This is a genomic window from Exiguobacterium sp. s127 (genome assembly GCF_018618695.1).
GTDB classification, from domain to species: domain Bacteria; phylum Bacillota; class Bacilli; order Exiguobacteriales; family Exiguobacteriaceae; genus Exiguobacterium_A; species Exiguobacterium_A oxidotolerans.
Genome location: NZ_JACSMO010000002.1, coordinates 115,344 through 230,686 on the forward strand (window position 1 = coordinate 115,344; position 115,343 = coordinate 230,686).

A 115,343-nucleotide genomic window follows, 5' to 3' on the forward strand; every position below is an offset into this window, starting at 1 on the left:
CCAATCCATAAGACAAGTGCGGTTGCGATGGCAGCTGTTACACCTGCGTTGATGACATCACCCGTACCGACGAATAAAAAACCGGCTGTTTCCGTCCGTGTTGCGACACCTGAACCGACGACGGTCGCTAGACCAATCGAGGCGGTTTCGATTGGAGTCGTCTTGAATTGCATGGCGACGGCAACACCGATGACCATCGGTAGCAAGCGCATCGCAATCGTAGTCGAGTCGATGATGTGTTGAGCGGGCGCGAAGTAAGGTAATAATGCTTTGGCGAGTTCGCCGAGCAGAGCACTTGGGATTAGTGCAACTAAAATTCCGATACTGAGTCCGTTCAGTACATGGATACCGAACTGACGATTGATTCGTGTTGTAGAAGATTCGATGGGAATACACTCCTTATGTAATGCTTTTGTGCATAACAGCATAAAAGCTATGAATTGTTTTTTATCTTACGCGACAGGAAAGAACACGTCAAGAAGAAATAGGAATTTTCTGTGAATTGATGAGTGCATTCTGTTCGCACTCCGTGAAAAGGACTGGTAGAGTAAAAGGGTAAAAGATATTAGAGAGGATGAATGAAATGGCAGAACAACAAATCGTTTTAGCAGAAAGACCTGAAGGACGTCCGACGCGTGAAACGTTTCGGTATGAATCAATCGAACTAAACGCACCAGACGCGGGACAAGTCTTGCTCGAGACACTCTACATTTCAGTTGATCCATACATGCGCGGGCGGATGAATGATGCACGTTCATACTCGCAACCATTTGAGCTGGACGCACCGGTTCAAGGGGGTGTCGTCGCGAAAGTCATCGAGTCACGTAGTGATGCTCTTAAAGAAGGGGATATCGTCGTCGGAATGCTCGACTGGGCAACGAAACTTGTTGTCGATGCAAAAACTGTTCGGAAAATTGATGCGTCGCTCGCACCTGTATCGACAGCGCTCGGCGTACTCGGTATGACAGGGATGACGGCTTACTTTGGTTTACTGGATATCGGTAACCCGCAGCCAGGTGAAACGGTTGTCGTGTCGGCTGCGGCCGGGGCTGTCGGATCAATCGTCGGTCAAATCGCCAAAATCAAAGGTGCTCGTGTCGTTGGAATCGCGGGAAGCGATGAAAAGACGACCTACCTAAAAGAGCAACTTGGTTTTGATGAAGTCATCAACTACAAAACGGAAGACGTCGGCGAAGCGCTCGACCGCGCATGTCCGAGTGGGGTCGATGTTTATTTTGAGAATGTCGGAGGCGAGATTGGGGACGCGGTCATTGACCGTTTGAATCCGTTTGCCCGTATTCCGGTCTGTGGCGCGATTTCTGGATATAATGAAAAAGAGAACATCGGACCTCGCGTACAATCAAAATTGATTGCTTCACGGGCACGGATGCAAGGCTTCTTAGTCGGGGATTATGGAAAACGTTTCAAGGAAGCGGCAGAACAGTTAGGGAAATGGGTCAGTGCCGGTGAATTGAAATATGAAGAAACGATTTTTGAAGGTTTCAATAACGTTCCGGATGCATTCCTAGGTCTGTTCGATGGTTCGAACACAGGAAAGTTACTCGTGAAACTGTAAAGTGTAGACTTTGTATGTAAAAACGTACTATCTAAAAGAAGCGTCGGACGATTCGTAATTGAATCGTCCGACGCTTCTTTTTTTAGGTACGACGTGTAACGTCGATCATGATTTTTTTTGATCGTCTTTCAATTCTTCTAAATCTGGATCGGGGTGTTGTGTCTCAGCAGGCTTGATGCCGGGGTCTGATGTTTCAGCCGGTTCAGGATCTGGGTGAAGACCGACGTCTGCCTGTTCATTTGGTAAATTCTCTTTTTTTTCATTCATGGTAAAATTCATTCCTTTCTCTTTTTCGAATCTTCTTAAGATTTACCCGTCTATCTGATTCTGAAACTAATGAAGTGCTCATCATATTTTATTGCCTAATTATTCAAAAGTAAGTCACGAACAAACTACAGTCCATGCCAATCAGTCATCTTCTCAACTGGAATGTAAGGAAATACTGGAGAACATTCATCAACTCTTTACAAAAACCTTGCAAGGGATTTAAGTGCCCTTTGAACTGCTCTCGTAGACTGAAAAGAGATCAAGCAGGAAGGGTGTTTTGAACGTGAATGGACAACAGTGGAAAAGAAAAGTAACGCAACAGCTAAGTTGGGTCCGTGCTGAACAACAGCGATTGAAGACGGAACCAGCAGCGAGTTCGACTGCGTTCGAGACATTACAACGGTTAGGATCGTTGGGAACGGCTAAGACGATTCGTCCGTCAAACAAGCCGGTTGAAACAAAAACGAAGCGCTATCAAGAAGAGAGTAATCAACAATTACTCGATACGATTGACTACCAATCGATTCCGCTTCGGAGTCAGTCACGTTACTATGAGCCGCGACCGCTTGAAGTAGCTGTCGTCTGTTCCGAGTTCATGCATGCCTATTATCAAGATGCGTTCCATCTCCATTATGTGAATGCAGACACGTTTGAGGATGTCTTTAGTCGTAAAATCGATCTCTTTTTAGTCATCACGTCATGGAAAGGCTTGCAGGGGGGTGACTGGAAAGGGGTCGCGACACCGAAATCGAAAAAAAGAACATTACTCCTCCAGATGATGCGAGAGGTGAAACAGCAAGGGATTCCGGTCGTCTTCCAGTCAACGGAAGACCCGAGTAACTTCGACCGTTTCAGTGAGCTGGCAAAACAAGCCGATTATGTGCTGACATCGGACGAAGCGATGCTTCCGGAATATCAAGTGCTTTGTGGCCATGACCGGATTGAAGCGGTCTCGTTCGGTGTGAATCCGCTGATCCATAATCCGCTTGGCGCGACCCGAAGCCGGAAAAATCATGTGTTGTTCGCCGGGAGCTGGATGGCGAAGTATCCAGAACGTGTCAAGGATACGGAAGTGCTGTTCGATGGGGTGATGAGCTCATCGCATCAGCTTGATATCGTCGACCGCAACTATCACCTCGGCTTACCGGACTATCATTTCCCGGACCGGTACGTCAAACGGGTTGCCCCTGCGATTCCGTATGATGCGCTTCAGCAGGTGAGCAAATGTTACGACTGGGTGTTGAATCTCAATAGCATCAAATACAGTAAAACGATGTGTGCGCGCCGGATTTTTGAATCGCAGGCACTTGGGAATCTAATCATTTCGAATTATAGTATCGCCGTCAACAATCTGTTTCCAAACGTATTTACAGTTCACGATCAACAGGAAATCAAAGCAATCGTCGAACGGACATCTGAAGAAGACATTGAGCGATTGCGTGCTGAAGGAATTCGTTCCGTCATGTCGAGTCACACGGTGTTTGACCGGGTCGATCAATTGGCGCGGATGTTGAAACTCAATCAACAACAACCGGCGCGTCGCCTGCTCGTCGTCTTACGCAATCCGACACCGGCTCTTGAACAGCAGATTGCCAAGCAATCGATTGAAGCGGATGCTATTTGTCACCTGTCCGAGTTGACGGAAAGGGAATATGGAAAAGCCGATCTTGTTGCCCTGCTCGACGGCGGCGAGTCGTACGGGGAATATTACCTCGAAGATTTACGCAACGGCTTTAAGTTTGCCGATGCCGATATCGTCCGGAAATCGCTCAGCGGACAAGCCGCTTATGAAGTCTTTGAGACGTCAGGCGCAGATACCGGAGCGATGGTCTGGCGGGAGCATGTCCCGTTTGAACAGTTTGTCAGCGGAACGTTATCCGGACGGACGCTCATGCTGGATCGCTTCGAGTGGAATGAACAGTATCAAACGAAGCCGCTCCTTGCGCCGGTCTTGTCAGTCGTCGTGCCGATTTATAACAACGGCCCTCATTTGATGTATAAGTGTTTTGCGAGCTTGAAGCGGATGAATCGTTTTGACGAAACGGAAATCGTGCTTGTCGACGACGGGTCGACGGATTTCGGGACGATTCAAGCCGTCGAACGAATTGGACGGCGACACGGGAACGTGACGACTTACTTCTTTGAAACAGGCGGGAGCGGAAGTGCATCACGTCCTCGTAACAAAGGTGTCGAACTGGCGCGTGCCGACCGGGTGGCCTTTTTAGATCCGGACAATGAAGTGCTCAGTGACCGTTATGCGGAGTTGTTAGATGAGCTTGATCAAAATCCGACGCTCGATTTTGCAGTCGGTCATATGAAAAAGTTAGCGGAGAAGACGAGCATCATCGCCTTGCCGACGATTCGGAAAAAGGGACGAACCGTTTGTGAAGACCCCCGTGCCTATCTGCTTGAACATCGTTTTGCCGTGCAAAGCATTCAAGCATTGGTCGTCAAGCGCGATTTCCTCGTCAAACATCAGCTGGAACAGGTCGTCGGAGCCGTCGGTCAAGACTCGTTATTTTTCCAAGAGATGATGTTACGGGCGGAGCGTGTTCTGCTTGTGAACCGCGTCGTGCATTATTATTACGCGGCAGTCGCCGGCTCGACGGTTAACTCGTTGACGGTCCGCTTCTTTGAGCGCAGTGTCCTCCGTGAACGGGCACGAGCAGAGAAGTTTGCAAAATATGGTGTGCTCGACCAATACAAGACGAAACGTTTTGAGCATTTCTTCGAACACTGGTATTTGGTCAAGCTGCGCCAATGCAGCGATAAGGACTTTGGACCAAGTGTTGCCTTATTACGGACGATTGTCGGGTTTTACGAACCGATTCAACTAACGGCACCGTTAGTCCGACAGTTTGTTGAATTAGCGGATGCGGGTAAGACGGATGCGATTCAAGAATTGTTATTAGAGGAGGTCACGGCATGACGAGCACAGCAGGAATGAAACGACCAAAGGATCAAGTCCGCGCCGCCTATTATGACCAGTTAGGGGTCGCGTTCGGAAAAAAGGTCCGGGCGCGCATCCACTGGATAGTACGTGAGGCGAAGGGAGAAGACATCCTTGATGTCGGGTGCTCAGGGGGACTCGTCCCGATTTTACTCGGACGCGAAGGGAAACGTGTCACAGGAATCGACGTCTCTCCGGAAGCAATCGCTGAAGCAACGTCTGCGTTAAAAGAAGAAGCGGCATCTGTCCAATCCGTCGTCATGTTCAGTGAAGCGAACATCATGTCTTTTTCAGCAAACCGGCAATTCGATACGGTTTTGATGACGGAAGTACTCGAGCACATCGGTGAACCGGAACGGGTGATTCAGCAGGCATATACACTCGTCAAACCAGGTGGACGTCTTGTCGTGACCGTTCCGTTCGGCGTTAATGATTATGCCGATCATAAGCGGACCTATTATTTGAAACGACTTGTCGAACAAGTAACACCTTATGGCACGATTGAAAAAATCGAACGGTTCGATAAGTGGCTTGGCGTGACGCTTGTCGTTCAAGAAGATGTACAACCGGCCCGGATGTTGTCTGCAGAAGAAGTCGACTGGCTCGAAAATTCGTTTGAGACTGTCGAGCGGATGCACCTAGCGGAAGTCATCCGTCTAAAACAAGTCAACAAGCGGCTGGAACAAAAAGTGCAACACGTAGCGGAAATTGAATTGCGGATGGTGGAACAATCGAATGAACAGGTGAAACTGGAACACCAAGTAAGCGAGATGAATCAACAGCTGGAACAACTTGCGCACCAATATACGTTAGTGCTCAAACGTTACGAGGAGGCACTCGTTTCGAACATGGAAGTGCTGGAGGCGAATGAAGCATGGAAATCAAAATACCGGTCACTCGCAAATTCAAAATTAGGAAAAGTCATCGTCCGTTACTGGAAGCTCAGACGAAAACTATCACGAAGACAGGCAAGGCGTCGATGAACGTGTTGATGATTTGTCAAAACTTCTATCCGGAAATCGGAAGTGCTGCGAATCGGATGAAAAATATTTTTAAACGGATGGAACAACGGGGCAGTGACGTCCATGTCTTGACGTCGGAGCCGCTTTATCCGACGGCGGAACTCTATACGGATGCGATGTTTTGGGACGAACCGACGCTTGACGCCGCGCACATCACACGGATTCAACCACGCGATGTCCGGGCGACGACTAATTTGTGGAAACGACTCCACCTCTTCATCGAACAGTTTTTCTTAGCGATCAAAGAAGTGCGGCAAGATCCAAAACAGTACGAATATATCTATGCGACAACACCTTCGATTTTTATGGGACTGGTCGGTGTCGTCGCGAAACATGTCAAACAGGCACCGCTGATTTTAGATGTCCGTGATTTATGGCCGGAATCACTCGTCGGTGTCGGCATCACGAAATCACGCCTGTTATTGAGACCATTGTACTGGCTTGAAAAATGGATGTATCATCAAGCGGATCAAATCGTCATCAACAGCGAAGGGTTTCGGTCCTATATCGAACAGAAGGGGATTGACGCATCGCGTATTCACTACATTCCGAATTCGATTGAAGAAAATGAGTGGTTGATTAAACGGCGTCATGTCTCGGAACAGGTCCGCGTTGTCTACACGGGAAACATCGGACTGGCGCAAGATGTCTTTTTATTACTTGATGTGGCGGAACGGTTGATGGTCGACAGAAACATTGAATTCCATGTCGTTGGTTACGGATACCATAAGGAAAAATTCGAGAAGTTGATTGCGGAGCGGAAACTGACGAACATCCACTTCATGAACGCGATGCCGCGTTGGGACGCATTGAAACAGCTCGCTAAAAGTGACATCGCCTTTGCGACGCTTGTCGAGAGCACGGCATTTGACACGGTCACACCAGGGAAAATCATCGATTATATGGCGATGGGATGTGCCATCGTCGGCGCTGTTTCCGGACATGCCGCAAAAGTGATTGAAGCATCGGGTGCTGGTGTCGTATCGCGTGACCGCAGCCGGGACGAGATCGTCCGGCAGATTCGTCATCTCGCAAACAATCCGGAAGAACGGGCATTGATGGGACGCTCTGGCGTCTCCTACGTCCAAACACATTTTGACTGGGAACAAAATGAAGAGCGACTGTTTGAAGCGATTCGTCAAACTTGTCAACAGACAGTGGAGGTGAAGGGATGAAACGTGTCGGAATGTTTGTTTGGAACACTTTTACGAACGATGCCCGTGTGTTAAGGGAATGTACCGCCCTTGCTGATGCTGCGTATCAGGTCGACTTGTACTGTTTAAATGACGGAACGTTACCGAAAATCGAGCAGCATCCAGCAGGTTTCCGCATTCTTCGGATTGATCGCACACCACCACTTGCCGGTGTGCTGTCGCGTTTTCGGAAACGGTCACCGGTTACGCTAGTCGCGGCTATCGGAGTGTTGGTACTGATTCCGTGGTTGATTCCCGTCTTGCTCATGCTCTATCTTTTACAAAAAAGCCGCTTTTTACGCTATGCGCTTTATAACAGCTTTGGCATCATCCGGATGACGCGCGCCGCAAGACAGCGTCAATACGATGTCATGCACGCCAATGATTTAAATACGTTACCGCAAGCGATTTTAGCAAAACGTCAGGCAAAAGTCGTCTATGATTCACACGAAGTGCAAACCGACCGGACAGGATACGGAAAGGGACAAGGAATCCTTGAGCGTATCCTGTTGCGTTTCGTTGATTGGACGATGGTCGAAAATGATACAAGAGCGGATTATCACCAGCAACTGTACGGAAGCCGGCCGACGGTTCTTCATAATTATCCGTTTTATCAGGAAACGATCCCGGCGGCACGTTCGCTGCACACAGAACTCGGTCTCGACCGTGCGGAACCGATTTTGCTTTATCAAGGCGGGATTCAAGAAGGGCGCGGACTGGAACGATTGATTGAGGCGATGCCATCCGTGACGAACGGAACTTTATTATTTGTTGGCGATGGTAAAATCAAAACACATTTGCAACGCTTAGCCGCGGAATCTTCAGCGCGTGAGCGGATTTATTTCATCGATAAAGTACCACTAAATCAGTTGCCGAGTTATACAGCGGCAGCGACGATTGGGTTCCAAGTCTTACAAAACGTCTGCTTTAACCATTATTCAGCCTCATCGAATAAATTATTCGAATATATGGCAGCACTTGTCCCGGTCGTCGCGGCAGACTTACCAGAAATTCGCCGGGTCGTCGAAACGGAACAGGTCGGTTTGATTGTCGATGTCGAGTCGCCGGAGTCGATTGCGCAAGCCGTCAATCGCTTGATAGCGGATGATTCGTTACGCAATCAGATGAAAAGCCGAGCGGAAGAGGCGAGAAGACGGTACAACTGGGACGAGGAAAAACAACATCTCTTAGCGGTATATGCGGCTGTTTCAGCGGGAACAGCACCTGAAGTCAATTAAAGTTACAGCTAATACCAAGTGAAACCACACAAATGAAGAACGTTTGATGTGGATATGGTCGGTATCATACAAGGTTCGTCAACGTGTTCGTCGATTCTTTACAACCTTTACGTAAAGTACAGAAAATACGGCGAATGTAAGGTCTGTGAAGAATGGTTTAAGAGATGGTTAGAACCGTTGGAAACACTAGGAATTGTCGGTATGGTCTAGGTACAGCCACGTCATGTTCGATGCAAGGTTTGGCGTGAACTACACACTAGATGGAGGAATGACAAAATGAAACTTTGTACAATCGGACTTGGATATATTGGATTACCTTCTTCTGCGATGTTCGCAGATCACGGCACAGAAGTAGTCGGTGTCGATATCGACCCGCGAATCGTTCAAATGTTGAATGCAGGAGATATCCATATTGAAGAACCAGGCTTAGAAGACGTCATCAAACGAGTCGTCGCGAACGGTACGTTCCGTGCGACATTAACGCCGGAACAAGCTGATGTCTTTCTGGTTGCCGTTCCGACGCCGAACCTTGACGATACGTACAAATCATGTGACTTGAAATATGTCATTTCAGCAGTACGCAATCTGCTGCCACACTTAGAAAAAGGGAACGTCGTCATCGTCGAATCAACAATCGCACCACGGACGATGGATGACCATGTACGACCATTGATTGAAGAAGCGGGCTTTAAGATTGGCGAAGACGTGTTCGTCGTCCATTGTCCGGAACGGGTTTTACCGGGACAAATTCTTCATGAATTGATTCATAACAACCGGATTGTTGGGGGACTGACGGAAGCGTGTGCCAAGGCCGGGGCCGCTGTCTACCGGACTTTCGTCCAGGGAGAAATCGTCCAGACGGATGCGAAGACGGCAGAGATGTCAAAGTTGATGGAAAATACATTCCGTGACGTCAACATCGCCCTTGCGAACGAATTAACACAAGTGTGTCACCAACTTAAAATTAACGTCCTCGATGTCATTGAGATGGCAAACATGCACCCACGCGTTAACTTGCATCATCCGGGACCGGGTGTCGGAGGACATTGTCTTGCCGTCGATCCGTACTTCATCGTCGCGAAGGCGCCGTCGCTTGCACGAATCATCCATACGGCGCGTGATACGAATGTCAACATGCCCCGTTTCGTTGCGGATCAAGCAGAACGCCTCGTCGCCAACCGTGTCCGTCCGAAAATTGCTGTCTTCGGTGTCACGTATAAAGGAAACGTTGATGATATGCGGGAAAGTCCGGCAGTCGAAGTCATCGAACAATTACTAGATCGTGGACTCGATGTCGCAGTCTGTGATCCGCACGTCGAACGCTCGATTTCGTCACGGTTTACATTAGTCGACGAGATTGAAGCAATCCAAGGAGCCGATCTTGCCCTGGTCCTTGTCGATCACGATGAATTCAAGGCATTTGATTCACGTCGTCTGAAAAACCAAATGCGGACACCGGTCTTATTCGATACGAAAGGCGTCGTCGGAGAGCTTGAAGATATCATGGTCCTCAACTTTGGTAACTTGCATACACATAACACGATGAAAGTAGACGCTGAAGCGATATGAACAGCGTCCGTACCGTCCTCAATGAGTTGAAAGATCATCTTTACCTGATCGTACGCCTTTCACTCTATGAGACAAAAAGCCAATACAGCATGCAATACCTCGGGTGGTTTTGGGAAATCATGACGCCGCTGTTGCAAATCGGTGTCTACTGGGTCGTCTTCGGTTTTGGCATTCGAGGTGGACACCCGGTTGACGGGATTCCGTTTGTATTATGGTTAGTCAGTGGATTGATTGCCTGGTTCTTTATCGGAAGTACGATTCCGAGTGGGTCCCGTTCCATCTATGGACGGGTCGCGCTCGTCTCAAAGATGCATTTCCCGTTGAGTACGATTCCGGCCTATGTCATTTTGGCACAATTTTATCGGCACATTGCGATGGTCCTCCTGACAATCATTCTTGGAGCTGCCTTTAGTTATTTTCCGGGATGGCATACGTTCGAACTGTTGTACATCATACCGGCAGGAATCATTTTCTTATATGCGGTCTCGCTCCTGTTGTCGGCGCTCGCGACGATGGTCCGGGATGTCCAAAACATGGTCACATCAGGCATGCGGATGTTGATGTATTTGACGCCAATCATGTGGGTCCCACCCGATCATTCCATCTTTAAGACGTTGTTGATGATCAATCCACTCGTCTATTTGATCGAAGGGTATCGTTCAGCCTTAATCGGAACGGGGTATTTGATGGAGCATCTTTGGTACGGCTGTTATTTTTGGAGCATTACCGCAGTGATTTTAATGACAGGTGCAACCGTCCATATCCGATTCCGTCGTTATTTCATTGATTATGTGTAGGAGGAACGAAGATGAGTCATGTCGTGTTTGAAAATGTCTCGAAGCGATACGTCTTGTATTCGCGTCCGATTGATAAGTTAAAAGAGGTTTTATTTGGCAAGATGAGCGGAAAGCCGTTCTATGCCTTAAAGAATGTATCGTTTTCAGTCGAACAAGGTGAAATCGTTGGTGTCGTCGGCATCAACGGAAGCGGGAAATCGACGTTGTCACATCTCCTTGCGAACGTCACGCCTCCGACGTACGGGCAGGTGACGTTGCGTGGTAAGTCAGCCTTAATTGCCATCTCGAGCGGATTGAACAATCAGTTGACGGGGCGCGACAATATCGAGCTCAAGGGGCTGATGATGGGACTGAACAAAAAACAAATCCGAATGATCACTCCAGACATTTTAGAATTCGCCGACATCGGGGAATTCATCGACCAGCCGGTCAAAACGTATTCGAGCGGGATGCGGGCCCGCTTAGGGTTTGCGATTTCCATCAACATCAATCCAGATATCTTGATTATCGACGAAGCCTTATCGGTCGGCGATCAGACGTTTACGGAAAAATGCTTGGATAAGATGCGCGAGTTTCGTGATCAAGGGAAAACGATTTTCTTCATCAGTCATTCGCTCAGTCAGGTCAAAAGTTTTTGTTCAAAAGTCTTATGGCTCGAATACGGCGAAGTCCGGATGTTCGGACCAACCGCAGAGACGATGGCGGAGTACAACAAGTATCTCTACTGGCATAAACAGTTATCGAAAAAGCAAGTTGCCCATTACGTGGCAAAAAAACGGACAGGACGAAGTGATGAAATCGAACGGTCCGTCCGTGGCGAGACGATTGAATTGTCATCATGAATAAGGAATAGGGGATGGAATGGATGAAAAAAGTCATGCTTGTATTTGGAACGAGACCGGAAGCGATTAAAATGGCGCCCGTCGTCAAAGCACTTGAGGCGCGCGAAGGTGTCGAGCCGATCGTCGTCGTCACGGCGCAACATCGTGAGATGCTTGATCAAGTCTTGGAGTTGTTCCAGATTGTTCCCGATCACGATTTAGATTTGATGCGTCCACGGCAAACACTCGAAGAAATGACGGCACGGATTTTGAATGCGATGCGTCGTGTCCTCGAAAAGGAGCAACCCGATCTCGTGTTAGTCCATGGGGATACGACAACGACGTTCGCTGCTTCGCTCGCTGCTTTTTACCAACAAATTCCGGTCGGACATGTCGAGGCGGGATTACGGACCTACCAAAAATATGCACCATTCCCGGAAGAGATGAATCGTCAATTGACAGGTGTGCTGGCTGATTTTCATTTTGCACCGACAGATCAAGCAGCGGAAAATCTCCGACGCGAGCATAAACAGACACCGATCATCGTGACCGGGAACACCGTCATCGATGCGCTCAAGACAACCGTCTCGTCCGACTATACGCACCCAGTCTTAACGGACTTAGAGGCGAGCGGACGCAAGTTAATTTTACTGACCGTCCACCGGCGCGAAAATCACCTCCAGCTGTCGCACATCTTTGATGCCATCGAACGGTTGGCAGAGACGCATGCAGATATTGAAATCGTCTACCCCGTCCATCCGAACCCAATCGTGCTCGAAGCGGCGGAGCAATTGAAACACCATCCGCGCATTCACTTGATTGACCCACTCGATGTGTTTGATTTTCATAACTTAGCGGCCCGGGCAACGTTTATTTTGACAGACTCCGGCGGTATCCAAGAAGAAGCGCCATCGCTCGGTGTACCAGTACTTGTTCTGCGGGAGACGACAGAACGGCCGGAAGGTGTTGCAGCCGGGACATTAAAACTTGTCGGGACAAATCCGGAACGTATTTTTGAGATGAGTCATCGCTTATTGACGGATGAAGAAATGTATCAGGGGATGGCACAGGCCGCGAATCCTTACGGTGACGGTCATGCGGCGGAACGTATCGTTGACGCGATCATGAGCGAGGTCCCGGTATGAGAACAGCACGTACGTTTCATTTAGCAAGTTATCATTTTTTTCCGCAGGGAAGTCAAGAAAAGATTCTGTTAGAAGACGAAGCGGTTGGTGTGTTGTTCGATTTCCAGGCGGCGACGGATGCGGATAAATTGTATATCCAATTGTTTGATCAAGGTTTCCAGTATCCGCCGTCAAAGCTGTACCGCCAAGATGCCGCTTTCGGACAGGCGGACGTCATTCATGTGACGTGTCGTTTTGAAACCGATGTTCCTTGTCAAGTCCAACTCTTTAAGATGCAATACGGAAATAAAAAACGCATGGGGTCGGAGTCGGAGTTCGTCATGCTCGACGGGGCAACTGATCTTCAGATTCAACTGGAGCGGATGAAAGGGGCACAGTATTTTAAAATTGCCTTTAAATTTCTCGTAGCAGGTGACGTCCGGATCCAACTGACCGAGTTGAAGATCGCTGAACGTATTCAACTGAAACAGGAGGATCCTCACTATGCTGTTTAGTTCGACGATTTTCTTATTTGTGTTTTTACCGGTCGTCCTGCTTGTCTATCATCTAGTGCCACGATTTTTTCGTAACGGCTGGCTCCTTGTAGCGAGCCTTTTCTTTTACGCTTGGGGAGAACCGAAGTTCGTTTTACTGATGCTCGCGAGTATCCTGATCAACTACTTGTTTGCCCTGATGGTCGATACGTACCGGCACCGTGTCGGCATCAAACCTGTCATGGCGAGTATGGTCATCACGAACCTCGCTTTACTCGGGTGGTTCAAGTACAGTGGCTTTTTCATGGCGTCTTTGAATCAAACGTTTCAGGTGGAACTGTTTGTTCCGGAAGTCGTGTTACCAATCGGGATTTCCTTCTTTACGTTTCAGGCGATGAGTTACGTCATCGATGTCTACCGGGAAGCGGGGAAAGTCCAAAAAAACCCGCTTGATTTAGCTTTGTATATCGCGTTATTTCCGCAATTGATTGCCGGGCCAATCGTCCGCTACGAGACGGTCGCAAATGAAATCAACGATCGACAAGAGACCTTACCTGATTTCGCACTTGGTGTCCGCCGCTTTATTATCGGGTTGTCGAAAAAATTGATTTTAGCGAATGGCTGCGGGCAAGTGGCAAATGCCGTCTTCAAGATGAATGATTTGTCGATGGGTCTGGCATGGATCGGCATCATCGCCTATGCGCTACAAATTTACTTTGATTTTTCGGGATATAGCGACATGGCGATTGGACTCGGACTGATGTTCGGATTTCATTTTTTGGAAAACTTCAACTATCCCTACATCGCGAAGTCCGTCTCGGAGTTTTGGCGACGTTGGCATATCTCACTCGGCTCATGGTTCCGTGATTACGTCTATATCCCGCTTGGCGGCAATCGTGTCTCACCGCTCAAACAGTATCGAAATCTTGCAGTCGTCTGGATGCTGACGGGCCTCTGGCATGGTGCAAGTTGGACGTTCGTCGCCTGGGGTGCGTACTACGGGATATGGATTATGCTCGAGAAAGCATTTCTCGGGAAATTATTACGCCGTGTCCCCGTCATTTCGACGATTTGGACACTCATTCTTGTGTTAGTCGGCTGGGTCTTTTTCCGTGCAACGACATTTCCGGACGCACTCGAGTACTTGCGTGCGATGTTTATCCCGACAGAAGTGTGGGATGAACGTGCCAGTTACCAGCTCGTCCAAAATGGCGTCATCTTACTGCTTGCCGCGTTTGCTGCGACACCGCTACCAAAAATACTGGGTCAGTGGATCGTCGAACGGCTCGGGAAAGTCGGCCAGACGATTCAGTATGGCTATGCGATGTTGTTACTGTTTCTTGCGACATCTGCCCTCGTCGCGAGTACCTTCAATCCGTTCATTTATTTCCGTTTTTAAGTAAGGAGGAATCAGCATGGCACATGCGCCACTCAGACCAGACAAAGACCAGAGGCCACGAAAGAAGTACTCGTTCGAACGACTGATGATGGCGGCGACGGCAGTCAGTTTCATGGTCATCCTGACGATGGTTGGTCTTGGGACGGTCTTGAAACAGGACCGTGTCATGTCACAACTTGAAAATCGTTCGCTCGCAAAATTGACGCCACCAACGACAGCAACAGTCGTCAGTGGGGCATACATGGGAGAACTCGAAAAGTATTTTACCGATCAATTGTTGCTTCGTGGGACACTCGTCGAAACACAAGCCCGCTTGTCAAAAAACGTCTTACGCCAACCGTTTCGAAATGGCATTTATACGGCCCCGAATGACTACATGATTGAGTCGAGTCAGGCACAGGTGACACCGATTCCGGACGGTTTTAAGAAATTTGTTCAAGCCGTTGATCGACCTGTCTACATGGCACTAGCTCCTTCAAAGACGGTCGTCGCTGAGAAGAACGGGATTTTACCCGACTATGTCGCGTCGAACGCGACAGTCCGGTACAAAAAGATGGTAGAAGGGTTTGATCAGGCAGGGATGACGAACATTTCGCTCGACCAGTTGAAGCTGTCCGATTATTTTAAAACGGATCATCACTGGAACATTGACGGAGCTTATTTTGCCTATCAGCAAATCGTTCGTCAGTTGCAAGCGGACAAGGTATCGATTAAAGAAGTACCGGTCGCGTCAAACGCCCGGAAAGTATCCGGGCACGAATATTATGGATCACTTGCCCGGAAAACGACCCTCGCCTATGCAACGACCGGCGATACACTTGCTTATTACGATGGAAGCCAGTTCGACGGGATTGATGTGTGCTACGACAACACGTGCCAGCAACCGGTCATCGATGAAAGCTATATCAAGGAAGCAGGTGATTATGCCGACCGGTATGAAGTCTTTTTACGGGGCAACCATGGCATCATGTCGATGCGGTCGGACGTAAAGGGACCAAAACTGCTTGTCCTGAAGGATTCCTTTGCGAATCCTGTCCTGCCGTTTCTCGCCCGAAGTGCGAATCTCGAAGTCGTTGATATCCGGTATGTCAATGCAACATTTGATGTGTCAGAATTCGCAAAACAACAACAAGTCGACGGTGTACTCTTCTTGCATAACTCGAATATCACCGGTCTGATGAAGACGTATCAACAGAAACTGTGAGGAGGTTAATGATGGAATCACGGATGAAGAAAAAGCGACCGAATCCGTTCTTGCGAGTCGCGAGTGTGCTTTTGTTACTAGTCGTCTTGATTGCGAGTGCGACGACCGGATACGCATTTTTAAAGCTCCAACAAACTGCTGATGCATTGATTACTCCACTAAAAAGTGAGCAAAAATTACCACTTGAAGTCATGCAACCTGTCCATGTTTTGTTGATTGGTGTCGATGAACGGAAAAATGATCCGGGTCGGGCCGATGCAATCATGTTGTTATCGTTTAATCCGAAAACAAAACAAGCGAGTTCACTTTCGATTCCGCGCGATATGCAAGTCACGTTAGCAGATGGACAGACGACAAAAATTAATCATACGTATGCCTATGGTGGAGTCGAAGAGACGCTTCAGACGGTCGAAAAGACGTTTGACGTCGAGATTCCGTATTACGCTAAAATCAACATGGATGGACTGATTGAACTCGTTGACGCCGTTGATGGTGTGACGGTTGATAATCCGTCTGCCTTTAGTTGGAACGACCGTCGGCTTCAAAAAGAGTACAAGAAAGGACAGATTGAACTGGACGGTCTCGAAGCGAGTGGTTACGCCCGGATGCGGAAACAGGATCCGCTCGGGGATATGGGACGGCAAATCCGGCAACGGCAAGTTCTTGAGTCTGTCGGAATGAAACTTGCAGGTCCGAACATTTTAACGAAGCTCGAACAACTCAGTCAGGTCTTAGAGGATAATTTCAGTACGAACATTACGTTTTCTGAAGCGACCCAACTGGCACAAGAGAATCAAACCGGTTTCAAACACTTACAATCCTTGAAAATCGACGGCGAAGGGTATATCGCAAGTGACGGCATTTGGTATTTCTTCGCCTCGGATGCGTCGATGCGGGAAACGAAACAAGCACTCGAAGCATTGATGAAGGGATAACACAGACTGTGGAGTTGTCGTTTTCTTCACTTTGTAGACAAAGTGGCGAGAATTAAAAGCGTCTTCCGTCTTGAATCGCTTCCAAGGCGAAAAGCAACTTTACGCGACCCTGCAGCGAAGCGAAGCGGCGCGTAAGGTTGCCGCTTTGAAGACGAGTCGAGACATGGAAATGTGACAGAACAGCCTACCCATGCAGGTTTTTTAAGTTTCATAAGCATTTGATCGATATAGGATTGATTTTGGACTGACTTATGAGTCAGCCCTTTTTTGTTCTGGTCCGAAAGGCTTATTTTCTTTAGTTAACTAAAATATACTTTGACAGTATGGGAATTCGTGTGGAAAATGGAAATGAAAACGATTACATACATTCAAGGAGGATGGAACATGAATCGATGGAAATCAGTCTGTGCAGTTGTGCTAACGTTTGCACTAATTTTCAGTTTACTCCCAGTGAACGGATTAGCGCTCGCAAAAGGAAAGTCGACGCTCGTCATCATTCACTACAAAGAAGATAAAACGTCGGAAAAAGATTGGAATCTCTGGCTCTGGGCGAACGGACCGGATTACTTCCCGAACAAGGCGCACGCCTTTAACGGAGAAGATGCGTACGGAAAGATTGCCGCTTATGAATTCCCAGTCGACCAACCTGAAAAAATCGGCCTCATCGTCCGTGATGATAACTGGAACAAAGATTCCGGTTCTGAAAATGACCGATTCATCACGAAAGACATGATTAAAGATGGTGTCGCGGAAGTGTGGATTGCATCCGGAAGTAAAGACGTCTCACCGGTCAATCCGACAGACGGGGCGGACGTCGAATCAATCAAAACGAACGTCCATTATTATCGTTATGACAACGATTATGAAAAATATGGAGTCTGGGCATGGCCGAATGCGGCAGATGGACAACGGGTTGAATTTAATCAACAAGATGAGTTTGGTGCTGTCACAACCGTGTCGCTTGCGAACCCAACGAAACAACGACTCGTCGGGATCATTCCGCATATCGAAGGCTGGTCTGAAAAAGACGGGGCGGATCGTTTCTTCTATGCCGGAGCAAAAGACATCTGGTTAATCGAAGGGGATCAAACAATCTACTACGGAAAACCGGAAATTGACCGGACACCTAAGATTACGAGTTTCCTCGCAGATGACTTTAAGAAGCTGACGCTCAAAACGAACGCGCCTGTCTCAGCAGACGATATCGGACAATTTTCGTTCACGGGACTCGTCAATCCGGTCGTCACACAACTTGACGCGAAAACATTTGAAGTCGCTGTCTCGACCGACATTGATTTAGCGAAAGTCGTGACTGTGACACACCCGGTATTCGGTGAAGGTGTGCTTGAAGCAGGACAGGTCTTACGTTCTGATGCCTTTGATCAAAAATATGCCTATGATGGCAAGTTAGGTGTGACGTATAAAAAATCAAAAACGACGTTCCGTTTGTGGGCACCAACCGCTCAAACGGTCGAACTCGAGTTATACAAGTTACCAAAACAAGCAGCAGCAACAACAAAAGACATCACACAAGAAATCGAGATGAAACGTGGTGATCGTGGCGTCTTTACCGTCACTGTAAAAGGTGACCTCGACGGGACAGGCTACACATATGAAGTGAAACATGCAAAAGATACGACGCGTGCCGTCGATCCATATGCGACAGCTGTTGCTGTCAATGGGGATCAAGGTGTTGTCGTTGATTTAAAGGAGACGGATCCGAAACGCTGGACGAAATCAAAGATGCCGCTTAAACAAGCGACAGATGCCATCATCTATGAAACCCACGTCCGTGATTTGTCGATGTTTGATGTGACCGGCTCAGGATATGATTCAGGAATTAAGCAAAAAGGGAAGTACCTCGGAGTAGTTGAACGTGGAACACGTTTAATGAAAGATGGCCAGAAAACGAAGACGAGAACAGGACTTGATCATCTCAAAGAACTTGGCATCACACATGTTCAGTTCATCCCAGTCTACGACTTCAATACGGCTTCCGTCGATGAGACGAATCCGCTAAAATCATACAACTGGGGATATGACCCGAAAAACTACAATACACCAGAAGGTTCATATGCGACGAATCCATATGACCCGAAAGTCAGAATCACAGAGATGAAACAGATGATTCAAGGTCTTCATGACAATGGGCTACGTGCCGTCATGGATGTCGTCTACAACCATATGTTCGACGCCAAAGCATCGAACCTCGATAAAATCGTCCCGGGTTACTATTACCGTTACACAGCGGGTGGCGATTTAGCGAACGGGACGGGTGTCGGGAATGATACAGCGTCAGAACGCCAGATGATGCATAAGTTGATCGTCGACTCCGTCGGATACTGGGCAAAAGAGTACCACTGGGACGGTTTCCGGTTTGATTTGATGGGGATCCATGACGTCAAGACGATGAATGCCGTCAAAAAGACGACAACTAAAATCGATCCATCAATCCTTGTTTTTGGCGAAGGGTGGAGCTTGAACACACCACTTCCTGAAACAGAAAAAGCGAATCAGACAAATGCAAAACAAATGCCGGGCGTCGCCCACTTCAACGATAACTTGCGTGATGCGCTTAAAGGAAGTGTCTTTGAAGATACGGATGCAGGATTCATTAACGGGAAAACAGGTCTTGAAACACGCATTAAACGCGGAATCGTCGGTGAGATTGCGTATAACCAAGACATCACAGGATTTGCAGCAGAGCCGAATCAAACCATCACGTATGTCGAAGCACACGACAACCATACGTTATGGGATAAGTTGAACTTAACGAACCCGAACGATACGGATGCGACGAAAACGAAAATGCACCGCTTGGCGTCAAGCATCCTGTTGACGTCACAAGGGACGACGTTCATTCATGCCGGTCAAGATTTCATGCGGACGAAGGGCGGCGACCATAATTCGTATAAATCACCGGACTCCGTCAACCAGCTCGACTGGAAACGGAAGATGGATCGTCAACAAGACGTCGATTACATGAAGGGCTTGATTGAAGTCCGGAAAGCAAATCCGGCACTTCACCTCGGATCAGCGAAAGACATCAGACGGTATTTGACGTTTGTCGATACGATGGAGCAAGTCGTCGCGTATCAACTTTCAGAAGATGCACCACATCAAAAAGCAGAGTTGTTCGTTGTCCATAACGCAAAACGTGCTGCGGTCAAGCTGACGCTTCCGAAAGGAAAGTGGAAGTTGATCGTCGATGGTAAAACAGCAGGGACGAAAACACTTCGAAATGTTTCAGGCAGCATCACGGTGGATCCACTCAGTTCATTTGTTCTAAAAAAATAACAAGATACAAAAAGGTCGTCCCTACCATGAGTGATTCACGGTAGGGACGACCTTTTTTCATCAAGCGGAAAACTTACGCGTAGCGCTCGTCTTCGACTTCCTTATCTTTTAAGTTACCTTCTTCCGATTTCGCTACGATGACGGCACAAGCAGCGTCACCAGTGACGTTGACGGCAGTCCGCATCATGTCGAGTAGACGATCGACCCCGATGATTAAGGCGATTCCTTCGACGGGAAGGTTGACCGACTGGAGGACCATCGTCAGCATGACGAGGCCGACTCCAGGCACACCAGCTGTTCCGACAGACGCGAGAACGGCAGTCAAGACGACCGTCGCGAGTTGTCCTGGTGTTAAATCGACATTATAGACTTGCGCGATGAAAACGGTCGCGACCCCTTGCATGATTGCTGTTCCGTCCATGTTGATCGTCGCACCAAGCGGTTGAACGAAACTTGAGACAGACCGTGGTACTTTAAGTTCACGTTGCGCCGTTTGCATCGCGACCGGAAGTGTTGCGTTCGACGAAGATGTCGAGAAGGCGAACATCATGACGGGTGCAAACTTCTTGAAGAAGAAGATCGGATTCATTTTTCCGATCAAAGAGACGGCAGAACCATATGTGAATAATGAATGAACGATTAATGATAAGACGACGATCGACATATACGCGAACATTGCTTGTAATGATTTAAGACCTAATGAACCAACGGCTGAAGCGATCAAGGCGAAAGCTCCGAGCGGCGCCATTTTCATGACGAGTGTGATTAAGTACGTCATCAAGTCATTGCCTTGTTCGATGAACGAACGAAGCGTTGCTGCTTTCTTACCTAAGAACGTAATTCCGAACCCGACGAACACACTGAAGACGATGATTTGGAGCATGTTACCTTCCGCCATCGCCGTGATCGGGTTTGTCGGGAACATCCCGACGATCGTATTGATGATACTTGTATCAGGAATCTCACCGGTTGCCTTTGAGAGTCCTTCCGTCGAGAAAGTACCACGTTCGCCCGGTTTGATTAATAAGGCAAGACCAAGTGCGATGATGATCGCAACTGCTGTCGTCGATAAGAAAAACCCGATGGCTTTTCCGCCGACACGACCCAATTCTTTTGGGTTCCCGAGACCCATGACACCGAGGGAAATGGAGAAGAAGACGATCGGTACAACAAGCATTTTAATCAGGTTCAAGAAAATCGTCCCGATTGGTTGTAAGGCATACATATTTAATTTTTCGTAAATCGTCTTGTCAGGTAGAGCGGCTAGGACAAGTCCTAAGGCGATACCGATGAGAAGACCCCAGATGACTCGTTTTGCTTCTTTCATAAATAATACCAACTCCTTTTTCAGATAACTGTTTATATTTTGACACATCATTCACTGTTTTGACAAAACATTTTAATGATTTTAAGAAAGCGCTTACAAAAAGTGCCGCGTTTTTTTAGGTAAAACAGATGAATCTGTTGTAAATAATGGGACGACATGAGACTATAGAAAGGAACAAAAAGGAACATATCAAGGATGTAATGAGAACATGTCAATCAACTATTGACCATTCTGTACATTCCTACTATAATGTTATATGACGTGTCTGACACGTTTCCTTTAGTCGGTAATATCGGAGGGAGGGAAAACTAGTGGAAACTCGTGTACGTAAAAATGAATCACTTGAAGACGCACTTCGTCGCTTCAAACGTGGTGTTTCAAAAGATGGTACGCTTGCTGAAGTTCGTAAACGTAAACACTACGAAAAGCCAAGTGTAAAACGTAAGCTTAAATCGGAGGCTGCGCGTAAGCGTAAGAAGTTCTAACGTTAGAGAGGGTGTATCCTCATGAGTCTTCAAGAGCGTTTGACAGCGGATATGAAGGAAGCCATGCGTTCGCGTGAGAAAGATCGTCTGACGACGATTCGGATGGTGAAGTCGTCCCTGCAAAATGAAGCGATTAAACTCGGTAAGCAAGAATTAACTGATGAGGAAGAGCTAACTATACTCTCACGTGAGATGAAACAGCGCAACGACTCCCTCCGAGAATTCGAAAGCGCTGATCGTCACGACCTCGTCGAGAAGATTCAAGCAGAGATTATCGTGCTCGAAGCTTATATGCCAAAACAACTTTCTCAAGAAGAAGTTCAGGAAATCGTTGATGCAGCTATTGCACAGACGGGTGCCTCTGCTCCTTCTGATATGGGGAAAGTAATGGGTGTCGTCATGCCGCAGCTTAAGGGCAAGGCGGACGGTGCTTTGATTAATCGACTTGTTAAACAACAATTAAATTGATCAATTTTGAAGGTATCCCACGGGATACCTTTTTTTTTTATTTGTTTTTTTGACACATATTATCGGAATAATTAGAAATTAAAAGAGTTGTGAAACCTTTTAATGGGTGAAAGCGTATATAATAAGAGTAACAAAGAAATGTGTTTCAAAAGGGGAGAAGCGTCTGATTCTGATAAAAAGGGGTGAACGGAGTAATGTCTTTTAGCTTAGGGATGATTTTAGCGGTCTTCTTGGTCGGTGTCGTTATGTTGCTGATCGAAATATTCGTCACAGGATTCGGTATCTTTGGAGTTGTGGGTATCGGTGCTGTCCTCGCGAGCCTGATCATGGCGGGTGCGACGGTCGGTCAAGTCGGCCTTGCGATAGGTCTATCCGTATTTTTGTCGCTGGCGGCAGGATACTGGGCATACCGAAGAATCAAATCCAACCAGTCATTGTTATGGAGAGGTTTGATTTTGACGGATTCGACATCGTCGGAAAAAGGGTATTTGTCACATGAAGAGAAAGTTCAACTCAATGGCAAGGAAGGTATCAGTTTGACGCCTTTACGACCTGCTGGAACGATTGAAATCGATGGGAATCGGATCGATGCAGTGACTGAAGGGAATTTTATCGGCTCTGGTGAGCGAATTATCGTCAAAGAAGTGACACACGGACGCGTCGTCGTTCGAGTCCAAACTACGAAGGAGGAGTCAATCACATGACACCTGAACTGTTAACGGTCCTACTCATATCCGGAGGAGTCTTAATCTTCCTCGCAATTTTCTTTACGCTCGTTCCAATCCCACTGTGGATTAGTTCTTTGGCGGCCGGCGTCCGCGTCTCGATTTTCACACTCGTTGGAATGCGTTTACGTCGCGTCACACCATCTAAAATCGTCAATCCGTTAATTAAAGCCGTCAAAGCTGGCTTAAACTTGAATACGAACCAACTTGAAAGTCATTTTCTTGCCGGTGGTAACGTCGACCGTGTTGTCAATGCGTTGATTGCCGCGCATCGTGCAAACATCGAACTTAGTTTCGAACGTGCGGCCGCGATTGATTTGGCAGGACGAAACGTGCTTGAAGCAGTACAGATGTCAGTTAATCCAAAAGTCATCGAAACACCATTCATCGCAGGTGTTGCGATGAACGGGATTGAAGTAAAAGCAAAAGCAAGAATCACAGTCCGGGCTAACATTGACCGTCTTGTCGGTGGTGCGGGTGAAGAAACAGTCATCGCCCGTGTCGGCGAAGGTGTCATTTCGACAATCGGTTCGTGTCACGATCAAAAAGAAGTGCTTGAAAATCCGGAAATGATTTCACGAACGGTTCTTGCGAAAGGCCTTGATTCCGGTACGGCGTTCGAAATTCTATCAATCGATATCGCGGACATCGATATCGGGAAAAATATCGGTGCTGTTCTTCAAACGGATCAAGCGGAAGCGGATAAAAACATCGCCCAAGCGAAAGCGGAAGAGCGTCGTGCGATGGCGATTGCGAGCGAACAAGAAATGAAATCACGTGTCGAAGAAATGCGAGCGAAAGTTGTTGCAGCCGAAGCGGAAGTCCCGCTTGCGATTTCGGAAGCGCTTCGTGACGGAAACTTCAGCGTGATGGATTATGCGAATTACCTCAACGTGACAGCAGATACGAAGATGCGCCAGGCAATTGGTGGTCAGTCTTCGCCGAATGACTCACAATAAAGGATGATGTAGGATGGGAAGTTTAATCTGGGTCGGTTTAATGGTGGCATTTGGCGTCATTTCTGTCATTTCTAAAGCGGCAGATAAAAGTAAAGCTAACCAACCGACAAGGACGCCATCAAAAGAGTTTGGGGATTATGTGAAGAACATGGTGGGGCAGGCGGAAGCGATGACGAAGGATGATGCACCGCCGGCTGTAAAAAAGAAACAGCAACGTCCGCTGTTAGAAGATCGTCGAACGGACATGCAACGGCATACGGATCGTCAACTGGTTTCTAAAACGAGTACGAATATCGGACAGATTAAAGGTTCAATCGCCGAAGGAGCAATCGGGACGAAAGCGGTCAAGAAAACAGGGATGCAAACGACGCAAGAAGAAGCACGTCGTGCCATCATCTGGAGTGAAGTCCTCGGTCCACCCGTTTCAAAACGTAAAACGAAAACACCCCATTCATAAGAACAGGTCAGCTTCCTAATTTTAAGGGGAGCTGACCTTTTTAGGTGTTTCAACAAGATGGGTTTTTCTTTCCATCTATTATTAGGAAATGCTAAAGTAGAAGAGAATAGATTTGTGGCGATGACATACTGTTGTCCATCATTAGGAGGCCAATCATAACGTGATATTTAATGAAAGAATTCCATTCGCATTCTCGAATTCAGATCAGACGCAAGCATTCGTTGGACCGAATGATGCGGTGCTTAAAACAATGGAGGCAGAACTTGATGTTCAGCTCGTTCATCGAGGTGATGAATTGGTTGTTCAAGCAGAAATGGAGGACTCGATTAGACTGGCGACACAAGTCATCGGCGTTCTCACGCAGCTCGTGAATCGTGGGGCAGTTTTAACGGAGCGTGACGCAACAAGTGCAATTCAATTGGCACGACAAAATCGAGTCGATGAATTACTTGAATTATATGACACCGTCGTTCATACGAATCATAAAGGAAAACCATTACGTGCAAAAACACTAGGTCAAGCACGTTATGTACGCGGTATTGAGAAATACGATTTAACGTTCGGAATCGGACCTGCTGGGACAGGGAAAACGTATTTAGCTGTCGTCATGGCGGCGAAAGCCCTGAAAGAGGGGCATGTGAAACGGCTTGTCCTTACACGTCCTGCTGTTGAAGCTGGTGAAAGTCTAGGTTTCTTACCGGGGGACTTAAAAGAAAAAGTCGATCCTTACCTTCGTCCGTTATACGATGCGCTCCATGATGTGTTAGGTGTCGAACATACGGCGCGCTTATTAGAGCGCGGTGTGATTGAAATTGCTCCACTTGCCTACATGCGTGGACGAACGCTCGAACATGCCTTCGTCATCTTGGATGAAGCTCAAAATACGACAAAAGAACAAATGAAAATGTTTTTGACGCGACTCGGATTTCATTCGAAAATGATTGTTACAGGAGATTTGACGCAAGTCGACTTGCCTCGGGGAAAAGCCTCTGGATTGCAAGAAGCCTTGAATTTGTTAGGTGATGTTCGAGGCATTCATTTTGAACACTTCAGTTCTGCTGATGTCGTTCGTCATCCACTTGTCCGGAAAATCATTGATGCGTACAGCCAAGAAATCGGCTGAAACTCAACCATGAAAGTAAGGGGAAGGGGACTAAGACATGCGGAAAATAGGACTGTGGATCAGCTTGCTGACGATTGGATTTTACATCATCGTGTCAACGATGATGTATGTGTCCGTTCGTCCGGAAGCTTTGGCGGCAGAAGCCTTCTCTATCGCGGAAGAAGATATCCGATCTCCTTTGACCATCGAAGACCGTGAAGCGACCAGACAGATTAAAGAAAATACCGTAGCTGCGATTGACAGTCAGTATACGGTCAAAAAAGAATATGCATCGCAACAAATTGATAAGGTGGAACAACTCTTTGCGAGCTTAAAAGGTATAACGAAGGCAGAAGACATCGGACGGATTAAGCAGCGGCTTCGAAATACAGAGGCGGCTGATTTATTGAAAGATGATGAATTGCGTTTGCTTGCGACGTCTTCTTCGTCCGTTCGAAGCACGACACGTGACGCGGTGATTACGGCAATTGAAGAAGCAATGAAACAGCGGATTTCTTCTGAGGACGGAGAGTTAGCAGAAGCGCGTGAGAATGCACGGCTCGACATCGACCGAACACCATTATCTTTTTCATTAAAAGCGGTCAGTAAGGCATTGACCGATCAATTGATTGTCACGAACTACGTGTATGACCCTGAGAAGACGGAGCAATTACGAAATCAAACGAGCGATAAAGTCGAACCTGTCATCATTTCTGAAGGGGAGGTTATCGTTAAGCGTGGTGAAGTGATTTCGCAAGATGAATACCGTCAGCTTAAGCTTGTCGGATTGATCTCTGACCGGAAGTCGTTCAAACCATTGTTAGGAACGTTACTTTTGAGTGGTTTAATGACGTTGCTGTTATATGGATTCATCGCTCGTTCAAATCTTCGATACGCGAAGATGGGTAAAGTACGTTTGTTCGGTCTTGTCTATCTTGTCGTGATTTTGCAACTTGTCGTGACATACGGAATGGCGTTTTTGGCAGAGGATATCAATCCTGTACTGTACTTGTTGACACCGACGGCATTCGCGGCACTCGTTTTACGAAATTTGCTGAATGAACGAATCGCCTTGTCCAGCACACTCTTTATGGCGCTTGCCGGCACATTTTTCTATAGCACGAACCAAAACTTTAGTTTTAACATTGCGATTTACTTAGTGGTAGGCGGACTCGTCGCGACATTCTTTTTACAATCGAGTTTGTCACGACGACGGATTTTCTTGAGTAGTTTAATGATTTCTGCTGCGAACATCGTTGTCTTCTTTACCTTCTTATTGATGCGCAGTGGGCAACTTGAACTTCAGGAAACGCTAACGTTAACGGCGTTTGCGATCGCGAGCGGCGTATTGAGTGCTATCTTCGCGATTGGTTTGTTACCATTTTTAGAAATGACTTTCGGAATCTTGGCTCCGACACGGTTATTAGAACTGTTAAATCCTACACATCCGTTATTAAAGAAATTACTGGTCGAAGCACCAGGAACGTATCATCATAGTATGATGGTCGCGAATTTAGCTGAAACGGCATGTGAAGCAATCGGGGCAGATGGGTTACTTGCGCGAGTTGGTGCTTATTATCATGACCTTGGGAAAACCCGCCGTCCGCTTTATTTCATCGAAAATCAACATGGCCGTAATCCGCACGATCGATTGACACCAATCGAGTCGGCGCGTGTTATTTTAGCGCATACGGATGATGGAGTAGAACTCTTACAAGAAGCAAAAATCCCGGGGGCAATCGTCGCGATTTGCCAAGAGCACCACGGTACGTCGTTACTCCGCTACTTCTATGTAAAAGCAACGGAGCAAGGTGAAGTCAACGAAGCGGAATTCCGTTACAGTGGACCAAAACCACAGACACGAGAAGCGGCAGTCATCATGATTGTGGATTCGATTGAAGCAGCTGTCCGCTCGATGAAGTCTCCGACTGAAGAGGGGATTCGTGATCTTGTCTCGAAAATCATTCGAGAGAAGATGCTCGACGATCAATTCGCGGAATGTGACATTACGACACGTGACATTTATCGTGTCGGGGAAAGTGCGTGTCATACGCTTTCGGGATTGTTCCACGAACGGATTGAATATCCTGAATTAAAGAAAGAGGAAACGAAATGAATACTTATATGACAGACGAGGGAAACTTATTGAGCGAGGAACAGCAGCGCTTAGTCGAATCGATTCTTATTTATACTGCGAAACAAGAAGAAGTCGAAGTCAATAGTGAGCTGTCCGTCACATTCGTGACAAATGAAGAAATCAGAGAAATCAATCGCGACTGGCGTGGGAAAGATCAAGCGACGGACGTCATTTCGTTTGCGATGGATGAGCTCGGAGAAGATGAAATTGACTTTCAATTACTAGAAGACGAACCCGTTGTACTGGGTGATTTAATCATTTCCGTCGAACGGTGTCGGGAACAAGCGGCTGAATATGGAAATCGGTTTGAGCGGGAACTTGGTTTTCTAGCCGTCCATGGTTTTTTACATCTGTTAGGGTATGACCACATCGAAAAGGCAGATGAAGAAGTCATGACAAAACGTCAGGAGGAAATTCTACATCACTTCGAGTTGTATCGAGGCGAGTTGTGAAGTCCTGGTGGGTTCCGTTTGTCCATGCGCTAGCGGGCATCCGACAAGCCGTTCGAGAAGAACGACATATGAAAGTTCATTTTGTTCTCGGACTAGTCGTCACGATTGCAGCATTTTATTTCCCACTTTCGTCCGTTGAACGTGCCATCTTATTTTTAACGATCGGTACCGTTCTAGGTGCGGAAATGCTGAATACAGCTTTTGAAAGAACGGTCGATTTAGTGACGAAAGAGTGGCATCCGTTAGCCAAGGCGGCAAAAGACATCGCAAGCGGTGCAGTTTTAGTGTTGGCGCTTACATCAATTGTGATTGCACTATGCATCTTCGTCCCATATTTGGTACAATAAGAATCCGGCCTTTTTTGGCCAACAAAGTTGCTAAAAGGGGAAAAATGACATGAAAACAGAACAATTACTCGAACAAGCTAAAATTGCACGCGAAAAAGCGTACGTTCCATATTCGAAGTTCCAAGTCGGAGCTGCTCTCTTAACAAAAGACGGACAAGTGTTCCACGGGTGTAACATCGAAAACGCCGCTTACGGTCTCTGCAACTGTGCAGAGCGGACAGCCGTCTTCTCAGCATGGGCACAAGATGCACGTGAATATGCAGCGATGGCTGTCGTAGCAGACACGGAAGGTCCAGTAGCACCATGCGGACAATGCCGCCAAGTCCTGTTCGAAATGTGTGATGCAGATATGCCAATCTATTTGACGAACTTAACAGGTGATGTCACAGAAACAACCGTTGGCGCATTGTTACCAGGTGCGTTCACGAAGGGAGATCTCAATGTTTAAAGAAGGATTTAAATCGGGATTCGTCTCGATCATCGGTCGTCCGAATGTCGGGAAATCGACGTTTTTGAACCGTGTCATCGGTCAAAAAATTGCAATCATGTCAGATAAGCCACAGACGACACGAAACAAGATTCAAGGTGTTTACACAACGGATGATGTGCAGACGGTCTTCATCGATACGCCAGGAATTCATAAACCAAAGCATAAGCTCGGTGACTTCATGATGAAAGTTGCGACAAACGCTTTGCGTGAAGTCGATGCGATTCTCTTCATGATCAACGTGACGGAGCCAAAAGGAAAAGGCGACGACTTCATCATCGAGAAGTTGAAAGGCCTTGATACGCCAATCATTCTCGTCATGAACAAGGTCGACTTGATTCATCCGAATGACATTCCGCCAATCATTGAGTCGTATAAAGACGAATTAGAGTTTGCAGCGGTCGTGCCGATTTCTGCTCTTCAAGGTAATAATGTTGAACCGCTCCTCGGTGAGGTTGCGAAACTTTTACCAGAAGGACCGATGTATTATCCGGCCGATCAAGTAACGGATCATCCGGAACGCTTTATTATCTCGGAAATGATTCGCGAAAAAGTCTTACAAAAAACACGAGACGAAGTACCGCATTCGATCGCAGTTGCGATTGATCAAATCAAAACACGTGAGGACGGCAATATGGTCGACGTCCACGCGACGATTTTAATCGAACGTGATTCGCAAAAAGGCATCATCATCGGGAAACGTGGGGCACTCCTCAAGGAAATCGGGTCTGAAGCACGGACGGACATCGAAATGCTTCTCGGAACGAAAGTCTATTTGAACCTATGGGTCAAAGTGCAAAAAGACTGGCGTAACAAAGCCGGACAATTGCGTGAACTCGGCTTCCGCGACGATGAGTATTAAGCGATGATTGATAAGGCGGAAGGGCTCGTATTACGAACGGTCGTGTATGGTGAATCGAATAAAATCATCACGTTGCTGACGCGTGAATACGGAAAGCTCGCCGTCATGGCTCGTGGTGCGAAGAAACCGGGTAGCCGGTTTAATGCAGCAAGTCAGCCGTTTATTCGGGCGGTCTATGTCTACCCGAGGTCACGTGGACTCGGTCAATTAAAATCAGCGGATGTCATCACCGGGTATTCACATATCCGGCAAGATGTCCTCTTGATGTCATATGCGATGTACCTGCTCGAACTTGCGGATAAGGCACTTGACGAACGCGTCGCCTATCCGACGTTGTATGATTTATTCGTCGACGGACTGGAGGCGATGGACGAAGGACTTGATCCGGATGTCGTATCGTTCATTGTTGAACTACGCTTGTTGCGTCATCTTGGTATCGCTCCGCACTTAAACGGCTGTACGATTTGCGGGAGTACGGAAGCACCTTTCGCCTTTTCGCTGAACCATGGCGGACTGCTCTGTAAGCGCCATCGTCATGAAGATGAGTATGCCGTATTCTTGCAGGAGTCAGTTGCAAAGATGCTCTATGTCTTTTCCGTCTATGATTTTTCACGGATCGGTACGGTCACGGTCAAGCCGGAAACGAAACGATTACTGCGTCAAATCATGGATGCCTACATGGAACGTTATAGTGGACTTCGGTTACGATCGAAGCGCGTTCTCGATCAATTGCTCAACCTTGAGAATGATTGACAGACTACGCGTACGTTCGGTAGAATAAGTGCGGAAGAACTAACTAAACGAACACGATGAGAAAAAGGAGTAGCACCTCCTCTTCATTCAAGCGATTCCAGGATAGTGTGAGCTGGATATGAAACGGGTGTGAACGGCATTTTTGAGTGTTCCCGTAAAAGAGTGGCATGCTACGCATGCAAGTAGGGTGGAACCGCGGGCTTGTCTCGTCCCTATGTACAACCATGTTGTACATAGGGACGTTTTTGTGTTTCCTTATAAATTTTGGAGGTGGATCTCTTGAAAATGACAGTACAAGACATGATTTTGACGTTACAGAAATTTTGGGCGGAACAAGGTTGTTTGACGATGCAAGCATATGATGTAGAAAAAGGTGCCGGGACGATGAACCCGATGACATTCTTACGGAGCTTAGGACCAGAACCGTGGAACGTTTGTTATACAGAGCCGTCACGTCGCCCGGCTGACGGACGATACGGGGAAAACCCGAACCGGTTGTATCAACATCATCAATTCCAAGTCATCATGAAACCGTCTCCTGACAACATTCAGGAACTCTACTTACAAAGTCTAGAACTCCTCGGCATCAATCCGCTTGAACACGACATTCGTTTTGTCGAAGACAACTGGGAAAACCCGACGTTTGGTGCAGCAGGTCTTGGCTGGGAAGTCTGGTTGAACGGGATGGAAATCACGCAATTCACATATTTCCAGCAAGTTGGTGGAATTGAATGTAATCCGATTGCAGTGGAAATCACGTATGGTATCGAGCGTCTCGCGTCGTATATTCAAGATGTCGAAAGTGTCTTTGACTTAGTCTGGACGGACGGGTTCCGCTATGGCGATATCTTCTATCAACCAGAATTCGAACATTCCAAATATACGTTCGAGACATCAGATGTTGATTTGTTGTTCACATTGTTTGATCAGTATGAAAAAGAAGCGAACCGGGCGCTCGACGAAAACCTTGTGTTCCCGGCGTATGACTACATCTTAAAATGCTCACATACCTTTAATTTGCTCGATGCAAAAGGAGCGATTTCCGTGACGGAACGAACAGGATTCATCCACCGTGTCCGGAACATGTCGCGCCGTTGTGCTCAAAGTTTCATCGAAGAGCGGGAACGTTTAGGTTTCCCATTGATTAAATCGAAAGCTGGTGAATCACATGCATGAATTATTACTTGAAATCGGTCTCGAAGAAATGCCGGCACGCTTCGTCTTGCAGTCTGAAACACAACTGAAGGAACGTGTAACGACATTTTTGACAGAAGCACGGATTACATTTGATACAGTCGAAGCCTTTTCAACACCGCGCCGTCTCGCTGTTCTCGTTAAAGGAATCGCGGAACGCCAAACGGATTTGGAAGAAACGTTAAAAGGACCAGCTAAACGAATCGCGCAAGATGCGGACGGGAACTGGACGAAAGCGGCGGAAGGATTTGCTCGTGGAAAAGGATTGACGACAGATGATCTATTCCTTGGTGAAGAAAAAGGAGTCGAATACATCTATGCGACGCGTAAGGAAGCAGGACAAGAAACAGCGACGTTATTGACAGGGCTAAAACAAGTGATCGAGGCGATGAACTTCCCGAAAAACATGCGCTGGAGTACACAACCGCTCCGTTACATGCGTCCGATCCGTTGGTTGATTGCCTTACTTGACGATCAAGTCATTCCGTTCGAAGTCGCATCAGTCGAAACAGGACGAACGTCACGTGGCCATCGTTTCCTTGGTCAAGACATCACGATTTTACGTCCGAATGCGTATGTCGAAGCATTGGCTGGTGAGCATGTCATCGTCAGTTATGCAGCACGCCGCCAAATGATTGAAGAACAAATCGAAGCACTAGCACAATCAGAACAATTCGAAGTACCGATCGATGCGTCACTGCTTGAAGAAGTCACGAACCTCGTCGAATATCCAACTGCCTTATTCGGTGCGTTTGACGAAGCGTACCTTGAATTGCCGGAAGAAGTCTTAATCACGACGATGAAAGAGCACCAACGCTACTTCCCTGTAAAACGTAATGGTACGTTACTGCATTATTTCGTGACGGTGCGTAACGGGAACGCGCAACACATCGAGAACGTCGCCCGCGGAAATGAAAAAGTCATTCGCGCCCGTCTTGCCGATGCGCAATTCTTCTACGAAGAAGATAAGAAAGCGGATATCGACGCACAAGCAGCCCGTCTCGACAAAATCGTCTTCCATGAAAAACTTGGAACGACGGGTGAAAAAGTTCGCCGCGTACGTGAGATGGCGCTTGCGCTTGCAGACCGCTTCTCAGCCGACAGAACGAAAGTCGATCGTGCCGGTCATATCTATAAATTCGATCTCGTCAGTCAGATGGTCTATGAGTTCACGGAGCTCCAAGGTTTGATGGGCGAGCGTTATGCAAACATGAAACAAGAAGACAAGGAAGTCGCAGCGGCGATCCGCGAGCACTACATGCCACGCTTCGCTGGGGATGAAAGTCCGGCGACACCAACCGGGACGCTACTTGCCGTCGTCGATAAGTTGGACAGCGTCGCTGGCTTCTTCGGTGTTGGTATGATTCCAAGCGGTTCTGCCGATCCTTATGCGTTACGCCGCCAGGCTCAGGGAATCGTCCAAGTCTTAGCGGATCGCAATATCCAAATGACACTCGTTGAACTGATTGATTTCGTAGTGACAGCTCAAATTAAAGCAGGTCTTTATCAGACAGATGCAGAATCAGTAAAAGTGGCGATGCAAGAATTCTTCAGTCAACGCCTCAAGTTCCGTTTATCGGAAAAAGGGTATCGTCATGACGTCGTTGAAGCAGCACTTCAACTTGATATGACGGTCGGAGCGAATGAAAAACGAGCAGCAATGCTTGAAGCGGCGACGCAACGGGACACATTCAAGAAAACAGTCGAACAGTTGAGCCGTGTACTCAACATCTCGAAAAAAGCGGAAACGGTCGTTACTATCAATCCGGAGCTTTTTGAAAATGAAGCGGAACGTACTTTACATGAACGAATCGAACAGGTCATTCCACAAGTCGCAGCGGCAGTAGAGCAATCTGATTTCGAAACAGCGATGGGCGCACTTGAATCAACGGTTCCAGCCATTACAGCCTATTTTGATGGGACGATGATCATGGCAGAAGACGATGCGATTCGATCGAACCGTTTAAGCGAAATGAAACGTTTCGCGGACGCGATTCAAGCGGTCGCACGATTCAATGCACTCACTTTAGTGTAAACAAAGGACGGATGAGCCGATGAAGTTAAATGAACGGCAGAAAAAGATACTCCAAATCGTCAAAGAAAATGGTCCGATCACAGGAGAGCAAATTGCGTCCGAGCTCTCCTTGACGCGGGCGACATTACGACCAGATCTCTCGATTTTGACGATGACAGGAATGCTCGAAGCGCGTCCGCGCGTCGGGTATATGTATGTTGGTAAAAAGAACGCCTCGATGCTTCATGAGAAACTCGACACGTTGACAGTCGGCGAGTTCATGTCTTCTGCCAAGGTGATTCATGAGAGTATGACCGTTTACGACGCAATCGTTCACTTATTCTTAGAAGATGTCGGTTCGCTCTTCGTCGTTGGCAATGATCATGCACTCGTTGGTGTCTTATCACGAAAAGACTTTTTACGAGCTGCAATCGGGAACCAAGAACTCGATTCATTGCCCGTTAATATCATCATGACGCGGATGCCGAACTTGACAGTGTGTGAGAAAACGGAAACATTGATCGGGGCCGGGATGAAGTTGATCGAAAAACAAATCGACTCGATGCCTGTCGTTGAAAACAGTGATGGCATCCTGAAAGTCGTCGGACGGATGACGAAGACGAACATGACGAAAGTACTGGTCGCGTTAGCAAGAGATGAAGAAATTTAAGAGGAGGCTCACAGATGAGACAACGTATTTATGTAGTCAGTGATTCAGTGGGTGAAACGTGTGAACTTGTTGTTCGTGCAGCAGCGATTCAATTTCCGGAGCGGGCGATTGAAACAGTCCGGATCCCATTCGTCGATGACGATCAAGTGATTTATGATCTCGTTTTGCATGCGAAAGAAGAGCGGGCGACGATTGTTTATACGATCGTCCATGCGAAGCACCGTCATTTGCTTGCGGAGACGGCGAAGGCTCACGAAGTCGAAGCAATCGACTTACTTGGACCGTTGCTTGATACGATGGAAGATCGACTCGGGATGCAACCGAAAGAAGAGCCAGGGCTAATTTATCGTTTGGATGAGGAATACTTCCGGAAAATCGAAGCAGTCGAATTCGCTGTGAAGTATGATGACGGTCGGGATCCGCGTGGAATTAAACGAGCTGATATCGTCTTGATTGGTGTTTCACGAACGTCGAAGACTCCTCTCTCACAATACCTTGCTTTGAAACGGTACAAAGTTGCGAATGTTCCTCTCGTTCCGGAATCTGTACCACCAGAAGAACTTTTCGATATTCCGAAAGAAAAGTGTTTCGGATTATTGATTTCTCCTGAGAAGTTGATTGATATCCGGATGGAACGGTTACGTTCGCTTGGTTTGAAACCGGAAGCTGCCTACGCACAAATCGATCGCATCAATCGTGAACTTGATTATGCGAAAAAATTGTATGAGCGGATTGGCTGTCAAATCATCGATGTGACGAATAAGGCAGTTGAAGAAACAGCGAACTTGATTTTGACGGGAATTTCAGGAAAGGCGCATGACTAGTCAAGAAAGTACTTGCGTAGTATACTAGTCTAGCTGATAAATGAGATGATGCAATTTTTCCAATGAAACGGAACGAGTATTCGTTCCGTTTCATTGCGGGTATATATATAAGAGTTGAGAAGAGGAGGTGGGACGATTGAAAAGAATTCCGGATGAACTGGTCGATCAGGTTCGCCAAGCGACGGATATCGTTGAATTAATCTCTGAACGTGTAGAATTAAAAAAACAAGGGAATCGGTATTCAGGGTTATGTCCATTCCATTCAGAAAAATCCCCCTCTTTTTCGGTCTCGCCTGATAAAGGAATGTATTATTGTTTTGGTTGTGGAGCGGGCGGAAACGCCATCACCTTCGTCATGGAAACGGAAGGGATGAGTTTTCCGGAAGCCGTCTCGAAACTCGCTGATCGAACGGACGTGACATTACCGGAGTTCGAGCGATCTGATCAGACTGAATCGACACCGGATCAAGAAAAGAAATACCGGATGCGTGAAGCGCATCGAATCGTTGCTGATTTGTACCATGAAGTCATGTTACAGACAGCCGCTGGTGACGCCGGTCGTGAATATCTTGAAAAACGGGGAATTGGCGAATCGGCGATGCGTGAATTTAAACTCGGCTATGCTCCAGACCAAGAACGTTTTACAGTCGACTCCTTGACCCGGCGTAATTTTGACTTGGATGAAATGGTGGAAGCTGGATTGATTTCTGTAGGTAGAGATGGCGATTATCGCGATCGATTTAACGGCAGGGTCGTCTTTCCGATTTCAGATCGTGATGGCACGGTTGTTGGATTCAGTGGACGTTCCATTGATGGAAGAGACCCGAAGTACGTCAATACGGCAGAGACACCGCTCTTCAATAAAAGTGAATTACTGTTCGGTTTTGCACAAGCACGGGGCGCGATGCGTAAAAATAAACAAGTTGTGCTCGTAGAAGGCAATTTAGATGTTGTACGAGTCGCTCAAGCGGGTATATCCTATACCGTAGCCTCTTTAGGAACGGCCTTAACTCCTGTCCATGCACAAAATCTTGGACGGATCGTCGATGAAGTCATTATTTGCTATGACGGAGACAAAGCCGGTCGGGCAGCGACGATTAAAGCATTACGTCTTCTTGAAGATGTTGCGGTAGATTGTTCCGTCATTCGGCTACCGGATGAAGAAGATCCGGATTCGTACATCGGAACTCATTCCGAAGAAACATTTATTCGTCTAGTGGAACAAGAACGGGTTTCAAGTCTTGAATTCAAATCTTTTTATTTTCGTCAAGGAAAAAACTTGCGATTAGAAGGAGAACGCGTTCGATATATTGAAACTATGCTTGAGGAGATTAATCGGACAACGAATCCTCTGCTTCGAGATATTTATCTTGGTAAGCTAGCGGAAGAATTCCAGTTATCGAAAGAATCGTTATTGTCACAAGTGAAACCGTTACAAGCACCTAAAGTAAAGCAGGAACGTCGCGTCGAACGACAAACGAACGTCGCAGCACCTCAAGACCGAACATTTACGAACTGGAAGCGAGCAGAACGTTTTTTACTTGCTTACATGATTCGGTCAGAGGAGGTTGGAATGGAAGTCCGAGATCAACTCGGAGTCGATTTTAATGATCCGGCGCATCAGCTGATCGCCGGTAAATTATATGAGTTTTATGGAGCAGGTGCTCCGGCAAATCCGGACCGCTTCTTGACGATGTTACAAGATGCATCGCTTCAACGAATCGTCGCCGATTTAGAGTTTATGCTCATGCCGGAGTACGATCCGGATTTGTTGAGTCATTATATACGCGCCGTTCAAAATGAACGACAACGACGGACACTCGATGAAGAGAAGTCACGTTTGAATCAACAAACAGATATCCGTGCTCAAGCGGAACTAATGCAGGCAATCATCGAACGGAAACGACGCTTAAAAGATCGATGACCTGTTGCATGATGTGGAAGGAGTGTATGGTTCGATGGCAGAAAAAGCAAGATCAGAAGCAGAAATACTCCGTCTCGCGAAGGATGAACTAATCGCGCTCGGACATAAAAATGGGGAACTATCGCATCAAAAAATCGAAGATAAGCTCAGCTCATTTGAATCGATGGATGCGCAACAATTTGAAGAGTTTCTTCAATTGTTAGAGACTGAAGGTATCAAAGTAAACAACGATGGTACGGGTGACGATAAAGAAGAGGCGGATTTAAACGATCTCTCTGTCCCACCAGGTGTTAAAATCAATGACCCTGTCCGGATGTACCTGAAAGAAATCGGTCGTGTCGATCTCTTGAATGCAGAGGACGAAGTCGAACTTGCAAAACGAATTGAACAAAACGATGAAGAAGCGAAAAAGCGTCTTGCTGAAGCGAACTTACGTCTTGTCGTCTCGATTGCAAAACGTTACGTCGGACGTGGTATGTTGTTCCTCGACTTGATTCAAGAAGGAAACATGGGATTAATCAAAGCGGTCGAGAAATTCGATTATACAAAAGGATACAAATTCTCGACCTACGCAACATGGTGGATTCGTCAGGCGATTACCCGTGCGATTGCTGACCAAGCACGTACAATCCGGATTCCGGTTCATATGGTCGAGACGATCAATAAATTGATTCGTGTTCAACGTCAGCTCCTACAAGACTTAGGACGTGAACCGACGCCTGAAGAAATTTCAAAAGAGATGGAAATCACACCTGAGAAAGTACGTGAGATTTTAAAAATCGCTCAAGAACCGGTGTCACTCGAAACACCAATCGGGGAAGAGGACGATTCGCATCTCGGTGATTTCATTGAAGATCAAGACGCAACGGCGCCTCAAGACGCAGCTGCGTATGAATTATTGAAAGAACAACTTGAAGATGTCCTCGATACATTGACGGACCGGGAAGAAAACGTGTTACGTCTTCGTTTTGGTCTTGATGATGGTCGGACACGGACGCTTGAAGAAGTCGGTAAAGTATTTGGTGTTACGCGCGAGCGGATTCGTCAAATTGAAGCGAAAGCTTTACGTAAACTTCGCCACCCGAGTCGTTCAAAACGTCTGAAAGACTTCTTGGATTGATTTTAAAAGTGTGAAGAAAATATGAAAATTTGGTGAGAAGGAAGAAAAAGTTTTGTTTTTTTCTTCCTTCTCTGTTTTTTTTACAGTAGAATAGTAACGGGGAATACCATTCAGTCACCAACTTGGTTGGGTATAGAATATGGGGGGAAATCCAAATGCGTAATCCATTAGTACCGTTCGCAGCGATTGCGATCATCGCAATCATTGCCATGATTTCATTGTCATACTTTGGCGTAGATCAGGCGAAAGAAGCTGAAAAGGGTCCATCAACAGCTGAAATGAAGCCAGAAGATCTATTTGCATCAAAAGGATGTACAGGATGTCACGGCGGCAATCTCGAAGGCGGAGCAGGTCCGAACTTAACTAAAGTCGGTGCGAAGCTTAAAGAAGAAGAAATCAAAGACATCGCTATGAATGGTAAAGGGCAAATGCCTGGGGGTCTTGCTAACGACGAAGAAGCCACTGTTTTAGCGAAATGGCTTGCAGAAAAGAAATAAGTCAAAAACATCTGTCTCTTCTCCGAGATAGGTGTTTTTTTCTTGTACGAATTTGGGAAAAGCCATACAGCACGGTATTTCTTTTTTGGGCTAAGTCAGCTATTTTAAAAAGAGATGGATTAGAAAGAGGAAGGATGACATACATTGCAAACACACGTCACATTAGATCAACGATTAAAAAAAGTAGTCTCATATATTCCACAAGGAGCAGTCCTCGCGGATATTGGTTCCGATCACGCATTCGTCCCGTGTTATTGTATCCAACAAGGCTTAGTCGAACGTGCCATCGCAGGCGAAGTCAATGTGGGGCCGATGGAAGCGGCACAAGGGCAAGTCGCGCTTGTTCAATTAGACGAACAGATTGAAGTACGTCTCGGGAGTGGTTTGACGGTTCTCACTCCAGGAGAAGTAACGGCTGTGACGATTGCCGGCATGGGTGGAACGCTCATCGCAACGATTTTAGAGGAAGGGAAGGCGCATTTATCGGGCGAAGAACGCTTGATTCTTCAACCGAACGTCGATGCTGTCGATGTTCGAAAATGGTTACTTGAACATGGATATGCGTTACTATCGGAAGCCATCGTTAAAGAGAATGGAAAGATTTACGAGATTCTCGTTGCAGAAAAAGGAGAAGAAATGATTTACGCAGAGGACGCGGACATCAGGAAGTGGGAATTGTTATTTGGACCGCAACTCATGCGAGAAAAAGCACCTGCTTTCATTGAAAAATGGCAAGCAGAACAACAAAAGCGTCAATTTATTTTAGAACAAATGCAGCGTGGGAATGACTCGGAGCTCCTCCAAGAAAAAATCACGACAATCCGCCGCTTGATCGAAAAAATGGAAGAGGTGACGAGCTGATGGCGAACGGTCAATTCATTATCGAACAGTTCGAAGCATTTTCACCGAAAAAATTTGCGATGCCGGGGGATCCGATCGGTCTACAAATCGGTACGCTGAATAAAGACGTGAAGCGTGTCATGGTGACGCTTGACGTCTTGGAGTCGGTCGTCGATGAAGCAATTGAAAAAGGCGTCGATTTAATCATTGCCCATCACCCGCCGATTTTTAGTAAATTAGCGCAAGTCAACGATCAATCGGCGACTGGAAGAATCGTCATGAAGTGTATCGAACATAAGATTGCCGTTTACGCGGCACATACGAATCTCGACGTAACACAAGGCGGTGTTAATGATTTGATGGCAGAAGCCATCGGACTGACCGACACAACGGTTTTGTCACCTACATTTGAAAACGCGGTCTATAAGCTTGTTGTCTTCGTTCCGCAAGAAGCCGTACAACAGGTATCAGAAGCGCTTACGAAGGCAGGAGCGGGACAAATCGGTGCTTACAGCGCCTGTCAGTTTCATAGTGTAGGGACTGGGCAATTTAAACCTGAGACTGGGACAGTACCTTACATTGGCAATGTCGGACAAGTCGAACGAGTTTCTGAAGTCCGAATTGAGACGATCGTTACGGAACTGAATCAAAAACAAGTGATTCGTGCGATGAAAAAAGCGCACCCCTATGAAGAAGTCGCTTATGATATCATGCGCCAGGAGCGGACAGCTGAGCCGTTAGGGCTTGGCAGAATCGGTTACCTCGAACGACCAGTGTCGTTACGTCAGTTCGCAGAACATGTCCGTGATGTGTTCGGTGTTGAAAACCTGCGTTTTGTGGGAGAATCGGACCGCCTCATAAAAAAAGTCGCCGTACTCGGTGGAGACGGCAATAAACATGTTTCAACAGCGGCGTTTGCCGGGGCAGATGTCCTCGTGACGGGCGATCTGTACTTCCACGTCGCCCATGATGCAATGGCGCTCGGCTTGGCAGTCGTCGATCCTGGACATCACGTCGAGTCAGTCATGAAACAAGGCGTCGTCAATGAGCTGAAGAAACGTTTTGAGGAACGAAAAATCCGCGACGTCGAATTGGTCGTCTCGACGACAAATACGAATCCATTCAAATTTTTATGAACGCAAAAAACCGTACTGCACTTTAAAGTGCAGTACGGTTTTTTGCGTGTAGACAAAGTGATATCGGAAGGTAAAAGCGTCATGTTTCGTTGCTTTTCCCGTAGGAGTCAACGAAACATGACGCTTTTTAGGTAATACCGTGACGAAAATCCAGGCATGCAGACGGTTTAAAGCGAAATCCGTCTTGAATCGCTTTAGAACCGCGAAAAGCAATCGGTCGCGACCCTGCAGCTTTGCTGTAACGGCGCGGAACATTGCCGCTTTGAAGACGAGGCGAGACAGGGAAGCGCGAACTGATAACATCTCGCTATAGAATTTTAGTTCTTTATAAGAGTTTGTCTACAGTCTAAAAACCGTACGGAACCTTAAGGTTCCGTACGGTTTTTAAATGTCTATTACAAGATTTTTACTTTTGGTAAAATCCGACGCAATTCAAGAAATGGTGTTTTATCATGTGTGCTGATATCAGCTGGGTCATACTGCTGTAAGAAATCGATGACTTTTTTCGTGATTGGTGTTGGTGTAGAAGCACCTGAAGTGACACCGACTTGATTCACGCCTTCGAGCCATGTTAAATCAAGTTCAGTCAAATCACCGATACGATGAGCTGGGGTACCTGCGATATCAAATGAAACTTGTGCCAAGCGATTCGAGTTGTTCGAACGTGGATCGCCGACGACGATCACAAGATCACAATCGCCCGCTTGATCGGCGACAGCTTCTTGACGGACTTGCGTCGCGTTACAAATTTCATTATGGACTTCGACGTGCGGGTACTTTTTACGGACATGTTCCATTAAGGCCTGGACATCCCATTGGCTCATCGTCGTTTGATTCGTGACGATGATTTTTTTGGTTGATAAGTGGGCAGGCAATGCTTCGATGTCTTCGACTTTTTCAATCAAATGGACATGTTCAGGAGCGACGCCAACTGCACCTTCTGGTTCCGGGTGTCCGTGTTTTCCGACGTAGATGACTTCATAGTCATCAGCGACGACAGTCCGGATTAAATCATGTGTGCGCGTGACATCAGGACATGTCGCATCGACGACTGTTAATTTTTTTTCAGCAGCGCGCGCATAGACGGCAGGTGAAATTCCGTGCGCTGTAAAGATGACCGTTCCTTCTCTAATGGTTTCGAGTGCTTCAAGACGATCAGGACCATCAACTGTCAAAACACCCATTCGTTCAAATTCATGTGTAACGTGAGCATTATGGACGATCATACCGAGAATATGGATAGGTCGTGGCAAGTTTTCATTCATTGCGGCTTGTTGCGCTAACTTCATCGCGTCAACGACACCATAACAATAACCACGAGGGCTGATTTTTTTTACTAACATAAGTGTTGATTCTCCTTTAGCGTAGAAAGAATGATTAGTTAGAGTGTACCATTGATTGCAGATGATTGAAAATAGAGGAGTCTATTCAAGAGTGATAACATGATATACTAATTGAGTTGTAAAAATCATGGAGAAGGAGGCAATACGTTGGAGACAAAAAAGATGATGCGGTCTTACTTTTTTCAAATCACCGCTGTTTTGTTCATTCTAATTTGTCTGGTCATCGCGGCACTTGCTTTCACAGCTGACCGTGTGACGATTTCACGGGTTGAACAGCAAACGGAAAAACAAAGTGAAAACAGTGTTGAGGTCTCGAGCAACGCACTCCGTGATAGTATCGGGAATTTACATGAAGAAATCATGGGTCTGCAATTGAATGTCGACAATATGAATGAATTAGAACGAGTCGTTCGCGAAACGAACTTACTCGATATCGATACGGGTTTTAAGAGTTTCTTCTACTATGATTTAAAGACTAAAAAATTCACATGGTTTTCTAGTGAAGATCGACGCATCCGAAATTCAAAGATTCTAGAAGATGATGATTTTCTTCAGGCCTTGACGAGTACAGACTTTCATATGAGTAAACGATATCCGTTACAGTCGGATTATCTCACGTATATGTATGTTCCGGTTCGTAACGGCAGTGAACGGGTTGGGATTTTTGGTGGTGGATTAAGTCTGATGAATTCACTTGTCTTTCGAAATTCACTCGAATCGTTCGACGACGAAACGATGGCCTATCTTTTTAACAGTAAAGGAGAGCCACTCGCGACTTCGCGAAACCTCGTGACCGACAAAGAACGTGTCTTGACTCAAAGTGTCGTCGACCGGGCATTTCAAACGGTAGAACCATACGATATCTTCAGTACGAACAAAGACATGTATTATTTTGCACGTGATTTAAAAGTGACGGATTGGAAAATTCTTGTTCGGACACCCCGGAGTGTCTTTTACGAACCCGTGTATACGACACGGCAACAATATCTTGTCATCGCAGCGTTGACGCTCGTCCTCAGTCTAATCGTCGGGTACCTCATGTCACGTCAACTGACAGCACCCTTACTCGAGCTCGTACAAAAAATCGAAAAAAGCACGACGCCACAACCGATTGAATTGGAACGATCGGGGTCGAACGAAGTAAAAACATTAGTGTCTGCTTACAATGAGTATGCCCAGCGGATGGAAAACGCGCGAGTCGAACAATTGAGTCAACAACAAGCGATGTTACACCAAGAAAAATTAGCCTCGCTCGGTCAGCTCGCGGCAGGAATCGCGCATGAAATCCGCAATCCATTGACGCCAGTCAAAATGACGCTCCAACTTTTGACGGAGCAAGAGAACAATAGTCCGGAAATGTTGGCGTTAGCCTTATCAGAACTAGATCGTGCCAACGCAATGATTGAGACGATGCTCGACCTCTCTAAAGGTGGCGGCGAGGTATTAAAGATGTCGATGATTGACATGAACGAATTCATGAAAAAATTTAAATTCATCATGGAAGCAGAAGCGCGTTTACACGCCGAGACATACGCAGAAGCAGCAGATTGTAAAATTTATACGCCGGCGCATATGCCGAATCTCTATGCCTCTGAAAATGGATTGTCACAAATCTTGTCGAACTGTGTTCGTAATGCCTTACAAGCAGTGCAGTCGCGTGGTGCAGATGGGATTTGTCATTTGCATCTACACGTCTACACGAATCAATTCGTCTTCATTGTTCAAGATAATGGTGTCGGCATGACAGAACCCCAACTCGAAACGATTGGGCAAGCCTTTAAGACATCGAAAGCGGATGGCAATGGTTTAGGTCTCTATATGTCAAGTCGCATCGTTCGTGAGCATAATGGAAAAATTGAGTTCGATAGCAAGGTTGGTGTCGGTACGACAGTCCAAATTCACTTACCACGAGGAGGAGACCAGGATGAAGTTTAATAAGTCATGGTTGCTTGTCCTCTTTGTTTGGACGGCCTCAATCCTGCTGATTTCAAATCTGTTCGTAGGTCAGGAGGAAAATCCTGACCGTGACGTTGTCGCCTTTACAATCGTCAACGATAAACATGAATTCGCCCAACGGTTGATTACAGCGTTTAAAGCCGAGGCAAAAGTAAATAAGTATGAAGCCGTCGTGGCGACGTCACATAACTCCCGCATCAGTGAACGAGAGCAAATTCGTGAATTCATCAAATTGAAGGTCGACGCGATATTTATCACGACGTTTGACGATGTTTATATTACGAGCGCATTAGAAGAAGCAGAAAAAAATGGGATTCCCGTTTTTGCGATTGACCGATTGATTCGATCTGATGCAGTCGTCAGCTCGGTGACGTCGAACAATCAGATGATTGGTGAACAACTTGCTTCATATGTCAAAAACGAACTGATTAGACGAAATGGAACTGCAACAGGAAAAGTCGTTGAAATTACGGGGACGACGAACATACACACGACGAATGAACGGCATACCGGATTCGTCAAAGGAATCGTGACAGAACCCGGGATATCGATTGTCAATTCAGCAAGTGGTGACTATGATCCGGTGACATCAGAACGCGTCATGCGTCGGATCATCGAGTCCGGTACGGAATTCGATGCGGTCTACTGTCATAATGACGATATTGCGTTAGGTGTGCTCGAAGCCTTGAAAAAAGCAGACATTTCCGGAAAAATAGTTGTCGGAATCGACGGGAATCGTGCTATATTAGAAGCTGTTGACATGAAATCGATGGATGCGACGGTTGTCCAGTCCGCTGAAGAGATGATGCAAGTCGCCTTCAGCGCGTTGAAGCTTCATACGAAAAATAAAAAAATTCCAGATCGTTTCTATACGTATTCTTATCTGTATGACGGTAGTAGACCCATACCCATGTTGAACTAAGTAAATAGATGATAAAAGTGACACAATCACTTTTAGTTGTTTAAGCAGGAGAAAGGAAGGTGACGAAGATGAATGGATTTACCCATTTTGATTTGCACCCGTTCGTCGTCGAAGCACTCGAAGACGCACGTATTAAAAAACCAACGGATATTCAATCACGGATTATTCCGGCTGCCCTTAAGGGTCGCGATATCATTGGTCAATCACAAACTGGAACAGGGAAGACCTTGTCATTCCTCTTACCGATGGTTCAAAACATCAATCCAGAATTACAAGAAATGCAAGCAATCATCGTTGCACCGACACGTGAATTAGCATGGCAAATCCACGAAGAATTAAAATCAATTCTCGTGAAGAACCCAGACTATATCAAAACGAGCCTCATCACAGGTGGGATGGATCGTGAACGTCAAATCGGGCGCGTCAAAGTTTCACCACAAATCGTCATCGGGACGCCAGGTCGCATTTTAGACCTCTTTAAAGAGCAAGCGTTAAAACCGCACTTCGTCAAAAACTATGTCATCGATGAAGCCGATCAGATGCTTGACATGGGCTTCTTACCAGAAGTGGACCGGATTGCCCAAGCACTTCCTGAGAAACTTCAGATGATGGTTTTCTCAGCGACGATTCCTGAGAAACTTCAACCGTTTCTCAAGAAGTATATGAACAACCCACGTTATGCACATGTTGATCCAAAACAACAGACGGCGAAAAAAATCGTCCATCATACGGTTCCCGTCAAGCACCGTGATCGTTCAGACTTAGCGTTGAAATTAGCGAAAGCACTCAACCCGTACATCTGTCTCGTCTTTACAAACACGAAAACAGAAGCGATTGAACTTGAAGCATCGTTCCTTGAAGCAGGCTTAAATGTCGGTTCACTTCACGGTGACCTACCCGCACGACGCCGGAAACAAGCAATCAAAGAAATCAACGAAGCGAAATTCCAATACGTTATCGTAACGGATTTAGCAGCACGCGGCATCGATATTTCGGGTGTCTCACATGTCATCAACCACGGGATTCCGAAAGATCTTGATTTCTACGTGCACCGTGTCGGACGGACGGGTCGAGTCGACCAAGAAGGACTTGCGTACACGTTGTTTGAAGATCATGAGAATGGTTCAATCAACCGTCTTGAAGACCGTGGCATCGAATTCATCAATGTCGATGTCAAGAGTGGTCAAGTCAGCGAAGTCAAAGAGCGTCGTCGTGCGAAACCACACATGAAGACGGCTGTCTCGAAAACGGCACATAGCCGTTTATCAGGTGAAGCGGCTAAAGCGAAAAAACGCGTCAAACCTGGCTATAAAAAGAAACACCAGTATAAGTTAAAAGAAACAGCAAAACGTGAGCGGATTAAAGAACAGCGTGGCGTCGGACGTGCAGAACGTAAGGCGAATGCGAGTAAATCAAAATAAGTCACGTTTCCCTACGGATGAGAAGAAGCTTCTCGTCCTAGGGATTTTTTGTTTTTTTTCCGACGTTTGGTACACTGTAAGTAGAGCGAAAGGTGGAATAGAGGATGAAAATTGGTTCACACGTCTCCTTATCGGGGAAAAAGATGTTACTTGGTGCAAGTGAGGAAGCGGCGTCATATGGCGCGACAACGATGATGGTGTATACAGGAGCACCTCAAAATACACGAAGAAAACCGATTGAGGAATTACGGATTGCAGAAGGATTATTGCACATGGAGGCAAATGGGATTGAAGAGATTGTCGTCCATGCCCCTTATATCATCAATCTTGGCAATACGACGAAACCGGAAACCTTTGAATTAGCCGTATCATTCTTGGCAGAAGAAATTCGACGCGCGGAAGCACTTGAAAAGGCGCAACATATCGTCTTACACCCTGGTGCCCATGTCGGTGCCGGTGAGGATATCGGAATTAAACGAATCATCGAAGGATTGAACGAAGTCTTATCTGGAAATGAAAAAGTAAAAATCGCACTCGAAACGATGGCAGGGAAAGGGTCTGAAATCGGGAAGACGTTTGAAGAATTGGCACAAATCATTGATGGGGTCACACACAACGACCGCTTGTCGATTTGCCTCGATACGTGTCACGTCCATGATGCAGGATATGACATCGTCCACGATTTAGACGGGGTACTCGAACGGTTTGACCGGGTCGTCGGTCTCGATCGCCTTGGTGTCATCCACGTTAATGACTCGAAAAACGTCCGTGGTGCGAAAAAAGACCGTCATGAAAACATCGGTTTTGGTGAAATTGGATTTGACACATTACATCGGATCGTCCATCATCAAGCGCTTGCTCATTTACCAAAAATTTTAGAGACACCGTATATCGGGCTTGATCCGAAAAAGAAAGTGGCACCCTATAAAGAAGAAATCGCGATGTTGCGGTCAGGGAACTTTGATGCAGAGTGGCGATTACCGCTCATCGGAACATCCATTTAAACGAGAGAGGTGTAAGGACGTGTGCCATCTACTAGTCGTTGATGAATCAGATTTTGCTTTACGGCAGGCGGTCGTTCATTATTATGAAACGAAGGAACCCTTTTATTTACCAGCAGATTTAGAAGCGGGTGAAGAAGTTTTTTTAGCGACAAAAATGGGGATAATCGCTTATGCGGAAACGTTGTTCAGTGAATATACGACACGCCCATCTGATCCTCACTGGCGAGTAGAGGCAGACGGAGTCGAGCGGACATACGCGTGTCTTGATTTAATTAGCGTCGACTTACATCATCCGTTACTTGGCACACCACTGACAGATTTGAAGGTTGAATCGGGGATGGTTCAGGTGAGTGTTCGTCAACGCCTTATCGAAGCGTGGCAGTACGGGTATTTCGAAACCGACGTTACGACGATTGAGGAAGCGAAGCAACGCAGGCAGGAGAAATTTCATGAGCGGAATCATATCGGTCAGTTAGCGGAAGCTTGCGAACATTGTGGACAAACAAACCAGTCGATTTTAGAGTGGCATCAGGAAAACAATCAGTTCCTGACGCTCTGTCCTTCATGCCATCGTTTAGCCCATCAAAGATCTGATTCCTTAATCGATGTTGCGGCAACCTCAGATGAACCGTAAGAAAGTTGATAGTGACAAGATGTTCACACATCGAATCACTACCAGCTTTTTTTTATTATAGAAAAACGTGTTATAATCAACAATGATAATTGTTATCAATGAAAAATGTATCAGATGGGGGAACCATAATGATTGATTTAGCAACGATTCCAATCAACAAACCCGTTGTTATGACCAACTTAAATAAAATCGAGGATCGATTACGAAGACGCTTACTCGCGCTTGGTTTTTATGAAGGTTGTCCAGTCGTCGTCAAGAGACGGGCGAGCTTTCAAGGTCCTTTGACAATAGAACAAAGAGATCATCATCAAATGATTGCGATTCGGCGCAGCGATGCAAAAAAGATTGAGGTGTATTCACCATGACGCAACGGATTGCTTTACTCGGTAACCCGAACACGGGGAAGACGTCATTATTTAACCGCTTGACCGGATCATATGCCCATGTCGGCAACTGGTCGGGGGTAACGGTTGATAAAAAAATCGGGAAATTACACGGTGGGCGGGGACAGCTAGTCGATTTGCCCGGCGTCTACGATTTGGACCCGTTATCGGCCGATGAAGCGGTCGTCGCCCGTTTTTTAATGGAAGAACAATTCGACGCCATGATTAATATCATCGATGCATCGCAGTTAGAGCGGAACTTGCAATTGACGGCACAGCTGCTTGAGATTGGAAAACCACTTCAAATTGGATTGAATATGATTGACGTCGCGACTAATCGGGGAACACAGATTGATGCGAGGGCACTCGCGACGGCACTTGGGGTAGAAGTATTTCCGATTGTCGCTCGGACTGGAGACGGCTGTGATGTCTTATTAACATCACTCAAGACAGAAGCCGTTACTCCACTGCATATTGACTACGGAGAGGCAACGGAACAGGCGATTACAGAAATTATGGAACAAGCATTGCTGCAATTGAACGAACGCTGGATGGCTGTTCAATACTTGGCTGGGAATCGTGTTTTCGTCGAACACCTGGAGCGACGTTCGTCTTCAATTATCGAAATTCGAAAACAACTCGAAGCTCAACTCGGTCGTTTCATTCATGCCCACATTACAGAGTGTCGCCGAAACTGGGCAATCGCGATGCGAGCGAGTGCTGTCGTCGAGGAAAAGACGGATCAAAAATCGTGGACCGACCGGATTGATGCAGTCGTTACGCATCCGATTTTCGGGTTACCAATCTTTTTCGCCGTATTGTATGGATTATTTCATATCACGTTTAATTGGGTCGGCTCTCCGTTATCGGACCTCTTATCGGCCTTCATCGAAGGACCGCTCTCAACAGGTGTTGTATGGATACTAAGTGCAATCGGGGCATCTGGATTCATTCAAGATTTATTAATTGATGGCGTCATTGCAGGGGTCGGCGGTGTATTAGTGTTTGTCCCGCAAATCTTCGTCTTGTTTTTCTTCATCTCGTTTCTCGAAGATTCAGGGTACATGGCCCGCGTCGCGATCGTCATGGACCGTTTCATGCAAATGGTTGGCTTGAACGGGAAAAGTTTTATTCCGATGATCATCGGCTTCGGCTGTAACGTTCCTGGTATCATGGCAGCACGTTCGGTCGAAGAAGAGCGGGAACGACTTGTGACGATTTTCATCTCACCGTTCATGTCTTGCTCGGCCCGACTGCCGATTTATGCCGTATTCGCCGGTAGCTTTTTTGCGAGTAATCAAGCATTGATTGTCTTATCACTTTATATTTTAGGAATCGTACTTGCGCTGATTGCGGCAAAAGTATTTTCAAAAATCCTAGCGGCCGAAGATGCGACAAGTCTCTTCATGGTCGAACAACCACCATACCGGGTACCGCAATGGTTGACGTTATGGCGGAGTACATGGCAAAAAGGAAAAGGGTTTGTTCGAAAAGCCGGTACGTTCATCTTTGGGGGATCAGTCGTCATTTGGTTGCTCGCTTATACGGGACCAGCTGGATTCGATGTCAATATGAATGATAGTTTTCTCGCGATGATTGGTGGAGTGATTGCAATGCTCCTCGTTCCAATCGGCTTTGGGACATGGCAGGCAGGTGCTGCCTTAATTACCGGATTTTTGGCGAAGGAAGTCGTTGTTTCAACGATGGCAATCATCTATGCCGTCAATGAATCAGAACTCGGTCGTCAGTTGTCAGGGCAGTTCACGCCACTCAGTGCCTATAGTTTCATGGCATTCGTATTACTGTATGTTCCGTGTCTCGCGACCGTCGCCGTCATTCGACGTGAAGTCGGAAGCGCGAAGCTGACGTGGGTTGCAAGTCTCTATGGATTGTTCGTCGCCTATGGTGTCTCCTTCGTCATTTATCAAACAGGGCTACTACTCGGTTTTTCATAAGCTTGGAGGGAATTACATGCATCTTGTCGATATTTTGATTGGATTGATAATCTTTGGATACGCAGGTTATTCTTTAGTTCGTTTTACGAAAAAGGCGAAAAAGGGAAAATGTGCGACGTGTGAAGTAGAACCAACGTGTAAAACAGCTTGTGATGATGTGAACTGGGATCATGTCATCGCCGAAGCATTGAAGAAATAAAAAAACGTTCGTCTCGTCCTAAAAAAGGGATGAGGCGAACGTTTTTTTGTTTCATTAAAACGGCCAACGATCGGCAACGAATAGAAATACTTTCATTCCGAGGAAGACACCAAAAATTCCGACGATTGCGGGGAAGACAGGTGGTGCCGGGATTGGTAATTTAAGAGCGGTAAAGACGACACCACAAATGATGCCGGCAAGTAGTGATAATAAAATTTGTTGTAGCATGAGTTCCAGTCCTTTCTTCATATAAAAAAACGCTTACACTTTCATTATATGAAGATGTCTGACGTTAAACAACATTTATTTTTGAGGTGATTGTGGCTCGAACGAGATTTTATCTTCCTTTCGTTCAATGGCAATCCATTTGTGTTCGAGTGGGTTTTCGAATGATGGTTTTGATTTTAATTTGTCGTTCGTATAATGTTGAATCAAGATTTGCGATTCACATGCTTGTTTACCACGCGTGACGTAAGCGTATTCTCCATCCGCCCCTTGTTCCCGTGCTTTGATATTGTCCGCCAGTGTCATCGCGAGGCAATCCTTCAAATACTCTTTATGATCTTCATCGATGATCGGGAATAAGATTTCAATGCGTTTGCGCATATTTCGTGTCATCCAGTCGGCACTCGAACAGTAAATCAGTTCTTCTCCGTTATGGTGGAAATAAAAGATTCGTGAGTGCTCCAAGTATCGATCGACGACAGACGTGACTCTGATGTTTTCTGAAACACCTTTGATTTGTGGACGGAGACAACAGACGCCACGGACAATCAGTTCGATGCGGACGCCGGCACGTGATGCTTGATAGAGCTTCGTGATGATTTCTTTTTCCGTCAAACTGTTCATCTTCGCGACGATTCGACCGTTGCCATGTTTTTTATGAAATTTGATTTCGTCATCAATCAATGATAAGAATTTTTCAAGCATCGAATTAGGGGACGTGTGGATCGCATTCCATTTCGGCTGTTCCCCGTATCCGGATAACCAGTTGAAGAAGTTTGTCGCATCTTCCGCTAATTGTTCGCGGACGGTCAATAGACCGATGTCGGTATAGAGTTTCGCCGTTGAATCGTTATAATTCCCCGTCCCGAGATGGACGAAGCGTTGAATTCGTCCTTCTTGAAGGCGGACGATCAAGGTGATCTTTGAGTGCGTCTTTAAGTCACTATACCCATAGATGACGTGAGCACCGACTTTTTCAAGTTGTTTTGCCCACTCGATGTTCTTCGCTTCGTCAAACCGGGCTTTCAGCTCGACGAGAACGGTAACCTGTTTCCCATTTTCGACGGCTGTCTTTAAAGCTTTAATGATAGGGGAATCCCCTGAGACACGGTAAAGCGTTTGTTTGATTGCGAGTACGTTCGGATCATTAGCTGCCTGACCAATCAGACGGACGATTGGATCGAACGTATGGTACGGGTGATGTAACAAATAATCGCGTTGTAAAATCTGATCGAATAAGTTTTTCGATTGTTCGAGCGCAGGTGGTTCGACTGGCATGATCGTTTGATAGATCAAGTGGTCGTACTCGACACCGATTTGACTATAAAAGGCGAAAGCGAACGTTAAATCGATTGGACCGTCGACGGCGAAAATATCGCGATCTTGTAAGTCGAGCACGTCGCGCAACATGTTGAGTAGTTCTGTATTGATGGCATTTTTTTGAATCTCGAGACGAATCCCTACCCCCCACCGGCGTTTTTTTAATTCCTTTTCAATCAGTTTTAAAATGTCATGTGTCCCTTCTTCATGAAACGGGAGGTCGGCATTTCGCGTGATGCGAAATGGCATCGCAGACAGGACACGATAACCTTTAAAGAGCGAATCGATGAAGGAGATAATGACATCTTCGAGTAAGATGACGGCCGTCGTCTCTTCATCGTCGACCGGTAAATCGACGAAACGCGGTAAGACGGCAGGGACTTGGACGAGCGCTAAGTTCCGCTTTGAACCATCCTCTGCTTCGAGTGCAGTCGCGATATTGAGCGACTTCGATGATAACATCGGAAAGGGGCGATAGGCATCGACTGCGACCGGTGTCAGTACAGGGAAAACTTGATCACGGAAAAACGCTTTCACATATTCGGACTGAACTTCGTTTAATTCCTCGTGCTTTAAAAAGAAAATCGACTCTTTCTTTAAAGCAGTACTAATTTCCTTGAATGCCTCATATTGCTGTTCGACGAGCTCTTTTGTTTTCGCGGCAATTGCGCGCAGTTGCTGCTTCGGCGTCAACTGCTGTTTGTTTTCCGGCTTGTTGAACCCGGCAAGGACCTCATCCTTTAATCCACCGACACGTACCATATAAAATTCGTCCAAGTTGGAGCTGAAGATTCCTAAAAACTTCAATCGTTCCATCAACGGATTTCGTGTATCTAAGACTTCTCCGAGCACACGTTCATTAAACTGGAGCCAACTGATTTCGCGATTATTAAAGTAGTCTGGAGAATCGAATTTCATGAAGTAAGACTTCCTTTCGTTTGCAGTTCAATCGATTGGTCGATGACGCGTTCGAGATGTTTCTTTTGTTTTTCGGCTTTTTCGACTTCAAATCCATAATCATGATCACCCGTATCGAGCGTCAGGAGCAGGGCCTCGTTTTCAATGTGCAGTTCGACACTGTCGACGGCGCGACGCTCCGTCACGTCGAGTGCATCGGCAAGCTTAAGAAGTGATCCAAGCAAATCGAACCGCTCGATTGATTTATCGGAAAACCAATCTTTAAATGGTTTCAAGAGTTGTTGCATCCGTTTGGACGATGAATAAGAGCTGACGAGCGCGAGCGCAAGCCGATCTTTATGCGTCATGCCTTTCAAGTCCGTATTCGTCAATAAATAAAAGGTCTGGTTCGACCGCGTATCTGGATTGATATACTGTCCGCAGTAAAGCAGACGACTCGCTGAATCAAGTAATCGTAAATCGGCGGCGCGTTCCGGAATGATGTCGAGTGAGACGAGTTGACGATATAGTGATTTAGCGAGCGTGCCGAGGTAATTCATCCGATCGCGATTGACTTTATAATCACTTTCGAGTTGAAACAGACTTTCTTCGCGGACGTTTTCAACACGGCGTTGGTTACCTTCGTGTAAGTCGTACTCATAGACGAGTCCTTCGCGCAAACCATAGTTACTCATCACGAATTGGTCGGCCTCGATATGTAACGCGAGTTCGTGAATCGCAATCAGGGCAGGTAGGAAGATATCGACTCGATCTTTTGATAACCCTTCAATTTTCCCAAGGTGTTTTGGTGACTTGTCTTCAAGCTCGTCAACGAGTTTTCCGAGTTCTTTTGTCCGGACTTGATATTGATGGATCCCGTGAAGTGGATAATCGAGAGTCGACTGATGGATGCGGACGAAGTTTCGGGCAGAACCACCAACACCGATCAACGGCAATTTTTTTTCTTTAAGCCAAGGAATTTCAGCGAACTGCTCTTTTAAGAATTTAATCAATTTCTTTTGTTCACTTGAGGTCATCGTCTCACCGGAGATGAACTGGCGTGTCAACGTGACGGCTCCGAACGAAAAACTGTGATAGGCGACCATCTCGCGATTTTCGATCAACGTCACTTCCATCGAACCGCCGCCGATATCGACGGAATAACCATCTGTCAAGAAGGTCGAGTTAATGATGGCGAAATAGCCATAGTAGGCTTCTTGCTCGTCGGATAGGATACGCATCGAAAATGGAGTCGTCTGGTCAACAGTCTCAACGATCTCCTGGCGATTCGTGGCATTTCGAATGGCAGCTGTCGCGACGCAGAACGTTTCTTCGACGTTATGCGTCAAACCGATTTCATGAAACCGTTGGAGTGTGTCAGATAAGATGTCGATTCCCGCTTGATCGAGTGCTCCGTCTTGATCGATATGAGCGGATAGTCGAGCGACCACCTTCACGTTAATTTTTTCGATGTAGCGACCTGAATCGATCGGGTGGAAGATGACGTAACGGATCGAGTTCGATCCGATGTCGATGACTGCTAATTCGTTTTTCAAAGATATCCCGACTCCTTTCACATATAGTAAACTGTTCCCGAAACGATACGGTGAGAAACGGGAGTGTATCTTTCTTTATTGTACCTTGTGACTAACTGAAAAAACGATAACGTTTAAAAAAGTTACATCAGTTGCGTCAGTCAGGGAGCGGGGCTATAATGGAAAAGTTGATAAGACGTAATTATTCCGTTTTAAAAAACGGAAGGAGTGAAGACAAATGAATGAACCGATTATTGAGATTAATCAAGTAACGTACGATTACCCGGATCGCCGTGTATTGAACAATGTGTCATTCACAGTTGAGCAAGGACAATTTCTCGCCATTGTTGGCGAAAATGGATCCGGGAAGTCGACGTTAATTAAATGTATGCTTGGGCTGTTGAACCCGAAAGGATCGATTCGCCTGTTCGGACAAAATCAGTCGAATTTCAATGACTGGTGGCGGATCAGTTATGTCTCGCAAAAGGCGGCTTCGTTTAACTCCGGTTTTCCTGTGACGGTCGCTGAAGTCGTCGAAATGGGGCTGTACGCGAAAAAAGGGTTATTTCGCCGTGTAACGAAACACGATCGTGAAAAAGTGAAAACGGCGCTTGAGACAGTCGGTATGTGGGAGCGGCGCGACTCGAAGGTCGGTGATTTATCGGGGGGGCAACAACAACGCGTCTTTATCGCGCGTGCACTCGTCAATGATCCGGACTTGATGATTCTCGATGAACCGACAGTCGGTGTCGACCAGCGGTATGTCAAAGAATTTTATGAAATTTTAGAAGAACTACGACGTGATAAGAAGCGGACGTTTGTCCTCGTCACCCATGATATTCATTTTGTCAGTAAGCTCGTCACGGACGTCATTCATCTCGTGGACGGACGTCTTGGTTGCAACTGTGGTATTAAGGAATACTGGGAACTTGATGAGCAGACGATTCGTTCGCTTTACCCGGTACCGGGACGCGTGCTTATCCATGAAGGGGAGGGCGTCCAGTGATTGAAGCCTTTATGACATTAAAATTTTTACAGTACGCACTCGTCGCAGCAGTCTTGATTGGGTTTACGGCCCCGTTGATTGGGTCGTTCGTCGTCGTACGCCGGATGAGTCTCATCGCCGATGCCTTGTCTCACGTCACACTTGCTGGAATTGCACTCAGTCTGTTGATTTCAGGAATGGTCGCAAGTTTATCCGGTTTGAACCCTCTTTACTTAGGGATTGTGACGGCCGTCATCGCGGCGTTGACGATTGACTGGTTGCGCGCGAAATATAAACATTTTCAAGAACTTGCGATTCCGATCATCATGGCGACCGGGATGGGACTTGGGGCAATTTTTATCAGCTTGGCGAATGGATTTTCAATGGACTTAGTGTCCTTTTTGTTCGGAACGGTCTCGGCTGTCACATTGACGGATGTCTATACCATTTTAATCGTGACGGGAATCGTTATCTTGTTCGTCATCGCTTTTTATAAGGAATTACTTTTTTTATCCTTTGATGAAGAACAGGCGCGTGTCTCGGGTATTCGTTTACGTCTTGTGCATATCTTATTTATGATTGTCGTAGCGCTCGTCATTGCAATCAGTATGCGCGTCGTCGGCATTTTACTCGTCTCTAGTTTAATCACATTACCCGTCGCAGCGGCGCTTCGTTTTGCAAAAAGTTTCAAGACGACGATTTTGTTTGCGATCATCTTTGGTGAAGTCGCGACGGTCGCCGGGTTGATTCTTGCCTATCAATTCGATTTAGCACCTGGCGGAATGATTGTCATGCTTGCTGTTGCTGAACTCATCATCGTGATGTTAGTGGAACGGTTTTGGATTGGAGGAAAAACGCATGCAGAAACAGATCGAACAAGCGCGTGAACAAATGAAAGCTTCCGGATTTAAAGCAACGCCGAAGCGGCTTGATTTACTGGCGTATCTCTTTGAAGCGAACCGGTATGTCAGTGCTCGAGAAATCGCGGAAGAATTACGGACCTCTCATCCGTCGCTAAGTTACGATACGATTTACCGTAACTTAAACGACTTTGCGGAAATCAATATTTTAGAAACGACGGAACTCGACGGTGAAATGAAATATCGTGCTGCTTGTCAGTCGGGACAACATCATCATCATTTAATTTGTCGCGCTTGTGGAAAGACGCAAACGCTGAACGTGTGCCCGATGGAATTAATGTCACCAATCAAAGCGTCTGGTTTTGAGGTTGAAGATCATAAGTTTGAAATCTATGGTCGGTGTGCCGATTGCCAATCTGTCTGACTCAGAATAACTTCTTCTAGAGGATCATATGAGGATGAAGGGGAACAAGTTGATTTTGAACAAAACAATCAAGAAAAAGGGATTGCCATACTTAAGTGGGCAATCCCTTTTTTGGTTTCAGGATCGACCGCCTTTGTTGCATAGTTCGGTGGAAAACGGGAATAGGACGAACAGAGGTGATTGGAATGATCTATGATGCAAATGAAGCAAGACAAATTGATGAATGGGCACGGACGTCGGGGTTGCCGGTCGAAGTGCTGATGGAACGGGCCGGGCAACATGTCGCGGCCGAGATGAAGCAACGGCATACCAAGACGGACAGAATTTTAATCATTTGTGGGACAGGCAACAATGGAGGGGATGGATACGTCATCGCCCGTGAGCTGATTCGAGAAGACTATGACGTGACGGTCCAAGCTCCGCTTGGTCCAACCAAGACGGAGACGGCACGGCTCCATGAAACGTATGCTGAAAAATTTGGTGTCGTCGCAGAGCCACCTTGTGGACAATATGATGTAATTATCGATGCGCTCTTCGGAACAGGGTTTGATCCGAAACGAATCAATGAGGTGACGGAAAAAACCTTTGACTTGGTGAAAGAACAGCGTCAGCAAGGAGCAATCGTTTATGCGATCGATGTACCAAGCGGAGTACCGTCTGATGCGGCAACCGATTTTTCTTTGGAAGCGGTTCAAGCGATGCAGACGTTTTGCCTCCACGCCTATAAACGGTCCGCCTTTTTACTGAAGACCGCACCGTTTTATGGAGATGTCGAGCTCGTCGATATCGGATTACCGAACGCAGCGGAATGGGAACTGTTCGAGGAACCGATCGACAGTTTGTTTGAACGGCAACACGATGGACATAAAGGGACCTATGGCACGGCACTTTTGATTGGCGGAAGCGAGACGATGCCGGGTTCGATTCAACTCGCGGCGCGGGCGGCTTTACGAACCGGTGTCGGAAAGTTACAGGTCGCAACAGTCGATTCAGCAAAAATTGGATTATTAATCAACGCGCCGGAAGCGATGGTGCTCAATCAGACGACGGAAACGATTCAAGCGATGCTTGATCAAGTGACGGCTGTCGGAATCGGACCGGGACTGACTTCGGATAAAGTAGCGGACTGGATTGAACTGGCTTTTACTAAAGATATTCCCGTTGTCCTCGATGCGGCGGCACTGATTCGCGAAGATTATCCAGAACGGCGAGCCCCAATCGTTGTAACCCCACATATCGGTGAGTTTGCCCGAATGACGAACAAAGCGGTCGCAGACATTCAAGATGATTTATTTGGAGCAGCGTCGGACTATGCGATGCTCCATCAAGTGACGGTTGTTTTGAAATCGCATGTCATTTTGGTCGCTAAACCGGACGGGGGAGGATACGTCATTTCCGGGGCATCGAGTGGACTTGCAAAAGGCGGCAGCGGCGATACGCTATTTGGCTTGATAACCAGTCTGCTCGCCCAACGTGACTACCACGATCAAGGATCGGTTGAGCATTTAATCGCCATGGGAGTCGCTTGGTATGCACGGGCTTCTAAGCGGATCGAACAACGCATCCATCCAAGTAGTATCGTTGCGACGGATTTGATTGATGAATTGGCACGACGAACCTAACCTTTTCTTAGCGTAGACAAAGTAATAGCGGGAGATAAAAGCGTCTATCTTTTTCGTTGCGTTCCTCGAGCGAGGTGGACAAAAACGTACTTTTCCCATAGGAGTCAACGAAAACGAAGCCTTTCAAACTGTGACGCAGTGAAAGACAAGTCATGCAAAGATTTAGAGCGCGTACCGTCTGAATCGATTCCAAAGCGGAATGTTGCCGCTTTGAAGACGAGTCAAGACAGGGAAGCGCGACATGCCTTCATACCCATCCGACTCCTCAAGTTTGTTTACACCCTAAAATCACTTCGAAAAAGAAGTGATTTTTTTTATTGACCTATGACTGTATTACAAGTATCATACAGTCATAAGGTGTATTAGTGTTTTAATACAGTATAACGATGGAGGTGGCAACATGCCGATGCAATTCGATCAACGGAGTCCTGTCTACCTACAAGTCATCCGGTGGTTTAAAGAACGAATCGCGACGGAAGAGTTGAAACGTGGTCAGGAGATTCCTTCACGACGCGAAATCGCTGCTCAACTAGGAATCAATCCGAACACTGCTCAAAAAGCATATAAGGAAATGGAGGAACAACACTTGATTACGACTGAACGAAATGTCCCGAGTAAAATTACGATGGATCCGGAAGTTGTCTCGAAGGTCCGGGCGGAATTGTTAAATGAAGCAGTCGAACAGTTTGTGCATTCAATCCAGGCGATTCAAGTCCCGCTTGATGAAGTCGTCATGAAAATCGAACACCTATACGAAACGAAAGAACGGGGGAAAATCGATGCTTGAGGTACATGGTCTAAAAAAACGCTTTGGACGAAAACGTCCCGTCTTAAACGGTGTATCGTTTTCTGTCAAACCGGATACGTTAACGTGTTTAATCGGTTTAAACGGGGAAGGGAAATCGACGATTCTTAAAGGCATCGTCGGTCTGATTCCGATGGACGCCGGCAGTATCATCGTCGACGGGACGACGTCGCGCGAAAAAATCGCTTTTGTGCCGGACGTCCAGACGATGCCGAGCTATATGACCATCGGGGATACGCTTACATACATGAACGATTATTATCCGGACTGGAACGAGCAGACGGCAGATGAATTGATGGCGACGTTCAAACTGCTGTCGACGGATAAAATTAATGAGCTCTCAAAAGGAAATCAGGCAAAGGTCAATTTATTACTCGGTTTTGCCCTCGATCGGCCGTATCTGTTGCTGGACGAACCGTTTGCCGGGATTGATTTGTTTACGAAAGAACAGATTGCCTGGATTTTTTCGAGTCATTATATGGAAGGGCGCGGCATCTTGATGACGACGCATGAAATCGTCGAAGTCGAGCATTTGATTGACCGTGTGATTTTTTTACAGGACGGACAAATCATTGATGAACACGATACGGAAGAAATGCGGGAAATTCACGGGAAATCCGTCCAAGACCGGATGCGGGAGGTGTATCAGCGATGAAAAAGTATTTGATGTTAACGAATGAAGAAATCAAACGGAGCAGTAAATTGTATTTAATCGTGGTCGGTGCATTAATCGCGCTCGAACTACTGTCAGTCGTCGTCAAGACGATGTTATACGAACGAAGCATCGAGACGTTCATGCGGATGAACCAAGCCTCCGAACTCGAAACAGTCAATTCGTATGGAAAATTTTCTTTTGCGGCAGCGACCTCGATTTTTGATTACATCATGATGATTGGTGTCGCGTATATCTTAGTACTCGCCTTGCAAATCTGGTACCGCGAATGGATTGGGGAATCAAAACATATCTATCGACTCTTACTTTTACCGGGCAGTCGGGTGTCAATCTACTTTGCGAAGCTGACGACGGTCCTGCTCGTGACGGTGAGTTTAATCGGTTTGCAGTGGCTGACGGTTGTCGCAAGTTACGGTCTGTTTGATTGGTTGTTACCAGAATCACATAAATTTCCGACCGGTCTGATTAAAGATGGGAGTCTATTGCAAGTGTTTTATTCGATGAATATCGAGGATGTCTTCATCTTATTGATGATGTCCTGTGCCGTCATCAATCTGTTGTTTTTCATCGTCCTGATTGAGCGGTCGTTCCGAAAATCACGGGCGATGATCCAGCTGATAGCCGAAGCGATGATTTTAATCCTGCCATTCGGACTCGTGATGTATATCACAGAAGGTCCACTGTCCGGTTTATTGTTAAGAGTAGAATACGTGACGTTGTATCTTGTCTTATTATCAATCGGCTTCTTTTATGTCGGCTTTAGAAGCATTCGCTTAGTCCAAAACAAACTATCCGTTTAAGGGGGGAACATGATGCGACGCTTTCAATACTTAGTAATGTTACTCGTTATATGTCTAGTGAGTTTGACGAGTTATTACGGTTACACGGCAACAATTCAAACGGCAGACTACACTGTCGAGCACATAACAGGAGACGTAAAGGGAACGAACCTTGCGAAACTGCATCTGATTCTGCAGTCGACAGCGAAAGGTAAAAACGTCTATTCCGATGTATCGTTAGATGGGACAGTCAAAAAAAATGGCGACAATTATCTTGAAGGAATACTTGGAAACAGAGAGTTTAACCCGATTCTAAAAACAGACGCCAAGGATTTTTTACGGGCAGATGAAACGCTCAGTGAAGATGACGACTACCTGTACGGGATCCGTACGGCCGAAAAGGAACTGGAATTAAAGATGTGGGATAAACAGACGAAACGGCTGACGGAAATGACACTCCCGTTTCCGTCTACCGTCAAGACGGGGTATGGCACAGGCAGCGTACGCGTCATCGACCGGATGGATAAGACACTTTATATCCAAGTCGATGCGTACAGAAAAAATCACGAGACCACTCAATTGATGCAAGTGGACTATCAACAGAAAAAAATTAAGCTGGTACCGCTCGCTTCACCGGCAATCAAAAAGAACGAATTCAGAAACTACTTAACGGCCGGGCCGGATCGCGTCATCTATGTGCAACAATTCATTGATGAAAATAACGATTCGGAAATTCAGGAAACGTATCTTGAAGATGACGGGAAACACGTCCGACCAATCGAGAAGTTAAATAAAACGAATCAATCCTTCGTTGCGATGGGCAACGGGGAACGATTGATCGCTTATAATGAAAATGAAGAAACAAACGAACTGCAATGGACCGTCTATGACACTGCAACGAAGCAAGTGACAAAGGATGCAATCAAGCTTGAAGCGGCGGAGAAAAAGATGGAATCGATTAACGAAGCATTTGCAGACAACCAGTTTTATTTCGTCTCCAAGATGAACGCGTCTGATTATCAAATTCGTGTCGTCGATATCTTGTCAGGGGACGTCATCTATGTCGGACAGATTCGCGATAAAAATCAAGTGAAGTCAAGCGCCATCATCACCAGCTTTTTTTGATATTAAATCAAATCAGACATGTTCAGCTGTGTAAAAACAGAAGAACATGTCTTTTTAAGTAAAAAATTGACACATAACGTAAGACAGGAGTATCATCAAGCGATGTCGAATAAAAAAATGACTACCTCAATGACAATCGGAAATGAAAGGAGGAGACGTATGCCGCTTAGCACGACGACTGATACCACTATCGCACAACAACACTGGATGGGAAATTTTGCGTTGTTCATGATGACAGCAGGAGCTTTGATTTTTTTAGGGACGACGGATGATGTATTACAAAATGCGTATCTTAATCGATCAACGATCATCATACTGCTTTTAGTGATCGGGATAACGACGTTTATCATTAGTCGAAGTCATATCGCGTCAAAATATCAATCGCATCTCCTCTCCATCATGTTACTGATTGTGCCGATCATCTCGATTAATTTGTTACCATATGCTGCCGTCACAGCTTGGGCAAGTTGTTTTTTATTTTTAATGATTGCCTTGATCTCGTACAACCGGATTGTGATGTGGTATACGATTGTCGTCGTACTAGCGACGAATCTGTTTATCATGTTCAATACAACGACGACTCTGGTGGAAATCGACTCTTCAGATCATGTCGCACGGCTCGGGATGGTTACGATTGGAATTTGCATTGCGCTAATCATCAATCATTTACATATACGAAATTTAAGTCAATTGCACTCGCTTGCTAATCAACTTGATGAGGCCGCAAAACGTGATCCGCAAACAGAATTATTGAATATGCGTGGATTAGAAGATTTTTTTGATGATGCTAACCGTCAACATTTACTGCTCATCGGTATTCACCTTGAGAATTATTATGAATTGGCACGCTATTTTGGAGAAGACATACAAGCTCGTGTCTTGTTTGAATGTATCGAACGACTCCAATCATTACTTCCACCTTACTTAGCACTTGTGCGGATTGAAGGAGGGACGCTTGCTGTCGTCATGGAAAAACCTGAAGGTGTTTCCTGTCATGATGAGATGGAGTTACTTAGTCAAAAAATGTCTGCGCCCTATCAGATCGACCTCCATCAAATTTATGTCAATCTGTATATCGTAATTGATGACGGCGATACGTTGCAAAAAAGTTGGATGAAACGAGTTCAACAAGTGAATTCTGCGCTACAAGAATCCGTTCAAAATGATAAAAAAGTCATGTGTATCGATCAAACATGGCGCTGTGAACAAACATTACGTGTCGAAGCTGCGCGCGCCTTATCACTTGCTGAAGTCAATCGAGATTTTTATTTAGTCTATCAGCTACAGTACGATTCGAATCAACAGACCTTTGTTGGACTTGAAGCACTCGTTCGCTGGAAAACGGAGTTGTCTAAAGCGAATCAACCATCCGTCTTCATCCCGATTGCTGAAAAAAGTGACTTAATCATTCGTCTAGGCGAATGGATTTTTGAAGAAGGCTGTAAGACAAGAAAACGATTGATCGGTCTTGTGCCAGAGAATTTTACGGTATCAGTGAATGTGTCACCACGCCAATTGACGAACGAATCGTTCATGCCCTTTATTGAACGGATGCTACTTAAGTATTCGCTTAAACCGCAACAAATCAAAATCGAGATTACGGAAAGTCAGTCGCTCGATTTTGAGAGCCAGCCGATTCTTCGGGCATTACGGCGGATAAAAACACTTGATTTTCCAGTGTCGTTAGATGACTTTGGAACAGGTCATGCTTCTTACCATGTATTGGAACGGTTGTTACCTTTGCGCCAATTAAAAATACCGAAACAGTTCATTGAACAAATTGAAGAATCAGCAAAACGCCAGTCCATCCTTGAATCGATTTTCCAATTGACACGTTCGATGAATGTCGAGTGTATCGTCGAAGGGGTAGAGACAGGAGAAGAAGTTCAAATTGCGAAAGATATTGGGATTCATCTTTTTCAAGGTTACTTTTTTGCAAAACCAGTTTCGCTAACAGATATCATTCTTTTATTAGAAAGCAAAATAAGGAAGCGATGGATTAAGTCCATGCTTCCTTATTTATCGTATAACATGAACTGGTTACGGCCGTTGTCTTTTGCAGCATAGAGCGCGGTGTCCGCTTGTTTAAAAACGATTCCGGCTGCCTGATTTTTCGCGTAGGCGACACCGGCAGAAACAGTAATCGTCAAGGCGTGGTCTTGCATGACGAACGGTGTATCGGTGACGGATTGAACGAGTTGTCTTGCGAGTCGCGTCGGTGAAACCGTAAATGTATTCGGAATGACGACGATAAACTCTTCGCCACCATAGCGGCCGACCGTGATACTATCCGGGCACTCCTGTGTGAGTAAAACGGAGAAGTGGCGTAATACAGCATCTCCGACAGCATGACCATATTGATCATTGACTGACTTAAAGTGGTCAAGATCGAAGATGATCACACCCCAAGGTGCCTTCGCTTCTACAAGAGCCTGTACTTTTTCCATGATAACGTGACGGTTCGCGAGGCGCGTCAGTTCATCGGTCGAAGCCAAATAGGACTGGTACGCGTAAAGAACGAAGTGTCCTTGTAACATATATGAAAGATGATAAAAAAGAATCGAGGCGCCAATTGTGATTAAGAAATACGGCAAAAAAATCGTCTGCCATGCATGAGGTTGTGAAGGGCCGAGCAACATGCGTAAGAGAACCAAGGTAGAGGCTATCGTCACAATAACAGTGAAGAGTCGCCCTTTATGTTTGATGAGTTGAGCACAGAGGATGATAAGCACGGTAAATCCGGTCAGCATCACTAGAGAATTTTGTAAGGCACTAACGGATTCACCCCCACTGATGAGGACACGATACAGCAGTAAAATAATTCCTGTCGTCACAATGCTGACTGGCCCCCCGTATAGAGCGGATAGAGCGAGCGGCAGCAGTCGTAAATCAATCAATGATCCATTGATTGAGATGGAGTTATGCATCAGTAAAATGCCGGTTAAACCATTTGCTAAACCAAAATACAAGCGCGTTGAACGCTTGGAGTCATACTGGATCGGGAGTCGATTTCGCATCAAATAAAATGTGACAGATAGTATTAAAAATATAATGCATATGTTCGTGAAAAAAATATTCAACGTCGATAACATAAAAAAATCCTTTCAGCTAATAGAAGATGACTCGAGACAAAACGTAACGAATTCATGATAATTGTACGATAACGTAAACGGATTATGTATAAAAAATGGAAAAAAAACAGCCGGATAAGGCTGTTTTTTAACGGATTGGAGCGAATTTATAAATCGTTTGAACGGCTTCATCCCAAGAAGAAACACGAATGATGTTCTCTGGAAGTGCTTTTCGATTGTAAGGAGCATCGAACAAAATAACTGGAATTGACGTATCTTCCGCAATTTGTAACGCATTCTCTAATCGATCCTCCATGAATAAATCGAGTGATAGATCACGTACAACTTGAACCTTGTCATGCGACCCGGTCATGATGAGCGAGTCGAGTGGTAATTCATGGCGCGCAATCCATTCTTCCGTAACCGGTCGAACGATTTCTGAGCGTGCCGTTACGTAGTGCAAATCAAAATGTTGACGTAATTCCCATAAATGTTTTTGGACAAATGCCTGAGGCGTAGATTCTCGATAAATACCGAGCTCATGACCAGACTTGACCATGAATTCCCAAAACTCGATTTGTCCCATATCCGTATACGTATGCAATTCATATTCGGATGCCATTTCGAAGTCAATCGAAGTTCCTAAATACTTGTTCATATAGTTAAAACATGAAGACGGGTGCGTAATCGTCCCATCGATATCGATGCCGATTTTCAATTGGATCACCTGCGTTCCTTAAATTTCTGTCATTAGTATAACATAGTCGAAAAACGGATATGAAAAGAACCCTCTTCAATTAAAAAGAGGGCTCTTCAACAATTAAACTTGGTTGGCTTTCGCCGCTTCTTTTTCAGCTTCTTTTTCAAGAACGATTGCATCGATTTCTTTTTTCAATTCTTCGACCATCGTCGCTTCAGGTACTTTACGGATAATTTCTCCGTGGCGGAACAGAAGCCCTTCGTTACGTGCTCCGGCAATTCCGATATCCGCTTCACGTGCTTCACCAGGACCGTTGACGGCACAGCCGAGTACAGCAACTTTGATGTTGACTTGAATCTTATCGATATAATCCTCGATTTCTGCCGCAATCGCCATCAAGTCGATTTCAATCCGACCGCATGTTGGGCAAGAAATCAATGTTGCTGCGTTTGCTGCGAGACCAAATGATTTCAAGACTTCTTTTGCGACTTTCACTTCTTCGACCGGATCAGCTGATAGTGAGACACGGACCGTGTTCCCGATACCGCGTGAAAGAATCGCACCAAGACCAGCAGCGGATTTTAATGAACCAGTACGTAAAGGACCTGACTCTGTAATACCGACATGAAGTGGGTAGTCAAATGATTCAGATGCTAACTGATAAGCTTCAAGCGCAAGCTGAACGTCAGATGCTTTAAGCGAAACAATGATGTCATGGAAGTCAAGGTCTTCAAGAATCTTAATGTGGTGTAAGGCACTTTCGACCATACCACGTGCTGTTGGGTATCCGTATTTCTCAAGAATGTGTTTCTCGAGTGAACCAGCGTTGACACCAATCCGGATTGGAATATTTTTAGCTTTTGCAGCTGTGACGACCGCTTCAACTTTTTCGCGACGACCGATGTTACCCGGGTTGATCCGGATTTTGTCGACGCCTGCTTCGATTGCCATGAGCGCAAGTTTATAGTTGAAATGAATGTCGACGACAAGCGGAATGTTGATTCGGCTTTTGATTTCAGCGAGCGCAAGTGCGTCACGTTCTTCTGGACAAGCAACGCGGACGATTTGGCATCCGGCTTCTTCAAGTCGTAAGATTTCAGCGACAGTCGCTTCGACGTCGTGTGTTTTTGTTGTTGTCATACTTTGAATGATGACTTCATTATTTCCACCAATGACAAGGTCCCCAACACGAACGGGACGAGTCTTAGAGCGATGGACCATTTTCGGCATATCGAAAATCTCCTTTTGTGGCATAGCGCCATATTGTGTAAGTTTACCTTCTCTATCATATCGAACTATTCCCTAAAAATCGAGAAACAAGAACGAAATTCGAACATTTACAATTCTTTAATAGAAATAAGCAACTGTCAATCCGCCGGTAGACGGAGCTGAGACGAAGAAGTAAGGCAGAATCACGACTTTGGACGAGTATTTTTTTTTCGCTTCCGCGCTGAGAAAACGGGCAGTAAAGAATAAATGAAGTGACCGACTAATAGGAGCGTCACCCCAAGTGCTGTGAATCCGAGCTGATAACAGAGGACACCGACTGGAAAGCTCCATAAGTTAGCAGCAACCGTATACGGAAAAACTTGCCGGTACGCCCATGGTCTTTTGAGTATCCAATCAATCAACCAACGATTCAAATACGACATCAATAGAAGAAACAGTAAAAGCGCGATGGCGACGAAAATGAAATGGAGCATAAACCAGACGATGAATGGAACCGTTTTGATGATAAATATACTATCGATGACTGTCGTCCAAAATGAAATCCACGCTAATCCACAAAAATAAAGGGAGACATCGGCAAGGCGAGTCTTTAAAAAAGATCGGTTTGGAACTAAGGTGGTTTGTAAATAATTAATAAATTGTCTTAAAAAAATCATGATAACACTCTTTTCTCTGTTTCATAACAGTGGTGTAGTGAGTTTAGGAACGCTTGTAATAAAGGGTTTTCTCTGTTTTGGTACAGGTTAATAAAACCTTAACATTCAAATGTTGATAAAACTATTTACAAGTTCAACGGACCTTTACATAATAGGAGAGGTTGAAACAATAAAATCTTAACAAAAAATCAATCCCACTTTTTTAGATATGAGGAGATGAAACGATGAATTATGATTTGCAGGAAATGATTTTCACTTTTATTGGTGGACTCGGTATTTTCCTATTCGGTATTAAGTATATGGGAGATGGGCTCCAAAAAACAGCAGGGGACCGACTTCGTTACATTTTAGACAAATACACATCGAACCCGTTACTCGGAATTCTTGCCGGTATTGTCGTCACGGTCTTGATTCAATCATCGTCAGGTACGACCGTTATCGTCGTTGGACTCGTCAGCGCGGGTCTGATGAATTTACGTCAAGCAATCGGTGTCGTCATGGGGGCGAATATCGGAACGACGATCACGGCCTTCATCATCGGCTTTAACGTCAAGGAAGCAGCCCTTCCTGCAATCGCGCTTGGTGCGTTTCTCATCTTCTTCTTCAATAAAGAACGGATTCAATACATCGGACAAATCTTCTTCGGTTTCGGTGCCTTGTTCTATGGTTTGACATTGATGGGTGACGGCATGAAACCACTTCAATCAAGTGAGTGGTTCCGTGAACTGACGATTTCGATGTCAGATAATCCGTTACTCGGTGTGTTCGTCGGGACGGTCTTTACGTTCCTTGTCCAGTCGTCCTCTGCGACGATTGGTATTTTGCAGGAGCTATACTCTGGTGGCATGATTGATATCAAAGCAGCCCTCCCGATTTTATTCGGGGATAATATCGGAACAACGATCACGGCAGTACTCGCAGCACTCGGTGCATCGATTGCCGCAAAACGGACAGCAGCAGCACACGTCATCTTCAATATCGTCGGTACGATTATTTTCTTAGTCGCCTTACCTTTGTTCTCGACGTTCATCGCTTGGATCACAGGTGTACTCAATCTTGAACCGAAAATGCAAATTGCCTTTGCACATGGTACGTTCAATGTCGTCAACACATTGATTCAATGTTGGTTCATCGCACAAATCGCATGGCTTGTTAAAAAGGTCGTTCCGGGAACAGACACGACAGTCGATTCAAAACCACGTCATTTGGATCAAAACATCTTGAATCAATCGTCTTCACTTGCGCTTAACCAAGCAAAAATGGAAGTCTTACGGATGGGTGAGTTCTCGAAAGAAGCACTCGGTAAAGCACATCGCTACACGCAATCCCATGATAAAAAAGATGTTTCTGACGCTGGTCAGATTGAATATGCAATCAACCATTTGAACACGGAAGTCACGAACTACCTTGTCAAAGTGGCGGCGAACGATCTTTCTGAACGTGAATCGAATGACCATTCGCTTTTAATGCATGCGGTCAATGACTTCGAACGGATTGGTGATCATGTCGAAAACGTAATCGAACTCGTTGACTTCCAAATCGTCAACCGGATTGAATTTACGCCAAAAGCGAAAAAAGAGTTGGATGAAATGTACGTTCTAACACAAAAAATCGTCGATACGGCAATCAAAGCAGTTGAACGTGATGATGTTTCGTTAGCACGCCAAGTCCTTGAATTAGAAGGGAAACTCGATTCACTCGAGCGTTCATTCCGTAAACACCACGTCTTACGCGTCAATGCCGGGGAGTGTACAGGTCAAGCGGGTATGATTTTTGTTGATCTGTTATCGAACCTCGAACGGATTGGCGATCACGCCGTCAATATTACAGATTTAGTACTCGAACAACGTTCGGGAACGGCTTGAATGAAATGAATATAAGCGGGAGGGACTTCTGTAAAGAAGTCTCTCTTTATTTTTGTGAAATAATTTATTGACATTTTAGATGCTTTCCATTAATCTAATTGTAGTTGTTTTAATTCATTATGGCGGTGTAGCTCAGCTGGCTAGAGCGTACGGTTCATACCCGTGAGGTCGTGGGTTCGACTCCCTCCGCCGCTACTATTTACTTAAGGACCCTTAGCTCAGCTGGTTAGAGCTGACGGCTCATAACCGTCCGGTCGCAGGTTCGAGTCCTGCAGGGTCCATTTAAGAAACGCACACTCCTGTTTAGGGGTGTGCGTTTATTTTTGTTCGCTTGGGGAATATTAAAGATATTGTAATAATATTCATACTATAGTAATTGAGGGAGAGCGAAGAGAGATGGAACGTAACCATACAATGATGCAGTTTTTCGAGTGGCATGTAGAAAATGATGGGAAGCATTGGCAACGTTTAAAAGAGAGAGCGCCGGAGCTTCGTGCTGCAGGCATCACATCTGTTTGGATTCCACCAGCTTCTAAGGGGCAATCAGATGAAGACACAGGGTATGGGATATACGATGTTTATGATTTAGGTGAGTTCGATCAAAAAGGAACGGTTCGGACGAAATACGGGACGAAAGACGAACTACTTGAAGCAATTCAAGTGGCACATGAAAATGATATCGCTGTTTATGCCGATGTCGTCATGAACCATAAGGCGGCAGCAGATGAACTGGAGACGATTAATGTCGTCGAAGTTAACCCAGAAGATCGGTCGAAAGAAATTTCAGAAGAATTCGAAATCGATGCATGGACAAAATTTACTTTCCCAGGACGTGACGGGAAGTATTCTGATTTTGTTTGGAATCATGAATTCTTTAACGGAACGGATTTTGATGCGCGAGAAGAAAGAACCGGCGTCTTCAAAATTTCCGGAAAAAATAAAGACTGGAACAACCAAGTCGATAGCGAATTCGGGAACTATGATTACTTGATGTTTGCGAACATCGATTACAATCATCCTGAAGTCCGCAAGGAAATGATCGACTGGGGGCACTGGTTCAAGGATACACTCGATTGCCAAGGATTCCGACTCGATGCAATCAAGCATATCAATTACGAATTCGTCAATGAATTCGCGAAATCAATGATGGGTGAAAATCCAGAAGATTTTTATATGGTCGGTGAATTTTGGAAATCTGACTTAGATGATTGTCGTCACTTCTTAGATAGCGTCGACTATACAATTGATTTATTCGATGTTCCGCTTCATTATAAGTTCCACGAAGCATCAGAACAGGGGAAAAAATTTGATTTGACGATGCTCTTCGCAGATACACTTGTTGAGTCGCATCCGACGAATGCTGTTACATTCGTTGACAACCATGATTCGCAACCAGGCGAATCGCTTGAGTCGTGGGTCGATGATTGGTTTAAACAACATGCTTACGCATCCGTTCTCCTTCGTAAAGACGGTTATCCGTGTGTCTTTTACGGCGATTATTACGGTGTACAAGGACCACATCCAGTCGAAGGTAAAAAAGAGATGATCGATGCATTGCTGTACGCCCGCTACCATAAAGCATACGGGAAACAAGAAGATTATCTCGATGATCCACACTGTGTCGGTTGGGTCCGTCACGGAGTCGAAGAGTTCCCGAACTCGGGTTGTGCCGTACTATTGTCAAATGCAGACATGTGTGAAAAACGGATGTTCGTCGGAGAAGATCGTGCTGGTGAAGAATGGTTCGATTACACAAATCACCAAGATGAGCCTGTCGTCATCGATGAAGAAGGATTTGGTGTTTTCCCTGTTCCGGGTGGTGGTGTCTCTGTATTCGCACCACGCGATGAACAATAAAATGTAAGGGTCATTACTTGCGTTATACCCGTCATTTTTGCTAGTCTTAAAAGGTATTGAAGTTCCGAAAATAGGATAAAGGGGGACATGAAAATGTCAAAATTTGAATTACCAGAACTCGGCTACGCTTATGATGCGCTTGAGCCACATATCGATGCTCGTACGATGGAGATTCACCACTCGAAACACCATAATGCTTACGTCACGAACGTCAACGCGGCGCTCGAAGGCTCGGAACACGAAGGGAAATCATTAGAAGAGTTGCTTCAAAACCTTGATGCGCTTCCTGCTGACATTCAAACAGCAGTTCGCAACAACGGTGGCGGTCATTGGAACCACTCATTCTTCTGGAAATTGCTTAAAAAGAACGACGGTGCTGCACCATCAGGCGAACTCGCTTCAGCAATCGATGAAGCATTCGGTTCATTCGATGCATTCAAAGATGCTTTCGCTAAAGCAGCTACAACACGCTTTGGATCTGGTTGGGCATGGCTCATCGTCGAAGGTGGCAAACTTGCTGTCGTTTCGACACCGAACCAAGATACACCAGTCATGGAAGGTAAAACGCCAATTCTCGGACTTGATGTTTGGGAGCATGCATATTACCTGAACTACCAAAACCGTCGTCCGGATTACATCAATGCATTCTTCAATGTCATTGATTGGGATCACGTTGCCAAGCTTTACGCTGACGCAAAATAATCGTTTTTAAATGCTAGAACCGTGTCCCCGGTAAGAGGGCACGGTTCTTTTTTTAATGCGGAAAATGATGGGATAGGTTGTTATGGATTGTTTCCTTCTATATAATGAACAAAGATGACTTTTTGAACGATAGGGGAGTACGCCATGGCGAAACGAATCACGGTAAGAGGAAGACGGCGTAACCACTTGCCGCTTCGATTAAATTTAATGTTCTTTGTTGTTTTTTTATTATTTGCGATTTTGATTTTCCGACTTGGTGTCGTCCAAATTGTCAATGGTGAAAAAATCTCACGAGAAGTTCAAAAAACAGAGATGATCGCTTCCAAGTATGAAGTACCACGCGGGAAAATTTATGACCGCGATGGACGATTGCTCGTCGATACGATTTCAAAATATTCAATTGTCTACCGACGCTCGCAAAATACAAAGGTCGATGAGCGGATTGAAACAGCTTCACGTCTCGCTGCCATCATCAATTTACCGAAAGATGATTGGAAGGTAACGGAACGTGACTTAAAAGATTACTGGATCGCGACCAATACAGAAGAGTCGAAACGTCGTTTTGATGCTGTCATGAAAGAAAAGTATCCGACATTGGAAGAACGAAAAAAGTTATCGATTGCTGAAGAGAATCAAGTCATGCTCGATACAATTACAGAGAAAGATATTGATTATGATGATAAAACAATGGAAATCGTCGCAATCAAACACAATATGGAAGTCGGGTATGCGCTTGATCCACAACTCGTCAAGCTTGGTGCGACGGCAAAAGAGATGGCGATCATTGACGAAAATCTCGAAGACCTAAAAGGTGTTTCTGTGGAACCGTTCTATGAACGATCTTATCCATATGAAGGAACGCTCCGGAACATTTTCGGAAAGTACTCGAAGATTCCTGCTGAGCAACAAGCGGAATACAAGGCAAAAGGGTACAGTTTAAACGATCGGGTCGGAACATCGTTTTTAGAACAACAATATGAAGATTTACTACGCGGTAAACCGGCATATGATGTGTATGAGACGTTTAACGGCGAACCAGTCGGTGAGCCGAACCGCGAAGAAGGAGAGTCTGGAAAAGACCTCGTTCTGACGGTTGACGCGGAATACAACAAACAGGTCGATCAAATCCTCCAACAAGCGATCAAGATGGGTCGCGGCATGGGAAGCGGCTATCTTAAAGAAGGTTATGCGGTCGTGATGAACCCGCAAACGGGTGAAGTTTTAGCGATGTCGGGACAAAAACTCGATACGGCGACGAATAAATTCAGTGACGTCGCAATCAATAATGTTCTGACCTCACTCCAAATCGGATCGACGATTAAAGGGGCGACGGTTGCAATGGGACTTGAAGAAGGCGTCATTCGTCAAAATGAAGTCATCAATGATGCGCCGATTACAATCGGTGGGACGAAGAAGGCTTCTTACGTCAACATGGGGCCGATTACGGATTTGACGGCGCTCGAACGCTCGTCAAACGTATATATGTTCAACATCGCAATGCGGATGGCAAATTATCCGAGTAATGGGATTGCAGGGGCGAGCGTCGATGCTGCTGCAGCCATCATGCAAAACTATTACAGCCAGTTCGGGCTCGGCGTGACGACTGGGATTGATTTACCGTACGAAGCGAAAGGTGTGCAAGGGACACCGGACCGCGTCACGCTCTTGATGGACCGTGTCATCGGGCAATATGACGCGTTCACTCCGTTACAAGTCGCGCAGTATATCTCAACACTCGCGAACGGCGGTTATCGTGTTCAACCACATTTTTTAAAAGAAGTGCTCGCATCGAATTCAATTGAAGAAGAAACAAAACAAGTCGAGTATAGCTTCGAAACAAATTACTTGAACCGAATCGAAGTCAGCCAAGACAACATTGATCACGTCCGTGAAGGATTACATCGAGTCGTCAAAGGAGAGCGCGGGACTTCTAAAGTAATTGCGCTGACAGGAATCGATGCGGCGGCTAAGACAGGTACGGCACAGGTAAGCGTATATGGTGAAGACGGGATTGCGTTACGTGACAGCAGTGGTCAGCCGGTTCGTTCATTAAACTCGAACCTTGTCGGTTGGGCGCCGTATGATAATCCAGAGATTGCTTGGGCCGTGTTCCTTCCATATATGGAGCAAGAAACGGTCAACTCGAAAATTGGGCATGATTTAGTGAAGGCGTACTTCAATGTAAAAGATATTCCGTGGCAGACTAAGCCAAATTAACTAGAAGAGCGAAGGTGAGGAAACTCATCTTCGTTTTTTTTATTTGGATTGACCTTTTTTTATAATGTATTTTGAATTGTAAACTGCAAAAAACAAGCCTTTACAATTCTTTTACGTTGGATTCATTTCGTTTTAATAGTTCATCCGTATTATAAGTCTTGTAAGGGAAACGGATAAAAAGTCGTATTGGTATAAGCGACATACTTCGAGGAGGAAATTTAATCATGTCTTGGATGAAAAAAACAGCACTTATCACAACAGTAGCTTCAATCGCAGTAGTCGGTGCAGCATGCGGAAATGACGAAGGCAGCTCTTCGAGTTCGTCGGATCTTTCAGGAAAGATTGCAATTGATGGATCGTCAACAGTTTTTCCAATCATGGAAGCAGTCGGAGAAGAATATTCGATTGAACAGCCAGATGTAAACGTAACGGTCGGTGTGTCTGGGACAGGTGGCGGATTTAAACGCTTCGTCGTCGGTGAAACAGATCTTTCGAACGCTTCACGTGAAATCAAAGAAGAAGAAGCAGCAGAAGCAGAAAAAAATGGAATTGAATATACACGAATGGCACTAGCGCTTGACGGATTAACAGTTGCAGTAAGTAAAGAAAACACATGGGTCAAGGAATTGACGATTGACCAGCTCAATAAAATGTGGCAGGATCCGAACGTCAAAACATGGAAAGATGTCGATTCATCTTACCCAGCAGAACCAATCAAATTCTTCAGCCCTGGTAAAGACTCAGGTACATTCGATTACTTCAATGAGGAAGTAATGGATGAAAAAGATATGCGTAAAGACGTCCAGCTTTCTGAAGATGATAACGTCCTCGTTAAAGGTGTCGAAGGAACAAAAGGCGCAATCGGCTACTTTGGTTATGCGTACTATGCTGAAAACAAAGATAAGTTAAAAGAAGTACCGTTATCGGCTGAAGGAAAAGATGCTGTTGATCCAACACCAGAAACAATCAACGATCTTTCATATCCGTTATCACGTGAAATCTACACGTATGTAAACAACAAATCACTCACTGATAAAAAACAAGTCGCTGACTTCGTGAAATTTACGAATGAAAATGCCGGTGATCTAGCGGAAGAAGTCGGTTACGTCAAAATGAAGCAAGAGCGTTATGACGAAAATGCAAAAGCAATCGAAGATGCAATGAAATAAACATCCGAATAGGAGGGTGACTTAAAAAGGGGGGAATCTCTCCCTTTTTAAGTCCCGTTCTTATGTAGGAATGATGAAGTAGGGAGCGAAGAAGGATGAATTCATCATCAAAAAACTCGGTTCGCGAGCTGATTCAACAGAACCGAAAACAAAAATTCAGTATGAAAAACATCATGGAACGAATTATGCCAATCATCTTATTTTTATGTGCGTTTGCTTCGGTCGTTACGACCATTGGCATCATTCTCACGTTAGTCATCGAAACGGAACATTTCTTTGAAGTCGTCTCAATCAAAGAATTTTTCGGTAGTACGAGCTGGTACCCGTTGAACTCGGTTCCAGAGTACGGAATCTGGCCGCTCGTCGTCGGAACACTTGAGATTACCGTGATTGCGATGCTAGTTGCCGTGCCGATCGGACTCACATCTGCTATTTATTTAAGTGAGTATGCGTCAGAGCGCGCACGTCGTGTGTTAAAACCAATTCTTGAAGTCTTAGCAGGTGTCCCGACAATCGTCTTCGGTTTCTTCGCGTTGACGTTCGTCACACCTCTACTCGTAAAGTTAATTCCCGGTCTTGCGATTTACAACGCACTCAGCCCAGGGATTGTCGTCGGAATCATGATCATCCCGATGATTGCCTCGATTTCTGAGGATGCGATGAGTTCTGTCCCGAAAAAAATCCGTGACGGTGCACTCGCACTTGGTTCGACACGCCTTGAAGTGGCTTTAAAAGTCGTAGTTCCGGCAGCACTTTCAGGTATCATCGCGTCGATCGTCCTAGGGATGTCTCGTGCGATTGGTGAAACAATGATTGTGACGATTGCCGGGGGATCAAATCCTACTGCAACCGTCAATCCGCTTGAACCTGTCCAAACGATGACAGCTTATATCGTTCAAGTCGCGCTTGGTGATGCGGGATATGGAACCGTTGAATATTATAGTATCTACGCTGTCGGTACGCTGTTGTTCGTCTTTACACTTGTGATGAACCTCCTCGCGAACTGGATTACGCGTCGTTTCAGAGAGGAGTATTAAGATGGCCTTACCAGAAAAACAACCTGTACAAAAAAAGTTCATTGATCCAGTTGCAGTAAAAAAATCAATCAGTCAGCGTCTTGTCGTCAACAATGTGACGAAAGTGATTTTCTTGATTGGTCTCCTATTTGGTCTCGTCGTTCTTGGTATTCTTCTTGTCGGCGTACTCCGTGATGGTGCTGCATGGTTATCGCTTGATTTCCTTCAGAATGGCCCATCACGACGTCCAGAACGCGCTGGAATCTATCCTGCACTGATGGGTACGATCTTCTTAATGCTTTTAATCGTTCCAATGATTTTCATCATGGGTGTCGGAGCTGCGATTTATTTAGAGGAATACGCGAAAAAAGGGCGGATGACATCGTTCATCGAAGTCAACATCTCGAACTTGGCAGGCGTACCTTCAATCGTTTTCGGTTTGCTCGGTTTAACATTCTTCGTCCGGAATATGGGCTTCGGTTCAACATTGATTGCTGGAGCGTTGACGCTCGCGTTAATGAGCTTACCGGTCGTCATCGTATCGTCGCAAGAGGCGATTCGTTCCGTGCCGCAAGCGATGCGTCATGCTTCACTGGCACTTGGTGCCTCGAAATGGCAGACGACGTTCAAAGTCGTTTTACCGGCGTCACTTCCAGGTGTCATTACGGGAATCATCTTAGCTGTCTCACGTGCGATTGGTGAAACAGCACCGCTTATCATGGTCGGAGCAGCCATCTTCATCGCCCGTGCACCAGAAGGGATCTTTTCAGAGTTTACGGCGTTGCCGATTCAAATTTATAACTGGACAAGCCGTCCGCAAGCTGATTTCCAAGGTCTTGCTGCAGCAGGAATCATTGTCTTGATGGTGATTTTATTGACAATGAACTCACTTGCAATCTGGATTCGAAATCGTTTTTCTAAACGTTATTAATCGTAGGAGTGTGCTGAATCGTTTTTAAGGAGGAACACAGATGATGGATACGAAGCTGACGACAAAAACAGCCGAGAAAGAAGGGGCAACAACTATGAATCAACCAGTAGCTGCGCAAGACAGTGTATACCGTGTCGACAATTTAAACTTATGGTACGGCGATGACCACGCCTTAAAAGATGTCAACTTAGATATTAAACAAAACGAAGTCACGGCAATCATCGGACCGTCTGGGTGCGGGAAATCGACATTCATCAAAACCTTGAACCGGATGGTCGAGCTCGTGCCAATCGTACGGACGAACGGTGTCATCGAATATAACGGCCGGAACATCTTCGATAAAGAATATGAAGTGGAAGAATTACGGACGTCCGTCGGAATGGTTTTTCAGCAACCGAACCCGTTCCCGAAATCGATTTACGATAACATCGCGTACGGACCACGTGTCCACGGTGTCAAAAACAAAAAGATTTTAGATGAAATCGTGGAACGTAGCTTGCGAGGTGCGGCGATTTGGGATGAAGTCAAAGATCGTCTGAATGAAAATGCCTACGGATTATCAGGTGGGCAACAACAACGTCTTTGTATCGCGCGGTGCCTTGCAATCGAACCGGATGTCATCTTAATGGATGAGCCAACTTCAGCACTCGACCCGATTTCGACACTCAAAGTCGAGGAACTCGTCCAGGAGTTGAAAAAAGAGTACTCGATCATCATCGTGACGCATAATATGCAACAGGCAGCACGTGTCTCAGATAAGACGGCATTCTTCTTGAACGGAGAAGTAGTGGAGTTTGATCAAACGGATCGTATCTTCTCGAATCCGAGTGATAAGCGGACAGAGGATTATATTTCAGGACGATTCGGATAATTAGGAGGAACTTTCAATGGCAGCTCACCGTACGATTTTTGGAGAAAATCTAGCAGTACTCGATCAAAAAGTCTTTCTTCTTGCCCGCAAGACGATGCAACAGATTGCGACGACAGCAGAAGCACTTGAAAAATACGATCTCGACATCGCGCGTACAGTGATTGAAAATGATAACGAACTTGATGCGCTGGAACTTGAAATTAATGATGATGCGATTCTTTTGATTGCGAAACAACAACCAGTGGCAACGGATTTACGTCGACTCGTGACAGCGATGAAAATCGCAACAGACTTAGAGCGGATTGCCGATTATGCCGGAAACATCTCGAAAGCGGTTTTACGTGTCGAAACATTTCCTTATGTCATCGACATCTCGCTTCTAAAAGAAGCGTTTGAAACATTGCTTGATATGACGGAAACAGCCATCGTCGCCTATCGCGATGGTGATATCGAAAAAGCAAAAGCGTTATCCGATCTCGACAACATCATTGATGAGACGACATATAAAGCGCTTCGCCAATACATGCGCCATATGTCATTGCAACCGATTGTTGTCGATGAAATCATGCAGTTTACGAACATCTGTCGCTACATCGAACGGATGGGCGACCATTTGACGAACGTCGGGGAGCACCTCATCTATCTCGAAAAAGGGAAACACTACGACTTAAATAACTAACTTGAGTAGGTACGAGGAAAATCCTCGACCTACTTTTTTTCGTAAAGGAATTTGAAACAAGTTTGTAGAATAGGAAAGAAGTGAATAAAGATAAAGAGGTGATAGGTAATGCTTGATAAAATCATAAAATTAAAAGAACAAGGACTGACGACAAAACAAATCGCTGAGAAATTAGAGTCGACGGAAGGGAAAGTGAAATATGCGTGGAGTAAGTACCGAAAATCACTTTCAGAACCAACGGACAAAAAAACAGCAACTCCTAAAAAACAACAGAAAACCACTCCATCGATGAAAGTGGCTGCGAATGAAATCGTTCCTGCTGTCATCGCCATACCATCGCTTGAACGGGATGCATTCGGGATGGCGACGCACTATGAAGATGACATCATGCATGCCATCGTTCAATCGCCGACGGCATTGTACGTGTACTGGGAGCTCTCGGAGTTATCTCGTAAAATGTTAGAGACGCATTACCATGCAGCGTTCGATTCATTCCGTAAAGAACTTCGAATCATTGATGTGACGTTAGTCGAGTATGAAAAAGGTGAAGCGAACCGGACGTATCAATTTGAACTGCCGGAAATGACGAACTCTTGGTTCGTTCGTCCGTTATCCCCAAACACTACATACATCATCGAATGGGGAATTCAAACGATTGATGGTGACTTTGTTCCGGTACTACGTTCGAAGCCGGTCGAGACGCCGCGTGACGAACCTGTCGTTGAAGGGCGATTCGCTGAAGTCGTCGCTCGTTGGCAAAATGGAGAAGTCGAGCAACCGGAATGGGTAGAAGTTTTACGACCGTATTCTTATTTCGACCGAATTCGTTGAGCTAAAAGATAGAAAGAAGGAGAGGAAGAGAAAACATGCGCAAAGGCTATTTTTCACTCGTTTTACATGCCCATTTACCTTATATTCGTCATCAGGAAGCTCATCGTCTAGAAGAGCGTTGGATGTACGAAGCGATTTCAGAAACGTATATTCCGTTATTATGGGAAATTGATCGTCTGGAGCGTCCGCTCGGATGGACGATTAGTATTTCTCCACCCGTCATTGAAATGCTTGCGGATTCACTGATTCAAGAACGTTATGTAGAGCATTTAGATGATACATTACGCTTAATTGATCAAGAACTTGACCGCGATTTAGTGGCGGAAGAACGGGATGCCCTGCTTTTCTACAAAGAACGGTACCGTGACTTAAAAAATACATTCGAACATTGGGGTCGCGATTTAAACCATGCCTTCCGTCATTATAAAGAAGCGGGTTACCTTGAATTGATGACCTGTACGGCAACGCATGGTTTCAGTCCGCATATGTTATCAGAGCAAGCTGCCCGGTCAGAGATTCAAACTGGATTAAACTGTTTCGAACGTCATTATGGATTCCGTCCGACGGGGCTATGGATGCCGGAATGTGCCTACACACCAGGTCTTGATAAAATCATGTACGAAGAGGGGATTCGTTATACATTCGTAGACGAACATTCCATCTTAAACGCTGATCCTGCTCCGAAACACGGCATCGGCGCACCGGTCTATTCGCCACATGGTGTTGCACTGTTTCCGCGCGATCAAATCATTTCTGGACGCATTTGGAGTTCTGTCATTGGTTATCCGGGACACCCGAACTATCGTGAATTTTACCGCGATCTTGCCTATGATCGGGAGTGGGACCAAATTGCAGAATTCATGCATCCTGAAGGACTCCGCTACGATACGGGCTTAAAATTACATCGTGTTACAGGAGAGTCCGATCAAAAGGCTTTTTATGTCCGCGACTGGGCTTGGAAACAAACGGATGAGCATGCAGCTGACTTTGCGGAAGCATTGGCGGAGCATCTTGACCAGCACAGTGGACAAGACTTCCCGCCGTTTCTTGTCACAGCGCCATTTGACGCGGAATTATTTGGTCATTGGTGGTTTGAGGGACCGGACTTCCTCGGTAAAGCCATGGAACGACTTGAAGATGTTGGGGTCGAATCGATTTCACCTACAATGTTCCTCGAGCGTCATTTTGGCGACATCGAGACGGTGCACGTCGCAATGGGGACATGGGGCCGGAAAGGGTATGCGGATGTGTGGATCAATGAACGGAACGACTGGATGATTCGTCACTTGCATCAACTTGAAAAACGATTAGCCGGTGTCATGGCGCGTAATCGTCATCAAGATGGTTTGACGGTCAAAGCAAAACGTCAATTGATTCGTGAATACTTGCTCGCGGTTTCGAGCGACTGGCCGTTCATTCTCGATGGACAGACGACGGCACAATATGCGGCAAATCGATTCCGTGAACATATTAAGCGATTTGAAGAAACGGAGCGGTTACTTGACGCTGGAGAATTAACGACCGACTGGCTTGAAACGCGTTATGCCGAATATCCCTTCTTAGCGGATACAGACATCGAACCAGACGTCTATTTGACGACGCATGATTACTATGTTGCGGTGCAACGTGAAACGTCATGGAACGATGCCGCGATTTTACTCGTCGCAAAAGATTACCAAGATTCGAACCGACCAATTGCTGAGTTTGCGAAGCGATTGGCAGGAGCGGGAGAAAATGTCTATGTCATCACAGAAAATGAGACGGCTTATCGATTTGAAGATGGCGTTCATATTTACGGCGTCCGCATGACGGGCCTACCGCTCGTTCAGACTTACAATCAGTTGGCCGGATTAAATCTTGCCGTGTTGCGTCAAGCGCAAGCCCTGCATAAAATCGTAGAATTCCGCCTTGTCCATAACTTTACGATGGAGACGGCGTCGGCTGCTCAATCGTTTGCTGAGATCAATCAGTTGCCGCTTGTCAGCAATGTGTACAATCTTGAGAGTGAACGTTCTCCAGCGAGTAGCGGTGGTTTAGTTGTTGCGATTAAACGATTAGAGGGCGAAGCACTTCGTCATTCACAATTGATTTATTTAGAACGTGAAGAAGCGAGACAAGGAATCGAAAATGATTATCATGTTGCTCAAAAACCGCTTGAATTCCAAGTGAACCTTGAAAAACCATACGAACAATTGGCGATTCAGAAAAAGAACGGATGAACAGTTGCAATTCCGTTCCTTTCTTGGTACGATACTTGAGTATGCTTAACCTTATGTAAAGCAAAAACACTTGATACATTGAGAGCTAGATAGGAGGGAATCCCATGCGCGTTAAAATTACTTTGGCTTGCACTGAAACTGGTGACCGTACTTATATCACTAAAAAGAACAAGCGTAACAACCCAGAGCGTCTTGAGTTGAAGAAATACAACCCACGTCTCCGTAAGCACACACTTCACCGTGAAGTAAAATAATTGAGATGGAAGCCGTCACCTTGTGTGATGGCTTTTTTTGTGAATGGGGGAATACTATATGAATAAAAAAGCAGCGCGACGGGTAATCGGTGAGCGACTGAACGAGTTGGAAAACCGGCAGGAGCGGGAACGACGAATTGCAGAGCAGTTATTTGTATTGCCAGAATGGATGAGTGCGACATCAATTGCGGTGACCCTCTCGTTTCGAAACGAATGTTCAACGGATCGAGTCATTCAACAAGCATGGGCGGATGGAAAACGTGTCGTCATTCCGAAGGTCATCGGTCAAGAAATGAGATTTTTTGAACATTCGTCAAGCAGTCGACTGATTGAGAATTCGATGGGGATTTTTGAACCGGATGCAACTGCTTTTGAAATTGCATTGCCGACGATTGATCTTTGTATCGTACCGGGTCGTGCCTATATGCGTAATGGCTATCGCTTAGGATGGGGTGGTGGGTTTTATGATCGTGCGTTGATTGATTTTTCAGGTCCGACGCTTTCGATTGCATTTGCCGTTCAAGTCGTGGAACGATTCGAAGTAGAATCATTTGATCGCCCGGTTGATACAATTGTCACTGAAGATGAGGTCATTCAATGTCATTAACTGTTCTTCTATTCATCTGCTTAGCTCTCGGATATGCTGGCTATCAATTTGGATTATTAACGAAAAGCGGTGCATTGTTGACGATACTTGTCGGCAGCACGGTCGTCTATGCGCTCGATTATGAAGGATTAGTCCTGTTACTGTTATTCTTCGGTAGCTCTAGCCTGTTATCCAAACTCGGTAAGGCACGCAAGCAGTCCGTCGATCAAATCGTCGAGAAGGATGGTGCACGAGATGGTTGGCAAGTACTTGCCAACGGTGGAACCGCTATGCTTGCTTCGATAGGCGTTGTACTGACAAATGAATTTGATTTTTTATTAGTGTTCTTGATTGTCATTGCTGCTTCGAATGCAGATACATGGGCATCCGAGATTGGTCCGCTTTCTAAAAAAGAACCGATTTCAATCCGGACGTTTAAACCGGTCTTACGAGGAACGAGCGGCGGGGTATCTTTACTCGGGACACTCGCGACAATCATCGGTGCATTATTTATCGCGACAGCGGGTGACATTCTATTCGATTTGTCCGTAAAGCAATGGTTGATCGTCGCGGCCGGAGGTGTCCTTGGCAGTATTCTCGATACGGTGTTAGGCGCTACCGTTCAACGAAAGTATCGTTGTCAGATTTGTGGCAAAGAAACCGAGAAAAAAATCCATCATGGTACTACGACACAATATGTCCGAGGGTGGAAGTGGCTAGGGAATGACGCCGTTAATTATTTGTCCAGTACGCTAGCGGGGCTGATTGGTTTCATGTTGTATCGATTGTGGTAATGGAAGGTGAAGTACCTGACTTCCTTATGTTAGGATATTGTTGACACAAATTAGACAAAATGTGACCGTTTACACAGTCTTTAATAGTTTGTGAAAGATGTTACAATCTAATTGTGAGATAGTTAACAAACTTTTAATTTGTTTGGAAGGGTGGACATATCGGATGGAATTACATGCTAAAGTTACACGCGTTGCGTTAATTGGTGCGGGGGCAGTAGGATCAAGTTTTGCGTATCAAATGACGACAGCTGGACTTTGTGAAGAACTTGTCATCATTGATGTGAATAAAGCAAAAGCTGAAGGGGAAGCGATGGATTTAAATCACGGGACGCCATTCAGTTCTTCGCCGATGCGAATATGGGCAGGGGATTACGGGGATTGTAAAGATGCCGAAGTCATCGTGATCACGGCCGGTGCACCACAAAAACCGGGTGAGACACGACTTGACCTCGTTGCGAAAAATGCTTTAATCATGAAAGAAATGATGCGCCAAATCATGGAATCAGGATTTGACGGCATCATCGTCGTTGCATCAAATCCCGTTGACATCATGGCACATTTAGCATGGAAATATTCTGGTTTACCAAAGTCACGCGTCTTCGGATCAGGAACGGTACTCGATACGGCACGCTTGCGCCAAATGTTAGGAGAATACTTTAATATCGATTCACGAAACGCCCACGCCTATATTTTAGGTGAGCATGGCGACACGGAATTCGCTGCCTGGAGCAACTCAAGAATCTATGGAAAAACGATTGATGAACTGCTTGCAGAAGACGATCGTTATTCTCAAAAAGATTTAGATCAAATCTATATCAATGTACGCGATGCAGCCTATCATATCATTGAACGAAAAGGTGCAACATACTATGCGATTGGACTTGGTCTCGTTCGGATCGTCCGTGCGATTCTCGGGAACGAGAACTGTTTGTTGACTGTAGGAGCGCACGTTGACGGACAGTACGGGATTTCTTGTATTCATATCGGTGTACCTGCCGTGATTAACCGACAAGGTGTGCGCGAAGTCATCGAGGTGTCGCTGACGGATGAGGAATTAAAAAAATTCCATCATTCGGCGGAAGTTTTACGTCAAACGATGGAACCTGTCTTACGTTAAATCGGAAGCGTCAATCGTACCCACTGAACTCGGGCAAACGGAGTTTCAGTGGGTACGATTTTTTGATTAGAAAAAAGGACGCGATAAAAAATCTGAAAACTAGGTTTTATTTTACTAGAAAAAGGTTATGTTAGGGATAGAAGAGTTTTTCATGTCTTAAGAAACATTAGAAAACTCACAAAGGGGAGAAACGATAGTCATGTATACATTTCGAACGTTAACAAAGGAAGATGCAGAACAGTATTGGCGCTTACGCCTCGAAGGGCTAAAAAATCATCCGGATGCATTTGGTCATTCTTTTGACGATGAGCAACAAACGCCGCTCGAAGAAGTTCAAGAGGGGCTAGAAGGAGATCCGGAGTCGGATGAAGTTTGGATCGGGATATTCGATGAAGATACATTGTTTGGATTTGGTCAGGTCAAACCGTACGAACTGTCACGGGAATCACATAAGGCGATGATTTCTGGTGTCTATATCTCACCGGATTATCGTGGGGGCACGGGGCGCGCCCTGATGGAGGCCTTGATTGAAGAGGCGAAACAAATTCCGGAAGTCGAACAAGTCATTCTAGCCGTCTTGTCAGGAAATGAAGCTGCTCAAAAACTCTATGAATCACTTGGTTTCGAAGTATATGCAGAAGACCCTGATTCGGTCAAACTAGAGGATGGGACGTATCGAGATGACATTTGGATGAAAAAATACGTCTAAATGAAAGAGTTAAGAAGTCATTTAAAGGATGAAAGTCGTAGCGCAACTGTTGCTATGGCTTTTTTTCATAGCAGGCGGTCGCTTTTTTTGATTGTGCATTCTTTTTCGACTGGAGAGAGATATTTGGTATCATAAGAAGAAAACGATTTCATTAAAATAAGCCGTCCTTCCTTAAAAAGGACGTCAAACGAGGAGCGAACAAGATGAAAGCTGTGATTGAGACGATTCGTGAATTAGTAGAAATCCCAAGTCCGACTGGATTTACCGCGCATGCTCTTACATATGTAGAAAATCGATTTAAAGCAGAAGGAATTACGTATAAAAAGTTAGAAAAGGGAGCATTGCTCGCTACGTTGCCCGGACAGTCTTCACGGATTCGTTTGTTGACAGCACACGTCGATACGCTCGGGGCGATGGTCAAAGAAATTTTGCCGACAGGTCGACTGACGTTATCACAACTTGGCGGTTATGCGTGGACGGCAATCGAAGGTGAAAATTGTCTCGTCCATAAAATGGACGGACAGACCGTTTCAGGAACGATTTTGTTCCATCACTCAAGCGTCCATACGTCACGCGTGACGAACACGGAAGAGCGAAATGCGACGAATATCGAAGTGAGACTCGACATCCGGTCAACGACAGCAGAGGAAACACGGGTAGCAGGGATTGAAGTCGGTGACATCGTGACGTTCGATCCGCGATTTATTCATACCGAAACAGGCTTCGTCAAATCACGTCATCTGGACGATAAAGCATCCGTCGCCCTGTTGCTCGAACTGATCAAGGAATGGAAAAACGAGACATTGCCGCATACGACGCAAATTCTGATTTCAAATTATGAAGAAGTCGGATTTGGTGGGAATGCCGGTTTTTCTGAAGACGTCGCAGAATACATCGCTGTCGATATGGGCGCATTAGGAGAAGGACAACACTCGGATGAATATACGGTATCAATCTGTGCGAAAGATAGTTCAGGACCGTATGATCTTGCATTACGTCATCAGTTCACACGTCTTGCCCAAAGCCATTCGATTCCGTATAAGGTCGATATCTATCCATATTACAGTTCTGACGCTTCAGCAGCCGTCAGTGCGGGGCACGACGTCCGTCATGGACTGCTTGGTCCAGGAATCGAATCGAGTCACTCGTATGAACGGACGCATGAAGCGTCACTTCAAGCGACGTATGATTTACTGAATGTGTTCGTGAAGGAGAAAATGAATGATGAAAACACTTTATGATGTGCAGCAGTTATTGAAAACGTACGGGACGATCGTCTATTTAGGCGATCGCGAGTCGGATATAGCAATGATGATGCTCGAACTCGATGAGCTCGAGCAAGCCGGTGTGTTAGAAAAAAAGCAATATGATTCAGCGAAGGTGATTTTGGCACATGAATTCAAAAAATCACGACATTCGTAAGAAAAAAATCTTGTGCAACCCTTTGCACAAGATTGCCGTTCAGCTAAACTAATAGAGATGAAATCATTTACGAATAAGGGAGCTATGCAGATGAAATGGTTACTCGGGATTGATATTGGTGGAACGACAGTCAAGATGGCAATTCTTGATTTACAAGGCATCATCGTTGAAAAATGGGAGATCGAGACGGTTATCCTGAATGATGGGGAACAGATTCCAGGCGACATCGCGACATCTTTTTTTGAGAAATGTAAAGAAAGTAATAAACGTCCGGAAGACTTCGTTGGTGCCGGAATCGGTGCACCAGGCTTCATCGACTTTAATACCGGTGTCGTCGAACGTGCCGTAAACATCGGTTGGAATAACTTTGAGTTGATTGGTGAATTTGAACGATTGACGGGTTTACCGGCTGTTATTGAAAATGATGCGAATGCAGCGGCAATTGGTGAGATGTGGAAAGGTGCCGGTAGTGGAGCGACGGAGTTACTTGCTGTGACACTCGGGACAGGCGTCGGTGGTGGATTGATTACGAACGGTCAAATCGTTCACGGGACAGTCGGGATGGCAGGAGAAATCGGGCATATCACGATGTTAGCAGAAGGCGGCGTCCTGTGCGGTTGTGGACGAAAAGGATGTCTTGAAACGATCGCCTCTGCGACCGGTGTGGCACGTCTCGGGCTCGAAAAACGAAAAGGACAGGAAACGGTTCTGAACGATATTCAAGCCGTGACGGCGAAGGATGTCTTCGATGCCTATACGAAAGGCGACCGGGTTGCGACGGAAGTCGTCGAGGAAGTGACGTTCCATCTCGGATTAGCAATCTCGAATCTCGCGAACAGCATCAATCCGGAAATGATCGTTATCGGTGGTGGGGTTTCAAAAGCAGGGGATGCTTTGATGGTACCGCTCAAAAAACAATTTGAACGCTTCGCGTTACCGCGTGTGTTTGAGTCGACGACTTTCAAAATTGCTGAACTTGAGAATGACGCAGGTGTCATCGGTTGTGCATGGCTTGCGAAACAAATGTTCTTGAAAAAATGATTTCATTAAATTTCAGAAAAAGGTTCGCTTTTGCGAATCTTTTTTTTGTTTACAAACGTAAGGAAAGTATGTGATTGTTAAGTATCTGCTTTGTTCAGGTTGCATTTTTGTAAAAGTAAGCGTAAAATTTTCACGTGATACGGGTATAAATAGAATATGGATTGACGTGTAAAAGTTCCAGGTCAAGAACACACGTATATTAGGAGGCAGGTTTTTATGCAGCAAGACTCTGGCATTTGGTCGCGCATGCGACTAAAGGTAGGCCAAGGTGTGAAAAGCACCTACACAGAACATAAACTTTTTTGGATTGCGACATTGTTAATTTGGTTAAAAACGTATGTAGCATACACGCTGTTTTTCGATGTTCCGATTACGAATTCAGCACAAGCATTCATCTTACTGATTAATCCAATCAGTTCGGCGCTCTTCATGTTTGGATTTAGTTTCTTCTTCCGTGGTAACGTTCAAAAATGGTTCATCTACGGAATACTCGTCCTGGCGACGCTCGTTCTTTATGCGGACATCATTTTCTTCCGCTTCTTCAATGACTACTTGACGTTACCGGTCTTGTTCCAAACATCAAATGCTGAGACGGTCTCAGCATCGCTTACATCATTGTTGACATGGGCAGACTTATTGATTGTCGGCGATCTATTGATTCTTCCATTCTTCTTACGGAAAATGGACATGTCTAAAAATGTCGCGTCACGAGGACGCGCGATTTTAGCGTTCGTCGCAGCAACTGCTGTCTTCCTTGGAAACTTGGCACTTGCTGAAACGGAACGTCCGGAACTATTGACACGGGCATTTGATCGCGAACTACTCGTCAAAAATATCGGAACGTTTAACTTCCATATGTATGACGCGTTGATTCAATCAAAAACATCAGCACAAAAAGCTCTTGCGGACAGTTCTGAATTGTCGGAAGTTCAAAACTTCGTCGCGTCGAAGTATGCTGAGCCGAACCCGGTCATGTTCGGTAAGTACGAAGGTAAAAACGTCATCGTGATGTCATTCGAATCGGCCCAATCATTTGCGGTTGGTCTGAAAGCGCCGAATGGTCAAGAAATCACACCGAACTTAAACAAATTAATTAAAGAGTCACATTCATGGGATAACTTCTACCATAATACGGGACAAGGGAAGACATCGGATGCTGAATTCATCTTAGAGAATTCAATCTATCCACTTGGGCGTGGTTCTGCGTTCTTTACGAATGGGGAAAATGAATTCCGGGCAACACCAGAGATGTTAAAAGAAGACGGCTATTATTCTGCCGTGTTCCATGCGAACAATAAATCATTCTGGAATCGTGACATCGTCTACAATAGTTTTGGTGTCGATCGTTTCTTCTCGGAGACCGATTATGATCTCGGTAACCCGGATGATTTAACGGAGTGGGGTTTACTCGACGACAAGTTCTTTGAACAGTCGTTACCAATGTTGAAAGATCTTCCACGTCCGTTTTATTCGAAGTTCATCACATTGACGAACCACTATCCGTTCGAAATGCCGAAACCGGAAGATGAACTTGTCCCACCGCTTGAGACGAGCTCGACGACATTGAATCATTATGTCCAAGCCCTCGCATACCAAGACATGGCACTCGGTAAGTTCATCGATGGTCTGAAAGAGGATGGTACATGGGACGATACAATCTTCATGTTGTATGGTGACCATTACGGAATCTCGACGAACCATAACGCGGCGATGGCGGAACTCCTCGAAAAAGATGAGTTGACGGCATATGACGTCGCTCAGTTGCAACGTGTTCCGTTCGTCATTCACTTACCAGGACAAACTAAAGGTGTGAAGCACGAAGAAGTGGCGAGTCAAATCGACATGAAACCAACGTTGCTCCACCTATTAGGAAAAGACTTTAAGGATGAAGTCTTATTCGGAACAGACTTGTTCTCAAAAGAACATAAAGATTACGCCTTGTTCCGTGATGGGTCTATCATCACCGATAAAACCGTTTATACACAAGAAACGTGTTATGACCGGAAAACAGGTGAAGAAGTGACGGATGAAGAAAATGGAGCCATCTGTAAAGAGGCAGTCAAACAGTCTGAAAAAGAACTCGGTCTGTCGGACAAAGTCATTTACGGTGACTTGCTACGTTTCTTACAAAAGTCTAAATAAGTCGTGATAAACACTAAAATAGCCGAAATCCCTCTACGTCTTAAGGGATTTCGGCTTTCTTTTGTTCGTACGATCCGTTTCGCAAGACTTATGACGACAAAAAAAGGTGAGCCTTCTCGACGAGAAAGCTCACCTTTTTAATGTTTATCCAACGATTACGATGGGATTCCACCGAAAATCAGCGTCGCAATACCGAACCAGCCGAATAGTACAACAGTCAGTCCAGCAAATACGAGTGGAAACATTTGGCGTTTCTTAAGTGAACGGACGACGGCCCAAACACCGACGAGTGCTACGATGAAGAAAAGCCAACCGATTGGTTGATCCAAATGCATGACGTACTCCCCCTTAAAAATCACGTTATGAAGTTCACGAAGATTTCACTTAAATCTCACTTTTTAGTTTAGCTGACTATCCGCCTAAAGTCGAGAGGGGGAAGAGGGAAGTTTCGACAATTTCGTGTATAGTAGAAAAGAATGATGTTTAAAAGGAGTCTGATCATATGGAAATCGTAAGTATTACTTCAGGTATCGCCTCGGAAAACGGATACCTTCTTTTTCGAGATGGGAAATGTCTCGTCATTGATCCGGGAACGGAAGATATGCGTTTCTTTGACGAAATCGAGCAGCGGAACGCGCAAGTCGAAGCAATCCTCTTAACACACGCTCATTTTGATCACATCGGTGGCGTTGACATGTTGAGACGATTCACATCGGCTCCAGTCTATCTTCATCAAAAAGAAGCAAAATGGTTGGCGAATCCCGATTTAAATGGATCGTCGAAGTTTGGTGTGCCGCCGGTCAAAGTCAAACCGGCTGAGCATCGGTTAGAGCCTGGACCACTCTCAATCGGTAGTTTTAACATGCATGTTCTCGAGACGCCTGGGCATTCGCCTGGTAGCGTTACGTTCTACTTCAAAAATGAACGGGTTGCCTTTGCCGGCGATTTGTTGTTTAAGCAGAGTGTTGGGCGGACGGACTTACATGGTGGCGACCAAGACACGTTGATGCGCTCGATTGATCGAATCATCGCTGAGTTGCCGCATGACACGACGTTTTACCCTGGACATGGTCCGACGACAACATTGCGTCAAGAAGTTAAGAACAACCCGTTCTTTTGATTACGTGTAAAAAAACGCCTTCTCTTCGATTGAAGAGAAGGCGTTTTTTTATTTTACATCTGGAAGTTGGACCAATACGTGAAGACGATAAAGAATACTGTTAAGTAAGCTGCAAAGATGTAGACATACGTTTTTTCAGTTAGGCGAAGATAGCCTAATGCTGCAAAGAAGACAGTTTGTGCCAAGAAGACAAAGCCCATAACTAAAAATGAATCCGTATGCTCACTTGAGCTCGCGTCGCCGCCGAGTGCGCCGATAAATGCCATGACTGCAATGATTCCAGTCCAAAATCCGAGTACGCGGTACATTCTCCCCATTCATATAACCCCCTAAATCCGACAGATAGTCAATATACGTACTTATTTTACCAAGCAAACAATCATCCGTCCATCATGTTCTAGTGTTTGTTAAGGAATAACTGTGAACAAAAGATGAAGTTTAATAAAAAGTTGTACAATAGTTGTACAAAAGGTGTACAAAGTAAAAAAACCGTGGTATAGTTTCTGTAATGAGAAGCGCATATTTTGAGAGGAGGAGCAACAATGGCAAATGAGTTGATATTTTTCACGTATCCGAGCTGTACATCTTGTCGTAAAACGAAATCATGGTTAAAAGAGGAACATGTTGATGTAGAAGAACGCCATCTGTTCAGAAATGCTCCGACAGTGGACGAATTGATGGAATTGTTGAAATTATCGACAGACGGCATCGAAAGTTTACTCGCAACACGCAGCCAAGCTTTCAAAGATCTTGGGATTGATGTAGAGGATATGAAATTAAGCGAACTACTCCGATTGATGAGTGATAATCCGAAACTGTTACGTCGTCCAATCATTACTGATGGCAAACAACTCGTAATCGGGTATGATAAACCAGGTCTTGAAACACTAGCGAAGCGCAAAGCACGCTTAATCGCCCAAGTATCTTAAAGAAGCCGAGTTGTTCGGGCTTCTTTTTTTTTGTACTTTTTTAAGTAAGGAGGTGTCATGTTGAGAGAACTTGTCAGTCAATTGATTCAGCGATTTGCAAAAGGTGGTGTCACCGATGTGCATTTTGTTCCAGATGAACAGATGGCGCGTGTCATTTGTAGGACGGCCGACGGATTAAAGGAACAAGAAGCAATCCCTTTTAGTCAATACAGTTCAATCGTTAGTCATATTCGCTATGAATCCAACTTGAAAGAACAAAATGAACGGATTCCGCAAAGTGGTGTCTATCCGGTTGACCAAAGCGGGATGCGGGTCTCGATTTTACCAAGTCGTCACGGGGACGCGATGTCATGGCGCTTCTACCGGGCGGTTGTCTCGAGTGAGATTGCATCGACGCTTCTCAATCCGATTGAGGATTTAGAATGGCTTCAACAACAAAGTCACGGTTGTATCATCATTTCTGGGACGACGGGGGCAGGTAAGACGACGATGCTCTATTCCTTGATGGCATCGATGGAAGGCAAGCGGATCATCTCTGTCGAGGACCCCGTCGAATGTACGGTGCCTGGTGTCTTACAGCTTGAGTTAAATGAAAAGGCCGGTTTTGACGCGACACGTTGTTTTGAGGAAATTCTTCGGGCAGACCCGGACTGGATTGCTTTTGGGGAAGTTCGAACTGCTGAAGCGGCACGACTCTCGATCAATGCTGCTCTTAGTGGGCACGTCGTCGTATTTACTTTACATGCCGGAACAGTCAATGAAGTGTTGTTACGCTTAAAATCGCTAGGGATTTCAGGGGAGGAGTTAGCGGTCTGTAAAAAAATCATTCATCTTTACCGGGAGGAGGGGGATGTCCACTGTACAGTAGAAAACTTAACACGAACAGCAAATGTCGCTTTTTAAACCGATTTCATCGACTATTGTCAAAAGGCATTTCGACGAAAGAAACGTTAGAAATCTTACAACGATTCGAAGAGCCGATCCTTCTGCCGGTCATTGAAGAAATCAAACGTCGGTTAGAGAGCGGAAATCCGTTATCCATCGCATTAGAACCACTCGCCTTGTCCCCTTCGCTCCAGCGTCTGCTTCAGGTGGGTGATCAAACGGAACGCCCCTTGATGATTTTACAACAGGTCATTCGCTTGCTGGAGTTAGAAAATCAAATGAAAAAGAAATTTTGGAAAATGGCGCGGTATCCACTTGTCCTCGCCTCAAGCTTGATGTTACTTTTCATGTTTTATGCCCTCTACGTGTTTCCTTCCCTACTCGAGATGTCGAGTCCAGAAAGTCTTCCGCGCTTTTTAGTCTTAATTTTACACCCTTCAGCCAAGTACGTCCTTGCAGCGACTCCGATTCTGTTACTTTCAATCCTCCTTCTCACCTTTCGTCTGATTCCGGTCAAACGGCTATTACAGTTTAAAATCATTCAGAAACTCCTTCAGTTGTATTACAGTTACTTGTTTACGATTGAGATTGGTTCCTTTATTGACGCAGGTTTCTCGTTAGAAGAGGCTTTCCGCTCGCTTGAACAGGGACAGACGGGAAAGAAACAACAAATGTACGCGATGCTTCACCAACATCAACAAGCGGGCACCTCGTTATCTGAAGCCATCTTACAAGAACAAATCATTGATGTTGAAACCGTTGGGCTCGTTCACCTTGCTCGAGAAAGTGGTGACCTAGGTCCATTATTGCTAGCACAAGCCAGTTTGTTGCATGAATCGATTGAAGAAGAGTTAGAGAAAAAACTGCTGTTGATTGAACCGGTCTTGTATGGAGGCTTGACGATCATGACAGGCAGCTTATTTTTTATTTTGTACTACCCGATCCAACTGGCGATTCAACAACTTCCATTTTGAAGAAAGAAGGAGTTTTGATTATGAGACGATTCTTGAAAAACGAACGTGGATTCACTTTACTTGAAATGGCTGCTGTCTTATTAATTATTTCGCTACTGCTGCTCGTATTAATTCCGACGATGACGAGCGGGAAAGATCAAGCGAAAGGTGTTAGTTGTGAAGCGAACATCCGTGTCATTCGTTCCGAGGTCAACCTCTATTATGCGAAAGAAAAAAAATATCCGGAAACATTGCAGACGATTAACCGTGGTACTGCTGAAAAACCAAATGAACTGCTCTGCGATCAGGAGACGTATACCTATGATTCAAAAACAGGCGAACTTACGAAGTGACGGGTTTACATTGATTGAAATGAGTGGAGTCTTAATGATTACAGGTCTGCTGTGCTTATTGTTATTGCCGACTGTTATTGATCGGCGCCCGGCAATTTATTTACTCGAACAAGATATTGCGATGATGCGGCAAGATTTTCAGACGTTACGGTTACTGCAATACTCTAAAACGGATAATCAAAATACCATTCAATTTCGATGGCGTGCAGACGGGGCGGGATATTTTATCATGGTGAACGATCGAATCCTGTGGCAGAGAACGTTTCAACCTGGTCATAGTTGTATCATCCCGACGACCGGGCGAGTGATTTACTTTAAAAGTTATCATTCGACCTATGCCTCGACGTGGTACTGCCGTTCAGCAAAACAAGAATATGAAATAAAATTCCTCCTCGGAAATTATCAAATGTTGATTCAACAAATGAGGTGAAATGGCATGCGGTCAAAGGTAAAAAGAGTTGTTTGCTCGGAGGAAGAGCGTGGATTCACTCTCCTTGAAGTGATGCTCTCACTTGTCGCCATCAGTTTGTTCTTAGTATTAGCGATTGATCCTTACTTGAATTTCGAAAAACAAAAAACACAGTTAATTGTTGAGACACGGCGCTTGGACGAGATGGCATCGAAGCAAGTGGCGGGTGATTCGACGGGGTATCGTGTCGAGGAAGGGAAGTGGTGTCTTGAAACGTTATGCCTTGCGAGCCGAATCCGGAACGACCCTCCTCGAAATTTCAATGGTCCTTTGGTTGAGTCCTCTATTACTCCTTGGATTATTGACGATGACACAACTCGTTAGCAACGCCAACCAAACAGAATGGATGGAAGAGGACCTGTTTTTTCATACCGTCGAACGATTGATGTGGCGCAGCATTGAGTGTGGATTAGTAGGAGAAGAGCTGAGGGGGCGGGATGTCGATCCAGGAGAGGAGCCGATTAAGTGGCGGCTCGTTCGTGTACAAAATCAAATACGGCTCAAAAAAGAGTTTGGAGGCGAACTGACGTATGCCCACGACGTGACGCATTATCGAATCAAAGAAGACGGTGCCTGAATCGTAATCGAACTCAATCAGCGGTCTCGAACTTACGCCTGCAAGAAACCGGCTTCATCCTGATTCAAACCTTATTGATTCTGATAGGAATTGGTGCCATGATGCTACTAGGCTGTATGCGGATGGATGAGACCATCAAACAGTATAAGCTAGAGCAAGAGGCGCTTCAACTCGAGTCCCTTGTCAGAGCGGCATCACATGACTGTCGCCAAGATGAGACGATCCGTTATCCGATTGGACGAGTTACTTGTATCCGAACGGATAAAGGCTTTAAAATGGAAGCAATCTTAGATAATGGACAAAGAATCGAGGCGGTCGTTTCGGATGGATAAGGTTTATGTAATTGGCTTTATGGGAACTGGTAAAACAGCGATTGGTCGGAAGTTAAGCGAACGATATGACGTAGATGAACTGGATGAACGTTTTGTTCAAGAGTATGGTCAATCAATTGCTGATTTTTTTGCAGCACATGGTGAGGCAGGGTTTCGAGCGCGCGAAAGCGAATTGTTACGAAACAGTCAATCACAAATTGTCATCACGGGTGGTGGAATCATTGAACGACCCGAAAATCGTACATGGATGAAGGAAACGGGTACGGTAATCTGGATTGATACACCATTCGATTCGATTTGGAGACGAATTGAGTCGGACCGAAATCGTCCCTTAGTAGGGAAGTACGAGACTGTGAAGTCTTTGTATATGCGCAGACGTCCTATCTATGCAGACGGTGCGGACCTTCGTTTAGAGGGAATGAAATCGATTCGGGAGCTAACGGCAGAAATAGAATCGGTATTGGAGGAAAAGTCATGATTTGGATTAACATTGGAATCATTGTAGTAGCGATCCTCGGCTTAGTTGCTTATGGATTTGTGCTTTATAAAAAGAAGATTTCACAAGACTTACGGCTTGTAAAACAGTTGTTGGAGCGATTTACGATCCGCCAGCAAACGTTGCAGGCAGGCGTCGACCATACGACGAATCGGATTGATCAAATTAAAGGAAATGTCGATCATCTTGTGAGTGAAGGGAAGCGTGTTGAGCAAGGGGCGCGTCAACTAATGGTTGAAGGGCAACGACTTTCAACAGAAGTTCAACATACAGCTGGACTCAAGCAATTTTGAAATGGCTTTCATTGAGCGAATGTGAAACAATAGGAGAGAAGGGACTTTGTCCTTTCTCTCTTTAGTTTTGTTCAATTTCCGAATAAACCTAGAAAAATAGGTTTGAAGTTGGTAGAATATAAATGAAAGTTGAACATTAAAGAGAAAAGGAACATAAAATGTTCGTAAATAGGGGGATATGTATGAGTCAGACGACATTGAAGAGAACGCCATTGTTTGAAACGATCGCACCGATGGGGAAAATGGTCGATTTTGCAGGGTTTGAAATGCCGGTTCTGTTTTCATCAATCAAGGAAGAACACATTGCAGTACGTGAACAAGTAGGGATGTTCGATGTATCTCATATGGGAGAATTGTTAGTGACAGGTCCTGAAGCATTAGCGTTTCTTCAAAAGACGCTGTCGAATGATATCTCTAAGATCGCCATTGGACAGGCTCAATACAATGTTTTATGTCAAGAAGATGGTGGGACGGTCGATGACTTGCTCGTATATCGACTGGAAGAGGAAAAATATTTACTAGTCGTCAACGCCTCGAATATCGAGAAAGATGAAGCGCATCTTCGTTCGTATCTGGAAGGAAACGTGTTACTTGAAAACCAATCGGATGCGTATGGGCAGATTGCCGTCCAAGGTCCTAAAGCAGAAGAAGTCCTGTCGTCGATGACGGAGCTCGCATTAAATGAAATTAAATTTTTCCGGTTCGTTTACGGGAAAGTGGCAGGCATCGACATGTTAGTTTCGCGCAGTGGTTATACGGGAGAAGACGGATTCGAGTTATATATGCCGGCAGCAGATGCAGAACATGTCTTTAAGACACTACTTGAAGCAGGTGTCGTTCCATGTGGTCTTGGCGCGCGTGATACTTTACGTTTTGAAGCGTGTTTACCACTCTATGGTCATGAGTTATCGGCGACGATTTCACCAATCGAAGCAGGGATGGGGTTTGCCGTCAAACCACAAGCGAAAAAATTCATCGGGTCAGATGTGCTCGCACAACAAAAAGAACAAGGCGCACCACGCCGTTTGATTGGACTTGAACTCGTCGATAAAGGGATTGTCCGTCAGGATGCTCCGGTTTTACTGAATGGAGAGACTGTTGGTTTTGTGACGACAGGGACGTTGCCGCCGACAATCGGTAAAGCCATTGCCTTGGCGCTCGTACCAGCAGAATATGCGACAGAGGACCAGTTCGAAGTGGAAGTACGTGGAAAGAAACTAGCCGCAAAACGTGTGAACACACCGTTTTATCGTCGAGCCAACTAAGGGGGACTTATAGATGGATTTTCGTTATTTACCGATGACGCAAGAAGATGAAAAAGAGATGTTACAGACGATTGGTGCAAATTCGATTGAAGATTTACTAGCAGACATTCCAGCCGCTGTCCGCGACCAAGGGACGTTAGAAGAAGTCGGGATTCCGCTACCGGAAACAGATTTGATTCGGACACTCTCGAAGCTTGCTGACCAAAATATAAATACGAAGCAATATCCATCGTTCCTCGGTGCAGGCATTTACGATCACTATGCACCGGCTGTCGTCAATCATATGTTGTTGCGTTCAGAATTCTATACGGCGTATACACCCTATCAACCTGAAATCTCACAAGGGGAACTGCAAGCGATTTTCGAGTTTCAGACGATGATTTGTGAATTGACAGGAATGGATGTCGCGAACTCATCGATGTACGACGGCATTACAGCACTAGCGGAAGCGGCAATGCTTGCCTGTGCCCATAAAAAGAAAAAGACGATCGTCTTGTCGGATGGGGTTCATCCGGAAGCACATGATGTCGTTCGGACGTATGCGAAAGGGCCGGGGCTCGATGTCGAGACGCTTGCGTTACGGGACGGCGAGACGGCAATCGAACAATTAGACGGACTTGATGATATCGCATGTGTCATCGTCCAATACCCGAACTTTTATGGACGCGTCGAAGATTTACAAGCGTTAGCAGATGCAACACATGCAAAAGGCGGTTTATTTATCGTCTCAGCCAATCCGCTTGCCCTCGGACTGCTTGAAGCACCTGGGAAACTCGGTGCGGATATTACGATTGGCGATTGCCAACCGTTCGGGATTCCCCAAAGTTTTGGTGGACCGACGTGTGGCTACTTCACGACGACAAAAGCCTTAATGCGTAAAATTCCAGGACGCCTGGTCGGTCAGACAGTGGATGAGGATGGCAAACGCGGTTTCGTCTTGACGCTCCAAGCTCGCGAACAGCACATTCGTCGTGATAAAGCGACATCAAATATTTGTTCCAACCAAGCATTGAACGCATTGGCGGCATCGATTGCGATGAGCGCGTTCGGAAAACAAGGGATTCGTGATTTAGCGGTCCGCAACTTGCAAACGGCACATGCCTTGAAAAAATCATTGAAAGCAGCCGGCTTCCGCATCGTCGATGATGGACCGAGCTTTAATGAATTCGTCGTCGAATTACCAATCGATGCGGAAGAAGCAAGTCGTCAATTGCTTAAAGCGGGAATTATCGGTGGATTGCCGCTCGGCACATACGACGCAAAACGAAGTCGTGAAATGCTTGTCTGTGCAACAGAATTACGGACGAAAAAAGAGCTCGATCAATTCGTGTCAGCGTTAGGGGGATTAACTCATGCATAAATCAAGCGAACAAACATTGATTTTTGAAATCTCAAAACCCGGTCGTGTCGCATATGCGTTACCACTCGCGACGGTCGAAGAAGAAGCAATCGAAGACATGTTGCCAGCTTCTTTTGTCCGAAAAGAAGACGTCGCGTTACCGGAAGTTTCGGAACTGGATCTCGTACGACACTACACGGCACTTTCAAACCGGAACCACGGTGTGGATTCCGGGTTCTATCCGCTCGGTTCATGTACGATGAAATACAATCCTAAAATCAATGAAGATATGGCACGACTTCCCGGGTTTGCCCACATTCATCCGCTTCAACCGGTTGAGAGCATTCAAGGAGCGCTCGGTTTGATGTATGACTTACAAGAAAAGTTAGCAGTCATCACGGGAATGGATGAAGTGACGCTTCAACCAGCAGCAGGGGCACACGGAGAGTGGACTGGATTGATGTTGATCAAAGCCTATCATCATGCGCGCGGCGACTTCAAACGGACGAAAGTACTCGTTCCAGACTCGGCACACGGCACGAACCCGGCATCGGCGTCTGTCGCAGGATTTGATACCGTGACGGTCTTGTCAGATGAGCGAGGTCTTGTTGACTTAGAAGACTTAAAGAGCAAAGTGGGAGACGATACAGCGGCTTTAATGTTGACGAACCCGAACACGCTCGGATTGTTTGAATCGGATATCGTCGAGATCGCAAAAGCAGTCCATGAAGCAGGCGGGAAATTGTATTACGATGGAGCAAACTCGAATGCCATCATGGGGATTGCACGTCCCGGCGATATGGGCTTCGATGTTGTTCACTTGAACCTCCACAAAACGTTTACCGGCCCTCACGGTGGTGGTGGTCCTGGTTCAGGTCCGGTCGGTGTCAAACAAGACTTGATCCCTTATTTACCGAAACCGATCGTCGCAAAAACAGACGAAGGATTCATCCTTGATTATGATCGCAAAGATGCAATCGGACGTGTCAAACCATTCTACGGAAACTTCGGGATTAATGTCCGCGCCTACAGCTACATTCGGACGATGGGCGGAGAAGGTCTCGCCCGTGTCTCGAAAGAAGCTGTCTTGAACGCAAACTATATGTTAGCACGCCTCAAAGGCGCATATGACGCACCGTATGATGTCTATTGTAAACATGAGTTCGTCTTGTCGGGTCGTCGCCAAAAGGCACTTGGCGTGCGGACGCTTGATATCGCAAAACGACTGCTTGATTTCGGTTACCATCCACCGACAATCTATTTCCCGTTAAATGTCGAAGAGTGTATCATGATTGAGCCGACGGAAACGGAATCGAAAGAAACACTCGATGCGTTCTGTGACGCGATGCTCCAAATCGCACGTGAAGTCGAAGAAACGCCAGATGTCGTCCTGAACGCACCGCATACGACGGTCGTCAAACGGATGGACGAGACGTTGGCAGCGCGTAAACCGGTGTTGCGTTATGAGCCGAAACAGGAAGTCCATGCATAACGGTTACTGAAAACGAACTGACTCGTAAGTCAGACTAAGATCGATTCCTATGACGGACGTTTCCAGTCGACATTAATTAAATGACCGATGATTCTATTTTTACTGGATCATCGGTCATTTCTATGCCTATTTTTGTCGTTCACGACCTTTTTAATCAGAGCGTCTCGTCAATGAGTCGACAAGCGAAAAACCCTTCCTGAGCCTGAGGCGTAGGAAGGGTTTTTCGCTTGAATAGTGAATTAGCTACGTTTGACTTTTCCAGTCCACTGTTTGAAACCGCCTTTAAGCTGGTACAAGTTCGTGTAGCCGGCTTTTTTCAAGACTTTAGCTGCTTGTGAAGATCGCATGCTGCCTTGGCAATACAAGTAGATCGGCATATCTTTACGAAGCTCTTTCGAACGCATCTTCATTTGGCTAACCGGAATGTTACGCGCGCCAACGATATGACCGCCTTTAAATTCTTGTGTTTCCCGGACGTCGACGATTTGTGCCTTACGGTAGTTCGCGCGGAATTCCTCTTGCGAGAGTTTTGTGATGCCTTTGACTGGCATGAAACGCCAGACGACATAAGCAATCAATGCCACCCATAAGACGATTGTGATGATTGTGCCTGTTTCCATATTCAACTTCCAACCCCTTCGTTCATATAACATCTCTATCATTATAGTAAACGAAATCGATTTCGGCAATCGACTCGTCGTTGCGCAGGATAGAAAGGGTCTGATACACTTATACGGAAACGTTTTGGGGGTGTTCGCTTGGTAAAGAAATGGCAAGTATTGACGACCGAAGCATTAGAGCCGGCAATGAACATGGCAATTGATGAAGCATTGATTGCTTTTGTCGGGCGAGGAGAGATTGCGCCTACGCTTCGTTTTTACTCATGGGAACCACGCGGACTCAGTGTCGGTCATTTCCAGCGTGCGACACGTGATATCGATCGAAAGCGAATTGAAGAACTCGGTATCCCAATCGTTCGACGGATGACTGGTGGTCGAGCGGTTTTACATGCGGATGAACTCACATATAGTGTCGTCATTCAAGAGGCGACAGAAGGACTACCACGAACTGTAATCGAAAGTTATCGCCTGTTGACGGAAGGAATCCGGAAAGGCTATCATCACCTCGGTATTCCCGTTGAATTTTCAGTTCCGATGACGGAAGAAGAAAAGGAAGAGTTACGAAAGCCGAAATCGGCCGTTTGTTTTGATGCAGCCTCTTACTATGAATTGGCAGTCGGAAAACGGAAAGTCGCGGGGAGTGCTCAAGTTCGTCATCAAGGCGTTGTGCTTCAGCATGGATCAGTGCCTCTATCGGTTGATGAAGGTGAATTGTTTGACTGCTTCCTTTATGAAGATGAAACGATGCGTCAACGGATGAAGTCACGCTTTGCAGGGAAAGCGGTTGCCTTGAATGAACTCGCGGGCCGGAAAGTGTCATTCGAGGAAGTTCGTGATGCGTTTACACGTGGTTTTGAGGATGCGCTTCAATTGGAATTCGTTCCGCTTGAATTCAATGAGCGGCAATGGCAGGAAATTGAACAGTTAGCCGAGAAGTATCGTAGTGATGAATGGAACTGGAAACGTTAAAGCGAAAGATTGGAAGGTGATGTCGTGCCGACTCCGAGTATGGAAGATTATTTAGAGCAAATTTATATCTTGATCGAAGAAAAAGGATATGCCCGTGTATCGGATATCGCAGAACTATTAGGCGTACACCCTTCTTCTGTAACGAAGATGGTGCAAAAGTTAGACCGTGAAGAGTACCTCGTCTACGAAAAGTATCGTGGTCTCATGTTGACTGCAAAAGGTAGAAAGATTGGGAAACGACTTGTCGAACGGCATGCGCTATTAGAAGATTTCTTGCGCCTTGTCGGCGTAGAAGAGTCACTAATCTACAAAGATGTCGAGGGAATTGAACATCACTTGAGTATCGAAGCACTTGATAAAATCAATGGGATGATTCAATTTTTCGCTGAACGCCCGGCTTTACAGGAAGAACTTCATAATTATCAACAAGCACACCCAGAAGACTGAGTGGGCTTGTTTTTTTACGTTAAACGCCTTATAAACGAACATTTGGTTATAAAATAATAAAAAAGTACGTGAATTGAACGGATTATGCTATACTGACGATGAAAATGACCGAAGGGGGTGACGGGTGGAAATTCACCCGGATACTATGGAAATCGTCATCAAAGAAAAATTGGTTTCAGAAACTGATTTAGCTAAAAAAGTGAGTGAACTCGCAATCGAGATTGAACGGGATGCGGCCGGGCGTCAAATTGTCCTTGTCGTCGTGTTGAAAGGGTCGATGGTTTTTGCAGCGGACTTGATGCGGCAAATTAAAGGAAGTGTTCAAATCGATACCGTTGCCTGTTCATCATATGGTGCGAAGACGGTCTCTTCTGGACGCGTTCAATTGAAAAAAGATTTAGACCTGGATGTCGAAGGGAAGTATGTTGTTGTTGTCGAGGACATTATTGATACGGGACATACACTGAGCTTTTTGTGCGAGCATATGAAATTGCATAAGCCGGGTGTCTTAAAGATTTGTACGTTACTTGATAAACCTGCGCGTCGTGAAGTCGAGTTGACGGCAGATTATGTTGGATTTGAGATTCCGGATTACTTCGTCGTCGGCTATGGCATTGATTGTGCAGAAGAGTATCGCAATTTGCCGTACATTGGTTGGGTCGAGACAGAATAAAAAACCGTCAGCAGACACGAGTCGCTGACGGTCGAACGATAGAAGGGGGCTGCGTTTAGCAGCTCTCTCTTTTTAATATTAAAAAGCACGTTTTTTCTTTTTACCTTTTTTACCTTCGATGACGGTCAAATTAGGACCTTTCGACCGATCGCGAAGTGGGCGTACTTTGTTCGAAGTCGAAGATTTCGTCGCCGTTTTGATTTGTTTTTTCTTAAAATCTGTTCGACGCGGACCTTGATCTCGTTTACCGTGCAATTTTTTCGATTGCGCGACTGATTTTCGATATTGTGCGTTTCCGCCGCTTGCAGCGCCGCTATTGCGCGTCATGAACTTAAAGATCAAGAAAATGATTCCCGCCACAACTGCAACGAACAGTAATTGTGAAAACAGACCGCCAGGATCATTGATAAGCTTATATCCAAAGCCGACGAAAGCAAACAGTAACACGATAAGTGCGAATGTAGAGCCGATCCGTTGTCTAATCATATTATCACCCCTGTTATCGATTAACCCAGTGCATTCTCATGTATGTTATCTTCCTGTTTTTCGAGTGCTTCAAACGCATAAATCGCAACCTCAATCTGTGAATCGTCTGGTTCTTTTGTCGTCAAGTACTGTAACCATAGGCCTGGCAAGGCGATGACACGTAATCCCTTGATATTTTGGGCTTTATTTGTTAATTGAAGAACTTCAAAAGACAGACCGATGACAACGGGAAGTAAAGCGATTCGGAAGGCGAGTCGAACCCATAATGGATCGGTCGGGACGATTAAATAAACGAAGAAACCGACGATGACTGTGAAGATCAGGAAGCTTGAACCGCAACGATAATGGAGGCGGCTACTTCTTCTGACGTTTTCGACGGTCAGTGGATGACCGGATTCGACACAATTGATGACTTTATGTTCCGCCCCGTGGTATTGAAACAATCGTTTGACGAGTGGTGTCAATGAAATCAAGTACAAATATCCAAACAGTAGGGTCAGCTTAATCAACGCCTCGATGACGTTTTGGACGAAGTGGCCGGATAATGCTGGGAAAGAACTGAATAGTGAGGCTAAGAATGCCGGCAACAGCGTAAACAGTAACTTTCCGAAAAAGAATGATAAAACGCCAAGTAAAGCGACGCCGAGCCATTTTGTCAATTGCCCTTGATTCGCTTCTTCGGGTTCTTCCTCTCCGGGATTAACGCCGTAACGATCACTTGCGAAGTTCATGTGGCTTGCTCCATTCGCAGATGATTCGACAAGAGCGAACAGTCCGCGGAGAAGCGGGATTCGTTTACCAATCGCAATCCGTGGACGAATCGGCTTTTTCTGTTCAAATGTCTCAATCGTCGCATCATTTCGACGAATTGCAGAAACAGCATGTGTCGCATTTTGGAACATTACGCCTTCGACGATGGCTTGTCCACCGACGGGAGCTTTTGCGGTTTTCATATTTAAACGCATCCTATCTCAAATAAAATATCGTGTATCGTCAGTTTACTAGATTCTATTCAAAAAAACTATGGGGGACTGCTTGATGACGGGTGAATCTTTAGGAGACGGAAAACGTCTTATGATACAATCAGAAGGACGAATGGAGGTGATGATGTGCGCGTATTGGTTTTAAATGGACCGAATTTGAATTTACTTGGAACGCGTGAGCCGGAAACATACGGTGCAAAGACGTTGAATGATTTAGAAACGTTGATGATGGAACGTTTTCCCGAAGTTGAGTTTACGTTTGAACAATCGAACCATGAAGGAACGCTGATTGATTCTCTACATGCAGCGCGGGGGTATGATGGCATTGTGTTGAATGCAGCTGCATACACACATACGAGTATCGCCTTACGTGACGCGATCGCAGCGATTGAAGTGCCGACAATCGAAGTGCACCTATCGAATGTTCATGCGCGAGAAGAGTTTCGACATCGCTCACTCATCGCACCGGTCTGTCGTGGTGTCATCAGTGGACTTGGGATGACGGGGTATATACTCGCTACTGAAGCGTTACTTCATCCGGACGCTACATAACTTAAAGGGGGAAACAGACATGCAACATCGTATTGAAGCATTACAATCCGCTTTAAAAGAACGTGACTTACCAGGACTTATCGTGACGAAGTCAGAAAATATTCGCTACATTTCAGGATTCACCGGTTCAAGTGGCGCGTGTCTCGTTACGGCAGAACATGCTTATTTCGTGACGGATTTCCGCTATACGGAGCAAGCTGCTGATCAAGTCAAAGGAATGGAAATCGTTCAAATCGATCGGTCGATTCCGGCGACGATGGGTGAACTCATCGCAGGCGCACGCGTGCGAGCGGTTGGGGTCGAAAAAGATACGATGACACTTGGTTTATTCGAAGCATATGATGAAGCTTCTGCAATCGAACTGATTCCAACGACCGGAATCGTCGAAAACCTACGCTTGATTAAGGATTCATCAGAGATTAAGATGGTTAAGGAAGCGGTAAAACTAGCAGACGCTACCTTTGAACACATTTTGACGTACATCCAGCCGGGGAAAACAGAACTCGAAGTGTCGAACGAACTCGAATTCTTCATGCGTAAGCATGGAGCGACGTCGTCTTCATTCGATACGATTGTCGCATCTGGTTACCGCTCAGCGTTACCGCACGGTGTCGCGAGCCAAAAAGTGATTGAAACGGGTGAGCTCGTAACACTCGACTTTGGTGCATTGTTGAACGGTTACGTCTCTGACATTACGCGAACGATTGCGGTCGGTCCAATTAATTCCGAGTTACAAAAAATCTACGATACGGTCTTGCAAGCACAACTTGCGGGCGTAGACGGACTTCGTCCAGGGATTACTGGAATCGAAGCAGACGCGTTAACACGTGACATCATCAAAGAAGCTGGTTATGGCGAATACTTCGGTCACTCGACTGGTCACGGCATTGGTCTTGAGGTGCATGAAGGACCGGGACTTTCGTTCCGTTCGGAAACGAAGCTCGAACCAGGGATGATCGTGACAGTCGAACCAGGAATCTATGTGCCACAAGTTGGTGGATGCCGAATTGAGGATGATGTCTTGATTACCGAATCAGGGCGCGAAATTCTTTCGTCTTCATCGAAAGAACTCATTACACTCTAAGTAAGATGAACATTTAGGAGGAACCAGTATGGTATCAGTAAACGATTTAAAAACAGGCTTGACGATTAAAACTTCAGACGGAATGATTTGGCAAGTCCTTGAGTTCCAACACGTAAAACCTGGTAAAGGTGCAGCATTCGTGCGGACAAAAATGCGTAACATCCGTAACGGGAACATCCAAGAGATGACATTCCGTGGTGGCGAGCGCGTCGAACGTGCCCACATCGAGCGTAACAAAATGCAATACCTCTACCCAATGGGTGAAACGTATGTCTTCATGGACACGGAGTCGTATGAGCAGCTTGAATTGACGACAGCACAAGTTGAAGCAGCACTTCCATATCTCCTTGAGAACATGGAAGTTCAAATCGCAGTCTACAACGGCGAAATCCTCGGACTCGAACTTCCGAACACGATCGTTATGACGATTGTTGAAGCAGAGCCGGGCGTCAAAGGCGATACAGCTTCTAACGTCAAGAAAAATGCGACAGTTGAGACGGGTCACATCATCCATGTGCCGCTTTTCATCGAAGCAGGAGAAAAAGTAACAGTTGATACGCGGACAGGTGATTTCACAGGACGCTACAACGGATAATACAGATATGCCAATGCCCCTTCGTACTCGTTTCCGAGTCAAGGGGTATTTTTTCACTCGCCGGCACTTGCATCCTCTGGTATGACCAGTTAAACTTAATATTTGAGTAGGCATTAGCACCTGGTATAATATTAAGAATGAATGTTTAGATGGGGGATGGAAAGAAGATGAAAATCGATCAGTTGAAACAAGTGTTAGAAATGCTTGATCAATCAAACGTAAATGAACTTTCTCTAGAAACAGACACGTATAAATTAAAGCTTAAAAAACAAGGGGACGGTGTCGTAGTATCTCAGCACGACGCGGTCGCAGCGGCACCTGTCCAGCAAAAAGTAGTGGAAACGGCACAAAAGCCGGCCGTTGTACCTGAAGTCATGGAAGAGAAGGATGATACGGTCACAATTAACGCGCTAATGGTCGGTACGTTTTATTCACGTGCAAATCCTGAAAAACCTGCTTTCGTCAAAGTCGGCGATCAAATCGAAGTGGGTCAAGTCGTCTGCATTTTAGAAGCGATGAAACTATTCAATAACTTAAATTCGGAAATTGCCGGAACTGTCGTCGAAATTCTCGTCGCAGATGGAGACCTTGTTGAATTTGGTCAGCCACTCTTCCGGATTCGTCCTTGAGCGGGGTGATGGGAATGGAAAAACTACTAATCGCGAACCGTGGAGAAATCGCCGTTCGGATTATTCGTGCGGCTAAGGAACTTGGGATCCAGACGGTTGCTGTCTATTCGACAGCGGATCGAGAAGCACTTCATGTCCGAATGGCAGACGAAGCATATTGCATCGGCGATGTCAGTTCGACGTCTTCTTATTTGAATGTGACGAATATTCTCGCCGTTGCGACAAATCGAAACGTAACGATGATTCACCCGGGATACGGATTCCTGGCTGAAAACGTTGACTTCGCGGAGATGTGTGAAGCATGTGGTATTCAATTCGTCGGTCCGACGTCGCAAGCGATTCGCCAGATGGGCATTAAAGATGTCGCGAAAAAAACGATGATTGAATGTGGTGTCCCGGTCGTGCCGGGCTCTGACGGAACGGTGACGGATCAAGAAGCAATTGGTCTCGCTGAAGAAATCGGTTATCCGGTCATCATTAAAGCGACGGCAGGTGGCGGAGGGCGCGGGATTCGTGTTGCCCGGACAAAACAAGAACTGATTGATGGACTAGAAGAAACACGTCGCGAGGCAAAACAAGCATTTGGCAACAGCGATGTTTATTTAGAGCGTTTCATCGAAGAATTCCGTCACGTCGAAGTTCAAGTGCTTGCCGATCGACATGGGAACGTCATTCACCTCGGAGAACGAGATTGTACGGTGCAACGGCGGATGCAGAAGTTGATTGAAGAAGCTCCTTCGCCAGCCGTCAGCGCAGCGACACGGTTAAAAATGGGAGAAGCAGCTGTCAAAGCGGCAAAAGCCATCAACTATACGGGTGCCGGAACAATCGAATTCATTTTTGTCGAAGAAACAGAAGAATTTTTCTTTATGGAAATGAATACTCGGATTCAAGTCGAGCATCCGGTGACAGAAATGATTACAGGATTTGATCTTGTTCAAGCACAACTCCAAGTCGCGCTCGACCACCCGTTAGCAGTTCAACAAGAGGATATCGAGTTCCGTGGGCATTCAATCGAGTGCCGGATTAACGCAGAAGATCCAGATCACGATTTCCGACCACATGCGGGTCGCGTCACACAATACGTCGCGCCAGGTGGTATGGGTGTCCGAATCGATAGTGCCGTTTATCCAGGTTACATGATTCCTCCGTACTATGACTCGATGGTTGCGAAATTGATTGTCCATGCAGAGACGCGCGAGGAAGCTTGTGCGAAAATGGAGCGTGCTTTGGCTGAATTTTGGATTGAGGGTGTCAAAACGACAATTCCGTTCCATCAAAAGGTCTTACAGCATCCTGTATTCCGCCGGGGAACCTTCACGACGAAGTTTGCGGAACGTGAGTTAAAAGCAGCAATCGTAAAATGAACGATGACGGGAGTCGATGGATTTTACTCCCGTCTTTTTGGCGTTCACTATGTTTTTTAAAAGGGGAATGTGCTAAACTAATTGATTGAGAACGACAAAAAAAGGAGCACGTGAAATCATGATGAAACGACACATGGCACGCGAACTCGCAGTACAATCTTTGTTCCAAATGGAACTTTCTGACTTGTCTGCACAAGAGGCCATTGAATTCGCAGTAGAAGGCAAAGAATATGATACATTTGTAGAGCAATTAGTAGTTGGTGTAGAGACGAACAAGGATGAGATTGATCAACATTTACGGGCAGCGCTCGTCAACTGGTCATTTGAGCGTCTTGGTAACATCGAACGGACGATTCTTCGTCTTGCCGTCTATGAATTGATGTTCGAACCGAAAATTCCAATCCGCGTTACAATCAACGAAGCAATCGAATTAACAAAAGCGTTCGCAGACGAAGAAGCAACGAAAATCGTCAATGGTGTGCTTGGTAAGGTCGCACAACAAGCAGTCAAAGAAAATTCATAAGTAGATAAAGATAACCTTTTTCAAGGTGCAGAGTGAAACGAATTTTTTGGGGGAGTGGACAAATCATGGCAGTAGTAATCGATGGGAAAGAAATCGCAAAATCGTATCGTTTGAAGCTGAAAGAAGAAGTCGCACGTCTGAAAGAACAACGTATTCAACCGAAATTGACCGTTGTATTAATCGGTGAAGACCCAGCAAGCCAATCGTATGTCCGCGGGAAAGAAAAAGCGGCACAAGAAATTGGCATGGAGTCGGATTTGATTCGTTTACCGGCAGAGACATCAGAATCGGAGTTACTCCAGTTGATTGAACGACTAAACGCAGACGCGAGTGTCCACGGAATTCTCGTTCAACTGCCGCTGCCGGAACAAATCGACGAGAGTAAAGTCATCTTCGCTATTTCACCGGACAAAGACGTCGATGGGTTCCATCCGGTCTCAGTCGGGAAAATGATGATCGGTGAACCAACGTTCTTACCATGTACCCCAAATGGAATTCTGCACCTCGTCAAAGAAATGAATGTTCCGATCCAAGGCAGCCACGTCGTCGTCGTCGGTCGGAGTCAAATCGTCGGCAAACCGGTCGGGATGTTATTTTTAAATGAATCCGCGACAGTCAGCTACTGCCACTCGAAGACGGCAAACCTTTCTGAGATGACGCGTCAAGCGGATATCTTGATTGTCGCTGTTGGTGTCCCAAAATTGATTACGGCAGATATGGTCAAGCCGGATGCTGTCGTCATCGATGTCGGTGTCAACCGTGTTGACGGTAAACTTGTCGGGGACGTCGAATTTGATTCGGTCAAAGAGGTCGCCTCGATGATCACACCCGTTCCTGGCGGTGTCGGTCCGATGACGATCACGATGTTGCTCCATAATACAATCGAGGCAGCACGATGAATGACCCACTTCAAGTTTCCGAGCTCGTTGGGTATGTGAAACGTGAACTTGAAAGTGATTCGCTGTTACAGCAAGTGCAGGTGGTGGGAGAAGTGTCGAACTTTAAACGACACTCTTCCGGTCACCTTTATTTTACGTTGAAGGACGACCAGTCACGGATGAAGGCGGTCATGTTCGCACGTGACGCAAGTCGCCTGAAATCACCGATCAAAGACGGGATGCGTGTCGTCATGACGGCGCGGTTATCCGTGTATCTCGCTTCCGGCGAGATGCAACTCTACGTCGAGCGGATGACGGAAGATGGCGTCGGCGCCCTGTATGAAGCTTTCGTCCGTTTGAAAGAACAACTCGAAGAACGTGGGTGGTTCGATCCAGCGTTAAAAAAAGTGCTCCCGGCGTTTCCGCAACGTGTCGGAATCATCACATCACCAAAAGGTGCGGCACTTCACGATATCGCGACGACACTACGGAGACGCTATCCGCAAGCGGCAATCGTCTTCGCGCCAGTGCTCGTTCAAGGGAAAGAGGCGGCACCGCAAATTACTCGTGCCATCGAACAGATGAATGCGCGTCAGGCGTGTGACGTGTTAATCATTGGTCGCGGTGGCGGCTCGATCGAAGAACTTTGGGCGTTCAATGAAATGAACGTCGTTACGGCGATTTATGAGTCGCAGATCCTGATTGTTTCTGCAGTCGGTCATGAAACGGACTTTACCATCAGTGATTTCGTCGCGGATGTCCGGGCAGCGACACCGACTGCTGCAGCCGAACTCGTAACACCAGAGGCGGCCGAACTGGAAAAACGAGTCGGTGAACTGAGTCGACGTTTGACACGAAACTATGACTATTTCGTCAAGAGCCGACGGGAACAAGTGATCCGGCTTGCGATGAGTTATGGATTAAAGTCTCCCCGCGTTTTGCTTGGATTAAAACAGGAGCGCCTTGACCGGGCCGATATGAACTTGAATCGGATCGGAAAACAACTCATTTTAACGAAACAGCAAGGCGTGTTGAACCTATCGAACCGTTTAGCACGGATTCCGGTTCGGGAGCGTCTTGAAGAGCAGTCGCGTGAAGTTGAGCGGATGCGTAAACAGTTGGAACGGATTCGCCCGTACATGAAGATGAAGCATGAGCGATTGCACCAAATGGTGGCACGCCTTGACTCGGTTAGTCCGACCCGTGTCTTATTACGTGGTTATACGTATGTCGAACAAAACGGAGAGTTCGTTCGATCGGTAAAACAAGTGACGGATGACGCCTTCCGGATTCAGTTTCATGACGGAAGTATTCTAGCGAAACGAGAGGATGAGTGAGATGGACACGGAACAATCATTTGAAGCGGCGTTAGAACGCTTAGAAGAAATCGTCGAATTGCTTGAAGAAGGGGAAGCCCCACTTGAGCAAGCGATGACGTTGTATGAGGAAGGTGTAAAACTGACTGCTCTTTGCCAGGGGAAACTATCGACAGCTGAAAAGAAACTCGATTTAATCTTGGAACAAGATGGAACGTTACGTGAAAAAGGGGGAGCACAATGATTGCCTTGATGGAATGGAAAGCTCAAGTCGAGCGTGCGCTCGAATCATTTATGACCCGACTCGATGCACCAGAACAATTACGTGCTTCGATGCGCTATTCACTCGATGCTGGAGGAAAGCGTGTCCGCCCGGCGTTGATTTATGCTGTCCTTGATGCATACGGTGTCTCGCGGACAACAGGGGACGCGACGGCAGCAGCGCTTGAGATGATTCATACATATTCTTTAATCCATGACGATTTACCAGCAATGGACGATGATGACATGCGTCGTGGGCGTAAGACGAACCATATCGAGTTTGACGAAGCAACAGCGATTTTAGCAGGCGATGCGTTGTTGACGAATGCCTTTACCTGTTTACTCGAGACGGACGCGTCGGCAGACATCAAGATTCAGTTGCTCGAGCGTCTCGCCATGGCAGCTGGAGCGGCCGGGATGGTCGGTGGACAGCTTGACGATATGCTCGGTGAACGTGGTGGCATTGATGATGTCGAGGCTCTTGAATCGATTCATCGGCGCAAGACGGGGGCATTACTCGTGTTTGCTGTTGAGGCAGGAGGAATTCTTGCTGGAGCAAACGAAGATGATGTAGTCCACTTACAACGTTACGGACGTCATCTTGGAATCGCCTTCCAAATTCAAGATGATATTTTAGATGTAACGGGAGATGCTGAAAAGATTGGTAAGCCGGTCGGGAGTGACGAAGGAAACGACAAAGCGACCTATCCGAAACTACTTGGTCTAGAGGGTGCGAAGACGGCTCTTGCGGCACAAGTACAAGCTGCTGAGGAAGCGATTGATGCGTTATCGGTCGAAGCGACGACACTTAAGGACTTGCTCGACTTCGTCGTCAAGCGTGACCATTGAGATCGACGACGCCTGGCGTCGTCTTTTTTATGTGCCAGTTATGTGGCGTTCGTTAGATTGTTCTAGTACAATGTAGGGTACAAACGATATAAGAATGTAAGGAAAAGAGGCGGTAAGGTATGAAGTTGACAGAAATACAGGATCCGTCATTTTTAAAGCGTATGTCAGTCTCAGAACTCGATGTGTTCGCAGGCGACATCCGACGCTTTTTGATTGAAGAATTGGCTACGACGGGTGGTCACTTAGCACCGAATCTAGGTGTCGTCGAATTGACATTAGCACTTCACCGAGAATTTGATAGTCCGAACGATAAATTTGTTTGGGACGTCGGTCACCAGGCATACGTGCATAAAATCTTGACGGGACGTGCGGGACAGTTTGATACGTTACGCAAACACAAAGGATTATGCGGATTCCCGAAACGAAATGAAAGCATTCATGACGTTTGGGAAACTGGGCATAGTTCGACCTCGTTGTCGGCGGCGATGGGTATTGCCGTCTCAAACGAGTTAAAAGGAAATGACGACCGGGCGATTGCGATCATCGGAGATGGTGCATTGACTGGTGGAATGGCACTTGAAGCTTTAAACCACATCGGTGCGGAACAACAAAATGTCATCGTCATCCTTAATGATAACGAGATGTCGATTGCACCGAACGTCGGTGCGATGCATCAGATGTTAGGTCGTATTCGTTCTTCACGTAAAGTCCGTTATGCGCAAGATGAACTTGAGACATTAATCAAGAAAATCCCGCTGATCGGTGGAAGTCTTGAAAAAGGTAGTGAAAAACTAAAAGAAGCCGTCAAAGGCGCACTTGTTCCAGGAATGTTCTTTGAAGAACTCGGCTTTAACTATTACGGTCCAGTCGATGGACATGACTTGACGGATTTGATTGAACAGTTGAATTACGTCAAAAAAGAGCAAGGGCCGGTCCTGCTTCATGTCATCACGAAAAAAGGAAAAGGGTATCGCCCAGCTGAATATGATGGAGTTGGAACCTGGCACGGTCTCGGACCATACAAGATGGAGTCTGGTGAAGTCATCAAAGGTAAATCGAAAGCGCCGAGTTATTCATTCACGGTCGCGAATACATTGACGAAGATGGCACGAGATGATGAAAAATTAACATTGATTACACCGGCAATGAGCGTCGGTTCAAAACTCGATTGCTTTGAGAAGGAGTTCCCAAACCGAATGTTTGATGTCGGGATTGCGGAACAACATGCCGTCACGTTCGCAGCGGGTCAAGCGACGCAAGGGATGAAACCCGTCGTTTCCATTTATTCGACCTTCTTCCAGCGAGCTTACGATCAACTTGTCCACGATGTCGCGCGTCAAAATCTTGACGTGACGTTTACGATTGACCGGTCAGGTCTTGTCGGAGCAGACGGAGAAACACACCAAGGCGTCTTCGATATCGCGTTCATGCGCCACGTTCCGAATATCCGGATCGTCATGGCGAAAGACGAGAACGAACTGCAACATTTACTTTATTCGGCTGTGAAGTATGAAGGACCAATTGCTGTCCGTTTCCCAAGAGGGGAAGGAATCGGTGTAACGATGGATGAGACGTTACACGAAATTTCGCTCGATACATGGGAAGTCGAACGTGAAGGAACGGATGTTGCAATCATGGCATTCGGACCACAAGTCCAAGATGCGTTGAAAATCGCAGATCTGCTCGAGGGAGAACTGTCTGTTCGTGTCATCAATGCGCGGACAATCAAGCCACTCGACGGGAAAATGTTGGATGCACTGTATGCGGAAGGTATTCCACTCGTCACGCTGGAGGAAGCAGTCTTAAAAGGCGGCTTCGGTTCTGCAGTTCTTGAACATGCGAATGAGCAGGAAGCGTTCCCACGCGTCAAACGATTCGGTATTCCAGATTGGTATATCGAGCACGGTGGCGTCAACGAGCTACTTGAAGAAATCGGATTATTGCCTGGACAAATCGCGGAAGAAGTACGTGCTTTTGTCAATCAAGGAAAGAAACAGAGTGTGTAACGATTAATGGAAAATGTTAAAAAAATCCGCCTCGACGTGTTACTCGTCGAGCGCGGTTTATGCGAAACACGTGAAAAAGCGAAGCGGACGATCATGGCCGGGCTCGTCTTCAGTGGAACGGAACGATTAGAGAAGGCAGGAGAAAAAGTGAAGTCCGACATCGACTTGGCCGTTAAAGGACAAGTGATGCCATACGTCGGGCGCGGTGGTTTTAAGATGGAGAAGGCACTTGAGGTCTTTGACATCGACGTGACGGACCGGACAGGGCTCGATATCGGTTCATCAACAGGTGGTTTTACGGACTGTGCCCTTCAAAATGGTGCGGCACATATGTACGCCCTCGATGTTGGATCAAATCAACTCGATTGGAAACTTCGGTCAGATCCTCGTGTGACGGCGATGGAGAAAACGAATTTCCGTCATGCGACACGAGACATGTTTCCTGTTCAGCCAAGTTTCGCGACAATCGATGTCTCCTTTATTTCACTTCGTCTCATCATTCCACCACTGAAAACGATTTTAGCTGAGGAGGGCGACGTCATTGCCCTTGTCAAACCACAGTTTGAAGCGGGACGGGACGATGTCGGGAAAAAAGGAATCGTTCGGGATGAACGTGTTCACGGACGAGTTCTTGAGGAGATGGTCGAATTCTTCATTCGTGAAGGGTTCCATGTGAAGCAACTTGATTTTTCACCGATTACAGGTGGTGAAGGAAATATCGAGTTTCTCTTACATGCGCAGCTGACAACACCCGGCATGGAAACAATCGTTGACCCAGCGGATACGGTTC

The 115,343-nt window shown here is 45.9% G+C and carries 117 protein-coding genes and 2 tRNA genes (2 of these 119 cut by a window edge); 103 read left to right on the forward strand and 16 right to left on the reverse strand.

Annotated elements, in window-relative coordinates; all coding sequences use genetic code 11:
- Positions 1 to 428: the 5' end (the start) of a PTS sugar transporter subunit IIC gene (locus KNP98_RS03660; RefSeq protein WP_251135134.1), read on the reverse strand. 676 nt of this gene lie to the left of the window's left edge; the window shows 428 of its 1,104 coding nt (coding positions 1-428); its start codon is at positions 426 to 428; the stop codon falls past the left edge of the window.
- A 155-nt stretch (positions 429 to 583) separates the two neighbouring features.
- On the opposite strand from KNP98_RS03660, the gene KNP98_RS03665 reads away from it, so the two are divergent.
- The gene (locus KNP98_RS03665; RefSeq protein ID WP_214810711.1) at positions 584 to 1,576 is read left to right on the forward strand and encodes an NADP-dependent oxidoreductase; all 993 of its coding nucleotides are present in this window, start codon (positions 584 to 586) and stop codon (positions 1,574 to 1,576) included.
- 105 nt (positions 1,577 to 1,681) lie between these two features.
- Here KNP98_RS03665 and KNP98_RS03670 read toward each other — a convergent pair whose 3' ends face one another.
- Entirely contained in the window at positions 1,682 to 1,843 is a 162-nt protein-coding gene (locus KNP98_RS03670; RefSeq protein ID WP_167331095.1) for a hypothetical protein, read from the reverse strand.
- A gap of 283 nt (positions 1,844 to 2,126) precedes the next feature.
- Between KNP98_RS03670 and KNP98_RS16240 the strand changes: the two genes are divergently transcribed.
- The 13 genes from KNP98_RS16240 (at position 2,127) to pulA (ending at position 19,886) form a co-directional block, all read left to right on the forward strand.
- Entirely contained in the window at positions 2,127 to 4,772 is a 2,646-nt protein-coding gene (locus KNP98_RS16240; protein ID WP_214765440.1) for a glycosyltransferase, read from the forward strand.
- On the forward strand, positions 4,769 to 5,776 hold the full coding sequence (locus KNP98_RS03680; RefSeq protein WP_214765438.1) for a class I SAM-dependent methyltransferase: 1,008 nt from the start codon (positions 4,769 to 4,771) through the stop codon (positions 5,774 to 5,776). The genes KNP98_RS16240 and KNP98_RS03680 overlap by 4 nt, the downstream gene beginning before the upstream one ends.
- The gene (locus tag KNP98_RS03685; protein WP_239456843.1) at positions 5,668 to 6,990 is read left to right on the forward strand and encodes a glycosyltransferase family 4 protein; all 1,323 of its coding nucleotides are present in this window, start codon (positions 5,668 to 5,670) and stop codon (positions 6,988 to 6,990) included. Before KNP98_RS03680 ends, KNP98_RS03685 begins: the two co-directional genes overlap by 109 nt.
- Entirely contained in the window at positions 6,987 to 8,246 is a 1,260-nt protein-coding gene (locus KNP98_RS03690) for a glycosyltransferase (protein WP_088836543.1), read from the forward strand. Before KNP98_RS03685 ends, KNP98_RS03690 begins: the two co-directional genes overlap by 4 nt.
- A gap of 276 nt (positions 8,247 to 8,522) precedes the next feature.
- Positions 8,523 to 9,815 carry a nucleotide sugar dehydrogenase gene (locus KNP98_RS03695; RefSeq protein ID WP_088836544.1) on the forward strand — a complete coding sequence of 431 codons (1,293 nt, stop codon included), beginning with the start codon at positions 8,523 to 8,525 and terminating at the stop codon, positions 9,813 to 9,815.
- The gene (locus KNP98_RS03700; protein WP_214810712.1) at positions 9,812 to 10,612 is read left to right on the forward strand and encodes an ABC transporter permease; all 801 of its coding nucleotides are present in this window, start codon (positions 9,812 to 9,814) and stop codon (positions 10,610 to 10,612) included. The genes KNP98_RS03695 and KNP98_RS03700 overlap by 4 nt, the downstream gene beginning before the upstream one ends.
- 11 nt (positions 10,613 to 10,623) lie before the next feature.
- Positions 10,624 to 11,454, forward strand: coding sequence for an ABC transporter ATP-binding protein (locus KNP98_RS03705; RefSeq protein ID WP_088836546.1), 831 nt, complete (start codon positions 10,624 to 10,626; stop codon positions 11,452 to 11,454).
- A gap of 23 nt (positions 11,455 to 11,477) precedes the next feature.
- On the forward strand, positions 11,478 to 12,578 hold the full coding sequence (gene wecB, locus KNP98_RS03710) for a non-hydrolyzing UDP-N-acetylglucosamine 2-epimerase (RefSeq protein ID WP_088836547.1): 1,101 nt from the start codon (positions 11,478 to 11,480) through the stop codon (positions 12,576 to 12,578).
- Positions 12,575 to 13,072 carry a hypothetical protein gene (locus KNP98_RS03715; protein ID WP_088836548.1) on the forward strand — a complete coding sequence of 166 codons (498 nt, stop codon included), beginning with the start codon at positions 12,575 to 12,577 and terminating at the stop codon, positions 13,070 to 13,072. Before wecB ends, KNP98_RS03715 begins: the two co-directional genes overlap by 4 nt.
- The gene (locus KNP98_RS03720) at positions 13,062 to 14,450 is read left to right on the forward strand and encodes an MBOAT family O-acyltransferase (protein ID WP_214810713.1); all 1,389 of its coding nucleotides are present in this window, start codon (positions 13,062 to 13,064) and stop codon (positions 14,448 to 14,450) included. The genes KNP98_RS03715 and KNP98_RS03720 overlap by 11 nt, the downstream gene beginning before the upstream one ends.
- 16 nt (positions 14,451 to 14,466) lie before the next feature.
- Positions 14,467 to 15,654 carry a DHHW family protein gene (locus KNP98_RS03725; RefSeq protein WP_214810715.1) on the forward strand — a complete coding sequence of 396 codons (1,188 nt, stop codon included), beginning with the start codon at positions 14,467 to 14,469 and terminating at the stop codon, positions 15,652 to 15,654.
- An 11-nt stretch (positions 15,655 to 15,665) separates the two neighbouring features.
- Entirely contained in the window at positions 15,666 to 16,589 is a 924-nt protein-coding gene (locus KNP98_RS03730) for an LCP family protein (protein ID WP_214810716.1), read from the forward strand.
- Positions 16,590 to 16,973: 384 nt separating this feature from the next.
- Positions 16,974 to 19,886, forward strand: coding sequence for a type I pullulanase (gene pulA / locus KNP98_RS03735; protein ID WP_214810718.1), 2,913 nt, complete (start codon positions 16,974 to 16,976; stop codon positions 19,884 to 19,886).
- Positions 19,887 to 19,959: 73 nt separating this feature from the next.
- On the opposite strand, the gene KNP98_RS03740 is transcribed toward pulA, so the two are convergent.
- The gene (locus KNP98_RS03740) at positions 19,960 to 21,213 is read right to left on the reverse strand and encodes a dicarboxylate/amino acid:cation symporter (protein ID WP_088836553.1); all 1,254 of its coding nucleotides are present in this window, start codon (positions 21,211 to 21,213) and stop codon (positions 19,960 to 19,962) included.
- Positions 21,214 to 21,524: 311 nt separating this feature from the next.
- Here KNP98_RS03740 and rpsU point away from each other — a divergent pair, with 311 nt between their 5' ends.
- From rpsU to KNP98_RS03845, 21 genes are all read left to right on the forward strand, one after another.
- Positions 21,525 to 21,698: a 30S ribosomal protein S21 gene (rpsU, locus tag KNP98_RS03745; protein ID WP_012369719.1), complete on the forward strand. Its 174-nt coding sequence runs from the start codon at positions 21,525 to 21,527 to the stop codon at positions 21,696 to 21,698.
- A gap of 21 nt (positions 21,699 to 21,719) precedes the next feature.
- Positions 21,720 to 22,166 carry a GatB/YqeY domain-containing protein gene (locus tag KNP98_RS03750; RefSeq protein ID WP_029332932.1) on the forward strand — a complete coding sequence of 149 codons (447 nt, stop codon included), beginning with the start codon at positions 21,720 to 21,722 and terminating at the stop codon, positions 22,164 to 22,166.
- 194 nt (positions 22,167 to 22,360) lie between these two features.
- Positions 22,361 to 22,870 carry an NfeD family protein gene (locus KNP98_RS03755; RefSeq protein WP_034801219.1) on the forward strand — a complete coding sequence of 170 codons (510 nt, stop codon included), beginning with the start codon at positions 22,361 to 22,363 and terminating at the stop codon, positions 22,868 to 22,870.
- The gene (gene floA / locus KNP98_RS03760) at positions 22,867 to 23,850 is read left to right on the forward strand and encodes a flotillin-like protein FloA (RefSeq protein ID WP_029332934.1); all 984 of its coding nucleotides are present in this window, start codon (positions 22,867 to 22,869) and stop codon (positions 23,848 to 23,850) included. The genes KNP98_RS03755 and floA overlap by 4 nt, the downstream gene beginning before the upstream one ends.
- Positions 23,851 to 23,863: 13 nt before the next feature.
- The gene (locus KNP98_RS03765) at positions 23,864 to 24,307 is read left to right on the forward strand and encodes a hypothetical protein (protein ID WP_088836554.1); all 444 of its coding nucleotides are present in this window, start codon (positions 23,864 to 23,866) and stop codon (positions 24,305 to 24,307) included.
- Between the two features lie 160 nt (positions 24,308 to 24,467).
- Positions 24,468 to 25,430: a PhoH family protein gene (locus tag KNP98_RS03770; RefSeq protein ID WP_088836555.1), complete on the forward strand. Its 963-nt coding sequence runs from the start codon at positions 24,468 to 24,470 to the stop codon at positions 25,428 to 25,430.
- A 37-nt stretch (positions 25,431 to 25,467) separates the two neighbouring features.
- Entirely contained in the window at positions 25,468 to 27,525 is a 2,058-nt protein-coding gene (locus KNP98_RS03775; RefSeq protein ID WP_214765424.1) for an HD family phosphohydrolase, read from the forward strand.
- Positions 27,522 to 27,998 carry an rRNA maturation RNase YbeY gene (gene ybeY, locus KNP98_RS03780; RefSeq protein ID WP_029332938.1) on the forward strand — a complete coding sequence of 159 codons (477 nt, stop codon included), beginning with the start codon at positions 27,522 to 27,524 and terminating at the stop codon, positions 27,996 to 27,998. Before KNP98_RS03775 ends, ybeY begins: the two co-directional genes overlap by 4 nt.
- On the forward strand, positions 27,995 to 28,345 hold the full coding sequence (locus tag KNP98_RS03785; RefSeq protein ID WP_088836557.1) for a diacylglycerol kinase family protein: 351 nt from the start codon (positions 27,995 to 27,997) through the stop codon (positions 28,343 to 28,345). The genes ybeY and KNP98_RS03785 overlap by 4 nt, the downstream gene beginning before the upstream one ends.
- A 49-nt stretch (positions 28,346 to 28,394) precedes the next feature.
- Complete coding sequence (locus KNP98_RS03790) at positions 28,395 to 28,793, forward strand: cytidine deaminase (protein WP_029332940.1); 399 nt, start codon at positions 28,395 to 28,397, stop codon at positions 28,791 to 28,793.
- Positions 28,786 to 29,694 (forward strand): GTPase Era, encoded by a 909-nt coding sequence (era, locus tag KNP98_RS03795; protein WP_029332941.1) that lies wholly within the window; start codon positions 28,786 to 28,788, stop codon positions 29,692 to 29,694. The genes KNP98_RS03790 and era overlap by 8 nt, the downstream gene beginning before the upstream one ends.
- Positions 29,695 to 29,697: 3 nt before the next feature.
- Positions 29,698 to 30,447: a DNA repair protein RecO gene (gene recO, locus KNP98_RS03800; RefSeq protein WP_029332942.1), complete on the forward strand. Its 750-nt coding sequence runs from the start codon at positions 29,698 to 29,700 to the stop codon at positions 30,445 to 30,447.
- A 285-nt stretch (positions 30,448 to 30,732) separates the two neighbouring features.
- A complete protein-coding gene (glyQ, locus tag KNP98_RS03805) occupies positions 30,733 to 31,623 on the forward strand; it encodes a glycine--tRNA ligase subunit alpha (protein ID WP_029332943.1) in 891 nt (296 codons plus the stop codon).
- Positions 31,616 to 33,676 carry a glycine--tRNA ligase subunit beta gene (gene glyS, locus KNP98_RS03810; protein ID WP_214800967.1) on the forward strand — a complete coding sequence of 687 codons (2,061 nt, stop codon included), beginning with the start codon at positions 31,616 to 31,618 and terminating at the stop codon, positions 33,674 to 33,676. Before glyQ ends, glyS begins: the two co-directional genes overlap by 8 nt.
- Positions 33,677 to 33,695: 19 nt before the next feature.
- On the forward strand, positions 33,696 to 34,325 hold the full coding sequence (gene ccpN / locus KNP98_RS03815; protein WP_029332945.1) for a transcriptional regulator CcpN: 630 nt from the start codon (positions 33,696 to 33,698) through the stop codon (positions 34,323 to 34,325).
- 14 nt (positions 34,326 to 34,339) lie between these two features.
- Positions 34,340 to 35,149, forward strand: a complete 810-nt coding sequence (locus KNP98_RS03820) for a pyruvate, water dikinase regulatory protein (RefSeq protein ID WP_214810719.1) — start codon at positions 34,340 to 34,342, stop codon at positions 35,147 to 35,149.
- A gap of 127 nt (positions 35,150 to 35,276) precedes the next feature.
- Positions 35,277 to 37,073 carry a DNA primase gene (dnaG, locus tag KNP98_RS03825; protein ID WP_353048324.1) on the forward strand — a complete coding sequence of 599 codons (1,797 nt, stop codon included), beginning with the start codon at positions 35,277 to 35,279 and terminating at the stop codon, positions 37,071 to 37,073.
- 34 nt (positions 37,074 to 37,107) lie between these two features.
- Positions 37,108 to 38,193 carry an RNA polymerase sigma factor RpoD gene (rpoD, locus tag KNP98_RS03830; protein ID WP_012369736.1) on the forward strand — a complete coding sequence of 362 codons (1,086 nt, stop codon included), beginning with the start codon at positions 37,108 to 37,110 and terminating at the stop codon, positions 38,191 to 38,193.
- 155 nt (positions 38,194 to 38,348) lie between these two features.
- Entirely contained in the window at positions 38,349 to 38,690 is a 342-nt protein-coding gene (gene cccA / locus KNP98_RS03835) for a cytochrome c550 (RefSeq protein WP_029332948.1), read from the forward strand.
- A gap of 144 nt (positions 38,691 to 38,834) precedes the next feature.
- On the forward strand, positions 38,835 to 39,551 hold the full coding sequence (locus tag KNP98_RS03840; protein WP_088836560.1) for a tRNA (adenine(22)-N(1))-methyltransferase: 717 nt from the start codon (positions 38,835 to 38,837) through the stop codon (positions 39,549 to 39,551).
- Positions 39,551 to 40,666 carry a Nif3-like dinuclear metal center hexameric protein gene (locus KNP98_RS03845; RefSeq protein WP_088836561.1) on the forward strand — a complete coding sequence of 372 codons (1,116 nt, stop codon included), beginning with the start codon at positions 39,551 to 39,553 and terminating at the stop codon, positions 40,664 to 40,666. Before KNP98_RS03840 ends, KNP98_RS03845 begins: the two co-directional genes overlap by 1 nt.
- 395 nt (positions 40,667 to 41,061) lie before the next feature.
- Here KNP98_RS03845 and KNP98_RS03850 read toward each other — a convergent pair whose 3' ends face one another.
- Positions 41,062 to 42,009, reverse strand: a complete 948-nt coding sequence (locus KNP98_RS03850) for a 4-hydroxy-3-methylbut-2-enyl diphosphate reductase (protein WP_214810720.1) — start codon at positions 42,007 to 42,009, stop codon at positions 41,062 to 41,064.
- 147 nt (positions 42,010 to 42,156) lie between these two features.
- Here KNP98_RS03850 and KNP98_RS03855 point away from each other — a divergent pair, with 147 nt between their 5' ends.
- The 8 genes from KNP98_RS03855 to KNP98_RS03890 all read left to right on the forward strand — a co-directional run bounded on the left by KNP98_RS03855 (position 42,157) and on the right by KNP98_RS03890 (position 50,483).
- Positions 42,157 to 43,944 carry a two-component system sensor histidine kinase NtrB gene (locus tag KNP98_RS03855; protein ID WP_088836563.1) on the forward strand — a complete coding sequence of 596 codons (1,788 nt, stop codon included), beginning with the start codon at positions 42,157 to 42,159 and terminating at the stop codon, positions 43,942 to 43,944.
- On the forward strand, positions 43,934 to 44,887 hold the full coding sequence (locus tag KNP98_RS03860) for a sugar ABC transporter substrate-binding protein (RefSeq protein ID WP_214769909.1): 954 nt from the start codon (positions 43,934 to 43,936) through the stop codon (positions 44,885 to 44,887). The genes KNP98_RS03855 and KNP98_RS03860 overlap by 11 nt, the downstream gene beginning before the upstream one ends.
- Positions 44,888 to 44,955: 68 nt before the next feature.
- Positions 44,956 to 46,308 carry a DEAD/DEAH box helicase gene (locus KNP98_RS03865; RefSeq protein WP_034801484.1) on the forward strand — a complete coding sequence of 451 codons (1,353 nt, stop codon included), beginning with the start codon at positions 44,956 to 44,958 and terminating at the stop codon, positions 46,306 to 46,308.
- Positions 46,309 to 46,412: 104 nt separating this feature from the next.
- The gene (locus KNP98_RS03870; RefSeq protein WP_088836565.1) at positions 46,413 to 47,312 is read left to right on the forward strand and encodes a deoxyribonuclease IV; all 900 of its coding nucleotides are present in this window, start codon (positions 46,413 to 46,415) and stop codon (positions 47,310 to 47,312) included.
- Positions 47,313 to 47,331: 19 nt separating this feature from the next.
- Positions 47,332 to 47,946: a hypothetical protein gene (locus KNP98_RS03875; RefSeq protein WP_214810721.1), complete on the forward strand. Its 615-nt coding sequence runs from the start codon at positions 47,332 to 47,334 to the stop codon at positions 47,944 to 47,946.
- Between the two features lie 128 nt (positions 47,947 to 48,074).
- Positions 48,075 to 48,311: a FeoA family protein gene (locus KNP98_RS03880; RefSeq protein ID WP_029332956.1), complete on the forward strand. Its 237-nt coding sequence runs from the start codon at positions 48,075 to 48,077 to the stop codon at positions 48,309 to 48,311.
- Complete coding sequence (gene feoB / locus KNP98_RS03885; RefSeq protein ID WP_214810723.1) at positions 48,308 to 50,284, forward strand: ferrous iron transport protein B; 1,977 nt, start codon at positions 48,308 to 48,310, stop codon at positions 50,282 to 50,284. The genes KNP98_RS03880 and feoB overlap by 4 nt, the downstream gene beginning before the upstream one ends.
- Before the next feature lie 16 nt (positions 50,285 to 50,300).
- Positions 50,301 to 50,483 carry a FeoB-associated Cys-rich membrane protein gene (locus tag KNP98_RS03890; protein ID WP_088836568.1) on the forward strand — a complete coding sequence of 61 codons (183 nt, stop codon included), beginning with the start codon at positions 50,301 to 50,303 and terminating at the stop codon, positions 50,481 to 50,483.
- Between the two features lie 54 nt (positions 50,484 to 50,537).
- Here the strand turns inward: KNP98_RS03890 and KNP98_RS03895 are convergent, their stop codons facing one another.
- From KNP98_RS03895 to KNP98_RS03905, 3 genes are all read right to left on the reverse strand, one after another.
- Positions 50,538 to 50,711 carry a XapX domain-containing protein gene (locus tag KNP98_RS03895; protein WP_014969827.1) on the reverse strand — a complete coding sequence of 58 codons (174 nt, stop codon included), beginning with the start codon at positions 50,709 to 50,711 and terminating at the stop codon, positions 50,538 to 50,540.
- Positions 50,712 to 50,786: 75 nt separating this feature from the next.
- A complete protein-coding gene (locus tag KNP98_RS03900) occupies positions 50,787 to 52,946 on the reverse strand; it encodes an RNA degradosome polyphosphate kinase (protein ID WP_088836569.1) in 2,160 nt (719 codons plus the stop codon).
- Positions 52,943 to 54,481 (reverse strand): Ppx/GppA phosphatase family protein, encoded by a 1,539-nt coding sequence (locus KNP98_RS03905; RefSeq protein WP_214800976.1) that lies wholly within the window; start codon positions 54,479 to 54,481, stop codon positions 52,943 to 52,945. The genes KNP98_RS03900 and KNP98_RS03905 overlap by 4 nt, the downstream gene beginning before the upstream one ends.
- Before the next feature lie 217 nt (positions 54,482 to 54,698).
- Here KNP98_RS03905 and KNP98_RS03910 point away from each other — a divergent pair, with 217 nt between their 5' ends.
- The 9 genes from KNP98_RS03910 to KNP98_RS03950 all read left to right on the forward strand — a co-directional run bounded on the left by KNP98_RS03910 (position 54,699) and on the right by KNP98_RS03950 (position 63,800).
- Positions 54,699 to 55,466: a metal ABC transporter ATP-binding protein gene (locus KNP98_RS03910; protein WP_214769919.1), complete on the forward strand. Its 768-nt coding sequence runs from the start codon at positions 54,699 to 54,701 to the stop codon at positions 55,464 to 55,466.
- Positions 55,463 to 56,332, forward strand: coding sequence for a metal ABC transporter permease (locus KNP98_RS03915; protein ID WP_029332962.1), 870 nt, complete (start codon positions 55,463 to 55,465; stop codon positions 56,330 to 56,332). The genes KNP98_RS03910 and KNP98_RS03915 overlap by 4 nt, the downstream gene beginning before the upstream one ends.
- On the forward strand, positions 56,304 to 56,729 hold the full coding sequence (locus KNP98_RS03920; RefSeq protein WP_029332963.1) for a Fur family transcriptional regulator: 426 nt from the start codon (positions 56,304 to 56,306) through the stop codon (positions 56,727 to 56,729). Before KNP98_RS03915 ends, KNP98_RS03920 begins: the two co-directional genes overlap by 29 nt.
- A 185-nt stretch (positions 56,730 to 56,914) precedes the next feature.
- Complete coding sequence (locus KNP98_RS03925; RefSeq protein ID WP_214810809.1) at positions 56,915 to 58,351, forward strand: NAD(P)H-hydrate dehydratase; 1,437 nt, start codon at positions 56,915 to 56,917, stop codon at positions 58,349 to 58,351.
- Between the two features lie 400 nt (positions 58,352 to 58,751).
- On the forward strand, positions 58,752 to 59,138 hold the full coding sequence (locus KNP98_RS03930; protein WP_088836572.1) for a GntR family transcriptional regulator: 387 nt from the start codon (positions 58,752 to 58,754) through the stop codon (positions 59,136 to 59,138).
- The gene (locus KNP98_RS03935) at positions 59,131 to 59,811 is read left to right on the forward strand and encodes an ATP-binding cassette domain-containing protein (protein WP_214810724.1); all 681 of its coding nucleotides are present in this window, start codon (positions 59,131 to 59,133) and stop codon (positions 59,809 to 59,811) included. Before KNP98_RS03930 ends, KNP98_RS03935 begins: the two co-directional genes overlap by 8 nt.
- The gene (locus KNP98_RS03940; protein ID WP_214810725.1) at positions 59,808 to 60,629 is read left to right on the forward strand and encodes an ABC transporter permease; all 822 of its coding nucleotides are present in this window, start codon (positions 59,808 to 59,810) and stop codon (positions 60,627 to 60,629) included. Before KNP98_RS03935 ends, KNP98_RS03940 begins: the two co-directional genes overlap by 4 nt.
- Before the next feature lie 12 nt (positions 60,630 to 60,641).
- Positions 60,642 to 61,733, forward strand: coding sequence for a hypothetical protein (locus KNP98_RS03945; protein ID WP_214810727.1), 1,092 nt, complete (start codon positions 60,642 to 60,644; stop codon positions 61,731 to 61,733).
- A 159-nt stretch (positions 61,734 to 61,892) separates the two neighbouring features.
- The gene (locus KNP98_RS03950; protein ID WP_214810729.1) at positions 61,893 to 63,800 is read left to right on the forward strand and encodes an EAL domain-containing protein; all 1,908 of its coding nucleotides are present in this window, start codon (positions 61,893 to 61,895) and stop codon (positions 63,798 to 63,800) included.
- On the opposite strand, the gene KNP98_RS03955 is transcribed toward KNP98_RS03950, so the two are convergent.
- The 4 genes from KNP98_RS03955 to KNP98_RS03970 all read right to left on the reverse strand — a co-directional run bounded on the left by KNP98_RS03955 (position 63,749) and on the right by KNP98_RS03970 (position 67,390).
- Positions 63,749 to 64,825, reverse strand: coding sequence for a GGDEF domain-containing protein (locus tag KNP98_RS03955; RefSeq protein ID WP_353048581.1), 1,077 nt, complete (start codon positions 64,823 to 64,825; stop codon positions 63,749 to 63,751). The genes KNP98_RS03950 and KNP98_RS03955 overlap by 52 nt on opposite strands.
- 127 nt (positions 64,826 to 64,952) lie before the next feature.
- Positions 64,953 to 65,531, reverse strand: a complete 579-nt coding sequence (locus KNP98_RS03960) for a 5' nucleotidase, NT5C type (RefSeq protein WP_235195212.1) — start codon at positions 65,529 to 65,531, stop codon at positions 64,953 to 64,955.
- Positions 65,532 to 65,624: 93 nt separating this feature from the next.
- Positions 65,625 to 66,734, reverse strand: a complete 1,110-nt coding sequence (gene ispG, locus KNP98_RS03965; RefSeq protein ID WP_029332972.1) for a flavodoxin-dependent (E)-4-hydroxy-3-methylbut-2-enyl-diphosphate synthase — start codon at positions 66,732 to 66,734, stop codon at positions 65,625 to 65,627.
- A gap of 182 nt (positions 66,735 to 66,916) precedes the next feature.
- Entirely contained in the window at positions 66,917 to 67,390 is a 474-nt protein-coding gene (locus KNP98_RS03970) for a hypothetical protein (protein ID WP_088836578.1), read from the reverse strand.
- 224 nt (positions 67,391 to 67,614) lie between these two features.
- On the opposite strand from KNP98_RS03970, the gene KNP98_RS03975 reads away from it, so the two are divergent.
- The 22 genes from KNP98_RS03975 to KNP98_RS04080 all read left to right on the forward strand — a co-directional run bounded on the left by KNP98_RS03975 (position 67,615) and on the right by KNP98_RS04080 (position 89,812).
- Positions 67,615 to 69,255, forward strand: coding sequence for a Na/Pi cotransporter family protein (locus KNP98_RS03975; RefSeq protein WP_088836579.1), 1,641 nt, complete (start codon positions 67,615 to 67,617; stop codon positions 69,253 to 69,255).
- Positions 69,256 to 69,376: 121 nt separating this feature from the next.
- Positions 69,377 to 69,450: transfer RNA gene (locus KNP98_RS03980), tRNA-Met, on the forward strand.
- 12 nt (positions 69,451 to 69,462) lie between these two features.
- A tRNA-Ile gene (locus KNP98_RS03985) sits at positions 69,463 to 69,536 on the forward strand.
- Positions 69,537 to 69,651: 115 nt separating this feature from the next.
- Positions 69,652 to 71,112, forward strand: coding sequence for an alpha-amylase (locus tag KNP98_RS03990; protein ID WP_088836580.1), 1,461 nt, complete (start codon positions 69,652 to 69,654; stop codon positions 71,110 to 71,112).
- A gap of 93 nt (positions 71,113 to 71,205) precedes the next feature.
- Positions 71,206 to 71,814 (forward strand): superoxide dismutase, encoded by a 609-nt coding sequence (locus tag KNP98_RS03995; RefSeq protein ID WP_088836581.1) that lies wholly within the window; start codon positions 71,206 to 71,208, stop codon positions 71,812 to 71,814.
- Positions 71,815 to 71,958: 144 nt separating this feature from the next.
- Complete coding sequence (locus KNP98_RS04000; protein WP_214765401.1) at positions 71,959 to 74,031, forward strand: peptidoglycan D,D-transpeptidase FtsI family protein; 2,073 nt, start codon at positions 71,959 to 71,961, stop codon at positions 74,029 to 74,031.
- Between the two features lie 224 nt (positions 74,032 to 74,255).
- Positions 74,256 to 75,200 (forward strand): PstS family phosphate ABC transporter substrate-binding protein, encoded by a 945-nt coding sequence (locus KNP98_RS04005; protein WP_088836583.1) that lies wholly within the window; start codon positions 74,256 to 74,258, stop codon positions 75,198 to 75,200.
- A gap of 95 nt (positions 75,201 to 75,295) precedes the next feature.
- Complete coding sequence (gene pstC / locus KNP98_RS04010) at positions 75,296 to 76,237, forward strand: phosphate ABC transporter permease subunit PstC (RefSeq protein WP_088836584.1); 942 nt, start codon at positions 75,296 to 75,298, stop codon at positions 76,235 to 76,237.
- A gap of 1 nt (position 76,238) precedes the next feature.
- Positions 76,239 to 77,147 carry a phosphate ABC transporter permease PstA gene (gene pstA, locus KNP98_RS04015; protein ID WP_088836585.1) on the forward strand — a complete coding sequence of 303 codons (909 nt, stop codon included), beginning with the start codon at positions 76,239 to 76,241 and terminating at the stop codon, positions 77,145 to 77,147.
- 94 nt (positions 77,148 to 77,241) lie between these two features.
- The gene (gene pstB, locus KNP98_RS04020) at positions 77,242 to 78,018 is read left to right on the forward strand and encodes a phosphate ABC transporter ATP-binding protein PstB (RefSeq protein WP_239456901.1); all 777 of its coding nucleotides are present in this window, start codon (positions 77,242 to 77,244) and stop codon (positions 78,016 to 78,018) included.
- A gap of 16 nt (positions 78,019 to 78,034) precedes the next feature.
- Complete coding sequence (gene phoU / locus KNP98_RS04025; RefSeq protein ID WP_088836587.1) at positions 78,035 to 78,697, forward strand: phosphate signaling complex protein PhoU; 663 nt, start codon at positions 78,035 to 78,037, stop codon at positions 78,695 to 78,697.
- Positions 78,698 to 78,805: 108 nt separating this feature from the next.
- A complete protein-coding gene (locus KNP98_RS04030) occupies positions 78,806 to 79,528 on the forward strand; it encodes a DUF4912 domain-containing protein (RefSeq protein ID WP_214769929.1) in 723 nt (240 codons plus the stop codon).
- A gap of 35 nt (positions 79,529 to 79,563) precedes the next feature.
- Positions 79,564 to 81,747, forward strand: coding sequence for a glycoside hydrolase family 57 protein (locus KNP98_RS04035; protein WP_214765399.1), 2,184 nt, complete (start codon positions 79,564 to 79,566; stop codon positions 81,745 to 81,747).
- A 104-nt stretch (positions 81,748 to 81,851) separates the two neighbouring features.
- Positions 81,852 to 82,001: a 50S ribosomal protein L33 gene (rpmG, locus tag KNP98_RS04040; protein ID WP_012369771.1), complete on the forward strand. Its 150-nt coding sequence runs from the start codon at positions 81,852 to 81,854 to the stop codon at positions 81,999 to 82,001.
- A gap of 58 nt (positions 82,002 to 82,059) precedes the next feature.
- The gene (locus KNP98_RS04045) at positions 82,060 to 82,608 is read left to right on the forward strand and encodes a 5-formyltetrahydrofolate cyclo-ligase (RefSeq protein ID WP_214810731.1); all 549 of its coding nucleotides are present in this window, start codon (positions 82,060 to 82,062) and stop codon (positions 82,606 to 82,608) included.
- Entirely contained in the window at positions 82,599 to 83,381 is a 783-nt protein-coding gene (locus KNP98_RS04050; protein ID WP_214765397.1) for a DUF92 domain-containing protein, read from the forward strand. The genes KNP98_RS04045 and KNP98_RS04050 overlap by 10 nt, the downstream gene beginning before the upstream one ends.
- 163 nt (positions 83,382 to 83,544) lie before the next feature.
- Positions 83,545 to 84,498 (forward strand): L-lactate dehydrogenase, encoded by a 954-nt coding sequence (locus KNP98_RS04055; RefSeq protein WP_214810734.1) that lies wholly within the window; start codon positions 83,545 to 83,547, stop codon positions 84,496 to 84,498.
- A gap of 199 nt (positions 84,499 to 84,697) precedes the next feature.
- A complete protein-coding gene (locus KNP98_RS04060) occupies positions 84,698 to 85,207 on the forward strand; it encodes a GNAT family N-acetyltransferase (RefSeq protein ID WP_088836593.1) in 510 nt (169 codons plus the stop codon).
- 203 nt (positions 85,208 to 85,410) lie between these two features.
- On the forward strand, positions 85,411 to 86,448 hold the full coding sequence (locus KNP98_RS04065) for a M42 family metallopeptidase (RefSeq protein WP_214810736.1): 1,038 nt from the start codon (positions 85,411 to 85,413) through the stop codon (positions 86,446 to 86,448).
- Positions 86,432 to 86,629 carry a YqgQ family protein gene (locus tag KNP98_RS04070; protein WP_029332990.1) on the forward strand — a complete coding sequence of 66 codons (198 nt, stop codon included), beginning with the start codon at positions 86,432 to 86,434 and terminating at the stop codon, positions 86,627 to 86,629. The genes KNP98_RS04065 and KNP98_RS04070 overlap by 17 nt, the downstream gene beginning before the upstream one ends.
- A gap of 84 nt (positions 86,630 to 86,713) precedes the next feature.
- The gene (locus tag KNP98_RS04075) at positions 86,714 to 87,670 is read left to right on the forward strand and encodes an ROK family glucokinase (protein ID WP_214769935.1); all 957 of its coding nucleotides are present in this window, start codon (positions 86,714 to 86,716) and stop codon (positions 87,668 to 87,670) included.
- Positions 87,671 to 87,886: 216 nt separating this feature from the next.
- A complete protein-coding gene (locus KNP98_RS04080) occupies positions 87,887 to 89,812 on the forward strand; it encodes an LTA synthase family protein (RefSeq protein WP_034801229.1) in 1,926 nt (641 codons plus the stop codon).
- 155 nt (positions 89,813 to 89,967) lie between these two features.
- Here the strand turns inward: KNP98_RS04080 and KNP98_RS04085 are convergent, their stop codons facing one another.
- Positions 89,968 to 90,147 carry a DUF2759 domain-containing protein gene (locus KNP98_RS04085; protein ID WP_029332993.1) on the reverse strand — a complete coding sequence of 60 codons (180 nt, stop codon included), beginning with the start codon at positions 90,145 to 90,147 and terminating at the stop codon, positions 89,968 to 89,970.
- 167 nt (positions 90,148 to 90,314) lie between these two features.
- On the opposite strand from KNP98_RS04085, the gene KNP98_RS04090 reads away from it, so the two are divergent.
- A complete protein-coding gene (locus KNP98_RS04090) occupies positions 90,315 to 90,932 on the forward strand; it encodes an MBL fold metallo-hydrolase (RefSeq protein WP_088836596.1) in 618 nt (205 codons plus the stop codon).
- Positions 90,933 to 90,985: 53 nt separating this feature from the next.
- Here the strand turns inward: KNP98_RS04090 and KNP98_RS04095 are convergent, their stop codons facing one another.
- The gene (locus KNP98_RS04095; protein ID WP_012369782.1) at positions 90,986 to 91,249 is read right to left on the reverse strand and encodes a DUF2626 family protein; all 264 of its coding nucleotides are present in this window, start codon (positions 91,247 to 91,249) and stop codon (positions 90,986 to 90,988) included.
- A 225-nt stretch (positions 91,250 to 91,474) separates the two neighbouring features.
- Between KNP98_RS04095 and KNP98_RS04100 the strand changes: the two genes are divergently transcribed.
- The 13 genes from KNP98_RS04100 (at position 91,475) to gcvPB (ending at position 100,315) form a co-directional block, all read left to right on the forward strand.
- Positions 91,475 to 91,861 (forward strand): Spx/MgsR family RNA polymerase-binding regulatory protein, encoded by a 387-nt coding sequence (locus tag KNP98_RS04100; protein ID WP_029332995.1) that lies wholly within the window; start codon positions 91,475 to 91,477, stop codon positions 91,859 to 91,861.
- Positions 91,862 to 91,918: 57 nt separating this feature from the next.
- The gene (locus KNP98_RS04105; protein ID WP_239456848.1) at positions 91,919 to 92,764 is read left to right on the forward strand and encodes an ATPase, T2SS/T4P/T4SS family; all 846 of its coding nucleotides are present in this window, start codon (positions 91,919 to 91,921) and stop codon (positions 92,762 to 92,764) included.
- 17 nt (positions 92,765 to 92,781) lie between these two features.
- Positions 92,782 to 93,720 carry a type II secretion system F family protein gene (locus tag KNP98_RS04110; protein ID WP_251132126.1) on the forward strand — a complete coding sequence of 313 codons (939 nt, stop codon included), beginning with the start codon at positions 92,782 to 92,784 and terminating at the stop codon, positions 93,718 to 93,720.
- Between the two features lie 20 nt (positions 93,721 to 93,740).
- A complete protein-coding gene (locus tag KNP98_RS04115) occupies positions 93,741 to 94,052 on the forward strand; it encodes a competence type IV pilus major pilin ComGC (RefSeq protein WP_088836598.1) in 312 nt (103 codons plus the stop codon).
- On the forward strand, positions 94,021 to 94,482 hold the full coding sequence (locus KNP98_RS04120) for a prepilin-type cleavage/methylation domain-containing protein (RefSeq protein WP_251132127.1): 462 nt from the start codon (positions 94,021 to 94,023) through the stop codon (positions 94,480 to 94,482). The genes KNP98_RS04115 and KNP98_RS04120 overlap by 32 nt, the downstream gene beginning before the upstream one ends.
- Before the next feature lie 6 nt (positions 94,483 to 94,488).
- Positions 94,489 to 94,845 (forward strand): type II secretion system protein, encoded by a 357-nt coding sequence (locus tag KNP98_RS04125; protein ID WP_214769941.1) that lies wholly within the window; start codon positions 94,489 to 94,491, stop codon positions 94,843 to 94,845.
- A complete protein-coding gene (locus KNP98_RS04130; protein ID WP_214810813.1) occupies positions 94,730 to 95,098 on the forward strand; it encodes a hypothetical protein in 369 nt (122 codons plus the stop codon). The genes KNP98_RS04125 and KNP98_RS04130 overlap by 116 nt, the downstream gene beginning before the upstream one ends.
- Before the next feature lie 98 nt (positions 95,099 to 95,196).
- Entirely contained in the window at positions 95,197 to 95,430 is a 234-nt protein-coding gene (locus KNP98_RS04135) for a hypothetical protein (RefSeq protein WP_239456854.1), read from the forward strand.
- Positions 95,423 to 95,908, forward strand: coding sequence for a shikimate kinase (locus tag KNP98_RS04140; protein ID WP_088836600.1), 486 nt, complete (start codon positions 95,423 to 95,425; stop codon positions 95,906 to 95,908). The genes KNP98_RS04135 and KNP98_RS04140 overlap by 8 nt, the downstream gene beginning before the upstream one ends.
- Positions 95,905 to 96,219 (forward strand): hypothetical protein, encoded by a 315-nt coding sequence (locus KNP98_RS04145; RefSeq protein WP_088836601.1) that lies wholly within the window; start codon positions 95,905 to 95,907, stop codon positions 96,217 to 96,219. The genes KNP98_RS04140 and KNP98_RS04145 overlap by 4 nt, the downstream gene beginning before the upstream one ends.
- A gap of 182 nt (positions 96,220 to 96,401) precedes the next feature.
- Positions 96,402 to 97,484 carry a glycine cleavage system aminomethyltransferase GcvT gene (gcvT, locus tag KNP98_RS04150; protein ID WP_214765385.1) on the forward strand — a complete coding sequence of 361 codons (1,083 nt, stop codon included), beginning with the start codon at positions 96,402 to 96,404 and terminating at the stop codon, positions 97,482 to 97,484.
- Between the two features lie 13 nt (positions 97,485 to 97,497).
- Positions 97,498 to 98,844 (forward strand): aminomethyl-transferring glycine dehydrogenase subunit GcvPA, encoded by a 1,347-nt coding sequence (gene gcvPA / locus KNP98_RS04155; protein ID WP_214810738.1) that lies wholly within the window; start codon positions 97,498 to 97,500, stop codon positions 98,842 to 98,844.
- Positions 98,837 to 100,315: an aminomethyl-transferring glycine dehydrogenase subunit GcvPB gene (gene gcvPB, locus KNP98_RS04160; RefSeq protein ID WP_088836604.1), complete on the forward strand. Its 1,479-nt coding sequence runs from the start codon at positions 98,837 to 98,839 to the stop codon at positions 100,313 to 100,315. Before gcvPA ends, gcvPB begins: the two co-directional genes overlap by 8 nt.
- Positions 100,316 to 100,554: 239 nt before the next feature.
- Here gcvPB and KNP98_RS04165 read toward each other — a convergent pair whose 3' ends face one another.
- Positions 100,555 to 100,935: a rhodanese-like domain-containing protein gene (locus KNP98_RS04165; RefSeq protein WP_029333057.1), complete on the reverse strand. Its 381-nt coding sequence runs from the start codon at positions 100,933 to 100,935 to the stop codon at positions 100,555 to 100,557.
- A gap of 138 nt (positions 100,936 to 101,073) precedes the next feature.
- Between KNP98_RS04165 and KNP98_RS04170 the strand changes: the two genes are divergently transcribed.
- The 3 genes from KNP98_RS04170 to hpt all read left to right on the forward strand — a co-directional run bounded on the left by KNP98_RS04170 (position 101,074) and on the right by hpt (position 103,024).
- A complete protein-coding gene (locus KNP98_RS04170) occupies positions 101,074 to 101,904 on the forward strand; it encodes a lipoate--protein ligase family protein (protein ID WP_029333058.1) in 831 nt (276 codons plus the stop codon).
- A 24-nt stretch (positions 101,905 to 101,928) separates the two neighbouring features.
- Complete coding sequence (gene mntR, locus KNP98_RS04175; protein WP_029333059.1) at positions 101,929 to 102,351, forward strand: transcriptional regulator MntR; 423 nt, start codon at positions 101,929 to 101,931, stop codon at positions 102,349 to 102,351.
- 145 nt (positions 102,352 to 102,496) lie between these two features.
- Complete coding sequence (gene hpt / locus KNP98_RS04180) at positions 102,497 to 103,024, forward strand: hypoxanthine phosphoribosyltransferase (protein ID WP_088838449.1); 528 nt, start codon at positions 102,497 to 102,499, stop codon at positions 103,022 to 103,024.
- A gap of 78 nt (positions 103,025 to 103,102) precedes the next feature.
- Here the strand turns inward: hpt and KNP98_RS04185 are convergent, their stop codons facing one another.
- Together KNP98_RS04185 and KNP98_RS04190 are read right to left on the reverse strand one after the other, a co-directional pair.
- Positions 103,103 to 103,510, reverse strand: coding sequence for an SA1362 family protein (locus KNP98_RS04185; protein WP_088836605.1), 408 nt, complete (start codon positions 103,508 to 103,510; stop codon positions 103,103 to 103,105).
- Positions 103,511 to 103,530: 20 nt separating this feature from the next.
- Positions 103,531 to 104,463 (reverse strand): DUF1385 domain-containing protein, encoded by a 933-nt coding sequence (locus tag KNP98_RS04190; protein WP_029333062.1) that lies wholly within the window; start codon positions 104,461 to 104,463, stop codon positions 103,531 to 103,533.
- Between the two features lie 156 nt (positions 104,464 to 104,619).
- Here KNP98_RS04190 and aroQ point away from each other — a divergent pair, with 156 nt between their 5' ends.
- The 12 genes from aroQ to KNP98_RS04250 all read left to right on the forward strand — a co-directional run.
- Positions 104,620 to 105,045 (forward strand): type II 3-dehydroquinate dehydratase, encoded by a 426-nt coding sequence (gene aroQ / locus KNP98_RS04195; protein ID WP_088836607.1) that lies wholly within the window; start codon positions 104,620 to 104,622, stop codon positions 105,043 to 105,045.
- 19 nt (positions 105,046 to 105,064) lie between these two features.
- Positions 105,065 to 106,129 (forward strand): M24 family metallopeptidase, encoded by a 1,065-nt coding sequence (locus KNP98_RS04200; RefSeq protein WP_214765379.1) that lies wholly within the window; start codon positions 105,065 to 105,067, stop codon positions 106,127 to 106,129.
- Positions 106,130 to 106,157: 28 nt separating this feature from the next.
- On the forward strand, positions 106,158 to 106,724 hold the full coding sequence (efp, locus tag KNP98_RS04205; protein WP_088836608.1) for an elongation factor P: 567 nt from the start codon (positions 106,158 to 106,160) through the stop codon (positions 106,722 to 106,724).
- Between the two features lie 167 nt (positions 106,725 to 106,891).
- Positions 106,892 to 107,353 (forward strand): acetyl-CoA carboxylase biotin carboxyl carrier protein, encoded by a 462-nt coding sequence (gene accB / locus KNP98_RS04210; RefSeq protein WP_088836609.1) that lies wholly within the window; start codon positions 106,892 to 106,894, stop codon positions 107,351 to 107,353.
- A 14-nt stretch (positions 107,354 to 107,367) separates the two neighbouring features.
- A complete protein-coding gene (gene accC / locus KNP98_RS04215; protein WP_239456856.1) occupies positions 107,368 to 108,720 on the forward strand; it encodes an acetyl-CoA carboxylase biotin carboxylase subunit in 1,353 nt (450 codons plus the stop codon).
- Between the two features lie 121 nt (positions 108,721 to 108,841).
- Positions 108,842 to 109,243: a transcription antitermination factor NusB gene (nusB, locus tag KNP98_RS04220; protein WP_239456902.1), complete on the forward strand. Its 402-nt coding sequence runs from the start codon at positions 108,842 to 108,844 to the stop codon at positions 109,241 to 109,243.
- A gap of 65 nt (positions 109,244 to 109,308) precedes the next feature.
- On the forward strand, positions 109,309 to 110,142 hold the full coding sequence (folD, locus tag KNP98_RS04225) for a bifunctional methylenetetrahydrofolate dehydrogenase/methenyltetrahydrofolate cyclohydrolase FolD (protein ID WP_088836611.1): 834 nt from the start codon (positions 109,309 to 109,311) through the stop codon (positions 110,140 to 110,142).
- Positions 110,139 to 111,458 carry an exodeoxyribonuclease VII large subunit gene (xseA, locus tag KNP98_RS04230; RefSeq protein WP_214810740.1) on the forward strand — a complete coding sequence of 440 codons (1,320 nt, stop codon included), beginning with the start codon at positions 110,139 to 110,141 and terminating at the stop codon, positions 111,456 to 111,458. The genes folD and xseA overlap by 4 nt, the downstream gene beginning before the upstream one ends.
- 1 nt (position 111,459) lies before the next feature.
- Positions 111,460 to 111,681, forward strand: a complete 222-nt coding sequence (locus KNP98_RS04235; protein WP_029333071.1) for an exodeoxyribonuclease VII small subunit — start codon at positions 111,460 to 111,462, stop codon at positions 111,679 to 111,681.
- A complete protein-coding gene (locus KNP98_RS04240) occupies positions 111,678 to 112,547 on the forward strand; it encodes a polyprenyl synthetase family protein (protein WP_214769950.1) in 870 nt (289 codons plus the stop codon). The genes KNP98_RS04235 and KNP98_RS04240 overlap by 4 nt, the downstream gene beginning before the upstream one ends.
- 119 nt (positions 112,548 to 112,666) lie before the next feature.
- Positions 112,667 to 114,553 (forward strand): 1-deoxy-D-xylulose-5-phosphate synthase, encoded by a 1,887-nt coding sequence (gene dxs, locus KNP98_RS04245; RefSeq protein ID WP_029333073.1) that lies wholly within the window; start codon positions 112,667 to 112,669, stop codon positions 114,551 to 114,553.
- Between the two features lie 6 nt (positions 114,554 to 114,559).
- Positions 114,560 to 115,343, forward strand: partial view of a TlyA family RNA methyltransferase gene (locus KNP98_RS04250; protein WP_088836614.1) — the 5' portion only. 23 nt of this gene lie beyond the right edge of the window; the window shows 784 of its 807 coding nt (coding positions 1-784); its start codon is at positions 114,560 to 114,562; its stop codon lies off the right edge, out of view.

Excerpts from the sequence above, each read along its gene's own strand:
- KNP98_RS03665 (WP_214810711.1), top strand. The coding sequence starts at position 584 with ATGGCAGAACAACAAATCGTTTTAGCAGAAAGACCTGAAGGACGTCCG.
- KNP98_RS03670 (WP_167331095.1), bottom strand. The coding sequence starts at position 1,843 with ATGAATGAAAAAAAAGAGAATTTACCAAATGAACAGGCAGACGTCGGT.
- KNP98_RS03680 (WP_214765438.1), top strand. The coding sequence starts at position 4,769 with ATGACGAGCACAGCAGGAATGAAACGACCAAAGGATCAAGTCCGCGCC.
- KNP98_RS03685 (WP_239456843.1), top strand. The coding sequence starts at position 5,668 with ATGGAAATCAAAATACCGGTCACTCGCAAATTCAAAATTAGGAAAAGT.
- KNP98_RS03690 (WP_088836543.1), top strand. The coding sequence starts at position 6,987 with ATGAAACGTGTCGGAATGTTTGTTTGGAACACTTTTACGAACGATGCC.
- KNP98_RS03695 (WP_088836544.1), top strand. The coding sequence starts at position 8,523 with ATGAAACTTTGTACAATCGGACTTGGATATATTGGATTACCTTCTTCT.
- KNP98_RS03700 (WP_214810712.1), top strand. The coding sequence starts at position 9,812 with ATGAACAGCGTCCGTACCGTCCTCAATGAGTTGAAAGATCATCTTTAC.
- KNP98_RS03705 (WP_088836546.1), top strand. The coding sequence starts at position 10,624 with ATGAGTCATGTCGTGTTTGAAAATGTCTCGAAGCGATACGTCTTGTAT.
- wecB (WP_088836547.1), top strand. The coding sequence starts at position 11,478 with ATGAAAAAAGTCATGCTTGTATTTGGAACGAGACCGGAAGCGATTAAA.
- KNP98_RS03715 (WP_088836548.1), top strand. The coding sequence starts at position 12,575 with ATGAGAACAGCACGTACGTTTCATTTAGCAAGTTATCATTTTTTTCCG.
- KNP98_RS03720 (WP_214810713.1), top strand. The coding sequence starts at position 13,062 with ATGCTGTTTAGTTCGACGATTTTCTTATTTGTGTTTTTACCGGTCGTC.
- KNP98_RS03725 (WP_214810715.1), top strand. The coding sequence starts at position 14,467 with ATGGCACATGCGCCACTCAGACCAGACAAAGACCAGAGGCCACGAAAG.
- KNP98_RS03730 (WP_214810716.1), top strand. The coding sequence starts at position 15,666 with ATGGAATCACGGATGAAGAAAAAGCGACCGAATCCGTTCTTGCGAGTC.
- pulA (WP_214810718.1), top strand. The coding sequence starts at position 16,974 with ATGAATCGATGGAAATCAGTCTGTGCAGTTGTGCTAACGTTTGCACTA.
- KNP98_RS03740 (WP_088836553.1), bottom strand. The coding sequence starts at position 21,213 with ATGAAAGAAGCAAAACGAGTCATCTGGGGTCTTCTCATCGGTATCGCC.
- KNP98_RS03750 (WP_029332932.1), top strand. The coding sequence starts at position 21,720 with ATGAGTCTTCAAGAGCGTTTGACAGCGGATATGAAGGAAGCCATGCGT.
- KNP98_RS03755 (WP_034801219.1), top strand. The coding sequence starts at position 22,361 with ATGTCTTTTAGCTTAGGGATGATTTTAGCGGTCTTCTTGGTCGGTGTC.
- floA (WP_029332934.1), top strand. The coding sequence starts at position 22,867 with ATGACACCTGAACTGTTAACGGTCCTACTCATATCCGGAGGAGTCTTA.
- KNP98_RS03765 (WP_088836554.1), top strand. The coding sequence starts at position 23,864 with ATGGGAAGTTTAATCTGGGTCGGTTTAATGGTGGCATTTGGCGTCATT.
- KNP98_RS03775 (WP_214765424.1), top strand. The coding sequence starts at position 25,468 with ATGCGGAAAATAGGACTGTGGATCAGCTTGCTGACGATTGGATTTTAC.
- ybeY (WP_029332938.1), top strand. The coding sequence starts at position 27,522 with ATGAATACTTATATGACAGACGAGGGAAACTTATTGAGCGAGGAACAG.
- KNP98_RS03790 (WP_029332940.1), top strand. The coding sequence starts at position 28,395 with ATGAAAACAGAACAATTACTCGAACAAGCTAAAATTGCACGCGAAAAA.
- era (WP_029332941.1), top strand. The coding sequence starts at position 28,786 with ATGTTTAAAGAAGGATTTAAATCGGGATTCGTCTCGATCATCGGTCGT.
- recO (WP_029332942.1), top strand. The coding sequence starts at position 29,698 with ATGATTGATAAGGCGGAAGGGCTCGTATTACGAACGGTCGTGTATGGT.
- glyQ (WP_029332943.1), top strand. The coding sequence starts at position 30,733 with ATGACAGTACAAGACATGATTTTGACGTTACAGAAATTTTGGGCGGAA.
- glyS (WP_214800967.1), top strand. The coding sequence starts at position 31,616 with ATGCATGAATTATTACTTGAAATCGGTCTCGAAGAAATGCCGGCACGC.
- ccpN (WP_029332945.1), top strand. The coding sequence starts at position 33,696 with ATGAAGTTAAATGAACGGCAGAAAAAGATACTCCAAATCGTCAAAGAA.
- KNP98_RS03820 (WP_214810719.1), top strand. The coding sequence starts at position 34,340 with ATGAGACAACGTATTTATGTAGTCAGTGATTCAGTGGGTGAAACGTGT.
- rpoD (WP_012369736.1), top strand. The coding sequence starts at position 37,108 with ATGGCAGAAAAAGCAAGATCAGAAGCAGAAATACTCCGTCTCGCGAAG.
- cccA (WP_029332948.1), top strand. The coding sequence starts at position 38,349 with ATGCGTAATCCATTAGTACCGTTCGCAGCGATTGCGATCATCGCAATC.
- KNP98_RS03845 (WP_088836561.1), top strand. The coding sequence starts at position 39,551 with ATGGCGAACGGTCAATTCATTATCGAACAGTTCGAAGCATTTTCACCG.
- KNP98_RS03850 (WP_214810720.1), bottom strand. The coding sequence starts at position 42,009 with ATGTTAGTAAAAAAAATCAGCCCTCGTGGTTATTGTTATGGTGTCGTT.
- KNP98_RS03860 (WP_214769909.1), top strand. The coding sequence starts at position 43,934 with ATGAAGTTTAATAAGTCATGGTTGCTTGTCCTCTTTGTTTGGACGGCC.
- KNP98_RS03865 (WP_034801484.1), top strand. The coding sequence starts at position 44,956 with ATGAATGGATTTACCCATTTTGATTTGCACCCGTTCGTCGTCGAAGCA.
- KNP98_RS03870 (WP_088836565.1), top strand. The coding sequence starts at position 46,413 with ATGAAAATTGGTTCACACGTCTCCTTATCGGGGAAAAAGATGTTACTT.
- KNP98_RS03880 (WP_029332956.1), top strand. The coding sequence starts at position 48,075 with ATGATTGATTTAGCAACGATTCCAATCAACAAACCCGTTGTTATGACC.
- feoB (WP_214810723.1), top strand. The coding sequence starts at position 48,308 with ATGACGCAACGGATTGCTTTACTCGGTAACCCGAACACGGGGAAGACG.
- KNP98_RS03890 (WP_088836568.1), top strand. The coding sequence starts at position 50,301 with ATGCATCTTGTCGATATTTTGATTGGATTGATAATCTTTGGATACGCA.
- KNP98_RS03895 (WP_014969827.1), bottom strand. The coding sequence starts at position 50,711 with ATGCTACAACAAATTTTATTATCACTACTTGCCGGCATCATTTGTGGT.
- KNP98_RS03900 (WP_088836569.1), bottom strand. The coding sequence starts at position 52,946 with ATGAAATTCGATTCTCCAGACTACTTTAATAATCGCGAAATCAGTTGG.
- KNP98_RS03910 (WP_214769919.1), top strand. The coding sequence starts at position 54,699 with ATGAATGAACCGATTATTGAGATTAATCAAGTAACGTACGATTACCCG.
- KNP98_RS03920 (WP_029332963.1), top strand. The coding sequence starts at position 56,304 with ATGCAGAAACAGATCGAACAAGCGCGTGAACAAATGAAAGCTTCCGGA.
- KNP98_RS03925 (WP_214810809.1), top strand. The coding sequence starts at position 56,915 with ATGATCTATGATGCAAATGAAGCAAGACAAATTGATGAATGGGCACGG.
- KNP98_RS03930 (WP_088836572.1), top strand. The coding sequence starts at position 58,752 with ATGCCGATGCAATTCGATCAACGGAGTCCTGTCTACCTACAAGTCATC.
- KNP98_RS03935 (WP_214810724.1), top strand. The coding sequence starts at position 59,131 with ATGCTTGAGGTACATGGTCTAAAAAAACGCTTTGGACGAAAACGTCCC.
- KNP98_RS03940 (WP_214810725.1), top strand. The coding sequence starts at position 59,808 with ATGAAAAAGTATTTGATGTTAACGAATGAAGAAATCAAACGGAGCAGT.
- KNP98_RS03945 (WP_214810727.1), top strand. The coding sequence starts at position 60,642 with ATGCGACGCTTTCAATACTTAGTAATGTTACTCGTTATATGTCTAGTG.
- KNP98_RS03950 (WP_214810729.1), top strand. The coding sequence starts at position 61,893 with ATGCCGCTTAGCACGACGACTGATACCACTATCGCACAACAACACTGG.
- KNP98_RS03955 (WP_353048581.1), bottom strand. The coding sequence starts at position 64,825 with ATGTTATCGACGTTGAATATTTTTTTCACGAACATATGCATTATATTT.
- ispG (WP_029332972.1), bottom strand. The coding sequence starts at position 66,734 with ATGCCGAAAATGGTCCATCGCTCTAAGACTCGTCCCGTTCGTGTTGGG.
- KNP98_RS03970 (WP_088836578.1), bottom strand. The coding sequence starts at position 67,390 with ATGATTTTTTTAAGACAATTTATTAATTATTTACAAACCACCTTAGTT.
- KNP98_RS03975 (WP_088836579.1), top strand. The coding sequence starts at position 67,615 with ATGAATTATGATTTGCAGGAAATGATTTTCACTTTTATTGGTGGACTC.
- KNP98_RS03990 (WP_088836580.1), top strand. The coding sequence starts at position 69,652 with ATGGAACGTAACCATACAATGATGCAGTTTTTCGAGTGGCATGTAGAA.
- KNP98_RS03995 (WP_088836581.1), top strand. The coding sequence starts at position 71,206 with ATGTCAAAATTTGAATTACCAGAACTCGGCTACGCTTATGATGCGCTT.
- KNP98_RS04000 (WP_214765401.1), top strand. The coding sequence starts at position 71,959 with ATGGCGAAACGAATCACGGTAAGAGGAAGACGGCGTAACCACTTGCCG.
- KNP98_RS04005 (WP_088836583.1), top strand. The coding sequence starts at position 74,256 with ATGTCTTGGATGAAAAAAACAGCACTTATCACAACAGTAGCTTCAATC.
- pstC (WP_088836584.1), top strand. The coding sequence starts at position 75,296 with ATGAATTCATCATCAAAAAACTCGGTTCGCGAGCTGATTCAACAGAAC.
- pstA (WP_088836585.1), top strand. The coding sequence starts at position 76,239 with ATGGCCTTACCAGAAAAACAACCTGTACAAAAAAAGTTCATTGATCCA.
- pstB (WP_239456901.1), top strand. The coding sequence starts at position 77,242 with ATGAATCAACCAGTAGCTGCGCAAGACAGTGTATACCGTGTCGACAAT.
- phoU (WP_088836587.1), top strand. The coding sequence starts at position 78,035 with ATGGCAGCTCACCGTACGATTTTTGGAGAAAATCTAGCAGTACTCGAT.
- KNP98_RS04030 (WP_214769929.1), top strand. The coding sequence starts at position 78,806 with ATGCTTGATAAAATCATAAAATTAAAAGAACAAGGACTGACGACAAAA.
- KNP98_RS04035 (WP_214765399.1), top strand. The coding sequence starts at position 79,564 with ATGCGCAAAGGCTATTTTTCACTCGTTTTACATGCCCATTTACCTTAT.
- rpmG (WP_012369771.1), top strand. The coding sequence starts at position 81,852 with ATGCGCGTTAAAATTACTTTGGCTTGCACTGAAACTGGTGACCGTACT.
- KNP98_RS04045 (WP_214810731.1), top strand. The coding sequence starts at position 82,060 with ATGAATAAAAAAGCAGCGCGACGGGTAATCGGTGAGCGACTGAACGAG.
- KNP98_RS04050 (WP_214765397.1), top strand. The coding sequence starts at position 82,599 with ATGTCATTAACTGTTCTTCTATTCATCTGCTTAGCTCTCGGATATGCT.
- KNP98_RS04055 (WP_214810734.1), top strand. The coding sequence starts at position 83,545 with ATGGAATTACATGCTAAAGTTACACGCGTTGCGTTAATTGGTGCGGGG.
- KNP98_RS04060 (WP_088836593.1), top strand. The coding sequence starts at position 84,698 with ATGTATACATTTCGAACGTTAACAAAGGAAGATGCAGAACAGTATTGG.
- KNP98_RS04065 (WP_214810736.1), top strand. The coding sequence starts at position 85,411 with ATGAAAGCTGTGATTGAGACGATTCGTGAATTAGTAGAAATCCCAAGT.
- KNP98_RS04070 (WP_029332990.1), top strand. The coding sequence starts at position 86,432 with ATGAAAACACTTTATGATGTGCAGCAGTTATTGAAAACGTACGGGACG.
- KNP98_RS04075 (WP_214769935.1), top strand. The coding sequence starts at position 86,714 with ATGCAGATGAAATGGTTACTCGGGATTGATATTGGTGGAACGACAGTC.
- KNP98_RS04080 (WP_034801229.1), top strand. The coding sequence starts at position 87,887 with ATGCAGCAAGACTCTGGCATTTGGTCGCGCATGCGACTAAAGGTAGGC.
- KNP98_RS04085 (WP_029332993.1), bottom strand. The coding sequence starts at position 90,147 with ATGCATTTGGATCAACCAATCGGTTGGCTTTTCTTCATCGTAGCACTC.
- KNP98_RS04090 (WP_088836596.1), top strand. The coding sequence starts at position 90,315 with ATGGAAATCGTAAGTATTACTTCAGGTATCGCCTCGGAAAACGGATAC.
- KNP98_RS04095 (WP_012369782.1), bottom strand. The coding sequence starts at position 91,249 with ATGGGGAGAATGTACCGCGTACTCGGATTTTGGACTGGAATCATTGCA.
- KNP98_RS04100 (WP_029332995.1), top strand. The coding sequence starts at position 91,475 with ATGGCAAATGAGTTGATATTTTTCACGTATCCGAGCTGTACATCTTGT.
- KNP98_RS04105 (WP_239456848.1), top strand. The coding sequence starts at position 91,919 with ATGTTGAGAGAACTTGTCAGTCAATTGATTCAGCGATTTGCAAAAGGT.
- KNP98_RS04115 (WP_088836598.1), top strand. The coding sequence starts at position 93,741 with ATGAGACGATTCTTGAAAAACGAACGTGGATTCACTTTACTTGAAATG.
- KNP98_RS04120 (WP_251132127.1), top strand. The coding sequence starts at position 94,021 with ATGATTCAAAAACAGGCGAACTTACGAAGTGACGGGTTTACATTGATT.
- KNP98_RS04125 (WP_214769941.1), top strand. The coding sequence starts at position 94,489 with ATGCGGTCAAAGGTAAAAAGAGTTGTTTGCTCGGAGGAAGAGCGTGGA.
- KNP98_RS04135 (WP_239456854.1), top strand. The coding sequence starts at position 95,197 with ATGATGCTACTAGGCTGTATGCGGATGGATGAGACCATCAAACAGTAT.
- KNP98_RS04140 (WP_088836600.1), top strand. The coding sequence starts at position 95,423 with ATGGATAAGGTTTATGTAATTGGCTTTATGGGAACTGGTAAAACAGCG.
- KNP98_RS04145 (WP_088836601.1), top strand. The coding sequence starts at position 95,905 with ATGATTTGGATTAACATTGGAATCATTGTAGTAGCGATCCTCGGCTTA.
- gcvT (WP_214765385.1), top strand. The coding sequence starts at position 96,402 with ATGAGTCAGACGACATTGAAGAGAACGCCATTGTTTGAAACGATCGCA.
- gcvPA (WP_214810738.1), top strand. The coding sequence starts at position 97,498 with ATGGATTTTCGTTATTTACCGATGACGCAAGAAGATGAAAAAGAGATG.
- gcvPB (WP_088836604.1), top strand. The coding sequence starts at position 98,837 with ATGCATAAATCAAGCGAACAAACATTGATTTTTGAAATCTCAAAACCC.
- KNP98_RS04165 (WP_029333057.1), bottom strand. The coding sequence starts at position 100,935 with ATGGAAACAGGCACAATCATCACAATCGTCTTATGGGTGGCATTGATT.
- hpt (WP_088838449.1), top strand. The coding sequence starts at position 102,497 with ATGGAAATCGTCATCAAAGAAAAATTGGTTTCAGAAACTGATTTAGCT.
- KNP98_RS04185 (WP_088836605.1), bottom strand. The coding sequence starts at position 103,510 with ATGATTAGACAACGGATCGGCTCTACATTCGCACTTATCGTGTTACTG.
- KNP98_RS04190 (WP_029333062.1), bottom strand. The coding sequence starts at position 104,463 with ATGAAAACCGCAAAAGCTCCCGTCGGTGGACAAGCCATCGTCGAAGGC.
- KNP98_RS04200 (WP_214765379.1), top strand. The coding sequence starts at position 105,065 with ATGCAACATCGTATTGAAGCATTACAATCCGCTTTAAAAGAACGTGAC.
- efp (WP_088836608.1), top strand. The coding sequence starts at position 106,158 with ATGGTATCAGTAAACGATTTAAAAACAGGCTTGACGATTAAAACTTCA.
- accB (WP_088836609.1), top strand. The coding sequence starts at position 106,892 with ATGAAAATCGATCAGTTGAAACAAGTGTTAGAAATGCTTGATCAATCA.
- accC (WP_239456856.1), top strand. The coding sequence starts at position 107,368 with ATGGAAAAACTACTAATCGCGAACCGTGGAGAAATCGCCGTTCGGATT.
- nusB (WP_239456902.1), top strand. The coding sequence starts at position 108,842 with ATGAAACGACACATGGCACGCGAACTCGCAGTACAATCTTTGTTCCAA.
- folD (WP_088836611.1), top strand. The coding sequence starts at position 109,309 with ATGGCAGTAGTAATCGATGGGAAAGAAATCGCAAAATCGTATCGTTTG.
- xseA (WP_214810740.1), top strand. The coding sequence starts at position 110,139 with ATGAATGACCCACTTCAAGTTTCCGAGCTCGTTGGGTATGTGAAACGT.
- KNP98_RS04235 (WP_029333071.1), top strand. The coding sequence starts at position 111,460 with ATGGACACGGAACAATCATTTGAAGCGGCGTTAGAACGCTTAGAAGAA.
- KNP98_RS04240 (WP_214769950.1), top strand. The coding sequence starts at position 111,678 with ATGATTGCCTTGATGGAATGGAAAGCTCAAGTCGAGCGTGCGCTCGAA.
- dxs (WP_029333073.1), top strand. The coding sequence starts at position 112,667 with ATGAAGTTGACAGAAATACAGGATCCGTCATTTTTAAAGCGTATGTCA.